At 65.6% G+C, this 87,856-nt stretch carries 79 protein-coding genes and 2 tRNA genes; 41 read left to right on the forward strand and 40 right to left on the reverse strand.

Going from position 1 to position 87,856, the window contains the following annotated elements; all coding sequences use genetic code 11:
* Positions 1 to 207 precede the first annotated feature (207 nt).
* Positions 208 to 1,116 carry an energy transducer TonB gene (locus RT424_RS07830; protein WP_313435983.1) on the forward strand — a complete coding sequence of 303 codons (909 nt, stop codon included), beginning with the start codon at positions 208 to 210 and terminating at the stop codon, positions 1,114 to 1,116.
* A gap of 189 nt (positions 1,117 to 1,305) precedes the next feature.
* Here the strand turns inward: RT424_RS07830 and RT424_RS07835 are convergent, their stop codons facing one another.
* The 6 genes from RT424_RS07835 to RT424_RS07860 all read right to left on the reverse strand — a co-directional run bounded on the left by RT424_RS07835 (position 1,306) and on the right by RT424_RS07860 (position 8,886).
* Positions 1,306 to 1,857 (reverse strand): GNAT family N-acetyltransferase, encoded by a 552-nt coding sequence (locus RT424_RS07835; RefSeq protein ID WP_313435985.1) that lies wholly within the window; start codon positions 1,855 to 1,857, stop codon positions 1,306 to 1,308.
* On the reverse strand, positions 1,854 to 3,074 hold the full coding sequence (locus tag RT424_RS07840; protein ID WP_313436165.1) for a DUF445 domain-containing protein: 1,221 nt from the start codon (positions 3,072 to 3,074) through the stop codon (positions 1,854 to 1,856). Before RT424_RS07840 ends, RT424_RS07835 begins: the two co-directional genes overlap by 4 nt.
* Before the next feature lie 99 nt (positions 3,075 to 3,173).
* Positions 3,174 to 6,611 (reverse strand): efflux RND transporter permease subunit, encoded by a 3,438-nt coding sequence (locus tag RT424_RS07845; protein WP_313435987.1) that lies wholly within the window; start codon positions 6,609 to 6,611, stop codon positions 3,174 to 3,176.
* Between the two features lie 14 nt (positions 6,612 to 6,625).
* The gene (locus RT424_RS07850) at positions 6,626 to 7,855 is read right to left on the reverse strand and encodes an efflux RND transporter periplasmic adaptor subunit (protein ID WP_313435989.1); all 1,230 of its coding nucleotides are present in this window, start codon (positions 7,853 to 7,855) and stop codon (positions 6,626 to 6,628) included.
* 372 nt (positions 7,856 to 8,227) lie between these two features.
* A complete protein-coding gene (locus RT424_RS07855) occupies positions 8,228 to 8,527 on the reverse strand; it encodes a DUF1153 domain-containing protein (protein ID WP_313436168.1) in 300 nt (99 codons plus the stop codon).
* A 2-nt stretch (positions 8,528 to 8,529) separates the two neighbouring features.
* Positions 8,530 to 8,886: a hypothetical protein gene (locus RT424_RS07860; RefSeq protein WP_313435991.1), complete on the reverse strand. Its 357-nt coding sequence runs from the start codon at positions 8,884 to 8,886 to the stop codon at positions 8,530 to 8,532.
* Between the two features lie 186 nt (positions 8,887 to 9,072).
* Between RT424_RS07860 and mnmA the strand changes: the two genes are divergently transcribed.
* Positions 9,073 to 10,251, forward strand: coding sequence for a tRNA 2-thiouridine(34) synthase MnmA (gene mnmA / locus RT424_RS07865; protein ID WP_313435993.1), 1,179 nt, complete (start codon positions 9,073 to 9,075; stop codon positions 10,249 to 10,251).
* On the opposite strand, the gene RT424_RS07870 is transcribed toward mnmA, so the two are convergent.
* Positions 10,248 to 10,658 carry a hypothetical protein gene (locus tag RT424_RS07870; protein ID WP_313435995.1) on the reverse strand — a complete coding sequence of 137 codons (411 nt, stop codon included), beginning with the start codon at positions 10,656 to 10,658 and terminating at the stop codon, positions 10,248 to 10,250. The two genes, mnmA and RT424_RS07870, sit on opposite strands and share 4 nt — an antisense overlap.
* A 32-nt stretch (positions 10,659 to 10,690) precedes the next feature.
* On the opposite strand from RT424_RS07870, the gene RT424_RS07875 reads away from it, so the two are divergent.
* On the forward strand, positions 10,691 to 11,860 hold the full coding sequence (locus RT424_RS07875; protein WP_313435997.1) for a serine hydrolase: 1,170 nt from the start codon (positions 10,691 to 10,693) through the stop codon (positions 11,858 to 11,860).
* Between the two features lie 76 nt (positions 11,861 to 11,936).
* Here the strand turns inward: RT424_RS07875 and RT424_RS07880 are convergent, their stop codons facing one another.
* From RT424_RS07880 to RT424_RS07920, 9 genes are all read right to left on the reverse strand, one after another.
* On the reverse strand, positions 11,937 to 12,353 hold the full coding sequence (locus tag RT424_RS07880; protein ID WP_313435999.1) for a DUF3035 domain-containing protein: 417 nt from the start codon (positions 12,351 to 12,353) through the stop codon (positions 11,937 to 11,939).
* Between the two features lie 4 nt (positions 12,354 to 12,357).
* Positions 12,358 to 12,891, reverse strand: coding sequence for a signal peptidase II (gene lspA, locus RT424_RS07885; RefSeq protein WP_313436001.1), 534 nt, complete (start codon positions 12,889 to 12,891; stop codon positions 12,358 to 12,360).
* Entirely contained in the window at positions 12,888 to 15,800 is a 2,913-nt protein-coding gene (ileS, locus tag RT424_RS07890) for an isoleucine--tRNA ligase (RefSeq protein ID WP_313436003.1), read from the reverse strand. The genes lspA and ileS overlap by 4 nt, the downstream gene beginning before the upstream one ends.
* Positions 15,801 to 15,948: 148 nt before the next feature.
* Positions 15,949 to 16,893 (reverse strand): bifunctional riboflavin kinase/FAD synthetase, encoded by a 945-nt coding sequence (locus tag RT424_RS07895; RefSeq protein ID WP_313436005.1) that lies wholly within the window; start codon positions 16,891 to 16,893, stop codon positions 15,949 to 15,951.
* A gap of 12 nt (positions 16,894 to 16,905) precedes the next feature.
* Positions 16,906 to 17,391 (reverse strand): dihydrofolate reductase, encoded by a 486-nt coding sequence (locus RT424_RS07900; protein WP_313436007.1) that lies wholly within the window; start codon positions 17,389 to 17,391, stop codon positions 16,906 to 16,908.
* 7 nt (positions 17,392 to 17,398) lie between these two features.
* Positions 17,399 to 18,463 (reverse strand): 5-(carboxyamino)imidazole ribonucleotide synthase, encoded by a 1,065-nt coding sequence (locus RT424_RS07905; RefSeq protein ID WP_313436009.1) that lies wholly within the window; start codon positions 18,461 to 18,463, stop codon positions 17,399 to 17,401.
* A gap of 25 nt (positions 18,464 to 18,488) precedes the next feature.
* Positions 18,489 to 18,977 carry a 5-(carboxyamino)imidazole ribonucleotide mutase gene (gene purE, locus RT424_RS07910; RefSeq protein WP_313436011.1) on the reverse strand — a complete coding sequence of 163 codons (489 nt, stop codon included), beginning with the start codon at positions 18,975 to 18,977 and terminating at the stop codon, positions 18,489 to 18,491.
* Position 18,978: 1 nt separating this feature from the next.
* Positions 18,979 to 19,665: a 2,3-diphosphoglycerate-dependent phosphoglycerate mutase gene (gpmA, locus tag RT424_RS07915; protein WP_313436013.1), complete on the reverse strand. Its 687-nt coding sequence runs from the start codon at positions 19,663 to 19,665 to the stop codon at positions 18,979 to 18,981.
* A 77-nt stretch (positions 19,666 to 19,742) separates the two neighbouring features.
* Positions 19,743 to 19,931, reverse strand: a complete 189-nt coding sequence (locus tag RT424_RS07920) for a hypothetical protein (protein WP_313436015.1) — start codon at positions 19,929 to 19,931, stop codon at positions 19,743 to 19,745.
* Between the two features lie 157 nt (positions 19,932 to 20,088).
* Between RT424_RS07920 and RT424_RS07925 the strand changes: the two genes are divergently transcribed.
* From RT424_RS07925 to RT424_RS07940, 4 genes are all read left to right on the forward strand, one after another.
* A tRNA-Thr gene (locus tag RT424_RS07925) sits at positions 20,089 to 20,163 on the forward strand.
* A 198-nt stretch (positions 20,164 to 20,361) separates the two neighbouring features.
* Complete coding sequence (locus RT424_RS07930; protein ID WP_313436017.1) at positions 20,362 to 23,187, forward strand: TonB-dependent receptor; 2,826 nt, start codon at positions 20,362 to 20,364, stop codon at positions 23,185 to 23,187.
* Entirely contained in the window at positions 23,187 to 24,296 is a 1,110-nt protein-coding gene (locus RT424_RS07935) for a phytase (RefSeq protein ID WP_313436019.1), read from the forward strand. Before RT424_RS07930 ends, RT424_RS07935 begins: the two co-directional genes overlap by 1 nt.
* A gap of 51 nt (positions 24,297 to 24,347) precedes the next feature.
* A complete protein-coding gene (locus RT424_RS07940) occupies positions 24,348 to 24,995 on the forward strand; it encodes a lytic transglycosylase domain-containing protein (RefSeq protein ID WP_313436021.1) in 648 nt (215 codons plus the stop codon).
* A 75-nt stretch (positions 24,996 to 25,070) separates the two neighbouring features.
* On the opposite strand, the gene RT424_RS07945 is transcribed toward RT424_RS07940, so the two are convergent.
* Positions 25,071 to 25,964, reverse strand: a complete 894-nt coding sequence (locus RT424_RS07945; protein ID WP_313436023.1) for a UTP--glucose-1-phosphate uridylyltransferase — start codon at positions 25,962 to 25,964, stop codon at positions 25,071 to 25,073.
* A 126-nt stretch (positions 25,965 to 26,090) separates the two neighbouring features.
* Here RT424_RS07945 and murA point away from each other — a divergent pair, with 126 nt between their 5' ends.
* Both murA and RT424_RS07955 read left to right on the forward strand, forming a co-directional pair.
* Positions 26,091 to 27,374: a UDP-N-acetylglucosamine 1-carboxyvinyltransferase gene (gene murA / locus RT424_RS07950; protein ID WP_313436025.1), complete on the forward strand. Its 1,284-nt coding sequence runs from the start codon at positions 26,091 to 26,093 to the stop codon at positions 27,372 to 27,374.
* A 59-nt stretch (positions 27,375 to 27,433) separates the two neighbouring features.
* Positions 27,434 to 27,655 carry a hypothetical protein gene (locus RT424_RS07955; protein WP_313436028.1) on the forward strand — a complete coding sequence of 74 codons (222 nt, stop codon included), beginning with the start codon at positions 27,434 to 27,436 and terminating at the stop codon, positions 27,653 to 27,655.
* Between the two features lie 70 nt (positions 27,656 to 27,725).
* On the opposite strand, the gene RT424_RS07960 is transcribed toward RT424_RS07955, so the two are convergent.
* Positions 27,726 to 27,959 (reverse strand): ribbon-helix-helix domain-containing protein, encoded by a 234-nt coding sequence (locus RT424_RS07960; RefSeq protein ID WP_313436031.1) that lies wholly within the window; start codon positions 27,957 to 27,959, stop codon positions 27,726 to 27,728.
* A gap of 74 nt (positions 27,960 to 28,033) precedes the next feature.
* Between RT424_RS07960 and RT424_RS07965 the strand changes: the two genes are divergently transcribed.
* Positions 28,034 to 28,360, forward strand: a complete 327-nt coding sequence (locus tag RT424_RS07965; RefSeq protein WP_313436034.1) for a YnfA family protein — start codon at positions 28,034 to 28,036, stop codon at positions 28,358 to 28,360.
* A 41-nt stretch (positions 28,361 to 28,401) separates the two neighbouring features.
* Here the strand turns inward: RT424_RS07965 and phbB are convergent, their stop codons facing one another.
* Positions 28,402 to 29,124, reverse strand: a complete 723-nt coding sequence (gene phbB / locus RT424_RS07970; RefSeq protein ID WP_313436036.1) for an acetoacetyl-CoA reductase — start codon at positions 29,122 to 29,124, stop codon at positions 28,402 to 28,404.
* A 137-nt stretch (positions 29,125 to 29,261) separates the two neighbouring features.
* Complete coding sequence (locus tag RT424_RS07975) at positions 29,262 to 30,074, reverse strand: hypothetical protein (RefSeq protein ID WP_313436039.1); 813 nt, start codon at positions 30,072 to 30,074, stop codon at positions 29,262 to 29,264.
* 286 nt (positions 30,075 to 30,360) lie between these two features.
* On the opposite strand from RT424_RS07975, the gene RT424_RS07980 reads away from it, so the two are divergent.
* The 5 genes from RT424_RS07980 to RT424_RS08000 all read left to right on the forward strand — a co-directional run bounded on the left by RT424_RS07980 (position 30,361) and on the right by RT424_RS08000 (position 36,563).
* The gene (locus RT424_RS07980) at positions 30,361 to 30,828 is read left to right on the forward strand and encodes a DUF3576 domain-containing protein (protein ID WP_313436040.1); all 468 of its coding nucleotides are present in this window, start codon (positions 30,361 to 30,363) and stop codon (positions 30,826 to 30,828) included.
* Between the two features lie 74 nt (positions 30,829 to 30,902).
* Complete coding sequence (leuS, locus tag RT424_RS07985; protein WP_313436042.1) at positions 30,903 to 33,434, forward strand: leucine--tRNA ligase; 2,532 nt, start codon at positions 30,903 to 30,905, stop codon at positions 33,432 to 33,434.
* Positions 33,434 to 33,943 carry an LPS assembly lipoprotein LptE gene (gene lptE / locus RT424_RS07990; protein ID WP_313436044.1) on the forward strand — a complete coding sequence of 170 codons (510 nt, stop codon included), beginning with the start codon at positions 33,434 to 33,436 and terminating at the stop codon, positions 33,941 to 33,943. The genes leuS and lptE overlap by 1 nt, the downstream gene beginning before the upstream one ends.
* 13 nt (positions 33,944 to 33,956) lie before the next feature.
* A complete protein-coding gene (holA, locus tag RT424_RS07995) occupies positions 33,957 to 35,015 on the forward strand; it encodes a DNA polymerase III subunit delta (protein WP_313436047.1) in 1,059 nt (352 codons plus the stop codon).
* Between the two features lie 147 nt (positions 35,016 to 35,162).
* Complete coding sequence (locus RT424_RS08000) at positions 35,163 to 36,563, forward strand: sugar transferase (protein WP_313436171.1); 1,401 nt, start codon at positions 35,163 to 35,165, stop codon at positions 36,561 to 36,563.
* 127 nt (positions 36,564 to 36,690) lie between these two features.
* Here RT424_RS08000 and RT424_RS08005 read toward each other — a convergent pair whose 3' ends face one another.
* Genes RT424_RS08005 through RT424_RS08015 form a run of 3 tightly spaced genes read right to left on the reverse strand, consistent with a single transcriptional unit; the run spans position 36,691 to position 38,497 of the window.
* Positions 36,691 to 37,212, reverse strand: a complete 522-nt coding sequence (locus tag RT424_RS08005; RefSeq protein WP_313436049.1) for an LptA/OstA family protein — start codon at positions 37,210 to 37,212, stop codon at positions 36,691 to 36,693.
* Positions 37,209 to 37,856 carry an LPS export ABC transporter periplasmic protein LptC gene (gene lptC, locus RT424_RS08010; protein ID WP_313436052.1) on the reverse strand — a complete coding sequence of 216 codons (648 nt, stop codon included), beginning with the start codon at positions 37,854 to 37,856 and terminating at the stop codon, positions 37,209 to 37,211. The genes RT424_RS08005 and lptC overlap by 4 nt, the downstream gene beginning before the upstream one ends.
* 17 nt (positions 37,857 to 37,873) lie before the next feature.
* On the reverse strand, positions 37,874 to 38,497 hold the full coding sequence (locus RT424_RS08015) for a ribonuclease D (RefSeq protein ID WP_313436055.1): 624 nt from the start codon (positions 38,495 to 38,497) through the stop codon (positions 37,874 to 37,876).
* Between the two features lie 65 nt (positions 38,498 to 38,562).
* On the opposite strand from RT424_RS08015, the gene RT424_RS08020 reads away from it, so the two are divergent.
* A complete protein-coding gene (locus RT424_RS08020) occupies positions 38,563 to 39,252 on the forward strand; it encodes a uracil-DNA glycosylase (protein ID WP_313436058.1) in 690 nt (229 codons plus the stop codon).
* 118 nt (positions 39,253 to 39,370) lie between these two features.
* Here RT424_RS08020 and RT424_RS08025 read toward each other — a convergent pair whose 3' ends face one another.
* From RT424_RS08025 to RT424_RS08045, 5 genes are all read right to left on the reverse strand, one after another.
* Entirely contained in the window at positions 39,371 to 39,679 is a 309-nt protein-coding gene (locus RT424_RS08025; protein ID WP_313436061.1) for an antibiotic biosynthesis monooxygenase family protein, read from the reverse strand.
* Between the two features lie 162 nt (positions 39,680 to 39,841).
* The gene (locus tag RT424_RS08030) at positions 39,842 to 41,275 is read right to left on the reverse strand and encodes a glutamate synthase subunit beta (RefSeq protein ID WP_313436065.1); all 1,434 of its coding nucleotides are present in this window, start codon (positions 41,273 to 41,275) and stop codon (positions 39,842 to 39,844) included.
* A 17-nt stretch (positions 41,276 to 41,292) separates the two neighbouring features.
* The gene (gene gltB, locus RT424_RS08035) at positions 41,293 to 45,930 is read right to left on the reverse strand and encodes a glutamate synthase large subunit (protein WP_313436068.1); all 4,638 of its coding nucleotides are present in this window, start codon (positions 45,928 to 45,930) and stop codon (positions 41,293 to 41,295) included.
* 251 nt (positions 45,931 to 46,181) lie between these two features.
* Positions 46,182 to 48,017, reverse strand: a complete 1,836-nt coding sequence (locus RT424_RS08040; protein ID WP_313436071.1) for a hypothetical protein — start codon at positions 48,015 to 48,017, stop codon at positions 46,182 to 46,184.
* A 64-nt stretch (positions 48,018 to 48,081) separates the two neighbouring features.
* The gene (locus RT424_RS08045; protein ID WP_313436074.1) at positions 48,082 to 49,293 is read right to left on the reverse strand and encodes a TIGR04063 family PEP-CTERM/XrtA system glycosyltransferase; all 1,212 of its coding nucleotides are present in this window, start codon (positions 49,291 to 49,293) and stop codon (positions 48,082 to 48,084) included.
* A 64-nt stretch (positions 49,294 to 49,357) separates the two neighbouring features.
* Here RT424_RS08045 and RT424_RS08050 point away from each other — a divergent pair, with 64 nt between their 5' ends.
* The 4 genes from RT424_RS08050 (at position 49,358) to RT424_RS08065 (ending at position 52,706) form a co-directional block, all read left to right on the forward strand.
* A complete protein-coding gene (locus RT424_RS08050) occupies positions 49,358 to 49,597 on the forward strand; it encodes a hypothetical protein (protein ID WP_313436076.1) in 240 nt (79 codons plus the stop codon).
* On the forward strand, positions 49,590 to 50,984 hold the full coding sequence (locus RT424_RS08055) for a putative O-glycosylation ligase, exosortase A system-associated (protein WP_313436079.1): 1,395 nt from the start codon (positions 49,590 to 49,592) through the stop codon (positions 50,982 to 50,984). The genes RT424_RS08050 and RT424_RS08055 overlap by 8 nt, the downstream gene beginning before the upstream one ends.
* Positions 50,985 to 51,153: 169 nt before the next feature.
* Positions 51,154 to 51,849 (forward strand): response regulator transcription factor CtrA, encoded by a 696-nt coding sequence (gene ctrA, locus RT424_RS08060; protein WP_021233000.1) that lies wholly within the window; start codon positions 51,154 to 51,156, stop codon positions 51,847 to 51,849.
* Between the two features lie 140 nt (positions 51,850 to 51,989).
* Positions 51,990 to 52,706, forward strand: a complete 717-nt coding sequence (locus RT424_RS08065; protein WP_313436081.1) for a tRNA (guanine(46)-N(7))-methyltransferase TrmB — start codon at positions 51,990 to 51,992, stop codon at positions 52,704 to 52,706.
* A gap of 228 nt (positions 52,707 to 52,934) precedes the next feature.
* On the opposite strand, the gene RT424_RS08070 is transcribed toward RT424_RS08065, so the two are convergent.
* Positions 52,935 to 55,196: an NADP-dependent malic enzyme gene (locus tag RT424_RS08070; RefSeq protein ID WP_313436084.1), complete on the reverse strand. Its 2,262-nt coding sequence runs from the start codon at positions 55,194 to 55,196 to the stop codon at positions 52,935 to 52,937.
* A gap of 150 nt (positions 55,197 to 55,346) precedes the next feature.
* Here RT424_RS08070 and mutS point away from each other — a divergent pair, with 150 nt between their 5' ends.
* A complete protein-coding gene (gene mutS, locus RT424_RS08075; protein WP_313436173.1) occupies positions 55,347 to 57,944 on the forward strand; it encodes a DNA mismatch repair protein MutS in 2,598 nt (865 codons plus the stop codon).
* A gap of 28 nt (positions 57,945 to 57,972) precedes the next feature.
* Here mutS and RT424_RS08080 read toward each other — a convergent pair whose 3' ends face one another.
* The 5 genes from RT424_RS08080 to gluQRS all read right to left on the reverse strand — a co-directional run bounded on the left by RT424_RS08080 (position 57,973) and on the right by gluQRS (position 61,139).
* Positions 57,973 to 58,293 (reverse strand): hypothetical protein, encoded by a 321-nt coding sequence (locus RT424_RS08080; RefSeq protein WP_313436087.1) that lies wholly within the window; start codon positions 58,291 to 58,293, stop codon positions 57,973 to 57,975.
* A gap of 250 nt (positions 58,294 to 58,543) precedes the next feature.
* The gene (locus tag RT424_RS08085) at positions 58,544 to 59,413 is read right to left on the reverse strand and encodes a 3-hydroxyacyl-CoA dehydrogenase NAD-binding domain-containing protein (RefSeq protein ID WP_313436090.1); all 870 of its coding nucleotides are present in this window, start codon (positions 59,411 to 59,413) and stop codon (positions 58,544 to 58,546) included.
* Positions 59,414 to 59,471: 58 nt separating this feature from the next.
* Complete coding sequence (locus RT424_RS08090) at positions 59,472 to 60,041, reverse strand: cob(I)yrinic acid a,c-diamide adenosyltransferase (protein WP_313436094.1); 570 nt, start codon at positions 60,039 to 60,041, stop codon at positions 59,472 to 59,474.
* Positions 60,042 to 60,051: 10 nt separating this feature from the next.
* A complete protein-coding gene (locus tag RT424_RS08095; protein WP_313436097.1) occupies positions 60,052 to 60,285 on the reverse strand; it encodes an HIG1 domain-containing protein in 234 nt (77 codons plus the stop codon).
* A complete protein-coding gene (gene gluQRS / locus RT424_RS08100) occupies positions 60,282 to 61,139 on the reverse strand; it encodes a tRNA glutamyl-Q(34) synthetase GluQRS (protein WP_313436099.1) in 858 nt (285 codons plus the stop codon). Before gluQRS ends, RT424_RS08095 begins: the two co-directional genes overlap by 4 nt.
* A 239-nt stretch (positions 61,140 to 61,378) precedes the next feature.
* Here gluQRS and RT424_RS08105 point away from each other — a divergent pair, with 239 nt between their 5' ends.
* The 4 genes from RT424_RS08105 to thiD all read left to right on the forward strand — a co-directional run bounded on the left by RT424_RS08105 (position 61,379) and on the right by thiD (position 64,651).
* A complete protein-coding gene (locus tag RT424_RS08105; protein WP_313436102.1) occupies positions 61,379 to 61,987 on the forward strand; it encodes an HNH endonuclease in 609 nt (202 codons plus the stop codon).
* 103 nt (positions 61,988 to 62,090) lie between these two features.
* Positions 62,091 to 63,431 (forward strand): phosphoglucosamine mutase, encoded by a 1,341-nt coding sequence (gene glmM / locus RT424_RS08110; protein ID WP_313436105.1) that lies wholly within the window; start codon positions 62,091 to 62,093, stop codon positions 63,429 to 63,431.
* On the forward strand, positions 63,431 to 63,658 hold the full coding sequence (locus RT424_RS08115) for a DUF1272 domain-containing protein (protein ID WP_086492625.1): 228 nt from the start codon (positions 63,431 to 63,433) through the stop codon (positions 63,656 to 63,658). Before glmM ends, RT424_RS08115 begins: the two co-directional genes overlap by 1 nt.
* Before the next feature lie 243 nt (positions 63,659 to 63,901).
* A complete protein-coding gene (gene thiD / locus RT424_RS08120; protein WP_313436109.1) occupies positions 63,902 to 64,651 on the forward strand; it encodes a bifunctional hydroxymethylpyrimidine kinase/phosphomethylpyrimidine kinase in 750 nt (249 codons plus the stop codon).
* A gap of 193 nt (positions 64,652 to 64,844) precedes the next feature.
* Here the strand turns inward: thiD and RT424_RS08125 are convergent, their stop codons facing one another.
* Positions 64,845 to 65,717, reverse strand: coding sequence for an LOG family protein (locus RT424_RS08125; RefSeq protein WP_313436112.1), 873 nt, complete (start codon positions 65,715 to 65,717; stop codon positions 64,845 to 64,847).
* Between the two features lie 99 nt (positions 65,718 to 65,816).
* Between RT424_RS08125 and RT424_RS08130 the strand changes: the two genes are divergently transcribed.
* Together RT424_RS08130 and RT424_RS08135 are read left to right on the forward strand one after the other, a co-directional pair.
* Entirely contained in the window at positions 65,817 to 66,884 is a 1,068-nt protein-coding gene (locus RT424_RS08130) for an LD-carboxypeptidase (protein ID WP_313436115.1), read from the forward strand.
* A 37-nt stretch (positions 66,885 to 66,921) separates the two neighbouring features.
* Complete coding sequence (locus RT424_RS08135) at positions 66,922 to 67,623, forward strand: Crp/Fnr family transcriptional regulator (protein WP_313436118.1); 702 nt, start codon at positions 66,922 to 66,924, stop codon at positions 67,621 to 67,623.
* 42 nt (positions 67,624 to 67,665) lie between these two features.
* On the opposite strand, the gene RT424_RS08140 is transcribed toward RT424_RS08135, so the two are convergent.
* The gene (locus RT424_RS08140; RefSeq protein WP_313436121.1) at positions 67,666 to 68,376 is read right to left on the reverse strand and encodes an OmpW/AlkL family protein; all 711 of its coding nucleotides are present in this window, start codon (positions 68,374 to 68,376) and stop codon (positions 67,666 to 67,668) included.
* 190 nt (positions 68,377 to 68,566) lie between these two features.
* On the opposite strand from RT424_RS08140, the gene hemN reads away from it, so the two are divergent.
* A complete protein-coding gene (hemN, locus tag RT424_RS08145; protein WP_313436175.1) occupies positions 68,567 to 69,880 on the forward strand; it encodes an oxygen-independent coproporphyrinogen III oxidase in 1,314 nt (437 codons plus the stop codon).
* 29 nt (positions 69,881 to 69,909) lie between these two features.
* On the opposite strand, the gene RT424_RS08150 is transcribed toward hemN, so the two are convergent.
* Both RT424_RS08150 and RT424_RS08155 read right to left on the reverse strand, forming a co-directional pair.
* The gene (locus RT424_RS08150) at positions 69,910 to 70,185 is read right to left on the reverse strand and encodes a PilZ domain-containing protein (RefSeq protein WP_313436124.1); all 276 of its coding nucleotides are present in this window, start codon (positions 70,183 to 70,185) and stop codon (positions 69,910 to 69,912) included.
* A gap of 378 nt (positions 70,186 to 70,563) precedes the next feature.
* A tRNA-Gln gene (locus RT424_RS08155) sits at positions 70,564 to 70,637 on the reverse strand.
* A gap of 148 nt (positions 70,638 to 70,785) precedes the next feature.
* Between RT424_RS08155 and RT424_RS08160 the strand changes: the two genes are divergently transcribed.
* A complete protein-coding gene (locus RT424_RS08160) occupies positions 70,786 to 72,252 on the forward strand; it encodes a Ppx/GppA family phosphatase (protein ID WP_313436126.1) in 1,467 nt (488 codons plus the stop codon).
* Entirely contained in the window at positions 72,249 to 72,929 is a 681-nt protein-coding gene (locus RT424_RS08165; RefSeq protein WP_313436129.1) for an RlmE family RNA methyltransferase, read from the forward strand. Before RT424_RS08160 ends, RT424_RS08165 begins: the two co-directional genes overlap by 4 nt.
* A gap of 101 nt (positions 72,930 to 73,030) precedes the next feature.
* On the opposite strand, the gene RT424_RS08170 is transcribed toward RT424_RS08165, so the two are convergent.
* A complete protein-coding gene (locus RT424_RS08170; protein ID WP_313436131.1) occupies positions 73,031 to 73,678 on the reverse strand; it encodes a cytochrome c family protein in 648 nt (215 codons plus the stop codon).
* Between the two features lie 161 nt (positions 73,679 to 73,839).
* On the opposite strand from RT424_RS08170, the gene RT424_RS08175 reads away from it, so the two are divergent.
* The 11 genes from RT424_RS08175 to RT424_RS08225 all read left to right on the forward strand — a co-directional run bounded on the left by RT424_RS08175 (position 73,840) and on the right by RT424_RS08225 (position 84,420).
* Positions 73,840 to 74,733 (forward strand): prephenate dehydratase, encoded by an 894-nt coding sequence (locus tag RT424_RS08175; RefSeq protein ID WP_313436133.1) that lies wholly within the window; start codon positions 73,840 to 73,842, stop codon positions 74,731 to 74,733.
* Between the two features lie 113 nt (positions 74,734 to 74,846).
* A complete protein-coding gene (locus RT424_RS08180; RefSeq protein WP_313436136.1) occupies positions 74,847 to 75,494 on the forward strand; it encodes a hypothetical protein in 648 nt (215 codons plus the stop codon).
* Complete coding sequence (locus RT424_RS08185) at positions 75,491 to 76,849, forward strand: DUF4350 domain-containing protein (protein ID WP_313436138.1); 1,359 nt, start codon at positions 75,491 to 75,493, stop codon at positions 76,847 to 76,849. The genes RT424_RS08180 and RT424_RS08185 overlap by 4 nt, the downstream gene beginning before the upstream one ends.
* Entirely contained in the window at positions 76,846 to 77,832 is a 987-nt protein-coding gene (locus RT424_RS08190) for a MoxR family ATPase (RefSeq protein ID WP_313436141.1), read from the forward strand. The genes RT424_RS08185 and RT424_RS08190 overlap by 4 nt, the downstream gene beginning before the upstream one ends.
* A gap of 46 nt (positions 77,833 to 77,878) precedes the next feature.
* The gene (locus RT424_RS08195) at positions 77,879 to 79,207 is read left to right on the forward strand and encodes a DUF58 domain-containing protein (RefSeq protein ID WP_313436144.1); all 1,329 of its coding nucleotides are present in this window, start codon (positions 77,879 to 77,881) and stop codon (positions 79,205 to 79,207) included.
* Positions 79,204 to 80,265 carry a stage II sporulation protein M gene (locus RT424_RS08200; RefSeq protein WP_313436146.1) on the forward strand — a complete coding sequence of 354 codons (1,062 nt, stop codon included), beginning with the start codon at positions 79,204 to 79,206 and terminating at the stop codon, positions 80,263 to 80,265. The genes RT424_RS08195 and RT424_RS08200 overlap by 4 nt, the downstream gene beginning before the upstream one ends.
* On the forward strand, positions 80,262 to 81,206 hold the full coding sequence (locus tag RT424_RS08205; RefSeq protein WP_313436149.1) for an RDD family protein: 945 nt from the start codon (positions 80,262 to 80,264) through the stop codon (positions 81,204 to 81,206). The genes RT424_RS08200 and RT424_RS08205 overlap by 4 nt, the downstream gene beginning before the upstream one ends.
* On the forward strand, positions 81,203 to 81,685 hold the full coding sequence (locus tag RT424_RS08210) for a GNAT family N-acetyltransferase (RefSeq protein WP_313436152.1): 483 nt from the start codon (positions 81,203 to 81,205) through the stop codon (positions 81,683 to 81,685). The genes RT424_RS08205 and RT424_RS08210 overlap by 4 nt, the downstream gene beginning before the upstream one ends.
* Entirely contained in the window at positions 81,685 to 82,197 is a 513-nt protein-coding gene (locus RT424_RS08215) for a GNAT family N-acetyltransferase (RefSeq protein ID WP_313436155.1), read from the forward strand. Before RT424_RS08210 ends, RT424_RS08215 begins: the two co-directional genes overlap by 1 nt.
* Positions 82,198 to 82,539: 342 nt before the next feature.
* Entirely contained in the window at positions 82,540 to 83,679 is a 1,140-nt protein-coding gene (gene ispG / locus RT424_RS08220; protein ID WP_313436157.1) for a flavodoxin-dependent (E)-4-hydroxy-3-methylbut-2-enyl-diphosphate synthase, read from the forward strand.
* A gap of 24 nt (positions 83,680 to 83,703) precedes the next feature.
* Positions 83,704 to 84,420, forward strand: coding sequence for a hypothetical protein (locus tag RT424_RS08225; protein WP_313436160.1), 717 nt, complete (start codon positions 83,704 to 83,706; stop codon positions 84,418 to 84,420).
* A 477-nt stretch (positions 84,421 to 84,897) separates the two neighbouring features.
* Here RT424_RS08225 and RT424_RS08230 read toward each other — a convergent pair.
* Positions 84,898 to 87,856 (reverse strand): DNA-directed RNA polymerase subunit beta' (locus tag RT424_RS08230; RefSeq protein ID WP_313436163.1); only part of this gene is annotated, 2,959 nt, incomplete at its 5' end.

An 87,856-nucleotide genomic window follows, 5' to 3' on the forward strand; every position in this document is an offset into this window, starting at 1 on the left:
GCCTCGTCGCGGACCTGTTCACTGCCGTGCCGGAACTTACCGGCAAGCTTTGAGCGGCGTTAAAATCGTGAAATGATGCGAACCCCGGCCCGAAACGGCCGGGGTTTTGCGTTTCGGGCATTAGACGACGATAGGCGATTATTCTTGCCATGTCCGGCCCGGCCCATAATGTCCTTCGCAAATTTCATGCATATGCAAGGACTTGGCATGAGCAGATCCTATTCCGCAGCGCTGGTTGCCATGGCAGCGGTCACTTTGACTTCCGCGCCCGCCATGGCCGAGACCACGGTGCTGACGGCCAGTTCGCCCTGGCAAATGGACAATGGCGCCGACTCGTGCAGCCTGAAGCGGGGATTCGGCACGCCGGACAATCCGGCGCTTCTGGAAATCGAGCGCCTGGGCCCCGGCGATCGGTTCTACCCCACGATCACCGGCAGGGCCTTCAACGGTCTGGCCGAATCGTCGAATCTCGTGCTCAAGACCGGGCCTGACGGCGCTAAGCCGATCGCCGATCGATTCACCGTTGCGGATGCGCCGATTGAGGGCGGCGGCAAGCTCACCGCCCTGATTTTCTCCGCCACGACCTGGAACGGCTTTACGCAGGACGATCAGGCTCCCGCGCCGGTGACGCCTGAGCGTGAAGCGGCGATCACTTCCCTGATCGTGTCCTGGAGCGACAAGGCGGTTCAGCTGGGGACGGGTTCGCTGGGCAAGGCCATGGCGGCGATGCGCGAATGCACGGACCGACTGGTGCGTTCGTGGGGCCTCGATCCCGCGCAGCAGGCGGGCCTTTCCGCCCACCCGGTGCCGAAGAGTTCGCCCGATACCTGGATCGCGGCCAACAGCTATCCCTTCGGCGCGGACAATCGTCATCGTCCCGGCCTTACGCGCGCGCGCCTGTTGGTCGACGCTTCCGGTACGGTTAGCGGATGTACGGTGGTGGACAATTACGGTGACGCGGCTTTCGCGGCCGCGGCCTGTGAACAGATGGCGTCGAAGGCAGCTTTCTCGCCGGCGCTCGATCAGGCCGGCAAGCCGGTGGCGTCCTACTATCAGGCCAGCATCCGCTGGAAAGTGCGCCGCCCGATGAAGCAAGTCGGTCAGCGCCGCCGCTGACGCATATCCATTCCGGCTCGGAATAGGCGGGCCAGGTGCAAGGGGTGAGGTTTGTACTCGATCCCCGCTACGCAGATCATCCCTGGGTTTAGTCGTGATGATCTGGGAACTGGCCCGTGTTTCGGTTTAGCCGTTTGATCCGAGAGCGGTCGAACGGCGCGTGGCCGATTGCGCGCCTGCGGCTCTCGGTCAGTCGGCACCGCGTTCGAACAGGTTGACGATCACCGCATGGCCATCCTCGCCGATGTCATGGCTGCCGCAAGCGGTGAAGCCCAAGGCAGCGGCCACGCGCTCCGAGGCGCGGTTGCCTTCCTCGATCATGCAGGCGATCCGGCGCGGTCCGTGCGCGGCGTCGAACCACGCGAGCGCCGCCTGCATGACTTCCTTGGCCAGTCCCTGACCCCAATGGTCCTTGCGGACGATCCAGCCTGCTTCCGGCATGTCGTCCATGCCCTTGCCGAAGCCGCGCCAGGTGTGAAACACGCCGCAGTTGGCGATAATCTCGCCCCTGCCATGCTGTCGTACCGCGAAAGTGCCATAGCCGTAGAGCGCCCAGGATCCGCCATTGCGCTGGAGGCGCTCGAACACGCCCTTCGCTTCGGGCTGGGCCGGTCCCAGGTAACGGCGTGTTTCCTCATCCGCGATCAGGCGGATCATGTCGTCCAGGTCGCTCGCCTGCGGCTTCCAGAGTTCGAAGCGCTCGGTGACGATCGCCGGCCCGTCCGCGGCTGACAGGCTCACAGCCACTGGTCTACGACATGGATGCAGACGCCGAACAGGCCGCCGACCAAGGTTCCGTTGATGCGGATGAACTGGAGATCGCGGCCAACCGCGCCCTCGATGCGATCGGTGACGGTGCGGGCATCCCAGCGCTTCACGGTTTCCGACACGAGCCTCACGATTTCCCCCCCATAGCGCGACACCACGCCGACCAGCGTGCGACGGGCGAAGCGGTTGACCATGTATTGCAAGCGAACATCCTGGCCAAGCGCCAGCCCCAGTTGGGCCAGGCTTTCGCCCAGCGCTCCGGAAAGCGCCTGATCGGGATTGCGCACGGCCTTGAGCAGCGCGGCGCGCGTGCGTTCCCACATGCCTTCCCACCACGCCGCCAGCGCCGGGTTTTCGAGCAGGTCGTTCTTGATGCGCTCGACCTTCGCCTGGGTCTCGGGATTGTGGCGAAGGTCGTGGGCGAGGCGGGCAAGGGCTTCGTCGATCCTGGCGCGCAAGGGATGATCGGGCTGCACGATCACTTCGGCCAGCAGGCGGTAGGCGCCGTCCAGAACGCCGTTGGCGAGCCTCTCGTCGAGCCCGGTCCAGCGCATGATGGTGTTGGCGCGCTGGTGGATCATCTCGCGGATCATCGGCTCATTGGCCTCGATCGCTTCTCCGATCTTGCGCAGCACGCTTTCCAGAAGGGGCAGGTGGCGCTGGTCGGCGATGGCGTTCGAGAGCATCTGGCCCAGCAGGGGCGCCGCCTCGATCTTCTCCAGCTGGCGCCGCAGGCCGGTCTTGACCATGCCGCCCATCTGCTCGGGATCGAGCGATTCCAGCACGTCCCCCAGCAGATTCGCCGCGCCGGCGCGGATTCGGGACTGCTCCTCGCGCGCCGGATTCGCCAGGAAGCTTCCGGCGGCCGCCGCTAGGTTGAAGCCACGCAGGCGCCGGGCGACCACTTGGGGGGTCAGGAAATTGTCCCGCAGGAACGTCGCCATCGAATCGGCGATGCGGTCCTTGTTGTCGGGAATGATCGCGGTGTGCGGGATCGGAAGACCGAGGGGATGCCGGAACAACGCCGTCACCGCGAACCAATCGGCCAGGCCACCCACCATCGCCGCTTCGGTAAACGAAATCGCATAGCCCAGCGGCACGCTCCATTCGGGGTGGAGCAGGGCGAGGCGGCGGAGCACGACGAAAGCTGCCGCCATGAACAGCAGCAGCCCCGTCGCGAACAATCGCATGCGCCGGGCCCGATCGGTGGTGATCGCGCCCGGCCGGAAAAAGTCTTGCCGTGCCACGGAGATGCTACGTTTGAGGGCCGGCAATGTTCCTCCTGAGCGTTATTCGGCCGCGATCGGCTGAGGGATGGCGGCCGTGCCATGGACCGTTTCATGGGCGTGATGCGGCTCGAAAGTGAGCAGCTTGCGCCGCAACCACGGGCCGAGCCGCTTCTCGAAGCCATCGGCCAGACTGAAGGCGGCCGGGACGATCACCAACGTCAGCGCGGTGGACAGCAGCAGGCCACCGATCACGGTGATGCCCATGGGCGCGCGCCAGGCGGCGTCGCCCGAGAGCGAGATGGCGGTGGGCACCATGCCCGCCGTCATGGCGACGGTGGTCATGATGATCGGCTGGGCACGCTTGTGCCCGGCGTCCATGATTGCGGTCAGCTTGTCGACGCCCTTTTCCATCTCCTCGATCGCGAAGTCGATCAGCAGGATGGAGTTCTTGGCGACGATGCCCAGCAGCATCAGGATGCCGATGTAGACCGGCATCGAGATCGGCTGGCCGACGATCACCAGCGCCAGCAGGCCACCTAGCGGCGCCAACAGCAGCGAGGCCATGTTGACCAGCGGCGAGACGAAGCGGCGATAGAGCAGCACCAGCACGGCGAAGACCAGGAAGATCCCGCTGATCACAGCGATGACGAAGCTGCTGACCATTTCGGCCTGCCACTTGTCCTCACCGACAGGCGCGTTGGAAACACCGGTCGGCAGATTCTTCATGATCGGCAGATTCTGGATCTGCTCCATGATCGGCCCCTTGACCTGGCCTTCACCGAGATCGGCGCCCACGAAGATGCGGCGGGACTGGTTGTAGCGCTGGATCTGGGTGGGGCCGGCGCCGAAGCGAATCTCGGCCACGCGCTTGAGGGGGACGGAGCCGCCGCTCGCCGTGGTGACCGGGAGGTTCTCGATCGTCGAGAAATCCCGACGCGACGAGCGGGCAAGGATGACGCGGATCGGCACCTGCCGGTCGCTCAGCGAGAACTTGGCGGCGTTCTGGTCGATTTCGCCCAGGGTGGCGATGCGGATCGTCTGGCTGAGTGCGGCCGTCGTGACGCCGAGCTGGGCGGCAAGGTCCAGCCGCGGCACGATCACCAGTTCGGGGCGCTGGAGGTCGGCCGCGATGCGCGGGGCGATGACGCCGGGAACTGTGCGCATCTGGTCGGCCAGCGTCTGCGCGGTCTTGTAGAGCATCTCCGAATCGCTGCCGGAAAGCATGACCGAGATGTCGCGGCCGCTGCCGAAGCCGCCCGACTGGGTGGCGAAGGTTACGCGTGCGTCGGCGATGTCCTGGAGCTGGGGCGCCATCCGGCGTTCGAACTCGATGCTGGTGGTCTTGCGCTGGTCGGCGGGCTTGAGCGCGATGTAGAGCGAGCCCCTCGCCTCGCGAGAGGCTTCCAGGATGTGCTGCACTTCGGGTTGCGCTTCCAGCAGTCGCGTCACCTTGCCAGCCACGGCGGCGGTCTGTTCGATCGTGGTGCCGGGCACCATCTCCAGGTTGACGGTGCTGGTGTCGTTGTTGGTGTTCGGCTGGAACTGCGAAGGCAGGCCCGCGAGCAGGGCGAACGTAAGCACCAGGGCGTAGATGCCGGCGCAGAACGCGTAGAAGCGGTGGTCGCGCATGCGGGCGGCGGCGCGGTCCGAGAAATAGCGATACCATGTGCCGAAGCCGCCAAGGGCGCCCAGCACGGCTTTCAGCGCCGCGCCGAGCAGGAAGATGACGACGGGGACGACCAGCGGCGCCACTACGGCTGCGAGCACCAACGCCGCCTTGTCGAGACCCGCCTTGGTCAGAACGGCCTGCGCTCCCATGAAGAGCAGCGAGGCCGCGCCGAGTCCGGCAGCCAGGATCGCGACGAAGGCCATGGTGGCGACGAGATAGTACCACCAGCGCGCCGGTGCCCTGACGAGGCGGGCCTTCAGGCGATGCGCCTCGCTGGAGTCGAGCGTCCAGGCCAGTACCTTCAGGTACAGGTCCATGCCCCGGCCGCCGCCATGTTCGGCATGGCCGTGCGCCTTGAGGAAGTAGGCGGCGACCATCGGCGTGATGAGGCGGGCCACGGCGAGGCTCATCAGCACGGCGGCCACGACGGTAAGGCCGAATGCCTTGAAGAACTGGCCGGGAATGCCGGGCATCAGGCCCACCGGCAGGAACACGGCGACGATCGAGAAGGTGGTGGCGACCACGGCCAGGCCGATCTCGTCCGCCGCGTCGATCGAGGCCTGATAGGCCGACTTGCCCATGCGCATGTGGCGCACGATGTTCTCGATCTCGACGATCGCGTCATCCACCAGCACGCCCGCGACCAGGCTGAGGGCCAGTAGCGAGAGGAAGTTCAGCGTGAAGCCCAGCATATCCATGAACCAGAAGGTCGGGATCGCCGAAAGCGGGATGGCGATGGCGGAAATCATCGTCGCGCGCCAGTCGCGCAGGAAAAGGTAGACGATGACGATCGCCAGCACGGCGCCTTCCACCAGCGCTTCCATCGAGCTGGTATATTGGCCCTTGGTATAGTCCACGTCCGAGAACAACCGGGTGATGTGGATGTTCGGGTTTTCCTTGCGGATCTTGTCCAGCGCCTTTGCGGCACCATCGTAGACGGCGACGTCAGATGCGCCGAGTGCACGGGTGAAGCCGAAGGTCACGACCTCGCGGCCGCGCAGCTTGGCGATGCGGGTCTGCTCGGAATAACCGTCATAGACCTTGGCGATGTCCGACAGCTTGACCTGCCGTCCGTTGCCCAGGTTGATGCGCGTCTGCGAGAGCTGGAAGGCGTCCTGGGCATTGCCGAGAACGCGGACGGACTGTCGGGAACCGGCGATTTCCGCCTGGCCGCCGGCCGCGTCGGTATTCACCTGGCGCAGCACGCCGTTGATGTCGTTGGCGGTGAGACCCAGCGCGATCAGCCGCTCCGGATCGACGACGACGCGGATTTCGCGATCGACGCCGCCGTTGCGCTCCACCGAGGACAGACCCTCGATCGAGAGCAGGGTCTTGGAGATCGTATCGTCGACGAACCAGCTAAGCTGCTCCATCGTCATGTCGTCGGCACTGACGGCGTAATAGGCCAGATTGTCGCCGTTGGCCTCGATCTTGGTGACCATCGGCTCCAGAATGCCATCCGGCAATTGCCCGCGAACCTGATCGACGGCGTTCTTGATCTTGTTGGTGGCGACGTCGGGATCGGTGCCCACGGTAAAGAACACCAGAGTGGTCGAGGTGCCTTCGGAGGCGGTGGACTGGATTTCCTCGATGCCCGGCACGGATCGTACCGCGCCCTCGATGATCTGGGTGATCTGCGTCTCGATCTCCGTAGGCGCGGCGCCGGGCTGCGAGATCATGACGTGGACGCCGGGGAATTCGACGTCCGGCATGTTGTTCACGTCCATGCGCATGAACGAGACGACACCGGCGATCATCACGCCGATGAAGAAGACGATCGGAATGATCGGGTTGCGGATCGACCAGGCCGAGATGTTGCGGAGGCTCATGGTGTTCTATCCGCTCAATCGGACGCTTTGGTCAGGCGGGGCTTGACCTTGTCGCCTTCGTTGAGGAACCCGCCTGCGCGCAGGACGACCTTTTCGCTGCCGTCGAGACCGGACTTCACGGTGATGCCGCGGGCTGTGACCAGACCGGTCTGCACCGCGCGGCGGTGCACGACGTCCTTGGCATCGACGATGTAGACGAACGAACCCTTGTCGTCGTTCTGGATTGCGGATTCAGGCAACACCGGGGCTACCGTCTGGCCGCTGTTGATCACGGCGCTGGCGAAGCCGCCGGGACGCAGTGCGGAATTGAAGGGCAGGGCGATTCGGGCGATGCCCTGACGATTGGTGGCGTCGATGATCGGCGCGATCTGCCAGACCTGGCCGGTGAAGCTCTCGCTGCTGCCGGTGGGCGTCACGCGCGCTTCCACGCCGACGCGCATCCTGGCCAGATCGTCCTCGCTGAGCTGGGCGAGCAGTTCCATCTCGCCGCCCTTGGCCAGGCGGAACAGGACCGCACTGCCGCCGCCGACGACCTGGCCCAGTTCGACATTGCGCTCCAGCACCAGACCGGCGGCAGGGGCGACGATGTTGAGGCGGGCGGTCTGCGCCTCGAGCTGGCCCAGCGTCGCGCGTGCAACGCGAACCTGAGCCACGGCGGAATCGCGGGTGGCGGTGAGGCGATCGACATCGGCAGCGGAGATGAATCCGCGGTCGACGAGCTTGAGGGCGCGGTCGAGATTGGCCTGTGCGATGCGGGCGTCGGCCTGGGCCACCGCGACCTGGGCCGACTGGCTGGCCTGCTGCTGCGACTGGACCGAACGGTCGATCACGGCAAGGATTTGGCCCTGGGAAACCCAGTCGCCCGGCTCCACCAGCACGGAGCGTACCTGGCCGCCTTCGCCGACCGATCCGACCGGCATCGGCCGACGCGCGGCCAGCGAACCCGTGGCGGTGATTTCACCCTGTACCGACGCTCGGCCCGGCACCACGACAGTGACGGCAGGCATCTGGACGTCGGTCGTGCCGGTCTTCTCGGCCTTGCCGCCGTGCCCGGCAAACCAGATGCCGATCGCCACCGCGATCGCGACGACGATGGCGATCAGCCACCAGCGGCGCGAACCGGCGCTCTGCCCGTCCTGCTCCGGAAAAGCTTCGCCGCCCGAGCTTGCACCAGTGCCAGAGCCTGCTCCAGCGGTAGCCAACCCGTTGTTCTCCGTCACGTCTATCCTGCTGTCGTAATTCATCGTGTCACCGCAAAGACTGCGATTGCCCCCAATCCCCGAATGCCTTGCGCCTGTATCGTCTGCGATTTTCAAAGTCGCGCGGGGACAGCCGTAAGACATCATCTGCCGCCGGAGCACGAACACACGGGCTCGTGCCGCTGCGACGGCCAAATTTCCTGCGAATGGACATATACCTGCGGTGGACGGGTGGCAATCGACAGTCGTCCTGATGCAGACCCGGATCGACCAGCGTCGGTGCCAGGGTTATGACAGTAACCCTCCGCTCGGTCTGCATTTTCTTTATATAACCTCGGGCCGTTATACGTAAAAGCGGCGCCGAACCGAGGTCCGCCGCCGCTTCGAGATCCATTGCGGACCTAATAGGTAGTGCGCTCAATACTTTTGCTGGCGCTCGTACAGGTCGCGATAGTGCTGGATGCGCGTCACGCGCAGGCCCTGCATTCCCGACCGGTCGACAGCCCGCTGCCACGACGCGAATTCCTCAAGCGTCAGCTGGTAGCGATCGCAGACCTCGTCGATCGTCAGCAGGCCGCCATTCACGGCCGCCACCACTTCCGCCTTGCGACGCACGACCCAGCGCGTGGTGTTCGCCGGCGGCAGCGATTCTAGCGTCAATGGTTCGCCGAGCGGCCCGATCACCTGGGCAGGACGGATTTTCTGGTTCTCGATCATCATCACCCTCGTACGCCGGTGCTGGGAATGCCGGCGACGGAAAGGACATTGGCCTGCGCTGGCTTGCGATTGCCTGAAGCATTTGGGTTAACAGTTATTGAGACTGGCGCATACGTATGAATCACTGAGGCCACCGTACCGGCGAAGCTGCCGAACCGGTGAAGACGCGCCGCAGCGGACGTGTGGTCGAGTGCGGCACGCAGATCGTGCGCGGCAAAAAGTCGAGAACGCAAGGCATACCAATCTATTGGCCAGTCTATCGGCCGATCCATTTGCAGATCGAGCGACATGAACGCCTCGCCGTCGCGACCCGACGCATGGCCTGCTTTGCAGGTTTCATGATCATGAGCGATGTTCATGCGGACCGTTTGTAGCGCGGTTTGGTCAATGGACGGTAAACTCGGGGCTAACGAAATTTTAACTATCATTAACGCGCTCTTCGCCATGAACCTTAACCGCGGGACCGGAGGCAGCAGCGGCGCGGATCGCTGCCGATGATGGTTGAGAGGTAGGAATCCGCAGCATTCGGCTGTATGGGGCGCGTCATGACCGCCCTTTCCGATCTTGAAGGACTGGTGGCCGGCCTCGACCCCGCCACGCTGTTCCAACTGCCCGCGCCGCTTTCCGCGCGCCGTATCGTCGTTGCCATGTCGGGCGGCGTCGACAGTTCGGTCGTTGCCGCGCTTGCCGCCGCGACCGGCGCCGAAACCATCGGCGTGACGCTCCAACTGTACGACTATGGTGCCGCCACCGGCCGCAAGGGCGCCTGCTGCGCGGGCGACGACATCCGCGACGCGCGCGCGGTGGCCGATCGCCTGGGCATCGCCCACTACGTATTCGACCACGAGAGCGCCTTTCGCGAGGAAGTGGTCGAGCGCTTCGCCGACGACTACATGGCGGGCCGCACCCCGATCCCCTGCATCCGTTGCAACATGGGCCCCAAGTTCACCGACCTCCTGACGATGGCCCGCGACCTTGGCGCGGATTGCCTCGCCACCGGCCACTACGTGCGCCGGGTCGAGGGGCCGGCAGGATCGGAACTGCACCGTGCCTTCGACCCCGCGCGCGATCAGAGCTACTTCCTCTACGGCACCACCGAGGCCCAGCTCGACTTCCTGCGCTTTCCTCTCGGCGGGCTGCCGAAAAGCGAGACGCGGCGCCTGGCCGAAGCGGCGGGCCTGCGGGTTGCGGACAAGCCGGACAGCCAGGACATCTGTTTCGTGCCCGATGGCGACTATGCGAAGATCGTGCGTGCGGTCCGTCCCGAGGGCGAGGCGCCGGGCGAGATCGTCCACGCGCTGACCGGCGAAGTGCTCGGCACCCATCGCGGCATCATCCACTACACGGTGGGACAGCGCCGCGGGCTGGAGATCGGCGGGCAGCCCGAGCCGCTTTATGTGGTGCGGATCGATGCACCGGGGCGGCGGGTCATGGTCGGCCCGCGCAGCCTGCTGGGAGTCGCCGCCGCCATCGTCACCGAGACCAACCGCATCGGCCCGCTTCCCGACGCGCCGCTCACCGCCAAGGTCCGCTCGCTGGCGAAGCCGGTGCCGATCACCCTTGAGGGTCCGTTCGGCGGCGGTGCGGAGACGAAGATCCGTTTCCATGCTCCCGAATATGGCGTGGCGCCGGGGCAGGCTGCGGTGATCTATGCCGGGGATCGGGTGGTCGGCGGCGGCTGGATCGAAGGAACCGAGGCTGCGATCCCGCTCGACGGGAACTAGTTCCAGGCTTCGAGCTGGCAGCCGCGATCCGCGGCGAAGCTCGCGCTTTGGCTGGCTAGCAGCGGCACGCTGGCCGTGACGGTGCGGGTTTCGGCATCTTCCGAAAGCGAGAGCAGCGACGCCGTCCGTCCCAGCCCGGCGAGGGCGATGCGGCTCTTGCACGTTCCCAGTTCCTGCCGGGAAACGAAGCGGCAGGCGCAGGCCACCTGGGCGCCGTAGGACGTGCTCACCATCGCCTCCTGGCGCAGGCCGCGCCAGGAGAAGGCGAGGAGCAGCGCCAGCATCACCAGCCCGATCAGAAGGAGGTTGCGCAGCCAGCGCGACGGCTGGCGCACCGGATAGGCGCCGCCCGGCGTGCCCTGCGTACCGGGGCTGTCCCCGGTCCTGTAGCTGGTGCCTGTTGCCATATTCCCGCGCCTCGCACATCACACCGCGCGTCATGCCGGTGCGCCGTCCTCCCCTTATCCTTGCCCTTTCCCTGGTGCCAGCCCTGGCGCTGAGTGCGCTGGCGGGCTGTGGACAGGATGCGCCGCAAGGCCCGCCGCCGCCGAGCGCCGAATCGCAGGCCGCGATCAAGGACGACGGCGGTGCGCCGCGCGCTGCGCTCGGCCGCGCCATCGATGGCCTGTTCGCCGAGGACGTGGGACGCACCCAAGCCTTGGTGGTGATGAAGCGCGGATCGGTGATAGCCGAGCGCTACAGCGACGGCGTGAAGCCGGAAACGGCTCTGGATGGCTGGGCCATGGGCCAGTGCGTCACCGCGCTGATGGTCGGCCAGTTGGTCAGCGACGGACGGCTGCGCCTGGCGGAATCCGCGCCGATCCCGGCCTGGCAGCGTCCCGGCGATCCGCGTGGCGAAATTACGCTGAAGCAGTTGCTACAGATGCGCTCCGGCCTGCGTCATTCCGAATCGGGCGCGTCGGTACCGGGCGGTTCGGCAGGGCAGTCCGACCGCATGCGGATGCTTTATCTCGATGGCCGAGACGACATGGCGGCCTATGCCGAGGCACAGCCGCTGGAGGCTCCGGCGGGTGCGCGATTCGTCAACAGCGCGGCGACGCCGGTCATCCTGTCGGATCTTGCGGCGCGGGCGCTGTCTCCCGATCGCAATCCCGACCGTCGCCGCAAGGCAGTGGGCGACTATTTGCGCAATCGCGTGTTCACGCCGCTGGGAATGTCTTCGGCGAGCGCCGGTTTCGATCGATCGGGCACGATGGTGGGCTCGGCTTCGGTCCACGCTTCAGCGCGGGACTGGGCGAAGCTGGGCGAGTTCCTGCGCCACACCGGTTCCATTCAGGGCGCACAGATCCTGCCGCGCCGATGGGTGCAGTTCATGCTCGAACCCTCGCCCCGCAATCCCGGCTATGGCGCCGGGGTCTGGCTTAACCGGACCAAGGCGAAAGCCGGACCGGCCGGTGATGAGGTGCTGTTCCCGGGGATGGCGCCCGGCAACGTCTTCGCCTGTCTGGGAGAGTACGGCCAATATGTGATCGGTTCGCCCGACCAGCTGCTCACGGTCGTGCGCCTGGGAGAGAGCGATGCCGAGCAGCAGCGGCTGGTGCACGACCGGCTGGGCAAGCTTTTGGCGATGTTCCCCGGCGGCCTTTGAAAGCTTATCGTCGATACGAAAAGGGCCGGAGCGGCGTGTGCCGCTCCGGCCCTTTTCACGTCGACCGAAGGTAGGTTCAGCCTTCGATGGTGGTCTGCGCGTCGCGGCCGTCACCTTCGGGTGCGGCCAGGATCGCGCGGGTCACCTGACCCTTGGCGACGGTATAAGTACCCGGATCGCCAACCGTCGAGCGAATGGCGGGTTCGGACGGACCTGCCATGCTGAGCGTGGACTTTTCGATATCGCTGCGGGCCTGCGGGCCGCCGAACAGGGCATCGAGCGCCTGCTGCTGCACGTTCTCGTCCGAGGGGCGAGGCTGGCCCTGCTTCGGCGGGGCCAGCGAGAAATCGGGCGGCACCACCAGCGGCGACTGGCGCTGCACGGCGAATTCGTCCGGACGATTGTGATTCAGCAGGCCGCTGCTGCCGCAGCCGGACACGAGCACCGCGCCGGCGGCGACGAGAATCAGGGCTCCGGTTTTCTTAAAGGGCATCAATTCAAATCTCCGGGGCGGCGTCAGCCGTCGTGTCGCGTCCGCCATTCGTTTCCGGCTTGTCGCGCGAAAGCAGTGAGCGGGCAAGGATAATCAGGACGCCGACGGTGATGGCGACGTCTGCGATGTTGAAAATGAGAAACGGGCGCCATTCGCCGAAATGGAGGTCGGCGTAATCGATCACGAAGCCCATGGTGAAGCGGTCGCGGATATTGCCGAGCGCTCCGCCCAGCACCAGGGCCAGGGCAGCGATCTCGCCCAGCTTGCGCTCGCGCAGCATCCAGATGAGGACGAACAGGGCGATCGCGCCGGTCATCGCCACCAGCGCCCAGCGACCTTCCGGCGAATCCGCCGTAAACAGGCCCAGCGAGACGCCCAGGTTCTTGGTCCAGCGCAAGTCGAAGAACGGCGCGATCTCGATCACGCCGACGTCGCGCAGCTTGAGGCCGGAAACCACCCAGGCCTTGAAGCCCTGGTCGATCATGAAGACCACCGCGGCGATCAGCAGGCCGATGAGGCGTTTGCGCCAGAGAGTCACGCTTCGGTCTCCAGCGCGCCGACGACATCGTCGCAGCGGTCGCAAAGGTCGCCGTCTTCCGAGACTTCGGGAAGGTGGCGCCAGCAGCGGCCGCACTTGTGGTCGGTGGAGGGCGTGACGGTCACGTCGTCTCCCTGCCCACGCGCGACTTTCGCGGTGATGAACAGTTCGGCCAGATCGGCATCAGAGGCACTGGCAGGCGCCGAGGCCGGAACCGTGACTTCGGCGGCGAGGCTGGAGCCGACGATCTTCTCGCGGCGCAGCGGTTCGATGGCTTCGGTCACCTTCACGCGCAAGGCGCGCAGTTCGCTCCAGCGAGCGGCATCGGCTGCCACGACCGGAACCACCGGCCATTCGAGCAGGTGCACGCTCTGGCTGCCGGGGAAGCGGCTCTGCCAGACTTCCTCGGCAGTGAAGACGGTGACCGGCGCGGCATAGCGGACCAGTGCGTGGAACAGCGTGTCCAGCACGGTGCGATAGGCGCGGCGCTTCGGGTCCGAAGGGGCATCGCAGTAGAGGCAGTCCTTGCGGATGTCGAAGAAGAAGGCCGAGAGGTCTTCGTTGCAGAAATCCAGCAGGGTGCGGACGTAAGTGTTGAAGTCGAAGTCCGCGACTGCCTTGCGCAGCGTGGCATCTACGCTCGCCAGCAGCGAAAGCACGTAGCGTTCCAGCTCGGGCATGTCCGAAACCGGCAGCTTCTCTTCGTCGGAGAAGCCATCGAGCGCGCCCAGCAGGTAGCGCAGGGTGTTGCGCAGCTTGCGGTACTGGTCGGCCACGCCCTTCAGGATTTCGTCACCGATGCGGTGATCTTCGGTGTAGTCCACCGAGAGCGCCCAGAGGCGAATGATGTCGGCGCCGTTGGTCTCCATCACCTTGATCGGGCTGATGGTGTTGCCCAGCGACTTCGACATCTTGAAACCCTTGGCATCCATCGTGAAGCCGTGGGTCAGGACCGCCTTGTACGGCGCATGGCCGCGCGTGGCGCAGGATTCGAGCAGCGAGGACTGGAACCAGCCGCGATGCTGGTCGCTGCCTTCCAGATAGAGATCGGCGGTGGGGCCGATGTGATCCTCGGCGGGCACCAGTTCGGGCCAGCGGCCGGATTCGAGCACGAAAGCGTGGGTCGAGCCGGAATCGAACCAGACGTCGAGAATGTCGACGACGCGCTCGTAGTCATCGGCGCTGTACTTGGTGCCGAGGTATTCCTGCGCGCGGGCATCCGACCAGGCATCGACGCCGATCTCGCGGATGGCGTGGATGATGCGGGCGTTCACTTCGGCATCGACGAGGTATTCGCCGGACTTGCGGTCGACGAACAGCGTGATCGGCACGCCCCAGGCGCGCTGGCGCGAAAGCACCCAGTCCGGGCGGCCTTCGACCATGGCGCCGATGCGGTTGCGGCCCTTTTCGGGGATGAAGCGCGTTTCGGCGATGGCGTCCAGCGCGGCTTCGCGCAGGGTGGGCGAGGCTTCGGCGGTCTCGTCTTGCGGGTCGATGGCGCCGCCTTCGCCTTCCCAGCGGCGCTCGGCGCGGGTCTTGGAGGGCAGGTGGCCGAGCACCTTGTCCATCGGCACGAACCACTGCGGGGTGCAGCGGAAAATCACCTTGGCCTTCGAACGCCACGAGTGCGGGTAGGAGTGCTTGTAGTCGGCCGAAGCCGCCAGCAGCGCGCCAGCCTCGCGAAGGTCCGAGCAGATCGGGCCGTCGGGGGCGTTGAACTTGGGGTTGATGACCGAACCCTGGCCGCCGAGCCAGCCCCAGTCCTCGCGATACTTACCGTCGGCCTCGACCACGAACTTGGGGCCGATGCCGTTGGCCTTGCAGAGCAGGAAGTCGTCCTCGCCGTGGTCGGGCGCCATGTGGACGAGCCCGGTGCCGCTCTCGGTGGTGACGAAATCGCCCGCGAGCAGCGGACGCGGCTCCGCGAAGAAGCCGCCCAGCGCGTGCATCGGGTGGCGGGCGAGCGTTCCGGCGAGTTCGGCGCCGCGATACGTGCCCAGCGCATATTCGGACAGGTCGGCATCACCGATCATGTTCTCGGCCACCGGGCCGAGGCCGCTGCGCGCGAAGAACGCCTCCAGCAGCGGCACCGCGATCAGGAAGCGGCGGCCGTCATGGGCGCGATAGTGGTGGTACTCAACCTCAGGCCCATAAGCGAGCGCCTGGTTGGTCGGGATCGTCCACGGCGTGGTCGTCCAGATCACCGCATAGGCACCGACCAGTTCCTCGATCGGCGATTCAGTGATTTCGAAAGCAACGTCGATCTGGGTCGAGACGATGTCCTCGTACTCGACTTCGGCTTCGGCCAGCGCCGTCTTCTCGACCGGGCTCCACATCACCGGCTTGGCACCGCGATAGAGCATGTCGTGTTCGGCGAACTTCAGCAGTTCGGTGACGATGGTGGCTTCGGCCTGGAAGTCCATGGTGAGGTAGGGCTTGTCCCAGTCACCGTTGACGCCAAGACGCTTCAGCTGCTCGCGCTGCACGTTCACCCAGTTCTGGGCATAGGCGCGGCATTCGGCGCGGAATTCCTCGGCGGGAACCTCGTCCTTGTTCTTCTTCTTCTTGCGGTACTCTTCCTCGACCTTCCACTCGATGGGCAGGCCGTGGCAGTCCCAGCCGGGGACGTAGGGTGCGTTCTTGCCCAGGAGGGTCTGGGTGCGCACCACCATGTCCTTGAGGATATGGTTCAGCGCGTGGCCGATGTGCATGTCGCCGTTCGCGTAAGGCGGGCCGTCATGCAGCACGAACTTCTCGCGGCCCGCGCGCGCTTCGCGGGTCTTGGCGTAAATGTCCTGTTCCTGCCAGCGCGCAAGAATACCCGGCTCCTTCTGCGGGAGCCCGGCCTTCATGGGGAAATCGGTCTTCGGAAGGAAGACGGTCGCTCTGTAATCGCGCTGTTCGGTCATATGCGCTGCGCACTAGAACAAATGCGCGGCGGTTGGAAGTCTGTCATATCGTCGTCCCGGACCTGATCCGGGACCGCTGGCCAAGCCGCCCCCACGTTGCAGTGTCATCCTGCGAGGTGGCGTCTAAAGTTTTGCCAGCGGTCCCGGATCAAGTCCGGGACGACGGGTGCTGCGACAGCAACTCCCGCGCCCGGTCGCAATCGCGGTTCATCTGCGCAACCAGTTCGTCCAGAGAATCGAACTTGGCCTCTGGCCGCAGGAAGTGGTGAAAAGCCACCTCGATCTCCTGTCCGTAGAGATCGCCGGAAAAATCGAAAAAGTAAGGTTCCAGCAGCTCGATCGGCGGCTCGAAGGTCGGACGAACACCCATGTTGGCGGCACCGGGGAGCACGCGGCCATCGGGCAGGCGGCCGGTCACGGCGTAGATGCCGTAGCGCGGGCGCAGGTAGTGCTGCATGTCGAGATTGGCGGTGGGGAAGCCGATGGTCCGGCCCAGCTTGCCGCCGTGCTGCACCTCGCCGCGCACTGCGAAAGGACGGGTGAGCAGGCGCGTCGCCGTTTCGCACTCGCCCAGCTTCAGCGCATCGCGGATGCGGCTGGAGGAGACCACGCCCTCGTCGTCATGGACCGGGCCGACGGTGCGGCCGATCAGACCGAAGCGCGCGCCCACTTCGCGCAGAACTTGCGGATTGCCGCCGCGTCCCTTGCCGAACGTGAAATCCTCGCCGGTGACGACACCGACGCAGCCGAGCTGATGGCCGAGCACCTGCTCGATCCAGTCCGGCGCCGACATTTCCGCCATGGCACGGTCGAAGTGCAGCACGAGCATGGCGTCAGCACCGGCGGCTGCGAACAGATCCTGCCGCTGGTCCAGCGTAGTGAGGCGAAAGGCGGGCGCATCGGGCTTGAACAGGCGCACCGGATGCGGATCGAACGTTGCGACCACGGCCGGGCGGCCCAACTCGCGCGCCCAGCGGATCGCCTCGCCCACCACGGCCTGGTGGCCTTGGTGGAATCCGTCGAAATTGCCGAGCGCCAGCACGGCGCCGCGCATGGCTTCGGGAATGGCTTCGCGGTTGTCGAGACGAATCATGGCGGATCGAGCCTATAGGTCGCGGACCAGCGTGACGAAAGCATGCGCCGGAAATTCGCCCGATGCCGCATGTTCCTCTCGCGCCGCTTCGCGCCATTCCGGGCCGGTTTCGGGCATTTCGGTATCGCCGGGATAGTCGGCGTGGATTTCCGTCAGCTCTATGCGGTGCGCCAGTTCCCGGAACAGGCCGTAGATTTCCGCGCCGCCGATCACGGCCACTTCTCCGCCACCCGCCAGCGCGAGTGCCTGTTCCACCGAATGCGCCACTTCCGCGCCCTCTGCGGACCACGCGGGATCGCGAGTCAGCACGATGTGGCGGCGACCGGGAAGGGGTGCGGGAAAGCTGTCGAAAGTCTTGCGGCCCATGATCATCGGCTTGCCGATGGTCATGGCCTTGAAGCGCCTGAGGTCGGCGGGCAGGCGCCAGGGCAGGGCGCCGTCGCGGCCGATCGTGCCATTGGCGGCGCGCGCGTAGATAAGGAAAATGTCCTGAGCCAAGGGCCGGTCAGTCGCGCTGGAAGGTCAGGCGGGTGACGTGGCCCATCTTGCGGCCGGGACGCGCGGCGCCTTTACCGTAGAGATGCAGGTGATTGGCAGGATCGCCAAGGATCGTAGCCCAGTCGTCGGCCTCATCACCGATCAGGTTGCGCATTTCCACGGCATCGGCGGCAAGCCCGGTATCGCCCAGCGGCAGCCCGCAGATGGCGCGAACGTGATTCTCGAACTGGCTGGTGACTGCGCCCTCGATGGTCCAGTGCCCGGAATTGTGGACGCGCGGCGCCATCTCGTTGAAGACGGGGCCGTTCTCGGTCGCGAAAAACTCCAGCGTCAGCACGCCCACGTAGTCCAGCGCGTCCGCCACTTTGGCCGCGAGTTCGCGTGCAGCGGGAACCTGTTCGAGTAGGCGCGCGGGGGCGGGCACGGTGCTGAGGGCGAGGATGCCGCCTTCATGCACGTTGTGGGCCGAATCGAAGTAGCGGATTTCGCCGTCGGCGCCGCGGCACAGGATCACCGAGAACTCCGCGAAGAACGTGACGAAACCTTCGTAGATCAGCGGCTGGGCGGGAAGGTCGAGGCCTTCCGCATCCTCGGGCGTCATAATGCGCCACTGGCCCTTGCCGTCGTAGCCGTCGCGCCGGGTCTTGAGGATGCCGGGCGCGCCGATCGCGGCGATGGCTTCGGCAAGATCGGCGGCGGAATCGACCGGGTGGAAGGGGGCAGGGGTGCCGCCGAGGTCCGTGACGAAGCGCTTCTCGTTGAGCCGGTCCTGCGCGGTTTCGAGCGCGCGGGCGTGCGCGAGCAGCGGCACGTCACCCAATGCGGCGAGCGGGCCGACCGGCACGTTCTCGAACTCGTAGGTGACGACGGCGCAGCCTGCCGCGAAGCGGGCCATGGCCTCGGCATCGTCCCACGCGGCGCAGGTGAACTCGGCGCTGACTTCCGCGGCGATCGAATCGGCTTCCGGGGCGTAGATGTGAATGCGGTAGCCGAGCTGGGCCGCAGCCATCGCGATCATCCGGCCGAGCTGGCCGCCGCCGAGAATGCCGATGGTTTCGCCGGGAGGAATCATCTTCAGGTGCTTGCTCGATATGAGGTCAGGAGGGACGTTCGGCGACGCTTGCCGTCTGGTCCGCGCGGAAGGTCTTGAGGCGCTCGGCCAGGGCCGGGTCGGAGGTGGCGAGGATCGCGGCGGCGAGCAGGCCCGCATTGGCCGCACCCGCCTCGCCGATCGCCAGGGTGCCGACCGGGATGCCGGCGGGCATCTGCACGATCGAGAGCAGGCTGTCCTGTCCCGAGAGCGCTTTCGATTGCACCGACACGCCGAGCACCGGGAGGTGCGTCATCGAGGCGATCATGCCGGGCAGGTGGGCGGCGCCACCCGCTCCGGCGATTACGACCTTGAAGCCTTCGCCGTCCGCACCCTTGGCGAAATCGACCAGGCGCTCCGGCGTGCGATGCGCCGAGACGATCCGGGCGTCATAGGCGACGCCCAGCTTGTCCAGCATCTCGGCCGCGCGGATCATGGTCGGCCAGTCGGACTGGCTGCCCATGACGATGGCAACAGGAGCCCCCACCCCGCTCATCTCAACGCTCCGACAGGTAGTAGCGGTCGAGCACCGCGAGATCGTCCGCTAGTTCGTAGACGATCGGTTGGCCGGTCGGGATTTCGAGGCCGGTGATCTCGTCGTCCGAGATGCCGGAAAGGTGCTTCACCAGCGCACGCAGGCTGTTGCCATGGGCGGAGATTAGCACGTCGGCCCCAGCCTTCAGGTGCGGCACGATCGAGCCTTCGTAGTAAGGCAGGACGCGGGCGATGGTGTCCTTGAGGCTTTCGGTCTGCGGCACGTCGATCCCGGCATAGCGCACATCGGTGGAGAGATCGAATTCGCTGCCGATTTCGAGGACCGGCGGCGGCGTGTCGAAGCTGCGGCGCCAGATCTTGACCTGATCGTCGCCGTGCTTCGCGGCGGTCTCGGCCTTGTTGAGGCCGGTGAGCCCGCCATAGTGACGCTCGTTGAGGCGCCAGTCCTTGGTTTCGGGGATCCACAGCAGGCCGGCGGCTTCCAGCGCGAGATGCAGGGTGCGGATCGCGCGTGTCTGGAGCGAGGTGAAGGCGACGGCAGGCGTAATGCCCTTTTCGCGCAGCAGGGTGCCGGCGGCGCGGGCTTCTTCCTCACCCTTTTCGGTGAGGTCTACATCCCACCAGCCGGTGAAGCGGTTTTCGAGATTCCATTGGCTCTGGCCGTGGCGGACGAGGATCAGGCGAGGCAAGGCGTACTCCCAGGTCTCAGCGGCGATCCCCTCGGGAAACGCCCGTTGGCAGACTGACTCTATGTCTGGCGCAGCCCCTAGCTTTCCGGCGCCGGTTTGGGAAGACCGCCCGATTCGTTTTCGCTGTCGTTCTTGTCGCCTGATTCGGAAGAGGGCGCGGAATCGCCGGTCACCGTGATCGCCCGCGCCTGAACCTTGCGGCGACGAAGATTTTCGCGGAGCTTCGCGGCTAGCCGTTCCTCGCGGGATTGCTGGGTTTGCGTCATGGACGGGGCGTCTTTCGAAGGGCCTTTGGTGAGGTCTGGAATGGCTTTCCGAAAAAGAATGCGCAAGTGGTGCTTGACAATCTGCCCGCCCCCAGACATTAGCGCGCCCCTGCCCCGGGTCGCCGGGACAAGCGCTTCCGCAAGGCGGAACTCAGGCGCTGCTGTAGCTCAGTGGTAGAGCGCGTCATTGGTAATGACGAGGTCGGGAGTTCAATCCTCCCCAGCAGCACCATTCTCCCCACATCGAGAATTGGTGATCCCGTAGAAAACTGCGGGTGTTCCACGTGAAAACGCGTTGGTTAAAACGTGGAACTGTGACTTTTTTGCTGCACCGCAGCGCTGTCACGAAAGTGCCATCCCAATGGCACCTAACTGTCACGAACCCTCCCTAGACGCGCCGCAAATCGTTGCAAAACAGGGTTCAAGTCACATGAAAACCTCCTTCCGGATCGTCGCCGGACTGCTGGCGTCGGCATCGTTCGCCACGATGGCCCATGCCGGTGAAGTCGCGGGCAGCGTTCATGACGCATCGGGCATCCGCCCCTTGCAGTCGGCCTCCGTTCGCATCGTCGAACTAAACCGCTCGGCCGAGACGGATCGCGGGGGCAACTTCATCTTCGGTGACGTGCCCGCTGGTACCTACACCCTGGAAGCGCGCTATGTGGGCGCCGAAGTGACCACGCAGTCGCTCACGGTTCCCGCGACCGGCCGCATCGCCGGCGACTTCAACCTGCCCGCGATCGGCGGCGGCGACATCCTCGTCACCGGCCAGACCGCGAACCTCACCAGCGCCCTGTCGCGCCAGAAGGCCGCCGATGGCGTCGTCTCGGTGCTGACGCGTGACGCCGTGGGCCAGTTCCCCGATCAGAACGTCGCCGAATCGCTGCGCCGCCTGCCGGGCATCAACATCCTCAACGACCAGGGCGAAGGCCGCTTCGTGGCCGTGCGCGGCCTCGATCCCAACCTCAACTCCACCTCGCTCAACGGTGTGCGCATTCCGGCGCCGGAATCGGATGTGCGTCAGGTGGCGCTCGACGTCGTTTCGTCGGACACTATCGAATCGGTGGAAGTGAAGAAGTCCTTCACCCCCGACATGGACGGCGACTTCATCGGCGCCTCGGTGGAGATCAAGACCACCAGCGCCTTCGATTCGAAGAAGAACCGCTACTCGCTGAACGCCGAAGGCAGCTGGAACGACTATTCGGGTAAGGTCACGCCCAAGGGCGCGTTCGACTTCACCCAGAAGCTGGGCGAGAACTTCGGCATCGCCGGCTCCGTCAGCTACTACAAGCGCAAGTTCGAGACCGACAACGTTGAAGCGGCGGACTGGACCCAGGACGACAACGGCAATGCCTATGCCGAAACCCTGGAATATCGCGATTACGACGTGGAGCGCACCCGCATCAACGCGGCGCTCTCGTTCGACTGGCGCGTTTCGGACACCACCAAGGCCTATGTGCGCGGCAACTGGGCGCAGTTCGACGATCATGAGTATCGCCGCCGCACCACCTTCGACTTTAGCGACTTCGGCGAAGCCAGCAGCGCGACCGCATCGACCGTGCGCTTCGACACCGCCGATCTCGACGATGGCGACAAGCTGACCATCGAGCGCGACCACAAGGACCGCTTCGAGCGCCAGCGCATCCGCTCGGTGGCGATCGGCAGCGACACCGATACCGGCACCTGGAAGTTCAACTGGCAGGGCAGCTATGCCAAGTCGACCGAGAAGGAGACTTTCTCGGTCGATCCCAGCCGCTACACCGCCGAGTTCGAGAACGATTCGGGCGTCGCCATCGACGTGAACAACGGCAACAAGTTCTTCCCCGCCTATTCCGTGGCCAACGGCGCGGCATCGGTGAACGACGCAAGCAACTACGGGTTCGACCGCCTCGAACTGACCACCCTGTCCGACAGCCAGGATGAGGAATGGGCCGCCAAGGCCGACCTCGCCCGTACTTTCGCCGGCGACAATGGCGACTTCACCGTGCAGGGCGGCGTCAAGGCGCGCTGGCGCAAGAAGTCCTACGACTTCAACATGAGCCGCTTCGACGGCTATGACGGCGACTACACGCTGGCCGATGTGCTGGGCAAGCAGACCTACCGCCTGCTCGACATGGGCCCCGTGGCCAGCAAGCGCGGCCCGGCCGACTTCTACCGCGCCAACGAGGACGGCTTCGAATACAACGATGTCGACAGCCTGATCGACAGCTCGACCAGCGACTACTCGGTGCGCGAGGATATCCTGGCCGGCTACCTGCTCGGCCGCTGGGACTCGGCCACATTGCGTGTGATCGGCGGCGTGCGCGTGGAACGCACCTATAACAAGCTCAACGGTAACCTCGTCGCGGTAAGCGAACAGGAAGACCCGACCGATCCGGACGAGACGATCTCGGTCGTCGACGTTTCGGGCGTGGGCTACGAGCGCAACTACACCAACTGGCTGCCCAGCCTGACCCTGCGCTGGAGCCCGCAGAGCAACCTCGTCGCCCGCGCGGCCGGTTACAAGACGGTGGTGCGGCCCAAGCTGGCCGACCTGGCGCCGCGCTACAGCATCAACGAGGACGGTGAGGCCGAGTTCGGCAACCCCTACCTCAAGCCTTACCAGGCCTGGAACTTCGATGCCGGGTTCGACTATTACTTCACGAACAACGGCGCGATCTCGTTCGGCGGCTTCTACAAGTCGATCAAGGACTACACCTACAGCGCCTTCTCCAGCGAAGAGGGCACCTTCAACGGGGTGGACTACACCGAGCTGCGCACCCCGGTGAACGGCGACACCGCGACCATCGCGGGCCTGGAAGCCAGCTACAGCCAGGTCTTCTCGATGCTGCCCGCGCCGTTCGACGGCCTGCTGACCCAGTTCAACTACACCTACACTTACGCGCGCGGCACCGTGTTGGACGATGACGGCGTGGCCCGCCGCATCTCGCTGCCGGCATCTTCGAAGAACACGTTCAACGTCGTGCTCGGCTATGAGAAGGGCCCGGTCAGCCTGCGCGCCGCCGGTACCTTCCGCGACAAGTATCTGGACGAAGTGGGCGGCGCCCCGGACCAGGATCGCATCGTCAACCAGCACTTCCAGCTGGATCTCTCGGCCAAGTTCAAGGTCACCGAGAACGTGCGCCTCTTCGCGGACTGGGTGAACGTGAACAACGCCAAGTTCTACGCCTATCAGGACTTCGCCGGTTCCAAGCGTCTCCTCCAGTACGAGGAATACGGCTCGACCGTGAAGTTCGGCGCGAAGGTGACCTTCTGATGAAGGCGCCTTTCACGACTATCGCCGATATCGTGAAGCAGGGGTCGGGAGCATTGCTCCCGGCCCTTCTGCTTGCCGGCTGCGCAACCACGGGCGGAGCGCCCGCTGCGATCAGGCTGCCGGCCATCGACGTGCCCGCGCAGGCCGAGACCGATCCGGTGGGCACCCCCAATGCCGACGCGGCGGACGATCCGGCGATCTGGCGCAATGCCGCCGATCCCGCCTCCAGCCTGATTCTGGGCACCGACAAGAAGGCGGGACTCTACGTCTACGGTCTCGACGGCAAGGTCCGCGATTTCGCGGCGGCTGGCGCGCTCAACAACGTGGACTTGCGCGAAGTGCGCATGGCCGATGGCTCCAAGCGCATCCTGGTGGGCGCGAGCGACCGTACCGACAAGGCCGAGCCGCGCATCGCTCTGTTCAACTTAGACGGGACCAGCGGCAAGCTCACCGCTCTGGGGGCTGAAGCCTTCCTGCCTGCCGGACATGCTCCGGCCGAGGCTTACGGCTTCTGCATGGGCGATGCCCTTGCCCGTGACGAACTCGCGCGGGCCTATGTCGTGCTCAAGGACGGCTCGGTGGCGGAAAGCCGGCTGGTCGAGAAGGGCGGCCGGATCGCGGCGGACTATGTGCGGCTGGTGAAGTTCGCGACCCAGTCGGAAGGCTGCGTAGTCGACGATGCGGGCAAGGTGCTGTTCGTGGCGGAGGAAGATGTGGGCATCTGGAAGGTGCCACTCGCCGGAGCGACGCTGGTGGCCGAACCGTTTGCGCGGGTAGGGGCGCAGGACGGCCTCGTGGCCGATGTCGAGGGCCTTGCCGTGGCGCGCGAAAGCGGCGGACGGGCATGGCTGGTGGCATCGAGCCAGGGCGACAATGCCTATGCGCTGTTCGATCTATCCACGGGTAAGCTATCGGGACGTTTCCGCATCGAGGGCGGCACGATCGGCGGCACCAGCGATACCGACGGCATCGAAGTCATGCTGGGCGACTTCGGGCCGCAGTTCCCCGAAGGGCTGATGGTCGCGCAAGACGGCAACAATGCGCCGAAGGCCCAGAACTTCAAGATGCTGTCCTGGCGCTCGATCCGCACCGCGCTGGGAATCGAATGACATGATGCGCCGGCTTGAGGATATCGGCCCTGGTGGAGTATCAGGGCGGCGATGACGGGGATCTCGAATCGCATGATGGCTCTGGCCGGCAGTGTCCTGGCGGCAATGTCGGGTCTTGCCTGCCCCTCGGCGGCCTGGGCCGATGTCCTGCAAGTCGGCGCCGGTGGCTACCAATGGGTGGCGGGCGGTCCGGCGGGGCAGGGCGGCGATACCGTTGGCGCGGACGTGGCGGCGGTGGAAACGGTTCCGGCGGGGCTCGAGGCCGCTCAGCTTCATCCCCAGTCCATCACCGATGCCCTGGACGCGGCGGGCCCGAACCGCTGGCGCGCCCGCGTGGCGGAGCTTGCCGCGAAGTACGACATCAGCCCCACCCTGCTCGAAGCGGTGGTATGGCAGGAAAGCCGCTGGAACGAGGCGGCGCTTTCGCCGGTTGGCGCGCGGGGCCTTGCGCAGCTCATGCCCGGCACGGCGGCGCAGATGGGCGTCAATCCCGGCGATCCCATGGCCAACCTCGAAGGCGGCGCGCGCTACCTGCGCATCCAACTCGATACCTTCGGCGGCGACATCGAAAAGGCGCTGGCGGCCTACAACGCCGGTCCCGGCCGGGTTCTGAAAGCGGGTGGAATCCCGCGCATCCGCGAAACCCAGGCTTATGTCGCTTCGATCATGGCGCGCCTGACGGACCCCGTTCGCCGCTGACGTTCTTGGGCCTTTGCCAAAGAAAAAGCGCGCCCCGTAAGGAGCGCGCTTTTTCGTATCGCCTCGGCAAAAAGCTTAGGCGAGCAGCTTCTTCGCGATGGTCCGCACTTCCCCGCCCATGTCGGGGCGGTCAAGGGCGATGGCCAGAGTCGCTTCGACGAAGCCGACCTTGGAACCGCAGTCGAACCGCTGGCCCGCGAAGGTCACGGCGTGGAACGGCTGCTGTCCGATCAGCTTGGCCATCGAATCGGTCAACTGGATCTCGCCGCCTGCGCCCTTGCCCTGGTTGGCGAGCAGACCCATGATTTCCGGCTGGAGGATATAGCGGCCCGAAACGATCTTGTTCGACGGCGCATCGGCCACCTTGGGCTTTTCGACCAGACCCTTCACCTCGGTGATAGCGCCGCCCAGGATGTCGAGCGTCGCGCCGGGTGCGATGACGCCATAGCTGGAAACGTCCTCTTCCGGCACTTCGAGCACCGAGACGAGGTTGCCGCCCACTTCGTTGTACGCTTCCACCATCTGCGCCATGCAGCCGGGTGAGCCGTACATCAGTTCGTCGGGCAGGAAGATCGCGAAAGGTTCGTCGCCGATGACGGCGCGGGCGCACCAGACGGCGTGGCCCAGGCCGAGCGGAACCTGCTGGCGAACGGTGACGAGGTTGCCGGGCTGGATGCGGGTAGATTCGAGCGGATCGAGCGACTTGCCGCGCGCGGTCATCGTCGCTTCCAGTTCATAAGCCGTATCGAAATGCTCGACGATCGCGGTCTTGCCGCGGCCGGTCACGAAGACGAACTCCTCGATTCCCGCCTCGCGCGCCTCATCGACGGCGTATTGGATCAGCGGGCGATCGACGACGGGAAGAAGTTCCTTGGGAATCGCCTTGGTTGCGGGAAGAAAGCGGGTTCCAAGTCCGGCGACCGGGAAGACTGCTTTTCGGACGGGCTTTTTGAACTGTGGTGCAGACATGGGTAAAGGTCTGACTCCGTTTGGTTACAATGGGATTAAAGCCGCTTCGCAGATGCAGCGCAACAGTCTATCCGTGTTTCTCCGAGGTGTGCTTGCTGCGCGGCCAAATCCGGCTAAAGAGCGGCCATGGACAAGATCATCATCGAAGGCGGCAAGCGCCTTGCCGGCACCATCCCCGTTTCCGGCGCGAAGAACGCGGCGCTGACGCTGCTGCCCTGTGCCATGCTGACCGAAGAACCGCTGACGTTGCGCAACTTGCCGCGCCTCGCGGACATCGACGGTTTCCAGCACCTGATGAACCAGTTCGGCATCTCGACGATGATCGCGGGCAGCCGTCCGGAAGATTTCGGCCGGGTGATGACGCTTCAGGCCACGCGAATCACCAGCTCGGTTGCGCCCTATGATCTCGTGCGCAAGATGCGCGCCTCGATTCTCGTGCTTGGCCCGATGCTGGCGCGCATGGGCGAGGCCACCGTTTCGCTGCCCGGCGGCTGCGCCATCGGCAACCGCCCGATCGACCTGCATCTCAAGGCGCTGGAAGCGCTGGGCGCCCAGATTGAGATGGCAGCCGGCTACGTCCGCGCCATCGCGCCCGACGGCGGCCTGCCCGGCGGCCGCTATTCCTTCCCGGTCGTCTCGGTGGGGGCTACCGAGAACGCGCTGATGGCCGCCGTGCTGTGCAAGGGCAAGTCCACCCTTCACAATGCCGCGCGTGAGCCGGAAATCGTCGATCTGTGCAACCTGCTGGTCGCCATGGGCGCGCAGATCGAGGGCATCGGCACGTCCGACCTCACGATCCACGGCGTCGATCGCCTGCATGGCGCCACCTATATGGTCATGCCGGATCGCATCGAAGCCGGCTCCTACGCCTGCGCCGCCGCCATTACCGGCGGCGAAGTCACGCTGAAGGGCGCTAAGATCGAGGACATGGAAGCCACCGTCCAGGCGCTGCGCGACGCTGGCGTCCACGTCGAGGCGACGGCTGACGGGCTCCATGTCGCCGCCGACGGCCCGCTGAAGCCGGTAACGCTTTCGACCGCGCCCTACCCCGGTTTCGCGACCGATATGCAGGCGCAGCTCATGGCCCTGCTCTGCCGCGCCGAGGGTTCCAGCGTGCTCACCGAAACGATCTTCGAAAACCGCTACATGCATGTTCCCGAGCTTAACCGCATGGGCGCGCATATCGAGACCAAGGGCCGCACCGCCGTGGTCCACGGCGTCCAGAAGCTGACCGGCGCCGAAGTGATGGCCACCGACTTGCGCGCCTCGATGAGCCTGGTGATCGCAGGGCTCGCGGCGGAAGGCGAAACCCAGGTCCATCGCCTCTATCACCTGGACCGCGGTTACGAGCGGCTTGAGGAGAAGCTGGCGCTGGTCGGCGCACAGATCGAACGGGTCGGCAACGAGTAAGGAAACCTAACGGCCACACGGCGCGTTGCTCCTGTCGAAACGCAATAGGAGCAACGACCATGGGCTTGATCAAGTTGGCCGCAGCCGGTGCCATTGGCTACGCGCTCTACAAGTACGCCAATCGCGCCAACGAACAGACGGCCTCTGCCGGTGGACCCGACAGCTATCCCGTCCGGGACGCCGGCCCCGAGAACATGACGCACACGCCGCCGCGCTGGTCGAAGACCGACGAAGCGATCGACGAGAGCTTTCCGGCCAGCGATCCGCCGTCGACGTACTGATCGCGGCAAGGGATCGCAGTCATTCCAAAGGGCGGGAGTCGCAAAGGCTTCCGCCCTTCGCCGTTTGCGCTCAGATCCTGGCGGCGGCGATCAACCACACCCGGATCGCACTCGCAAGCCCCGGCGGGGTGTCGGCCTCCAGCCGTTCGGCATCAATCCGCGCGACCAGGGCATTGATCGGAATCCCTTCGCGCGCGGCGACCCGCCGCAGCAGATCCCAGAAGGCGGGTTCCAGGCTGATCGAGGTTTTGTGCCCGGCGATCTCGATCGAACGCTTGACCGGCGGGTGGTAGATCGACGTCATCGACAATGCTTAGCATTGGGATATCGCCGGACAAGCTGGAAGATAGAACGAACAGCAGAAGCTATCGACCCGGAATGCAAGCCATTATCGTCTACATCGGCGCGGCCCTGGCAGAGATCGCGGGCTGCTTCGCCTTCTGGGCCTGGCTCCGGATGGGCAAGTCCGCCGTCTGGCTCATCCCCGGCTGTGCATCGCTCGTGCTTTTCGCCTGGTTGTTGACGCTGGTGGACAGCAGCAACGCGGGCCGCGCCTATGCGGCCTATGGCGGGATTTACATCACGTCTGCGCTGCTATGGTTGTGGATCGCCGAGGGCGTTCGTCCCGATCGCTGGGATCTGGGCGGAGCCGCGATATGCCTGACGGGCGCGGCGGTCATTCTCTTCGGCCCGCATAGAGCCTGAAAGCGGGGAAGGGCCGACCCTAAGACCGGCCCTTCGATCGCTCAATACATGTGCTGGCCGCCGTTGATGCTCAGCGTGGAGCCGGTGACGAAAGCAGCGTTCTCGGAACAGAGGAACGCGCAGCCGCGCGCGATTTCATAGGCGCTGCCGAGACGGCCGACCGGGATCTTGGCGACGATCTTCTCCAGCACCGGCGCCGGCACGGCGGCAACCATGTCGGTATCGATATAGCCGGGGGCGATGGCGTTGACGGTGACGCCGTACTTGGCGCCTTCCTGCGCGAGCGCCTTGGTGAAACCATGGATGCCGGACTTGGCGGCGGCATAGTTCACCTGGCCGTACTGGCCGGCCTGGCCGTTGATCGAGCCGATGTTGACGATACGGCCCCAGCCGCGATCGCGCATGCCGGAAAACGTGGCCTTGGCCATGTTGAAGCAGCCGCCGAGGTTGATGCGCATCACCTCGTTCCAGTCATCGAAGCTCATCTTGTGGAGCACGCCGTCGCGCGTGATGCCGGCGTTGTTGATGACGATATCGACGGGTCCGACTTCCTCGGTCACCCGTGCCACGCCTTCCAGCACGGCTTCGTGATCGCCGACGTCCCACTTGTAGGCCGCGATGCCAGTCTTGTCGGTGAAGGCTTTCGCCTTTTCGTCATTGCCTGCGTAATTTGCAACTACGGTATGGCCCCTCTCCTGAAGGGCGAGTGAAACAGCCTCTCCGATACCCCTGGTTCCACCGGTAACGATAGCAACGCGCGCCATTATAAAGCCTTTCGCTTAGTGAGCATCCACCAAGGGCAGGCTAGGAAATGCAATGGGGCAGGGCAAGCGGAAGCCCTATGCCAGCAAGGTTTATTTACGTCGTTTCGATGAGAGAAACGCAATCTTCGTTGCAAAAATCAGAACTTGAACTGAGTGCCTACGTAAACGGCCTGACTGTCCTGACGGCCGTCGGTCAGGGGCACCAGGCGCTCGCGCTCCTGCGAATAGCGCAGCCCTGCCGTGACATCGAGATTGTTGGTTACCCGGAAAGAGCCGGCAAGATCGACTTCGCCCGCTTCACCGGCGAATGTGTGGGGAGCGCGGCCGGGCGCCCGCTTCTCGTCGATCGACAGGCGCGTGGTGAAGCGCGGCTCCTTCTGCTCGGCGGCGCCGGCCTGGAGACTGAACTTCTTGAGTTCGGGAGCGTCCGAAATGCCGCGGGCCGCGGTCGTGGCGGAGGCCGCCGCGGCGATATCGGGCGCGAAGTTCTGATAGCCGCGCGAGACGCCCAGGTTGAAGGCGGTCGGCGCGATCTTCAGGTTACCCACGTTCGGCACATCGTTGCGCGCGATCTGGTTGCGATTGCGCACGATGATCGCCTGTGCCGCTTCCGGATCGACGCGCACGGCAACCGTCACCGCGCGGTCGCGGCGCGCGGAAGGGCCTGCGGGCGTGAAGGGGAAGCTCTCGCCGTCACCCAGCGATCGCATGGCGATCGCGCGGGAGAGGCTCTCCGGCGAGGTATCGTCGTTGAGTGCGCCGAATGCGCGACTGGCAGGATCCACGCGAAAGCTGGCGGTAAAGGCCAGGACGGCGCTGGGCAGGGCGAGTACGGAGACGCAGCACGCCAGCATCAGGCTGGTCCTGGTGCCGCCATTGGCCAAGCCCCTCTTCACGGTTCCGGCACCCTGCCGATCCGCGTTTTCCGGGCGTACACCTTCGCTATTCATCACAAAGCGTTCCTGCTGGCCTTCTTCCCGCGATCGCCGGCTTGCTGGCCTATGGCGCGATCCTGGAGATTGCATCCTAACACAGACTGATCGGCAGTGGGAGAGCCCGCGCCTCTTGCAGGCAGGCGCCACTTCTCCGTTCAGCAAGCGTTTAGTCTCGCGGCGGTTATGGCTGCAAGCTGATGAACCCGCACTTGCCGCTCCGGCAGCGGCGGCTATAGAGGCGTTTCACGGCAAGCGCGCGGGAAGTCCGGCACTTCGCCAAGATCAGGAACTGGGAATTACGATGACAGGCAGCACCCATACCGGCCTTCTCTCCGCTCGATCGCTGGCAACCGCGGGCTTCTGCGCCGTGGCCGCGCTTGCGCTGGCCGGTTGTGGCGGTGGCCGCAAGCAGGTGAATTCCTCGATCGCACCTTCGGCGGTGACCACGATCGGCGTGAACAGCTATCTCTGGCGCGCCAGCCTCGATTCGCTGTCGTTCATGCCGCTGCTCCAGTCGGACAGCGCGGGCGGCGTCATCGTCACCGACTGGTACGTCAATCCCAAGCAGCCGGGCGAGCGCGTCAAGGTCACCGTGATGATCCTCGACAAGGACCTCCGCGCCGACGCCCTGCGCGTCACCGCGCAGCGCGAAGTCTCGGCCAATGGCGGCTGGGCTCCGGCGCCGGTGCAGGCCGCCACCGTGCAGAAGCTTGAGGACATCATTCTCACCCGCGCCCGCGACCTGCGTCGCGATTCGATCGGCGGCTGATTTTTCCTGCGGGCTGAACCGGCCCGCAGTTCCAATTGCGCGGGCGGCATAAGCTCGCAGGAGACTTGATAGAGATGACCGAGCGGTTCGATCCGGCTCAGGCGGACACGCGCTGGCAGGCTGCGTGGGACGACGCGCAGTGCTTCAAGGCTGACGACACCTCGTCGAAGCCGCGCAGCTTCGTGCTTGAGATGTTCCCTTATCCTTCGGGGCGCATCCATATCGGCCACGTCCGCAACTATACGATGGGCGACGTGCTGGCGCGCTACAAGCGCATGACCGGCCACGAAGTGCTCCATCCGATGGGCTGGGACGCCTTCGGCATGCCCGCCGAGAACGCGGCCATGGAAAAGGGCGTCCACCCCGGTGGCTGGACGCGCGAGAACATCGCCAACATGAAGGCGCAGTTGAAGCGCCTGGGCTTCGCGCTCGACTGGAGCCGCGAGATCGCCACTTGCGAGCCGGAATATTACGGCCACGAGCAGGCGCTGTTCATCGATCTCTATGAGAATGGCCTGGTCTACCGCAAGGAATCGGCGGTTAACTGGGATCCGGTCGACCAGACCGTGCTGGCGAACGAGCAGGTGATCGACGGGCGCGGCTGGCGCTCTGGCGCGCTGGTGGAGAAGCGCAAGCTCTCCCAATGGTTCCTCAAGATCACCGACTTCGCGGACGAACTTCTGGACGGCCTTTCCACGCTCGACAAGTGGCCCGAGAAGGTCCGCACGATGCAGGAGAACTGGATCGGCAAGTCGCAGGGCCTGCAGTTCAAGTTCGACCTGACCGCAGAGATCGGCGGCATCGGTTCGGTGGAAGTCTACTCGACCCGCCCGGACACGATCTTCGGCGCTAGCTTCGTGGCCGTCGCTGCCGATCACCCGATCGCGCAGGCGGTTGCCGTCGGACGCCCCGAAGTCGAGGACTTCATCGCGCTCTGCAAGCAGGGCGGCACGACCGCAGCCGAGCTGGAAACCGCCGAGAAGCTGGGCTTCGATACCGGCGTCAAGGCCAAGCACCCGTTCACGGGTGCCGACCTGCCGGTGTTCATCGCCAACTTCGTGCTGATGGACTACGGCACCGGCGCGGTCATGGCGGTTCCCGGCCACGATCAGCGCGACTTCGAATTCGCCACCAAGTACGGCCTGCCAATCCTGCGCGTTGTCGCGGCGAGCGAAGCCGATGCCGACAAGCCGTTCGACGGCGAGTCCGAGGCCGGTGACGGTGTCTGCGTGCATTCCGACTTCCTCAACGGCATGGCCGTGAAGGATGCCAAGGCCGCCGTCATCGCGCGCGCCGAGGCCGAGGGCTGGGGTGAGGGCAAGACCGTATGGCGCCTGCGCGACTGGGGCGTCTCGCGCCAGCGCTACTGGGGTACGCCGATCCCCTTCATCCACTGCGAGGTCTGCGGCGTGGTGCCGGTGCCCAAGAAGCACCTGCCGGTCACGCTGCCCGAGGACGTCGATTTCGCGACGCCCGGCAACCCGCTGGTCCGCCACCCGACCTGGAAGCACGTCGATTGCCCGCAGTGTGGCCATGCCGCGCGCCGCGAGACCGACACGCTCGACACCTTCGTCGATTCCTCGTGGTACTTCCTGCGCTTCGCCAGCCAGCCGGACGACCGCCCGTTCGACCCGGCCAAGATCGCCGAGTGGCTGCCTGTTGAGCAGTATATCGGCGGTATCGAGCACGCGATCCTGCACTTGCTCTATGCTCGCTTCTGGACGCGCGCACTGGCCCGCATCGGCAAGATCGAGGTGAAGGAGCCCTTCGCCAGCCTGTTCACGCAGGGCATGGTCACGCACGAAACCTACTTCCGCATCAACGATGCCAATGGCCAGCCGGTCTATTTCTCGCCCGGCGAGATCGAGCGCGGCGCGGAAACGGCCACGCTCAAGGCCGATGGCGCCCCGGTCGAGATCGGCCGCGTCATCAAGATGTCGAAGTCGAAGAAGAACGTCGTCGATCCGGATGAGATCGTCGCGACTTACGGCGCCGACGCAATCCGCTGGTTCATGCTGTCCGACAGCCCGCCGGAACGCGACCTGCCATGGTCGGAAGCCGGCATCGAGGGCTGCGGCCGTTTCGTCCAGCGCCTGTGGCGTCTGTTCGCCCAGTACGACGCCTCGGCAACCGGCGAAGACAAGGCCATCGACCGCAAGGCGCACCAGACGGTGGCCGCTGTCGCTTCGGACATCGAATCGCTGGGCTTCAACAAGGCCGTGGCGCGCATCTACGAGCTGACCGGCGCGGTCGAAAAGGCCGCCCCTTCGGCCAGCCGCTCGAACGCGATCCGCACGATCCTGCTGCTCGTCTCGCCGATGATGCCGCACCTTGCCGAAGAGGCTTTCGCCCAGTTCGGAGAAGGGCTCGTATCGCAGGCGGCATGGCCCGAAGTCGATCCGGCGCTGCTGGTCGAGGACGAAGTGACCGTGGCCGTCCAGGTGAAGGGCAAGCTGCGCGACACCCTGACCGTCGCCAAGGGCACTTCGAAAGAAGAGCTTGAAGCGCTTGCCCTGGCCAGCGAGAAAGTGCAGCGTGCGCTGGATGGAGCCGAGGTGAGGAAAGTGATCGTCGTCCCTGACCGTCTGGTCAATCTCGTCGCGTGATGCGTTTCCTGCGCCTCTTGGGTCCGGCTCTGGTCGGGGCCGCGCTGCTTTCGGGCTGCGGCCTCCAGCCGATGTATGCCGGCGGCAGCAATGGCGCCGTGGCGCGGGGGCTGACCGGGGTGCAGGTCGCGGCGATCGAAGGGCGCGCGGGCTGGCTGGTCCGCAACGCGATCGTCGACCAGCTCGGTGCGGACAAGGCCGGTGCCTCTCCGCGCTATCGCCTCGATATCCGGCTGGACGACAAGCTCGAAGGCTTCGCGCTGCTCTCGGACGACACCATCGGCCGCGAACGCCGCACCCTGCGCGCGCGCTATCAGCTCGTCGATATGTCCAGCCAGGAAATCGTGCTCGATGCCACGGCCGGTTCCGACGCGGGAATCGACGTGGTTTCGTCCGACTACGCCACGATCGCGGCGGAGCAGACGGCCCTGGAAAACATGTCGAAGGACATCGCGACACGCATCGTCACGGCCGTCGCCCTGCGTCTGCGCGGCGACACCAAGCAGTGACCGGCGTGACGCGGTGAAGGCCACCCAGAAGGATTTCGGTGGTCTTGCAGCCCGCGCCGCTCAGCAGGCGCGGGTTTTCTTCTTTTGCGGACCGGATGAGGCCGGCGCCAGCGATGCCGCCGCGAAGATCGTTTCGCTCCTTCCCGAACCGGGCGAACGAGTGGAGATGGCCGGTTCGGAGCTGCGCCGGGATCCGGTGAAGCTGGGCGACGAGGCGCGCTCCAATTCGCTGTTCGGCGGCACCTCCCGCCATATCTGGATCCGCGCCCAGGGCGACGAGGCCCACGATGCGGTGCAGATTCTGCTCGAAAGCGAGGTGGATGCCTGCCCGGTCCTGATCGTGGCCACTGGCGCCACCGACAAGTCGCGCACGGCCAAGCTGCTGGCGGCCCGGCCCGATGGCCTGGTAGCGATGTTCTACCCGCCGGATCTGTCGGCGGTCACCAGTGCCGTGCGGACCATGGCCAATGGCGCGGGCCTCAAGATGGGCAGCGACCTTGCCGAGCGAATCGCGCGGGCTTCGGGGCTCGATACCCGGCTGGCCCGCTCGGAAGTGACCAAGCTGGCGCTCTATCTGGATGCCAGCGCGGAAACGCCGCGACCCGTTTCCAGCGCCGACCTCGATGCGGTCGGCGCTTCCACCGAGGATGACGACTTCGGCCCGTTGGTCGATGCCGTTCTGGGCGGCAAGCGGGATGCAATCGGCCCTGAACTCAAGCGGATGCGCGATCAGGGCATCAACGCCGTCGGTCTGCTGCTCGCTTTCGAGAGGCGCACGGCACAGCTTGCAGGGCTCAATTCGCGGCTCGGCAGGGCCGGCGATCCCGGCGCGCTGATCGATGCGGAAGCGGCGGCCCGCCGCATTTTCTGGAAAGACAAGCCAGCACTCGGCGTGCAATTGCGGATCTGGCGTGGTAATCGTTTGGAGCGCTTGGTTGCCCGTCTTATTGCACTGCACCAATCGCTTTTGAGCAATAGCCAGGATGCTGACCTTCTGCTTGCGGAAGGGTTAGTCGAAATAGCCAGAATTGCTACACTTGATGGCAAACAACGGATAAAAAGAACAGCTTAACTGAATCGGCTTTCCCGCGCCGAAGGAATGTTCATAAGGACATTCGCCTATTGCAGTGCAGCACGACCTCGAATTCGTGTTGGGGCAGTGGCTTATCTGAAGAGGGGATGCGGGGGCATGAGTTCGACCATCGGGAGTGTTGAACGCATGAATGCGCCATTTGCAGTATCGACCCAAGCCGTTCAGCGCTCCGAAGTAGACGAACTTCTCGTCGCACCTTCGCTCGAACGTCGGCGGCTTCAATGTTATCTCGCTTTGCTGGTGGGCGATCTTGTCGCTCTTCTGGCGGGCTTTGCTCTTGCCGGCTGGCTTTATGACACTGGCCGCGGATTGCAGATGGCACTCGTCTACGGACAAGTGCTGCTGCCGATCTTTTTGACGCTGGCGCTGTACAACGCCGCCTATTCCACCGACGCCTTGCGCGACGGCTGGCGCGGGATTTTCCGTGCGGAAGTGTCGATGGTGGTGGCGGTCGTCGTCGTCGTCTTCGTTCAGTTCCTGATGAAATCCTCGGCCGAGCTGTCTCGCGGGGCCTTCAGTGGCGGTGTGATCTGCGCAATGGCGCTGATCGCCTGGTCGCGGCTGCAGCTTCGCAGCTTCGTCCGCTGGCGCTGCGGCGCTAACGTCATCAACGAGCTGATCATCGACGACGGTGGCCCGCAATTGCGGATGTCCGGCGCGATCCGCGTGTCGGCGGCGGCGATGGGCCTGCGCCCCAATCTCAAGGATCCGGATTCGCTCGATCGCGTCGGCCTGGTCCTGCGCAATATCGACCGGGTGGTGGTGAGCTGCCCTGCCGATAGGCGCGCGGAATGGGCGATGGTGCTCAAGGGCGCCAATGTCGATGGCGAAGTGCTGGACGACGAAGTGGCGCGCCTGGGTGCCCAGGGCGCGCGGGTGACCGGCCAGCACGGGCTGCTGCTCGTCTCGGCCGGACCACTTGGCCTGCGCGAACGCGCGATCAAGCGCATCTTCGACGTCGCCTTTTCCGGCGGCGCGATCCTCGCGCTCTCGCCGCTGCTGCTGGTGGTCGCGCTGGCGGTCAAGTTGCAGGACGGCGGGCCGGTATTCTTCGTTCAACGGCGCATGGGCCGCGGCAACACCTTCTTCAACATGTACAAGTTCCGCAGCATGACGCAGACCTTGTGCGACACCAATGGCAATGTCTCGGCTTCCAAGGAAGACCAGCGCATCACCGCCGTGGGTAGGTTCATCCGCCGCACCAGCATCGACGAGCTGCCGCAGCTCTTCAACGTGCTGCTGGGAGACATGAGCCTGGTGGGACCGCGTCCCCACGCCACGGGCTCGCTGGCGGGCGACAAGCTGTTCTGGGAAGTGGACCGCCGCTACTGGCAGCGGCACTGCCTGAAGCCGGGCTTGAGCGGCCTGGCCCAGGTGCGCGGCTATCGCGGCGCCACCGACCAGGAATCGGATCTCATCAACCGTCTCCAGTCGGACCTCGAGTATCTCGAAGGCTGGACGATCATGCGCGACCTGCACATCATCTTCCTGACCGCGCGGGTGCTGGTGCACGACCGGGCGTTCTGATCATCGAGAAAAAGGGCGGACCATCCCGAGAGCCTGCCCTTCACACCAAAAGCAAAAGGCCGGTCACGACTTCGATGTCGTGACCGGCCTTTTGCTTTTGGGCGCCGATGGAAGCGGCGTCCGGTTTTCAGTTGTTCTTCTTGGGAACGTTGAACGTGCCCTTCACGCGGCCGCCCGAGGCCGAGGACACGCCGCTCTTCAGGTCCATCACGAAACGGCCGCCGCGCAGGGTATCGCCGCCACCGCGCTTGAGCGTGGCATTGCCGACCATGGTGATGATGCGCTGGTTGAAGTCGTAGATGGCGGTGTCGCCGGTGGCCACCTGGTCCTGCCGGGTGACGACGACATTGCCGCTGGCCGTGATGCGCTGGACCTGGGTCTGGTCGCCCCGGGCGAAGTCGATGATGGTGCGGGCACCGCGCAGGCGGAGGTCGGCCTGGGTGATATCGACATTGCCCGTCAGCACCACGCGGTTTTGCTTGTCCTGAAGTTCGATCCGGTCGGCGCCGAAATCGACGGGGGCGTTCGAGTTGTGGCCCGAGATCGCCTGCGCGCCGAGCTGCTGCCCGGCCGCGAACAGGGCAAGGGCTGCCACCGGCACGCCGAGAGCGATCCGAACCGAGCGGGATTCAAAAAAGCGGCGGGTCATTGCGGCATCCTCAGCTTGCCGGGCGTGATGCGCATCCGGGCATTGCCTTCGAGTGTAATGGTGCGGGTATCGAGATCGGCGTGCATTGTGTCGGCCTTGAAAGTGCCCGAGGGCACGGTGCCCTGCACGCCGCCCGATGCCACGGCCATCTTCTGGTTGATATCGACGTCCACCTTGCTGGTGGTCATCGTGTAGCCGTCGGACGACTTGAAGTTGACCGGGCCGTCCACCGCCATGGTGTCGTTGTCGAAATTGTAGGCGCCGCGCGGAGCCACGATCTCGGCGGGGCCGTCACGCAAGTTCATTTTGGCGGCCAGCGTCTCCAGTTCCACGATCGGAATTTCAGGGGAACGCTGGACGGCGGTGCCCGCCGTGACCACGAAATCGCGGCCTTGGTTGTCCTGTCCGCGATAGGCGGCGCGCGAGACGGCGATACGCTCGCCGGTCGTCGCCACCTTGTTGCGGTCCAGCAGGAAGCTGATCTCTCCGCGCGGGGAGAGCGGAACCAGGATCATCACGGCGGCGACCAGGCCGATGCCCGCAGGCAGGGCCTTGGCCAGGATCGACACCATGCGATCGTGCGAGCCGCCGGGCGCGGCGAAGTGCCGGCGGCGGTTGCGGACCTGGTTGGCTTCGACCGACATGCGTGATCAGGCTCCGGTCAGGCGGCTTCGTGGCTGAAGATATCGTGATCGGGCCATCCCGCAAGGTCGAGCCGGGCGCGGGCGGGCAGAAAATCGAAGCAGGCCTGCGCGATCTCGGTGCGATTCTCGCGGGCGAGGCGGACCACCAGGATTTCGTGCATGGCGTGCAGGTAGCGCACGTCTGAAGCGGCATAGTCCTTCTGCGGCTCGCTCAGCTCGGCGGCGCCCCAGTCGCTCGACTGCTGCTGCTTCGACACTTCCTTGCCGAGCAGTTCGCGCACCAGGTCCTTCAGCCCGTGGCGATCGGTATAAGTACGGGTCAGCTTGCTGGCGATCTTGGTGCAGAACACCGGCGCGGCGGTGACACCCAGGTAGTGCTCTATTGCCGCCAGGTCGAACCGGGCGAAATGATAGAGCTTCAGCCTGGCCGGATCGGCCAGCACCGCCTTCAGGTTCGGCGCGGCAAAGTCGCTGCCGGGGGCAAAGCGTACGAGATGCTCGTCGCCCTGTCCGTCGGAAATCTGGACCACGCAAAGGCGGTCGCGCGGGGTGATCAAACCCATCGTCTCGGTGTCGACGGCAACGGGTCCCGGCGCAAGCACGCCTTCGGGGAGATCTTCTTCGTGGAGATAGACAGCCATGGTCCGAAAATGCTTAGGGACTGGGCCTCAGTTTCGCAAATGGTTTAGGCGGGAGTACGGCGCGAATGGACGTCTCGGGATCGCTTCAGGGCGTGCCGCCATCCTGGCAACCGGCGCTCGGTGCGGTGGTCGATTCCCCCGAATCGCGCCGACTGGGCGGCTGGCTCAAGGCCGAAGAGGCCGCGGGCAGGCGGATATATCCGCCGCGCGGCAGCCGTCTGCGGGCGCTGGAACTGACGCCGCTGGATCAGGTGCGCGTCGTCATCCTGGGGCAGGATCCCTATCACGGGCCGGGGCAGGCGCATGGTCTGTCGTTCTCGGTGCCGGAAGGGGTGAAAGTGCCGCCTTCGCTGGTCAATATCTACAAGGAACTGGCGACCGATTGCGGCGTGACCCCGCCGGGACACGGCAATCTCGAACACTGGGCGCGGCAGGGCGTGCTCCTGCTCAACAATGCACTGACGGTGGAGGAAGCGCAGGCCGGCTCGCACCAGAACAAGGGTTGGGAAGCGATCACCGATGCCGCCGTCGCGGCGGTCGCCGCCAAGGACGAGCCTTGCGTGTTCCTGCTGTGGGGCAGTCACGCTCAGAAAAAGGCGATGCGGGTGCCGGGGCTGGCTTCGAGTCATCACCTTGTGCTGACCGCGCCGCATCCCAGCCCGCTTTCGGCCCATCGCGGCTTCCTGGGTTGCCGTCATTTCAGCAAGGCCAATGCGTTTCTGGAAGCGAAAGGACGAGGGACGATCGACTGGTAGGCCGATTGGTAAGGTCGTCGTCCCGGACCTGATCCGGGACCGCTGGCCGAGCCGCGCCTTGCGCGCAGACGAGCGCCTAAAGACTTGCCAGCGGTCCCGGATCAGGTCCGGGACGACGTCAGGCGGAGATGCCGGGAATGGCTTCGTCCATCACGTAGTGGCTCATCGCTCCGCCCACGCCCATGTCGCCGAAGGCCGCGCGGAAGCGCCCGAAGGCATCCAGCCCGCGTGCCGCTTCGTGCGCTTCCATGGATGTCCAGACGACGTTGAAGGTGAACTTCGACGGATTCTCCACGCCGCGTCCGAAACGGATGGAGACGACGCCTTCGCAGGCGGCCAGATCGGACAAGCCCGACCGGTGCATGGCTTCGGCAAAGCTGTCCTCCGCTCCGGCACGCACTTCGATTTCCGCGATTTCCAACAGCATTCGGCCTCCTATCTTCGCCAGGCTCAGGGAGAGCGGCGCGGCGGTCAACCGCAGGGCAGGAGTGATCGCCGGAGCGTCGGAAACGGGTAAACGAAAATGGGGGTAAACGAAAAAGGGCGCCCCTTGCGGAGCGCCCTTTCCCGAAATCGAGGTTTACCGGGCTTAGCGCGGCAGTTCGGAAACGCCCATGAGCGCCTCGTCCACGGCGCGCGCGCACTGGCGGCCTTCGCGAATCGCCCAGACCACCAGCGACTGGCCACGGCGCATGTCACCGCAGGAGTAGATGGCGGGGTCGCTGGTGCGGTAGTCGGCCATGGTGGCCTTGACGTTGCCGCGTGCGTCCAGATCGACGCCCGACTGGTCGAGCATGCCGGCCTTGCGCGGGCCGACGAAGCCCATGGCGAGCAGGATGAGGTCGGCCTGGAGCGTGAACTCGCTGCCTGCCACTTCCTGCATCTTGCCGTCCTTCCACTCGACGCGGACGCATTCGAGGGCGCGCACGTCGTTGTCGCCGATGACGCGCTTGGTCAGCACGGCCCAGTCGCGCTCGACGCCTTCCTCGTGGCTGGACGAGGTGCGCAGCTTGAGCGGCCAGTTCGGCCAGGACATCGCCTTGTTTTCATGCAGCGGCGGCTTGGGCATGATTTCCAGCTGGGTGACCGAAGCGGCGCCCTGGCGGTTCGAGGTGCCCACGCAGTCGGAACCGGTGTCGCCGCCGCCGATGACGATGACGTGCTTGCCGGTGGCCGAAAGCGTGCCGCGCGGGGCGGCGCGAACTTCATCGTCGCCCGCGTTGCGCTTGTTCTGCTGGGTCAGGAACTCCATCGCGAAGCGCACGCCGGGCAGTTCGAAGCCCGGAATGTTCAGCGGACGCGGATCCTCGGCGCCGCCCGCGAAGACGACGGTGTCGAAGTTTTCCTTCAGCGAGGCGACCGACACGGTCACGCCGACTTCGGTGGAGGTGCGGAATTCCACGCCTTCCGCCATCATCTGCACGAGACGGCGGTTGATGAGGTGCTTCTCCATCTTGAAGTCGGGGATGCCGTAGCGAAGCAGGCCGCCAACGCGGTCGCTCTTCTCGAACACGGTTACCGAGTGGCCGGCGCGGGCGAGCTGCTGCGCGCAGGCCATACCGGCCGGGCCGGAGCCGACCACGGCGACGGACTTGCCGGTCTTCTTCGTGGCGGGCTTCGGCGTGATCCAGCCTTCCTGCCAGCCCTTGTCGACGATCGCGCATTCGATCGACTTGATGGTGACGGGCTGGTCCACGATGTTCAGGGTGCAGGCAGCCTCGCAGGGTGCGGGGCAGATGCGGCCGGTGAACTCGGGGAAGTTGTTGGTCGAGTGGAGGACTTCCAGCGCGTTGCGGAAGTCGTCCTCGTAGACCAGGTGGTTCCAGTCCGGAATGATGTTGTTGACCGGACAGCCGGTGTGGCAGTGCGGCACGCCGCAGTTCATGCAGCGCGAAGCCTGGTCCTTGAGCGCCTGCGGCGCCAGCGGGACGACGAACTCGTTGTAGTTCTGGAGGCGCTCCTTGGCATCGCCATAGGTGCGGTCCTGGCGGTCCAGTTCGAGGAAGCCGGTTTCCTTGCCCATCTTACTAATTCCCGATCTTATTCTGCTGCGACCGAAGCGGCTTCGAGGCGTTCCGCCTCCTGCTGGCGCAGAGCCTTCGCATAGTCGCGCGGCATCACCTTGACGAACTTGCCCAGCGCGTTCGACCAGTCGTCGAGCAGTGCGCGGGCCCGCTTCGAGCCGGTGTGCAGGTGGTGGCGTTCGAGCAGGATGCGCAGGCGCTCCGCATCGTGGCGCAGCATGTCGCCCATGCCCAGGTCGCGGACCGAGACGGTGCGCTGCTGGGGACGGCCCGTTCCTTCATCCTCGTCGGCTTCGGCCGAGATGCGGATGAGATCGACCATCGCCGGGTTCACCAGCTTGTCGAACTCGCCGTCCTCGTCATAGACGTAGGCGATGCCACCGGACATGCCTGCCGCGAAGTTGCGGCCGGTCTTGCCGAGCACCGTTACCACGCCGCCGGTCATGTATTCGCAGCCGTGATCGCCGCAGCCTTCGACGATCGCGATCGCACCCGAGTTGCGGACCGCGAAGCGCTCGCCGCCGACGCCGTTGAAGAACGCCTCGCCGGAGATCGCGCCGTAGAGCACGGTATTGCCGACGATGATGTTCTTGAGCGGATCGCGGTTCACGTGGCCGGGCTGGCGCACGATCACGCGGCCGCCGGACAGGCCCTTGCCGACATAGTCGTTAGCATCGCCGGTCAGGTCGAGCGTGACGCCGTGGGCGAGCCAGGCGGCGAAGCTCTGGCCGGCGACGCCGGTGAGCTTCACGTTGATCGTGTTGTCGGGCAACCCGTCATGGCCGTAGCGACGGGCCACTTCGCCCGAGAGCATCGCGCCGACCGTGCGGTTGACGTTGATGACGCTCTTTTCGATGCGCACCGGCTGGCGGTTGTCCAGCGCATCGGCGGCGCCCGCGATCAGCGCATTGTCGAGCGCGTTCTCGAGGCCGTGGTCCTGCACTTCGCTCCAGCCCAGCGAGGGGCTGTCGCCCAGCGGGGCCTGGTAGAGGACCTTGGAGAGGTCCACGCCCTTGGCCTTGTAGTGCGAGATCGCCTTCTTCATGTCGAGCTTGTCGACGCGGCCGACCATTTCGGCGATCGTGCGGAAGCCCAACTGGGCCATGATCGCGCGCAGTTCTTCGGCAACGAAGAAGAAGTAGTTGATCACGTGCTCGGGCTGGCCGGTGAAGCGGGCGCGCAGGACGGGGTCCTGGGTGGCGACGCCGACCGGGCAGGTGTTGAGGTGGCACTTGCGCATCATGATGCAGCCTGCCGCGATCAGCGGAGCGGTGGCGAAGCCGAACTCCTCCGCGCCGAGCAGCGCGGCGACGGCAACGTCACGGCCGGTGCGCAGGCCGCCGTCGGCCTGGACCACCACGCGGCTGCGCAAGTTGTTGAGCAGCAGGGTCTGCTGGGTTTCGGCCAGGCCGATTTCCCAGGGCGAACCCGCGTGGGTAAGCGAGGTCAGCGGCGAGGCGCCGGTGCCGCCTTCGTAGCCCGAGATCGTGATGTGATCCGCGCGCGCCTTGGAGACGCCCGCAGCCACGGTGCCCACGCCCACTTCGGACACCAGCTTCACCGAGACGCGGCTGGTCGGGTTCACGTTCTTGAGATCGTGAATGAGCTGCGCGATGTCTTCGATCGAGTAGATGTCGTGGTGCGGCGGCGGCGAGATCAGGCCGACGCCCGGGGTCGAGTGACGGGTGGCGCCGATGGTCTTGTCCACCTTGTCACCGGGCAGCTGGCCGCCTTCGCCGGGCTTGGCGCCCTGGGCCATCTTGATCTGGATGTCGTCGGCATTGACCAAGTATTCGGTGGTCACGCCGAAGCGGCCCGAAGCGACCTGCTTGATCGACGAACGCATGGTGTCGCCGTTCGGCAGGGGCTTGAAGCGCGAGGGATCCTCGCCGCCTTCGCCGGTGTTCGACTTGCCGCCGATGCGGTTCATCGCCATCGCCAGCGTGGTGTGCGCCTCCCACGAGATCGAGCCGTAGCTCATCGCGCCGGTGGCGAAGCGCTTCACGATCTCGCTGGCGGGTTCCACCTCGGAGATGTGGATCGCCTGGCTGGGCGCGAATTCCATCAAACCGCGGATGGTGAGCATCCGGGTCGACTGGTCGTTGATGGTGCGGGCGAATTCCTCGTACTTGGCGGGGATATTGCCGCGAACCGCGTGCTGGAGCGCGCCGATGTTCTCGGACGTCCAGGCATGTTCCTCGCCGCGCACGCGCGCGCCGTAGATGCCGCCGACGTCGAGCATGTTGGCGTAGATCGGGTTGTCGCCGTAGGCAGCGTCGTGGCGCTGCACGGTTTCCGCCGCGATCTCGGCCAGGCCCGCGCCCTCGATCGAGGTGGCGGTTCCGGTGAAATACTTGTCCACGAAAGCGGTCGAGAGGCCCACGGCGTCGAAGATCTGGGCGCCGCAATACGACTGGTAGGTCGAGATGCCCATCTTGGACATGACCTTACGGATGCCCTTGCCGATGGCGTAGACGTAGTTCTTCGCCGCCTGCTCCGCCGTCACCGGCAGGTTCTTGCGGACGCGCACGGCTTCGATGGTTTCGAGCGCGAGATAGGGGTTGATCGCTTCCGCGCCGTAGCCGGCCAGAGCGCAGAAGTGATGCACTTCGCGCGCTTCGCCGGTTTCCACGACGAGGCCGGTCTGCATGCGCAGGCCCTGGCGGACGAGGTGGTGGTGGACGGCGGCCGTCGCCAGCAGTGCCGGCATCGGGATGCGGTCCGGGCCCTGGGCGCGGTCGGACAGGACGAGGATGTTCTTGTCCGCCAGCACCGCTTCGGTCGCGGCCCAGCACATTTCCTTGATCGCCATCTCCAGCCCCTCGACGCCCGAAGCGGCGTCCCAGGTCATGTCGATGGTCTCGGTGCGGAAGGCGCCGTCAAGCGCGGCTTCCACCGAGCGGATCTTGGCGAGGCCGAGATCGGTCAGAATCGGCTGGCTGACTTCCAGGCGCTTGTGGCTGCCCGCGTCATGGCCGAGCAGGTTCGGGCGCGGGCCGATCATGGTGACCAGGCTCATCACCAGTTCCTCGCGGATCGGGTCGATCGGCGGATTGGTGACCTGAGCGAAGTTCTGCTTGAAGTAGTCGTAGAGCAGGCGCGACTTGTTCGACAGCACCGGGATCGGCGTGTCGGTGCCCATCGAGCCGAGCGGGTCGTCGGCATTGACGGCCATCGGTTCGAGGAAGCGGCTAACGTCTTCCTGCGTGTAACCGAAGGCCTGCTGGCGATCGAGCAGGGTGCCGGTCGGTTGGGGCAGCTCGGCCAGTTCCGGTTCGATCACGTCGAGATCGGCCAGCTTGTACTGCGCCTGTTCGAGCCACTTTTCGTAGGGCTCTTCGTTGGCGAGCTGGGTCTTGATCTCTTCGTCTTCGATGATGCGGCCCTGCTCGAAGTCGATCAGGAGCATCTTGCCGGGCTGGAGGCGCCACTTGCGGACGATATTGTCTTCCTTGATCGGAAGCACGCCCGATTCCGACGCCATGACGCAGATGTCGTCATCGGTGACGAGGAAGCGCGCGGGGCGTAGACCATTGCGGTCGAGCGTGGCGCCGATCTGGCGGCCATCCGTGAAGGCCACGGCGGCGGGACCGTCCCACGGCTCCATCAGGGCGGCGTGATATTCGTAGAACGCGCGGCGTTCCGGCGTCATCAGCGCATTGCCCGCCCAGGCTTCCGGGATGAGCATCATCATCGCGTGGACGAGCGGATAGCCGCCCGCCAGCAGCAGTTCGAGCGCGTTGTCGAGGCAGGCGGTGTCCGACTGGCCGTGCGGGATCAGCGGCCACATCTTGTCGAGATCGGCGCCGAGCAGCTCCGATTCCATGGTGCGGCGGCGGGCGTTCATCCAGTTCACGTTGCCGCGAACCGTGTTGATCTCGCCGTTGTGGGCCATGAAGCGGAACGGGTGCGCCAGCTTCCAGCTCGGGAAAGTGTTGGTCGAGAAGCGCTGGTGGACGAGGCCGAGCGCAGAGACGAACTCGGGGTTGCGCAGGTCGTCGTAGAACGAGCCGACCTGGGTTGCCAGCAGCAGGCCCTTATAGACGATCGTGCGGCTGGAGAAGCTCGGCATGTAGAGCTCGGTCAGGCCGGGCAGGTTGTGCTTCTGGGCCATGGCCTCGAGCGGGTTCTGCGTCTGCTTGCGGATCGCCAGGATCTTGCGCTCGAACGCGTCCTGGTCGGCGCAGTTGTCACCGCGGCCGACGAAGCACTGGCGGATCACCGGCATCGATTCGATCACGGTCTTGCCGAGGCCGTCGAGCGTGACGGGCACGTCGCGCCAGCCGATCAGGTGCTGGCCTTCCTTGGCGATGAACTTCTCGAAAGTCTGCGTGATCAGGTCGCGGCTGGCCTGGTCCTGCGGCAGGAAGCACATGGCGACGGCATAGTCGCCCGCCTTGGGCAGATCGGCGCCGGTGGCGGCGGCCCAGCTGCGGAACAGGGTATCGGGAAGCTGCGTCAGGATTCCTGCGCCGTCGCCCAGCAGGGGGTCGGCACCCACCGCACCGCGGTGGTCAATATTTTTAAGGATTTCCAGCGCCTGAGTAATGATAGCATGCGTTTTCTGGCCTTTGATATGGGCTACGAAGCCCACACCACAAGCATCGTGTTCGTTACGCGCATCATAAAGGCCCTGGGGCTTAGGAAATCCCATCGATAAAAACCCATCCTGTCATTTTTTGCCGGGGACCTTGTCGCGCCCCCACGCGCACGAATCGTGCGGCGCCGGCTACGCGTCATGGTGGTCCCTTGCGCCCCCATGACGATTACGGGCCGCTTTTGCAATGGTGAAGGGAGGGCCCCGCGCAAAATTTAGTGCGTGTGCGCAGGAAAAAAGGGAATTTTGTTATGCGAAGATGCGTCTCAGTTGCGTGAAACGCGTTTCGAGGCGGCAAACGGACTGAATCAGGCGGCGCCGCTCATGCGCTGCAAGGTGGCCAGAGCGGTGCGCAGGGCCTTTTCCGTTTCGTCCGGATCCGGGCGGGCGGGCGGATCGAACGGGCGGAGTGCGGCGCCTTCCTCGTCCTGTGAAGCGGCGGCGTCGGACGCGAACGCTTCGGTGGCGTCATCGTCGAAGCGCACGAAGTTCTGGCGCGGCGATGGCCGCGAAAGCTTCAGCAGCGACGAGTAGCCGTTCGCGAGGACGGCTTCCTCCTCTTCGCCTTCGGCTTCGTCGGGCTCGAAATCTCGGGAAAGCGGGTTGAAGGCCGCGTACTTCCCGCTGTCGTCCGACTCTTCCTCTGCTTCGTCGATTACCGCCGGGAAGGCGTTGGGCGCCAGCGCGATATGGCGGGGCGGGACATAGCCCGGCAGGGCATCGTCCAGGCTGTCGCCATCGAAGACGTCGAAGCCGACGGGGCGGAGCGCGGCAGGGATGCGCGTGGTGGCGGCGGGAGCGATCTGGCCCTCGTCATCGGGAATGGATCGCAGCGGCGCGGTAAAAGGCGCGACGGAGGCGAGCCTCGGCAGGAGAGAGCCGAGCGGACGCGAAGCCTCGGTCGTGGCATCGGCAATGTCGTCCGGCCCCGCTGCTTCAGGGCCTGCTGCTTTAGGGCCTGCTGCTTCTGGGGCTACGTCCGGCACCGCGAAGGAGGGCGTCGATTCGGTCAGGAATGCCTCGGCGCGTTGGCGACGCGCCTGCTCCATCGCCAGGGCAAGACGTTCCAGCAACTCGATCTGCGAAAGATCGTCGAGCCGGGCACCGGCAATGCGCAGTGCCGCCAGCGTGCCGTCCTCTTCCGATCGAATCGGTGCGAGAGCGGGAGTGGCTTCCACGGCCTTGTCCTCACTAAGCAGCCGGTCGGCCTCGGGTTCCGGGCGCTCATCGGCCAGCGTACGCGAGTAGGTCTCGAACAGACGATTGCTCAGGTCTTCCGGATTGCGATCCAGCGTCGGGGCGGGACGGGCAGGTGCTGCGTCCTCATCCTCGGCGACGGCCCAGCGAGCGGGCGAAAACGTGTGGGCGTCCTGACGGGGGTCCAGCCACTCGGGAATCCGGCCGAACGGGCCGTGGTCTTCATCGGTGCCCGGACGGTCGGCATCGTCGCCGGCTGGCGACAACTGGGAATCTTCGCCGGCGGGCGACAACTGGGCATCTTCGTTGGGGGGAGACCACTCTGCCTCAAGCGGTCCGGCGTCGTGCTCGGTCACAAGGGCGCCTGAGTCTTCGCCGTCGGACCCGTTCAGGGTCGGCGCAAGGAAAGCGTGCGAAGCGGGCGGCAGGGCGGGATCGACCAGTCCCGCCGCTTCGACAGCTTCCAGATCGAGGTCGGAGAGATTGAGGATCGGCGGCTGTTCGCCGCCCGGCTGCTGCACTTCCTGTTCGGCGGGGGAAGAGGCGTCCTCGGCCACCAGCGAGAAGGCGCGACGGCGGCGGGGTGCATTCGGCGTGGCCGAAACCGGGGCGGGCTCGGCGGCCTCTGCGTCATCGGCGCCCGAGAAAGGCATGCGGGCGGGCGCGTCTTCCGTCTGGGCCACGCGGCGGCCGGCGAGAAGGCCGATCAGTCCGCCCAGGCCGGTGAGCGACAGCGCGAAAAGGATGCGGGCCGTCGTGCCCAGCGGGGGCGCGGCCATCGGCACCAGCTTGGCGATTCCCGTGGCGGCGACGATCCGCTCAATCAGTGCCGCGCTGACGATTATCGAGCCCAGCCCGAACAGGGCGGCAAACCACAGGGCGACGATCGCCGGGAACAGGGGATGGCGGCTGATCGGCTGGGGATTCCTGTTCTCTGGTTTCGCCACGTTCATTAACCCCGTTCTGAGATCGCAATATGGTTGTTGGCCCGCTCTCGCAGCGGTTTACGGCCTAAAGAGGTGCCACCATTTGGTAAACGTCTTTATAATGGCGAACATTGGCGGCCCAATTGTGCCGTTTTCGGACATGTTCGCGGCCCGCGTCACGCAAGGTGTCCCACGATTCCCGCGCTTCCAGCAGATCCGCCAGTGCCCGGGCGCAGGCGGCGGGATCGTCGGGGGCGAAGAGCGTGCCGGTCAGGCCGTGCGTCATCAGTTCGCGGTGGCCGCCCACGTCGCTGGCGGCGACGAGCTTGCCCTGCGCCATGGCCTCCAGCGGTTTGAGCGGAGTCACCAGATCGGTAAGGCGGCTTTTCTTGCGCGGATAGGCCATGATGTCGGCCAGGGCATAATAACGCTCCACCTCGTGATGCGGAACGCGGCCGATGAAGCGGATCGCCTCGGCGGCAGGGGATGACTTCGCCTGATCGCGCAGGGCCGCCTCGCGCGGGCCACCGCCGACCAGCAGCAGCCGCGCATCGGGCTGGCGTTCCAGCAGCAGCGGCATGGCGGCGATCAGGTCGTCCAGCCCTTCGTAGTCATAGAAACTGCCGATGAAGCCGATCACCGGGCAGGGTTTGCCGTCGATCTCGAAGCCGAGTTCGCGGGCCAGTCCGGTATCGCGCGGCGGGGGAGCGCCGAACAGATCGAGATCGACGCCGTTCGGCATTCTGGAGATCCTGCCCGCAGGCACGCCGCGCGCGATCAGGTCGTCGCGAAGGCCGTCGCAGATCGTCACCACGGCGTCGGCGCGGGACACCACGCGATTCTCCAGCGCGCGGGTCAGCCGATACTTCAGCGAACCCTCGGTGCCGGTGCCGTTGCCCACGGCGGCGTCTTCCCAGAAGGCGCGGATTTCGTAGACCAGCGGGAGGCCGTGGCGGCGCGCCACACGCGCGGCTGCCGCGCCGCAAAGCGAAGGGGAGTGCGCATGGAGCAGGTCCGGCCGCCATTCGCGGACCACGCGGTCGATCGATTCGGCGAACAGACCGATCTCGCGCCATTCGCGCAGGCCCACCGGTCCGGCGACGGACCCCGTCGTGCGATGAAAAGACAGCCCTTCCGCTTCTTCGATCGCCGGGCCCGGAGCCTTGTGGCGAATTCCGGTGATCCCGCGTACTTCGTAGCCCATCGCCTGCTGCGCCTTCAGGATCGCGCGGGTCCGGAAGGTGTAGCCGCTGTGCATCGGCAGCGAATGGTCGAGGACGTGGAGGATGCGAGTCATGAGAGTTTCCTATGTCCGCAAGGCTTAACGCCGCGTCAACTCGGCACTGCTAGGCCCTGCACCGATGGTGGACATCCTTGCCCTTGCCGTAAGCCACGGACTGCTGGCGCTTGCCGCATGGCGGCTGCTGTTCCGCCCGGACCTCGACGTGGAAACCGGGTCGGAGAAGCCTGCCTCCGGGGAGGACGCGTCCCTGCGGGCATCCCGCGCGGCAAGGCCGATCCGGCGCGAGATGCGCTGGCCATCCGGCAAGTCGCCGGGCGAAATTAGGGGCGAGGGTGGGGGAGAGGCCGAGGATGCTTGACCTTGCGCTCACCGGTTTCGTGGTCTGCTTCCTGCTGTTGGGATTCCGGCGCCCGTTCCTCTGGGTGCTGTGCTATCTCTATGTGGACATCGTCAGCCCGCAGATCATTTCGTGGGGCATTCTGGCCCGCCTGCCGATCTCGCTCATGGCCTTCGCCGCCGCTTTCCTCGGCTGGCTGGCCTTCGACGACAAGCGCGATTCGCGCTTTACGCTGCGGCAGGGCATTCTCGTGCTGCTGCTGCTCTATTGCGGCTTCACCACCTGGACCGCGGCCTACCCGGAAGCGGCGGCGGAGAAGTGGGCCTGGGTGTGGAAGGCGCTGGTCTTCGCGATCTTCCTGCCGTTCACCTTGCGCACGCGGCTCAGGATCGAAGCGGCGGCGCTGGTGATGGTGCTGGCGGCCAGCGCGCTCATCATCGACGGCGGCCTCAAGACCGTGGGCGGCGGCGGCGGCTACGGCACGCTGCGGATCTTCGTGGAGAACAACACCGGGCTTTACGAAGGCTCGATTCTCTCGGCGGTGGCGATCTCGATCATTCCCATCGCGCTCTGGCTGGTCCGGCACGGCACCGTGTTTCCGGCCGATTGGCGCGTCACTCTCTTCGCGGCCGGGTTGATCTTCGCCTGCGCGCTGATCCCGGTGGGAACGCAGGCGCGCACGGGACTGGTGTGTCTGGGCGTGCTTTGCCTGTTCTATCTCAGGACGGTGCGCCACAAGGTGCTGATCGCCGGGGGCATGGCGTTGGCGCTGGTGGTGGCCGTGCCGTTCCTGCCCCCCGCATTCCTGGCGCGCATGGGTACTATCGAGAATCACGAGGCCGACCAGTCCGCCGGCACCAGGCTGGGCGTGTGGAAGTGGACCTGGGACTACGTGAAGGACCATCCCCTGGGTGGCGGCTTCGTGGTCAATCAGGCGAGTCGCGTCGAATACGACACGGTGATGCGCAAGACGGTGGACGGCAGCACCGTGATCAGCCGCGAACACATCGTGGAAGAAGGCCGAGCGTTCCATTCGAGCTACTTCGAGATGCTGGGCGAACAAGGCTTTCCCGGCTTTGCGCTGTGGATGCTGCTCCAGCTTACCGGTCTGTTGCAGATGGAGCAGATCCGTCGTCGCTGGAAGCGGCGCACCGGAGCGGACGAGGCCTGGGTGGCGCCGCTGGCGATTGCGCTTCAGCTTGCCCAGGTTGTCTATCTGATCGGTTCGCTGTTCGTGGGCATAGCTTTCCAACCCTTCATCCTCATGCTGATCGGGGTGCAATGCGGGCTCTGGAGCTATCTCAAGCGGATCGAAAGTGCTCCTTCGTTGGACCTGCCGCGATCGTCGGATCGTCGCGCGGCGGCGGGCGGAATCGGCGTTAAGATCGGCGCCGAAGCCGGGGCTTGAGAAGTTTTAATCCTAACGCCCGCAGAAAACGTAGGCCTCTGAAAAGCCCGGAGCATCCCTGTTTACGGCAAATTAACCTTTAACCTTCATTGCTCCTATGGTTAATACACGGAAATATCCGTTCCGGCTGGGGATTTGAGCCGAGACGGGGGGCGAAAGGGAATTTTCGATGCGAGTGCTGCTGATCGAGGATGAACCGACTACTGCGCGGGCCATCGAACTCATGCTGACCGCCGAAGGCTTCAACGTCTACTCCACCGACCTTGGTGAAGAAGGCCTCGATCTCGGCAAGCTCTACGATTACGACATCATTCTGCTCGACCTCAACCTGCCCGACATGCACGGGTACGACGTGTTGAAGAAGCTGCGCGTCGCCAAGGTGCAGACGCCGGTGCTGATTCTCTCTGGTATCTCCGAAATGGATTCGAAGGTCCGCTCGTTCGGCTTCGGCGCCGACGATTACGTGACCAAGCCGTTCCACCGCGAGGAACTGATCGCGCGTATCCATGCCGTCGTCCGCCGCTCGAAGGGCCATTCGCAGTCGGTCATCCGCACCGGCAAGCTGGTGGTGAACCTCGACGCCAAGACCGTCGAGGTCGATAGCGCCCGCGTGCACCTGACCGGCAAGGAATATGCGATGCTGGAGCTGCTTTCGCTCCGTAAGGGCACTACGCTGACCAAGGAAATGTTCCTCAACCACCTCTACGGCGGCATGGACGAACCGGAACTGAAGATCATCGACGTCTTCATCTGCAAGCTGCGCAAGAAGCTGGCCCACGCCTGCGGCGGCGCCAACTACATCGAGACGGTCTGGGGCCGCGGCTACGTGCTGCGCGATCCGGACGAGCTTCAGGAAGTCGCCTGAACCCTACCCCTTGCGCCTCGATGAGGTGTGAAGGAACGGCCTGCCCCCAAGGGTGGGCCGTTTCGCTTTGGGCGCCGGTTTCGTTTTTGATGATCGGCCAACGTTGACCTCGTCCCGCAACGGTGTCAGGGCCCCGCGCCATGACGGCTCACAAATCCGGCGATCCGACCACGCTGAACCGCCTCTACGGCCGCGCCAAGGGCAAGCCCCTGCGCGCGGGCCAGCAGGGGCTGGTCGATAACCTGCTGCCGCGAATCGCGGTTCCCCTCGAAGGCCCGGTCACGTCCGAGCTGCTGTTCGGCGACGACCGCCCGATGCATTTCGAGATCGGCTTCGGGGGCGGCGAGCATATGGCGGGAAGGGCCGACATGTTGCCCAACCACGGCTTCATCGGCGCAGAACCGTTCATCAACGGTGTCGCGCAGGCGCTGACCCACGTCGCGGGGGACAACGGGGCCGGCACGCCGCTGGGCAACGTGCGCATCCATCACGGCGACGCGCTGGAAGTGCTCTCGCGGATTCCCGACGCATCGCTATCGTTCCTCTACCTGCTGCACCCGGACCCCTGGCCCAAGGCGCGCCATGCCAAGCGGCGCATGATGAACGACGGCCCGGTGGACATGTTCGCGGCCAAGCTGAAGCCCGGCGGCGAGTTCCGCTTCGGCACCGACCATGCCGTCTACGTGCGCCACGCGCTGATGGTGATGCAGCGCCATACCGACCAGTTCGAGTGGCTCTGCGACAAGCCGCAGGACTTCCAGGTCCGTCCGGGCGGCTGGCCGGAAACGCGCTACGAGAACAAGGCGCGCACGGTCTACGGGCATGAGGTCTGGTATTTCCGCTATCGGCGGAAGTGATCGGGGCGCGTCGGCAGAATGACGTCGTGAAGACGCCGTCGTCCCGGACTTGATCCGGGACCGCTGGCCGTGAACGGCCCACCCATCGGTTGGGGCGCAGTGGGCGCTCTTCTGCCAGTTTCCGCCTAAAGAACGCCAGCGGTCCCGGATCAGGTCCGGGACGACGGTCTTTCTAAACGCGGCATTTCCGAAAAAAGGCGCCCGGATCATACCGGGCGCCTTTTTCTTTTACCCGGCAACCCCGGCCGCAGCCAGCACGGCCAGCGTCAGCACGTCCGGTGCCAGCGCCGTCATCGGCACGATCTGCACGGGCTTTTCCGCGCCCAGCAGCATCGGCCCGATCGAGGTCGTGCCGCCGATCTCCTTGAGCAGCTTGGCCGAGATATTGGCCGATTGCAGGCCCGGCATGATCAGCACGTTCGCCGGCGCCGACAGGCGGCTGAACGGATAGAGCTTCATGATCTTCGGGTTCAGCGCGGCGTCCGGCGCCATTTCGCCTTCGTACTCGAAGTCCACCTGCTGCTCGTCGAGGATGCGGATCGCCTCGCGGGTCTGCTCCAGCCACTTGCCTGAGGGATTGCCGAAGGTGGAGTAGCTGAGGAAGGCCACGCGCGGCTCGTGGCCCAGGCGGCGGGCGACGGCGGCGGTTTCCTTGGCGATCACCACCAGCTGCTCGGCGGTGGGGCGCTCGTTGATGGTGGTGTCGGCCATGAACACCGTGTGGTTCTTGCCCACCAGTAGGTGAATGCCGAAAGCGAGCTTGCCCTCGGCCGGGTCGAGCACGCGGCGCACTTCCTTGATGGACTGCGCGAAGGGGCGGGTCATGCCGGTCACCATCGCATCGCCCACACCCAGCTTGAGCAGGCCGGAGGCGAAGATGTTGCGGTCGGTATTGACCATGCGCTGCACGTCGCGCTGGAGGAAGCCGCGGCGCTTCAGGCGCTCGTAGAGCATCTCCACCATCGGCGCGACGTGATCGGAGACCATCGAGTTCTCGATATGGTAGCTCTCGGGATCGGCGACGCCGAGTTCCGCCATCTTGTCGAGGATGACCTGGGTGCGGCCGACCAGGATCGGTTCGCCGTAGCCGAAGTCGCGGTACTGGATCGCGGCGCGCAGGACGACTTCGTTGTCCGCTTCGGCGAAGATCATGCGCTTGGGATTGGCGCGGACCTGTTCGTAGACGCGGGTGAGCACCGAGGTGGTCGGATTGAGGCGGGCCTTGAGCTGGTCGCGGTAGGCCTCGAAGTCCTCGATCGGGCGGGTGGCGACGCCGGAATCCATCGCCGCCTTGGCGACGGCCATCGACACCACTTCCATCAGGCGCGGATCGAAGGGCGCGGGGATGATGTAGTCGCGGCCGAACTGCTGCGATTCGCCGTAGGCCGCGGCGACGTCTTCATGGACCTGCTCGCGCGCCAGTTCGGCAATGGCCTTGGCGGCGGCGATCTTCATCTCTTCGTTGATGGCGGTGGCCGAAACGTCCAGCGCGCCGCGGAAGATGAAGGGGAAGCCCAGCACGTTGTTGACCTGGTTCGGATAGTCCGAACGGCCGGTGGCGACGATCGCGTCGGGACGCACGGCCTTGGCTTCGGGCGGGGTGATTTCCGGGTCAGGGTTGGCCATGGCGAAGATGATCGGCTGGGGCGCCATCGATTTCACCATCTCGGGCGTGATCGCGCCCTTGGCCGAGAGGCCGAGAACGACGTCCGCGCCGACCAACGCCTCGGTCAGCGTGCGCCTGTCGGTCTTGACCGCATGGGCGGACTTGAACTGGTCCACCCGCTCGCGGCCCGGATAGATCACGCCCTTGGTGTCGCAGACCAGCACGTTCTCGTGGCGCACGCCCATCGACTTGATCAGCGCGGTGCAGGCCAGTGCCGAGGCGCCGGCGCCGTTCACCACCACCTTGATCTCGTCCAGCTTGCGGCCGGTGATGAGGCAGGCGTTGATAAGACCGGCGGCGGCGATGATCGCGGTGCCGTGCTGGTCGTCATGCATTACCGGGATGTTCATGCGTTCGCGCAGCGCCTGCTCGATGATGAAGCACTCGGGCGCCTTGATGTCTTCGAGGTTGATGCCGCCGAAGCTGGGTTCCATCATGGCGATGGCCTCGATCAGGGCTTCGGTGTCCTCGCTGGCCAGCTCGATGTCGATCGAATCGACGTCGGCGAAGCGCTTGAAGAGCACGGCCTTGCCTTCCATCACCGGCTTCGAGGCGAGGGCGCCGAGGTTGCCCATGCCCAGGATCGCGGTGCCGTTCGAGATCACCGCAACGAGGTTGCCCTTGGCGGTGTAGTCGTAGGCCGTGGCGGGATCGTCGGCGATCGCCTGGACCGGAACGGCGACGCCCGGCGAATAGGCAAGGCTGAGGTCGCGTTGCGTGGCCATGGGCTTTGACGCAATGATCTCGATCTTACCGGGGCGGATGGTGTTGTGATAGAACAGCGCCTCGCGCTCGGTGAACTGGACCTTGGACTTTTCGGACAAGCGATTTCTCCCGATTTGGGTCTGGCCCTAACGAATGTTATCGCGACGCGATAGGGGAAAGGCACCGCGTCTGCGCTTCCCTTAAAGGGGCCGGCGGCGCTAACGCTCGATCCCATGAGCGGACATTCTGACAAGGCGGGCGTGACCCCGATGATGGCCCAGTACCTGGCCCTGCGCGAGGTGGCCGGTGACTGCCTGCTGTTCTACCGGATGGGCGACTTCTTCGAGCTGTTCTTCGAGGATGCGAAAATCGCAAGCCAGGTGCTCGATATTGCACTTACCACAAGGGGCGAACACGGCGGCCAGCCGATCCCGATGTGCGGCGTGCCGGTCCATGCGGCGGAGGGCTATCTCGCCCGACTGATCAAGGCCGGTTGCCGCGTGGCCATCGCCGAGCAGACCGAGACGCCGGCCGAGGCCAAGGAGCGCGCCCGAAAGGAAGGCCGGGCTTCCAAGGCACTGGTGGCGCGCGATATCGTGCGCTTCATCACGGCGGGCACGCTGACCGAGGAATCGCTGCTGGAGCCGCGCCGCGCCAATGTGCTGGCGGCGGCCTGTGATCTGCGCGGCACGCTCGGCATCGCCGCCTGCGACATCTCCACCGGCCGCATGGTGCTGGAAGAGTGTCCGCCGGAGCGGCTGGGCGCGGCGCTGGCGCGGTTGGGCGCGAGCGAGTTGGTCGTGCCGGAAGGCTGGGAACTGGCGCCCGACGGTGCGATCCCGCGTTCCGCGCACGAGTTCTCCTCCGACGGCGGAGTTGAGCGATTGAAGCTGGTCCACGGCGTCGCCACGCTCGACGGCTTCGGAACGTTCACCCGCGCCATGCTGGCGGCGGCGGGCGGCCTCATCGCCTATCTCGACCATGTCGGGCGCGGCAAGCTGCCGCTGCTGCTGCCGCCCGAGGCGCGCAGCAGCGATGCGGCGCTGGCGATGGACGAGGCGACGCGGGCCAGCCTGGAAATTCTCGAATCGTCAGCTGGCGGGCGCAAGGGTAGTCTGGTCGAGGCGATCGACCGCTGCGTCACCGGCGCCGGTGCGCGCCAGTTGGCCGAAGACCTCTCCGCCCCGCTGATGGACCGCCATGCCATTGCCGAGCGGCTGGAACTGGTCGAATGGCTCCACGACGATGCCCTGCTGCGCGAAGACATGCGCACGGCCTTGCGGGCGCTGCCGGATGTGGGCCGCGCGCTGGGCCGCGTTGTGGCGGGGCGGGGTTCTCCACGCGACCTCGGCCAGCTTCGCGACGGTCTTTCCGGTGCGCGGCGGATCGGTGAGCGGCTGGCGCAGATGGAGGGCCTGCCGGTCCTGTTGGACCGCCTGATGCCGGACCTCGGCGGTCATGCCGCGCTTACCGATCACTTCGCGCAGGCGCTGGTGGAATCCCCGCCGACCGAGCGCGGGCAGGGCGGCTATATCGCCGGAGGCTACGATGCCGCGCTGGACGAACTGCGCGTCACGTCGGGCAATGCCCGCCGCGCCATCGCCGCGCTGGAGGCGAAATACCGCGAGGAAACCGGCGTCGCCGCGCTGAAGATCAAGCACAACAACGTGCTCGGCTACTTTATCGAAGTGCCGCAGCGTCATGCCGACAAGCTGCTGGAGCCGGACAGCGGCTTCTCGCACCGCCAGACGATGGCAGGCGCCATGCGCTTCAACGCGCTCGCCCTGCATGAGGAGGCAAGTCGCATCACCGAGGCGGGCGCTCATGCGCTGGCCGCCGAGGAAGCGCATTTCGAGGAACTGGTGGCCGAAGCGGTCGCCGCCCGCCATGGGATTGCCCGCACTGCCGCCGCGCTGGCGCGGCTCGACGTGGCCGCCGGACAGGCCGAGCGGGCGGCCGAAGGCGGCTGGACGCGGCCCGAAGTGGTGGACGGCCTCTCGCTCGATATCGAGGGCGGCCGTCATCCGGTGGTCGAGGCGGCGCTGAAGGTTCAGGGCGAGCGTTTCGTTGCGAACGACTGCCGCCTTGCCAGCCATGACCGGCTGTGGCTGATCGGCGGCCCCAACATGGGCGGTAAGTCGACTTTCCTGCGCCAGAACGCGCTGATCGTGCTGCTGGCGCAGGCGGGCGGCTTCGTGCCTGCCCGGTCGGCGCGGATCGGCATGGTGGACCGCCTGTTCAGCCGCGTCGGTGCATCCGACAATCTCGCGCGCGGGCGTTCGACCTTCATGGTCGAGATGGTGGAAACCGCCGCGATCCTTTCGCAGGCGACCGAGCGTAGCTTCGTCATCCTCGACGAAGTGGGGCGCGGCACTTCGACCTATGACGGCCTAGCGCTGGCCTGGGCGGTGGCGGAAGCGGTCCATGAAACCAACCGCTGCCGTTGCCTCTTCGCGACCCACTATCACGAAATGGCGCGCCTGGGAGAGACGTGCGAGGCGCTCTCGCTCCATCACGTCCGTGCGCGCGAGTGGAAGGGCGAACTGGTGCTGCTGCACGAACTCGCCGAAGGCCCGGCGGACCGCAGCTACGGCCTCGCCGTCGCGCGATTGGCGGGGGTGCCGCCAAAGGTCATCAGCCGCGCCAAATCGGTGCTGGAGAAGCTGGAGAAGGGGCGAGCAGAGACGGGTGGTCTCGCCGCTGGTCTGGGCGATTTGCCGCTGTTCGCGGCGGCGCAGGAAGCTCAGGAGGAACAGTGCGACGTCCTGCGGGATAAGCTGCGGGACATGGATATCGACGCCCTGACGCCGCGCGACGCGCTGGAAATCCTCTACGACCTCAAGCGCGAGGCGGGCACGGAACCCTGACCTCGCGCCGGAGCGCCCTGAGGTAGTCTCAGCTGTCGTCTTCGGCGAAATCCTCATCGGCGGCGTTCTGCGTGCCGTAGCGGTTTTCGAGGTCGTCCATCGTCTCTTCGCCGCGATAGGCGGACATGTCGATCACGCCGCTGGTGTCCATCTGGTTCATGTGATCGACGAGATCCTCGATATCGTCCTCATCGGCGATGCCGCCCTTCACTTTTTCGCTGTCCTCCAGGCCCAGGCCGCTGGAGGCGCGGCCTTGCGCTTCCTCGGCCAGGGTTTGGGCCTGGGTATCTTCTTCGTCCTGCTCGGGATTGACCGTTTCCGGTGCGCGGTCGTCGGGGCGTTCGCTCATTGCAGCTCTCCTTTGCCGAACTAACGGTTAGGCCGCGCGCCGGGTTCCGGTCTTGTATGAAGCGTTCCGAAAGAAGGACTCAGAGTGCGTTTGAAAATTCGCTGAAGGCGAATTTTGCGGCACCGGCCCCCCGTAGTCCTCAGGCGCCCCCACCCTACCACCCGCAGGATACTACCGTTGGGTGGTAGGGTGGGGGCGTGGGCCGGCGCCGCTCTAAAAATGCCCTTATGGGCATTTTTCAAACGAGCCCTCAGCGGGTGGGGACGGGAACCTCGCCGGAGTAGTCGTAGAAGCCCCGACCCGTCTTGCGGCCGTACCAGCCGGCTTCGACGTATTTCTGGAGCAGCGGCGCCGGACGATACTTGGGATCGCCGGTGGTGGCCTGGAACACCTTCATGATCTCGTACAGCGTATCGAGGCCCACGAAATCGGCGAGGGTCAGCGGGCCCATCGGATGATTGGCGCCCAGTCGCATGCCCGCGTCGATATCCTCGACCGAGGCCAGCCCCTCGCCCAGCACGAAGATCGCCTCGTTGAGCAGCGGGCAGAGGATGCGGTTGACCACGAAACCTGGCGCATCGCCGGCCAGCACCACTGTCTTGCCCAGCGCCTCACCGAAGGTCTTCATCCGCGCGGTGGTTTCCTCGGATGTCGCAAGGCCGGGGATCACCTCGACAAGGCCCATGACCGGCACCGGATTGAAGAAGTGAAGCCCGCAGAACCGCGTCGGATCGGGCGAGGCGGCCGCCATGCGGGTGATCGGAATCGAGCTGGTGTTGGAGGCGAGGATCGCGTTCGCGCCCAGCACTTCGCCCGCGGCGGAGAAGATCTTGAGCTTGATGTCCTCACGCTCGGTGGCGGCCTCGATGATCAGGTCGCAATCGCCCATGCCGGAATAGTCGCCGGCAGTGGTGATGCGGGGGAGCAGCGCGTCCACTTCGGACTGGGCGATCTTCTCCTTGGCCACCAGCCGGGCGAGGCCCTTGGCGATGCCGGCCTTGCCCTTTTCCGCGTTCTCGATCGCAATATCGGACAGGATCACGTCCATGCCCTTTCCGGCCACGGTCTGGGCGATGCCCGAACCCATGATGCCCGCGCCGATAATTCCCACTTTCCGCACTGCCGAACTCCTCTGCTGTTGCGCCGCAAGGACTAGCATCGGCGCACGGGCCAGGAACCTAGCGATTCTGGCCGGGCACCCAAAGCACGTCGTCGGCCCCATTGGCATTCACCGCCCGGGCGAGGACGAAGAGGTAGTCGCTGAGCCGGTTGAGATAGCCGAGCGCGGCGGGATTGGCGGGGACTTCGGCGGCCATGGCAACGGCGGCGCGCTCGGCCTTGCGGGCGGAGGCGCGGGCGATATGGACGCGCGCGGCGGCCTCGCTGCCGCCGGGCAGGATGAAGCTGCGCAGCGGCTGGAGATGAGCGTTGATCGCGTCGATCTCGCTTTCCAGCCAGGTCACTTGCGAAGGCACGATGCGCAACGTCATTTCGCCGGGGGTGAAGTCGTCTCCGGGAGTGGCGAGATCGGCACCGAGGTCGAACAGGTCGTTCTGGATACGGGTAAGCACGGCGCCATGCGGCGTTTCGGTCAGCGCGCAGACGGCCAGTCCGATCGCGCAATTCGTCTCGTCCACCGCGCCGATCGCCTCCATGCGCGGCGCGTATTTCGGCAGGCGGGAGCCGTCGACGAGGCCCGTGGTGCCGTCGTCACCCGTGCGGGTGTAAATCTTGTTGAGCTTTACCAAGGAGAAATCCCTAACGCGCCATCGCGAGGAGGATGGCGCAGACGATCACCGCCGCCGCCTGATACTTGATGCGGTTGAACATCATCTTGTTCTGGAGAAGCTGGTTCGCGGTCGGTTCGGTGGAGCCCGGATCGCGGTTCAGGTCTTCCTTCGTGCCCTGCATGAAGGCCACGATGCCGCGCACGAGGCTGACGACGACCAGGATCATCAGGATGATGATGATCGGGATGAGAATAGTGCTCATGCCCCTTGGTCTACGCCTGCCGAGAGCGAAATGCCAGCCGGGAAGCGGCCTTGTCGGAGCGCCTCCACGATGGCTGGCCCGTCCTCTCCGGCACGCCTGCGATCGCCGAGCGAAGGCGCGCCGCGCCGCTTGGCGAGCTTGCGTCCATCGGGTTCGATCAGCAGCGGGTGATGGTGCCAGAGCGGTACTGGGAGTCCGAGCAGGGCCTGTAGCAGGCGGTGGACGTGACTGGCGGGGAAAAGGTCCATGCCGCGCGTGACGAGGGTGATGCCGTCCGCCGCATCGTCCAGCGTGGCGCCGAGGTGATAGCTGGCCGGCAGGTCTTTCCGCAGCAGAACGACATCGCCGAATATCTCCGGTGCCGCCGTCTGCGTGCCCGCTGCTTCGTCGGTCCATTGGAGCGGGCCGGTCAGGTCGAGCGCGCCCGTGACGTCCAGTCGCCAGGCCGCGCCATCAGGATCGACATCGCGATGGCGGCAGGTGCCGGGATAGACCGGGCCGTCCGGACCCATCGTGGTCGCGGCGGCGGCGATCTCGGCGCGGGTACAGCGGCAGGGGTAGAGCAAGCCCATGGCCTTCAGGCGCTCGCCCGCTGCGGCATAGCTGTCCAATCGATGCGACTGGAAGCGGACTTCCCCGTCCCAGGCCCCATCTCGGATGAGCCCGAGCCATGCGAGATCGAGGAAGAATTCCTCGACGAACTCGGCGCGGCTGCGCTCGCCGTCGATATCCTCGATTCGCAGCAGGAATTCGCCGCCCCTGTCGCGGGCGAGATCGTGCGCGACCATGGCTGCATAGGCATGGCCCAGGTGCAGGGGGCCGTTGGGGCTGGGGGCGAAGCGCGTGCGGATCATTGCTTCCGCTCCTAGCCGGGCGGGCGTCGGTCGCAAGTGGGTAAGACTGTGGACAAGAGTTGGGTAAGGACGGGACAGGCTGTTGGCGGTGTGTGGACAGCTTGTGGAATCCTTGTGGCGAACCTGTGGATTGTTGTATGGAGCGGCCCCCGTCTCGGCTTGACGCCGACTCGCGTAGATGCTGCAAAGAAACGCATGAGCTGCCATGAAACCGCAATCCGGGCCTGCGACAGGAGGCCATGCTCAAGTCGGAGCTGATAGAGCGCGCGGCCCGGTTCCGCAGCGCGGAGGATGACCCCTCCCGAAGTCTTTCCGACTGTCCTGCCTTAGTGCTCAATGCGGATTACACGCCGCTTTCCTATTACCCTCTCAGCCTCTGGCCCTGGCAGACCGCGATCAAGGCGATCGTCCTTGAAAGAGTGGACATCATCTCCACGTACGACCGGGTGGTCCACAGCCCCAGCTGGTCGATGCAGATCCCCTCGGTGATCGCGCTCAGGCAATATGTCCGGCCTTCCGAATTTCCCGCCTTCACCCGCTTCAACCTCTTCCTCCGCGACCGGTTCAGCTGCCAGTATTGCGGTTCCCCCCATCAACTGACGTTCGACCACGTCGTCCCGCGCCGTCTGGGTGGCAGGACAAGCTGGGAAAACATCCTCACCGCCTGCGCGCCCTGCAACCTCAAGAAGGGCGGCCGCACGCCCAAGCAGGCGAACATGCCCCCGCTGGTGGCGCCGATCCGGCCGACGAGCTGGCAATTGCAGGAACGCGGCCGGGCCTTCCCCCCCAATTACCTCCACGAAACCTGGCGCGACTGGCTCTACTGGGACATCGAGCTGGAAGCCTGAGGGGCAGTCTGTCCACCATGGCAATTTACAGAATCCGGCGTTAGTGGGAACGAGGAGCCGTGCCGTCATCCGGCATTAACGAGACAGACTCCAAGGGGAGGTCATGAGCAGACAGTTCTTCGGCACCGACGGCATTCGCGGTCGCACCAACCAGGGCGCGATGACCGCCGCCATTGCCATGAAGGTCGGCCAGGCGGCCGGCACGCGCTTCCTGCGCGGCACCCACCGTCACCGGGTGGTGATCGGCAAGGACACGCGCCTGTCCGGCTACATGCTGGAGAACGCGATGGTCGCGGGCTTTACCAGCGTGGGCATGGACGTTGTGTTGCTCGGCCCGATGCCGACCCCGGCGGTCGCGCTGCTGACCCGCGAGTTGCGCGCCGACGTCGGCGTGATGATCTCTGCCAGCCATAACCCTTACGAGGACAACGGCATCAAGCTGTTCGGCCCGGACGGCTTCAAGCTTTCCGACGAGGACGAGATGGCGATCGAGGCCCTGCTAGGGCAGGATATCCCGCTCGCCGCCTCCGAAGACATTGGCCGCGCCCGCCGCATCGATGACGCGGGCGGCCGCTACATCCACGCCGTCAAGCGCTCGCTGCCCGAGGCCGTGCGCCTGGACGGCTTCAAGATCGCGCTCGATTGCGCCAATGGCGCCGCCTACCAGGTCGCGCCTTCCGCGCTGTGGGAACTCGGCGCGGAGATCGTGGCCGTCGGCGTTTCGCCCAATGGTCGCAATATCAACGCCAAGTGCGGCTCCACCCACGTCGAGATGCTCCAGGAGACCGTGGTGTCCTCGGGCGCGGATATCGGCATCGCCCTCGACGGCGACGCCGACCGCCTGATCGTGGTGGACGAAAAGGGCAAGACCGTGGACGGCGACCAGATCATGGCGCTGATCGGCACCCAGCTTGCAGCGCGAGGCGCGCTTCGGGGCGGCGGTGTGGTGGCCACGGTCATGTCGAACCTCGGCCTCGAACGCTATCTGCAAGGGCAGGGGCTCACCCTCGAACGCACCAAGGTGGGCGACCGCCACGTGCTCGAACGCATGCGCTCGGGCGGTTTCAATGTCGGCGGCGAACAGTCCGGCCACATGATCCTGCTGGACCATGCCACCACCGGAGACGGCACCGTCGCGGCGCTTCAGGTACTGGCCGCGCTGGTCCAGTCGGGCAAGCGGGCGAGTGAACTGCTCCATCTCTTCGATCCGGTGCCGCAACTGCTGCGCAATGTGCGCTTCTCGGGCGGGCAGCCGCTGGAGGCCGCCAGCGTCAAGAGCGCCATCGCCGATGCGGAAGCCTCGCTCAACGGTAGCGGACGCCTCGTCATCCGTGCCTCGGGCACCGAACCGCTGATCCGGGTGATGGCGGAAGGCGACGATGCCGGACAGGTGGAGGCCGCCGTGGCCTCGATCTGCGCCGCCGTGGAAGAGGCTGCCGCCTGATGGCTCTCGAAATGCGCCCCGACTGCGAACGCTGCGGCACCGACCTCCCGGCCGATGCCCCCGGCGCGTTCATCTGCAGCTTCGAATGCACCTACTGCGCGGAATGTGCAGACGACCTCGACGAGCTTTGCCCCAATTGCGGGGGCGAACTGCTGGACCGACCGACGCGGGCGAAGCGGCATTTCGATTCCGCGCCGCCTTCGAAGGAGCGCAGGTTCAAGGGGTAGAATAGAGCAGGGGAGCCCAAAGTCTTTCTTGGGCCCCCTGTATCCCCAATACCGTCTAGGTCACGCCCCGCCTATCGGTTGTGTGCTCATGGTTGCGTCTGGAGACTTTTTGGCTGCGCCGCAGGGAGTGCGCGAGGTGTAGTCGCACCCGACCTAGACATTCCGAGGGTCTGGGGGATCATCCCCCAGGACTTCCTCTTCTCTTCCCTCGACACCATCGGCCCGAAACGGCAAGGGAGCGCCATGATCACACCGCCCCGCATCCTCTCCATCGCCGGTTCCGACAGCTCGGGAGGCGCCGGTATCCAGGCCGATATCAAGACCATCGTGATGCTGGGCGGCTATGCCATGACCGCGATCACTGCGATCACGGCGCAGAATACTTGCGGTGTGACCGATGTGGTGGCGCTCTCGCCGGAGATGGTGGCGGCGCAGATCGACGCCTGCGTTTCCGACATTGGCGTGGATGCGGTGAAGATCGGTATGCTGGGCAGTCCGGCGATCGCCCATGTCGTGGCGGATCGGCTGGAAGGGCTGGGAGTGCCGGTGGTGTTCGATCCGGTGATGATTTCGACGAGCGGCTCGGTGCTGGCCGATGCGGCGACGATCGAGGCTTTCGAGCGGTTGATGACGGTTGCCACGCTGACCACGCCGAATGTTCCGGAACTGGCGGCGCTGGGCGGGGATGTCGCGATGGCGGCGCGCCGCGTGGCCTATATCGCCAAGGGCGGCGATGCCGAGGGACCGATCGTGGAGGACAGGCTGCTGCGGCCCGGCGAACTGCCGCTGTCGTGGACCGCGCCGCGCATCGAGACGCGGCATACCCACGGCACCGGCTGTACGTTCTCCAGCGCGATCGCGACGTTCATGGGGCAGGGCGCCGGCCTGGAGGCGGCGATCGTCAGCGCCCGCGACTACGTGCGCTCGGCCTTGCTCAATGCGCCTGGGTTTGGCGAGGGGCATGGCCCGTTGGGACATCACGTTCGAGGGTAGGTTCGTTCCCTACCTCTCGCTCGAAAGTACCGTCATCCTGAACTTGTTTCAGGATCCATCGCGCCGGTCAGGCTGATGGTTTCGGCCGCGCGATAGATCCTGAAACAAGTTCAGGATGACGAGGCGTTTGAGGCGATGAAGCGCACTAACTGACCAAGGGGAGCAGGCCTGAGGCCCGCTCCCCAAACCCTTGTCAGCACTCCAGATCGTAGAACTTCTGGACGACCTTCCAGCCTTCCTCGGCGGTTTCGCACCAGTGGAACAGCTTGAGGTCCTGCTTGTTGATCACGCCTTCCTCGGCCAGCGCTTCGAAATTGACCACGCGTTCCCAGAACTCCTTGCCGTAAAGCAGGATCGGCAGCGGTTTCATCTTGCCGGTCTGGATCAGGGTGAGCAGTTCGAAGAATTCGTCGAACGTGCCGAAGCCGCCGGGGAACACCGCCACCGCGCGGGCGCGCAGTAGGAAGTGCATCTTGCGCAAGGCGAAGTAGTGGAACTGGAACGAGAGACGCGGCGTGACGAACAGGTTGGGCGCCTGCTCATGGGGCAACACGATGTTGAGACCCAGCGATTCCGCGCCCACTTCGCTTGCACCGCGATTGGCCGCTTCCATGATCGAGGGGCCGCCGCCCGAGCACACCACGAACTGGCGCATGCCCTTTTCCACCACCGAGCACTGGCTGGCGAGGCGAGCGAGCTTGCGGGCTTCGTCGTAGTACTTCGCCTTGGCAACGAGGCGCTCGGCGACTTTCTTTTCTTCGTCGGTCTTGGCCATCGCCAGCACGCCTTCGGCGTTTTCCGGCGCGGGGATGCGGGCGGAGCCGTACATCACCATGGTCGAGCCGATATTGGCCTCTTCCAGCAGCATCTCGGTCTTGAGCAGTTCGAGCTGGAAACGCACCGGCCGCAGTTCGTCGCGCAGCAGGAAGTCGGTGTCCTGGAAGGCGAGGCGATAGGCCGGGTTCTGGGTCTGGATCGTGCCTTCCTGCGCATCCGCGAAGTTGGCTTCCTGTTCCGCCTTGTAGAACCGGCGGTTGGTGACTTTCTTGTCTTCTGGTTCGGTCATCTGCATTCCATGGCCGCTGGGAGGCGCGGCGTCGAGAGGGTAAGGATTTAAGTAGCTTGCGGTTGCGCGCAAGGGAGGCGATCGCCTAGTCTGAACTTCATGTCGAACACGACCATGACACGACGTGCCGCGATGGCCGGATTCGGCACTCTTGCAGCCGCCTCCGCAATACCGTCTCTTCCCGCCTTTTCGGCACCGGCCCACACAACCGTTCCGCGACTGATCAAGCCGCCGCGCCTCAGAGAAGGCGACGTGCTGGGGCTGGTGGCGCCCGCCGGTTTCGTGGGTGACCGTTTCGGGCTGGAGCAGATCATGGCCACCGTGCGCGCCATGGGGCTGGAGCCGCGTCCCGCGCTGCACATGCTCCAGCGGGAGGGCTATCTGGCCGGATCGGATCGGACGCGGGCCGACGATCTGATGGCCATGTTCGAGGACGACAAGGTCCGCGCGATCATGGCAGTGCGTGGCGGCTGGGGTTGCGCGCGCATCCTGCCGCTGCTCGATTACAAGCGGATCGCGGCGAACCCAAAGTTGTTCGTCGGCTTCAGCGACAATACCGCATTGCACCTCGCCTTCGCGGCGCGCACCGGTGTCGCCAGCGTGCATGGCCCGAACGCCTCGGCGTCCTGGCCGCCGGCGGCCTGGGCCTCGTTCCAGGCAGTGGCCTTCGAGGGGGCGACACCGACCTGGCAAGTGCCCGAGGGCGCAGGCGCGAATCTGTCCGGCCGGGGCAAGGACTTGCGCACGTTTCGGGGCGGCAAGGCGCAAGGGCGGTTGCTCGGCGGCAATCTCTCGGTGCTCACGGCCCTTGTCGGCACGCCCTACCTGCCCGACTTCACCGGCGCGGTGCTGTTCATCGAGGACACCAACGAATCCGAGTACCGGATCGACCGCATGCTGACGCAGCTGGCGCTGGCGGGCGTGTTCGACAAAGTGGCGGGCGTGGTCTTCGGCCAATGCACCGGCTGCCGCAATCCCGACGGCGGCTATTCCAACTTCACGATCTACGAAGTGCTGGACCGGCAGTTTTCCGGCCTTCGGGTGCCGGCCTTCCAGGGCTTGCAGATCGGCCATATCGCCGCGCAACTCAGCGTACCGGTGGGCCTGCCGGTTGAGATCGATGCGGATGCCGGAACCATGCGCCTGCTGGAATCGGCGGTAAGCTGACCTTGAGCCAAGGGGAAGCGGCTGTTATCGCGCGCTTATGGCGAACTGTGACCTCTGCGTCGTTCGGAACCGGGCGATCTGTTCATCCCTCGATGCGAAAGAGCTGGAGGCGCTCAACGCGATCGGGCGCACCCGCACGATCCAGCCCGGCGAATCGCTGATCTGGGAGGGCGAGGATTCGGTTCTCGTCGCCAATGTGATCGACGGCGTGCTCAAGCTATCGACCAATACCGAGGATGGGCGGGAGCAGATCGTCGGCGTGGTCTATCCGTCCGACTTCATCGGGCGGCCCTTCGGCGGTACGACCGGCCACGGCGCCACGGCACTGACCGAAGCCACGGTCTGCGTGTTTTCCCGCCGCGATTTCGATGCCTTCGCGCGTGAGCACCCGGCGCTGGAGCACAAGCTGCTGGAACGCACCCTGGCCGAATTGGACCGCACGCGCCGCTGGATGCTGCTGCTGGGGCGCAAGTCGGCCTCGGAGAAGCTGGCCAGCTTCCTCCTGGAAATGGAGGAGCGCTTGCAGCCGCCAGGCTGCGCGTGGAATTTCGAGGATGCCGGCCCGCGCCGCATCACCCTGCCGTTCTCACGCCAGCAGATCGCCGATGTGCTGGGCCTCACCATCGAGACGGTGAGCCGCCAGTTCACCCGTTTCAAGAACGACCGCCTGATCGACCTGCCCTCGCGGCGTGATGTCATTCTCCTCGATCGTCAGGCCCTGATCGCAGAGGCCGGCTAACCCTTGCCGAAAAGGGGAGCCCGAAGCTCCCCTCTTATTATGTCAGAAGCGATAGGAAACGCCGGCGCTCAGCACCCAGGGGTCAAGGTCGTGGCGCGTCTTCAGCGCCAGATCGCCGTCCTGATAGAAGGATGCGGTGGGCTTCACCCAATACTTCTTGGCGTCGAGCGAGAGGCCCAGGCCCTTGTCGTTGATGGCGATGTCCATGCCTGCCTGAAGCGCGAAGCCCAGCTTGTTCGACATCTTCACTTTGTCCACGCTCAGCGCGCGGGCGGTGTCGCCCGGCTTCTCGTCGAACACGAAGAACCAGGCCGGGCCGGCGCCCACATAGGGCTTGAACGGCGTGCCGGTGTCGAGATGCGCCTTCGCGGTCACCGTGGCAGGCAGGATCAGCACGTGATCGACCAGACCCGCGCCGGCGATGTCGCCGGTGCCGCTGACGTGGTGCTGAGTGAAGCAGCAGATCGTTTCCACCGAGAAGGCCTTGGTGAAGAAGTACTCCACCGCCAGGGTCGGCACGACATTGTCGTTCGCCCGTGTGCCTACGTCGTTCAGCGTCGCCAGCGTTCCGCCCAAGGTCGTATCGGTGTCGATCGACTTGATCGTGTCGATCTTCCCGTCCGGCAGCACCGCCGTGCCGAGCACCTTGACCTGCCACTTGCCATCGGGGCTTCCCGCCAGGGCCGGAGTGGAAATCGCGGCGGCCGCGCCCGCGACGAGCGTGGTGGCCGCGAGCAGGGTGATCTTGCGCATGTTCGGTCTTTCCTGCGCCGCCGGGGCCGCACCATGCGGGTTCCCCCCTCTTGAGCGGCAGCAGCCACGATCTGGCCCCGCACGGCCTGCAAGGAATTGATCGCGCGCAAAAACCTCCGAATTTCCGGGAGTTTTAACGCATTGATCGAGCGCAATGACGGGGCGAGCCTCAGGCGCGATCCTCGTGCGCATGTGGACCTATCATCCCGATCTTCTCGCGACTCCCGTGCCCCGCTACACGAGCTTTCCCACGGCGGCGGAGTTCGACGATTCGGTGGGCGCCGAAACTTTCCTGGAGGCGCTGGAACGGACGGATGGCGACGTGTCGCTCTACGTCCACATCCCGTTCTGCGAGAAGATCTGCTGGTACTGCGGCTGCAACACCAGCGTGGCCAACCGCACCGATCGGGTGTCCGGCTATCTCGATGCCCTTCACCGCGAAATCGGCCTCGTTGCCGAGCGCCTGCCGCGAGACGCCCGAGTCACGCGGATCGCATTCGGCGGGGGCAGCCCCAATGGCATATCGCCAGTCGATTTCGTGCGGCTGGTCGATGCGCTGGCCCTTCAGTTCTCCGCCGCGAACCCGGTTCTCTCGATCGAGCTGGACCCGCGTACGATGGCCCCCGACTGGGGCGCGGTGATCGGAGCGGTGGGCATCACCCGTGCCAGCCTGGGCGTGCAGACTTTTGCGCCGGAACTCCAGCAGGCGATCGGCCGCGTGCAACCGGCGCGCATGATCGAGGAAACCACCGGCATGCTCCGCCGGGCGGGCGTCGAATCGCTCAATTTCGACCTGATGTACGGGCTGCCCGGCCAGACCATGGCGCATCTGGAGGATTCGCTGGCGCGATCCGTCGCGCTGGGCGCGGACCGGATCGCGCTGTTCGGCTATGCGCACGTTCCGCACCTGATCGCGCGCCAGCGCAAGATCGACGCGCAGGCGCTGCCGGATGCCGGAGAGCGCTTCGCCATGGCTGCGCGGGGCTATGGCCTGCTGGTCGACGCGGGGTACGTTCCGGTGGGCTTCGATCACTTCGCCCGGCCCGGCGACGCGCTGGCGCAGGCAACGCTGAGCGGAAAGCTGCGGCGCAATTTCCAGGGTTTCACCGAAGATACCGCGCCGGTGCTCCTGGGCTTCGGCGCGTCCTCGATCAGCGGCTTTCCCGATCTTCTGGTCCAGAACGAGAAGAACACCGGCCGCTATCGCATGAAGCTGTCGCAGGACCGGCTGACCGCCCATCGCGGTATCCGGCGCACCGTTGAAGATCGACGACGCGCGGCGGTGATAGAGGCGCTGCTGTGCCGGGGCCGGGCGCGGATCGAGGCGGACCTTCAGTGCGAGGCCTGGCCGCTCCTGTCACCCTACTTCGAAGCCGGCCTTTGCGACAGCGATCGAGGCGATCTGGTGATCCTTCCGGAAGGCCTGCCTTACGCGCGCTCGATCGCGGCGCGCTTCGATCCTTATCGCAAGGATTCGCTGCGGCGGTTCAGTTCGGCGGTCTGATTCAGGCTGTGTGATTCAGGCGGTGTGATTCAGGTGGCGCGGATGTCGAACTCCACGCCGAACAGGTTGCCCTTCACCCAGCGCACCAATCCCCATAGCTCGCGACCGTCGTCCATGGTCGCGCGGACCACCTCGTTGCACGCAGGAGGAGCACCCGCCGCCGCCGCGCTGAGCCCGTGCGAGGAAACGTTGCGGACCATGACTTCGATCGGCGTCCCCTCCCTGTCGGTCAGCGTCACATGCAGGCACCGCTTGCGCCGGCGTTCGCGCGGGATCGGCGTAGGGGTAAAGCGGGGAAGGTCCATGTCGGACAGGACGGCAGCCGCGCGCGATAATTAAGCAGCGCATTTGACCGCGATCAATGCCGGACATCGGGGGCGCTGCGATGAGGGGTTTGCCGGTCGTGCACCGCCAGGGCGAACCTTGCGGGCGGTGCCAGCCGCTTCTCCCCGACTTCGGGCGGCCTCTCGCAGGCCGCCCATTTTTCGTGATCCCGCGCGGTTGGGCAGCCGATTCGCGCGGTTGGATCGGCAGGATCATGCGGGCAGGGCGATCGCGACAAGCGGGAACGCGCGACGCGGCGGGTGCGCGATTCGGCGAGCCGAACATCGTCAAGGCAAAACCTGCCGAGACGCAGGCATCCATCAGCCCAAGGCCAACAGTTTCAGCGATTTAGGGATGTCTGGATGCCCCGCGAGGATTCGAACCTCGATAGACGGAATCAGAATCCGTAGTCTTACCATTAGACGACGGGGCATCGGGAGGCGCCCCTCTAGTAGGGCTTCTGATTCGCGTCAAGCACCCTTTTTGCGGTCAGGGTTGCCCCTTTGCCCGGGGGACGTTAGCATCGCGTCAGGTATCCGCCGCGCACGGCGGTAAGATTTATTCGAACGAGATTATTTATCATGGCGGAGCAAGATCCGCCGGCAGCAAGAGTCGATGTGTCGGGCCGCACGGGAAGGCGGCGCAAGGCGAGGAAGGGCAAGTCACGCTCATCCGGACCCGGCACGGCCAAGGCAAAGGCGCGCCCTCCGGGCAGCGCCGCCGAGGCAGGCGGAGCGCCGCGCGAAGAGAAGACATCCGGCTCGCAGGCGTCGCCCCGTCACTCGGAATCGCGCCCTGCCGAATCAAAACGGGCCGAACCGAAGCGGGCCGGCAGCCGAAAGCGAGGCGCGCGCAAGGGGGCAGCACGTTCCGCGAAAAAGCCGCGCGTTCAGCCCGATGGCGGCGAGGGTAGGGTTGCGGAAGCCAAGGCTTCGGCGCCGCCGCTCGCACCGTCGTCGTTCGTACCGCCGTCTTTCGTACCGACGCAAATGGGTGGAATGGCGGGCGGCATCGTCCGGCCTTACCGGCAGTCCTACGCCGCGATCGACCTCGGCACGAACAATTGCCGCCTGCTGATCGCACGTCCCTCGGGCGAGAACTTCACGGTCATCGATGCCTTCAGCCGGGTCGTGCGGCTGGGAGAAGGGCTGGCCCAGTCCGGCCGCCTGTCCGACGCGGCGATGGACCGCACACTGGCCGCCTTGCGGGTCTGCGCCGACAAGCTGATGCGCCGCAACGTCTACCTCGCCCGCTCCGTGGCCACCGAGGCCTGCCGTCGGGCCGAGAACGGGCCGGAGTTCATCGAGCGCGTGCGCGAGGAAACCGGCATCGCGCTCGACATCATCAGCGCGCGCGAGGAAGCGCGGCTGGCGGTGCTCGGCTGCCATGTCCTGCTGGAGGAAGGGTTCGGCCCGGCGATGATCTTCGACATCGGCGGCGGCTCCACCGAGCTTGTCCTGATCGAGAGCACCGGCACGGTGTCGCGCATCCTCGATTGGCAATCCGTGCCTTGGGGCGTGGTTTCCCTCACCGAAAGCTGCGGGCCGGAGGGCACCACCCTGGAGGAGCGGCTTGAACGCTACCGCCACATGCACGGGCTGGTGTCAGAAAGCTTTTCCGCCTTCGCCAAGCGCGTCGGTCCGGCGCGCGAGGGTGCCTCGCAAACGGGGCCGTTGCGCCTGCTGGGCACCAGCGGAACGGTGACGACGCTCGCCAGCCTCCACCTCGAACTGCCGCAATACGACCGCCGCATGGTGGACGGGTTGATCGTGCCAGCCGAATCGATGCGCGAGATCAGTTCGCGGCTTTCGTCGATGTCGATCGAGGAACGCCGCGAAGTGAACTGCATCGGGCGCGAGCGGGCGGATCTGGTCGTCGCCGGTTGCGCGATCCTGGAATCGATCCTGGACCTGTGGCCTGCGGCCCGGCTCGGCGTGGCCGATCGCGGCATTCGCGAAGGCATACTGCGCAGTCTCATCGCCTCGCATTCAAGCAACAAGAACCTGGCCCTGGCCGGGAGCCCCCAACATTTGGAGAACCGGCCATGAGCCGTTCCGGACGCGATCCCCACGAGCGGCTTCGCACCGCCAAGAAGCGCACCGTCAGTTCGGCGCGCTGGTTGACCCGCCAGCTCAACGATCCTTACGTCAAGCTGGCCAAGGCCGACGGCTATCGCAGCCGCGCGGCCTACAAGCTGATCGAGCTGGACGAGAAGTTCGACTTGTTCAAAGGCGTGACCCGCGCGGTCGACCTTGGCATCGCGCCGGGCGGCTGGAGCCAGGTGCTGCGTCAGAAATGCCCCAAGGCCAAAGTCGTGGGCATCGACCTGCTGCCGACCGACCCGATCGAGGGCGTGACCATCTTCGAGATGGATTTTATGGCCGACGAGGCTCCGGCCGCGCTGGAAGGCGCGCTGGAGGGTGCCCCGGACCTGGTGCTTTCGGACATGGCGGCCAACACCGTGGGCCACAAGCAGACCGACCACTTGCGCACGATGGGCCTTGTCGAGACGGCGGCGGACTTCGCCATCCAGTATCTCGCGCCGGGCGGCACTTTCGTGGCCAAGGTCTTTGCGGGCGGCACCGACACCGAATTGCTGAACATCCTCAAGCGCCGCTTCACCAGCGTGAAGCACGCCAAGCCGCCCGCCAGCCGCAAAGGCTCGTCGGAGTGGTACGTCATCGCCAAGGGCTTCAAGGGGCCGGAAAACGCTCAGGCAGAATGAAAGAAGGGGCCGAATGAAAGAACGGTCCGCGAGGCATTCGGTGGAGCCTGCGGACCGTCTTCAGCCGGCCTGAGCCGGACACCAGCTACGCCGGTTGGCGCTTACGGAGCGGCAGGCGCGCCCGCTTCGGCGGCAGGCGCTGCGGCCTTGTCAGCTCCATCCGCGGGCGCGGCGGAAGCATCGGCGGCGGGCGAAGCTGCCGGAGCTTCGGCCGCAGCAGGGGCCGCCGGGAGCGGCAGGTTGGATCCCTGGGCGTTGAGGTAGGCGATCACGTTGGCGCGGTCTTCACCCTTGGGCAGGCCGGCAAAAGTCATCTTGGTGCCGGGCGCGAAAGCCTTGGGATTCTTCAGCCAATCGTTCAGCTGGTCGAAATCCCACTTGCCGCCGACTTTCTTGAGCGCATCGGAGAAGGCGAAGCCGCCTACGCCCTGGCCGATGCCTTCGCCGACAACGCCGTGAAGGTTCGGACCGATGCCGTTGGCGCCGCCCTGGTTGATCGTGTGGCACGAGGCGCACTTGGCGAAAGTGGCCTGGCCCTTGGCCGGATCGGCGCTGGCAAGAAGCGTGGCGATCGGCACTTCGGCCCCGCCTTCGCTTTCCTGTTCCACGCCCTCGATGGCATACCCCATCGTTTCGGGGCGGTGCGGCTTGTCTGCGCGAAAGTAATGAGAGCTGACGGTAGTCAGACCGAGACCGACGATACCGGCAAGCAGAGCCCAGCCGGCAATGGTGTTGAAACGATCATCCATTTCTTGTTTGCCCTTGCCCCTTAGCCCTAGTGCCCCACAAGTGGAGTGCCCCACGGATGGAGTTTTTATCATCCTCTTTGGCCTCAGGCTCTAGAGTTGCCAGCAGGTTAGCGCAAGAGCCATTGCGGAGATCGCCTTTGCGGCTTAATCGCGCGGGCGCTATGCATTCCTATCCCGAACCCGCTCTCGACCTTGTCGCCCGCATGACCGAAGCCGCCGTGGCCGATCCCGCGCGCGCGGCGGCGTTTCAGGGCGCGCCCGGCTGCAATTCGCATCGCGCGGCGCTCGAATACGATTCGCAGTGCCTGCCGCTGCCGTGCTTTTCGTTCGAGGACGCGCTGGACGCGGTGAAGGAAGGGCGGGCCGACCGCGCGATCATCCCGATCGAGAATTCCCAGCATGGCCGCGTGGCCGACATCCATTTCCTGCTGCCGGAAAGCGGGTTGTCGATCGTCGGCGAGCATTTCATGGGCATCGAGCATGCGCTGATGGCGCTTGGCGACGGGCCGTTCTCCGGCGCTTACAGCCACCCGCAGGCGCTGGGCCAGTCGCGCCATTACTTGCGCGAACGGGGCATCGTGCCGATGGCTTATGCCGATACCGCTGGCGCCGCAGCCTTCGTGCGCGAGCAGAACGATCCCGAGGCCTGCGCGATCGCGCCGAAGCTTGCCGCCGAGCTTTACGGCCTGAAGATCGTCGAGGAAAACGTCGAGGATGCGGCGGATAACACCACGCGTTTCGTGGTCCTCGCGCGCGAGCCGCTCGATCCGTTCGCGCTGCGGGGCGAAAAGGCCATGACGACCTTCATCTTCGAGGTGAAGAACATCCCGGCCGCGCTCTACAAGGCGCTGGGCGGGTTCGCCACCAACGGCGTCAACATGACCAAGCTGGAAAGCTACCAGATCGGCGCCAGCTTTGCCGCGACGACCTTCTATGCCGATATCGAAGGCGCCCCCGGCGAGCCGCGCATCGACCTGGCGCTTCAGGAACTTGCCTTCCATTGCAAGTACGTGCGTCCGCTGGGCACTTACGCCCAGGCGCGCAGCCGAGGCTAGGACGTACACGGGCCCCCGACCGGGGGCGGAGATAAGTCGTCTAATTCCTGCAACGGGTTGCGCCCCTGAGCCCCCCATGCCAATCATCGCCCGGTATGGCTGTTGGGGCACAGATGGCGAGTGCGACTGCGTCCCGCGACGCTGCAAGCGATTGGGAAGCCGTGCGGGGCGCGGCCGATATCCAGTATGCGCCGCTGGCGCCCGCCAAAACTTTGGAACCGGCGCAGGTTCCGGAATGGCTCCAGGCGCTCGGCCGCCTGTTGGAAGCGATCTTCGCGCCGATCGGCAGGCTGCTGGGCATGTCGTGGCCGTTGTTTTCGAACATATTGATCGCGCTGGCGGTTCTTCTGGCGCTTTTCGTGCTCTGGCGAATCCTCGGGCCGGCAATCGAGGCTTGGCGTCGGCGGAGCGGAGAGGCGGTGCCCGAGGCCTGGGCACCGGCAGCGGAAGAAGCGCTTGCCCTGCTGGAGGATGCGGATCGCCTTGCGGCGGAGGGGCGGTACGCCGAAGCGACGCATCTGCTTCTGCGGCGCAGCGTCAGCCAGATCCGGCAGGCGCGGCCGGACTGGCTCCACCCTGCCAGCACCGCGCGCGAGATTTCCGCGCTCTCGACGCTTCCCGACAGCGGCCGCGAGGCCTTTGCCACGATCGCGACCCGCGTGGAGCGCAGTCGCTTCGCCTTGCGCGATCTGGGAGCGGGCGATTGGGCTGATGCGCGCGCGGCCTATGCCCGCTTCGCCCGGATAGAGCTGCGCGCATGAGCGGGACTGTCAGCACTCTAGCCGCCTCTTCTGCCGCCGCTGCCCCTGCCGTCGACAGCGGAATACCGGTTGGCGCCAATCCTTTCTCGCGCTGGGCGGTGCTGGCGTTGGTTCTGATCGGTTCGGCGCTGTTCCTGGCGCTGTTGTGGATGATCGGGACGGGCACCGGCTTCGGCTCGACCAATGACGGCCAGGCCCATGCCGACGGGCGCGGACTCAACGGCTATGCCGCGATGACGCGCTACCTGGAACGGCGCGGCCATCCGGTGATTCGCGCGCGCAATGGCGGCCAACTGGAAAAGGAGGGGCTGCTGATACTGACCCCTCCGGCCGGCGCGGACGGGAAGGATATCGAGAAGATCGTTGCCGGCCATCGCTATCTCGGGCCGACGCTGGTGATCCTGCCGAAATGGACGGCCTTCCCGACCAATCGCCAGCAGAAGGATGCCGAGCCGGGCTGGGTCAACGTGGCAGGGGTGCGCCCGGTCGAATGGCGCGGATTTCTCGACGATGTCACGGTCGTGCAAGGGCAGGTCGATGCCAACGGACAACCGGCGCGCTGGCTCGGCTTCGGACGGGGCGGCACGCTGCCCAGCCGCAAGCACCTGCAATCCGGCAAGGGCGAAAGGCTCGTGCCGCTGGTGTGGGAACAGGACGGACGCCTGCTTGCGGGCTTCATCGACGATGGCGGCAGCTATGCCGGGTTGGAGCGGCAAGCCCCGAACCGGATGCGCAGCGAGGTGGACGACGAGGATCTCTACCCGCTGGTCGTGATCTTCGAGCCGGACCTGGTAGACAACTGGGGCATGGCCGACCGCCGTTCCGCAGAACTTGTGGACGCCATCGTCGATGCCGGCGAAGTGGAGCCCGGCAGCCCGATCACATTCGATCTCACCCTGAACGGTTTCGGGCGCGCGCAGAACCTGCTGACCCTGGCCTTCACGCCGCCGTTCCTGGCGGCGACGCTGTGTCTACTGCTTGCGGCGCTGGTGCTGGGCTGGCGTGCATTCCTGCGCTTCGGGCCGCCGCTCGCTTCGGAGCGGGCCATCGCCTTCGGCAAGCGCGCGCTCGTCGCCAATTCCGCCGGGCTGGTGCGCCGCTCGGGCCGCCTGCACCTGATCGGCGGGCCCTATGCCGACCGCACGCGCGACAGGCTGGTCCATGCCCTGGCCCTGCCGCGCAGCCTGCCGCCCGAGCAGGCGGACGCTGCGATCGACCGCGCGCTGGCTTCGCGCAAGGGCGATGTCGAACCATTTTCAGCGATTGCCGCACGCCTCAAACATGCGCGCAAGCCGCACGATCTCGTCAAGGCCGCGCGCGATTTGCACGCGCTCGAAAGGATGCTGACCCGATGACCGATGCCGTATCTCCCGAATTCGCAGTCGACCTCTCCGGGGTCGCCGCGTTGGCGGGGAGCATCCGCGAACAGATCGCCAAGGCCGTGGTCGGCCAGGGCGAGACGGTGGAGCATCTGCTGATCGCGCTGCTGGCGCGTGGGCATGTCCTGCTGGAAGGTCCGCCGGGAACCGCCAAGACATTCCTGGCGCAGTGCTTCGCGGCGACGCTGGGGCTGGACTTCGGCCGCATCCAGTTCACGCCGGACCTGATGCCGGGCGATATCCTGGGCTCCAACCTGTTCAACTTCCAGACCAGCCAGTTCACGCTGACGCATGGACCGATCTTCTGCGACCTGCTGCTGGCGGACGAGATCAATCGCACCCCGCCCAAGACCCAGGCCGCCCTGCTCGAAGCCATGCAGGAACGCCGCGTCACCCTGGACGGCACCGCCCATGCGCTGCCCGAACAGTTCATGGTGGTGGCCACGCAGAACCCGATCGAGAGCCAGGGAGTCTATCCCTTGCCCGAAGCGCAGCTCGACCGCTTCTTGTTCAAGGTTGGCGTCGATTATCCCAGCTTCGACGAGGAACTGCGCATCGTCACTCGCTTCGGCGAGAATCGCGGTGCTCCCACGCCTGCCATGTGCGGGGTGGAGACGGTGGCGAACCATGGCGTGATCGAGGCGGCTTCGCGCGCGGTTTCGCAAGTGACCCTGGCCGAAAGCGTGACCGACTACATCGTGCGCCTGGTGCGTGCCACGCGCGAAAGCCCCGACCTTGCCAGCGGTGCCAGCCCGCGCGCGGCAGTGCTGCTGGCGGGTGCCGCCCGTGCCCGCGCCGCTCTGGACGGCCGCGACTATGTGGTGCCGGACGATGTGAAGGCGCTGGCCGGTTCGGTCCTGCGCCATCGCCTGCTGCTCAGCCCTGCCGCCGAGATCGAGGGGAAGCAGGTGGAGGCGCTGGTCGCCCAGCTTGTCGAGCAGACCGAGGCGCCGCGTTGATCGGACGGGGCTGATCCGATGAGAATGATCCGATGAGAATGACCGGATGAGCCTGGGTTCCGCTCCCATGGTGCCCACCGCGCGCGCGGCCGGGGTGCTGGCCGTCGCGGCCCCGGTGGCGCTGGTGATCGGCGCGACCCGGCCCGAAGCCTGGGTGGTGGCCCCGATCCTGGGGCTGATCGTGCTGGGGCTCATCGTCGTCGATGCCTTGCTGGCCGGTCGCCTGGGCGATTTGCGTGTGGCGGTGCCGGGCGACGTGGAGGTAGGGTCGCCGTTTGAGGCCGTGGCCACGATCGATTTGTCCGGTACACGCACCTCCCATGTGGAACTGGTGCTGGAATGCGATCCGCGTCTGGCGCCCGGGGGGCGGGCCGGCTTGCCGCTGACGCGCGGGGAGCAGGGGTGGCGCGGCGTCCTGTCGCTACAGGCGTCCCGGCGCGGCACTGCGCGGATTTCCGGAACGTGGTTGCGCTGGACCGGGCCTCTCGGCCTCGGCGCGCGACAGTTTCGCGGTGATCTGGGCAGGGAGGTGCGGATCTGGCCGAACATCGCCGCCGTGCGCTCGCCCGCCTTGCAGACTTTCCTCAAGGACGCCCAGTACGGCCTGATCGCGCGGCGCATTCGGGGGGAGGGCACCCAGTTCGAATCGCTGGCCGAGTACGAACCCGGCATGGACCGCCGCCGAATCGACTGGAAAAGCTCGGCCCGCCACGTCCACCTCTATGCCAAGGAATACGAGACGGAGCGCAACAACCAGATCGTCTTCGCCTTCGATTGCGGGCAGACGATGTGCGAGCCGATCCAGGGTGTGCCCCGGCTGGACCGCGCGGTTTCGGCGGCGTTGGCGACCGGCTATGTCGCGCTGAAAGGTGGCGACCGGGTGTCGCTGTTCGGCTTTGCCGCCCGCCCCGAAGTGGCGACGCCCTTCGTCACCGCATCGCGTGATTTCTTTCGGCTGCAACGCGCGGCGGCGGGCCTGGAGTACCGCTCCGAGGAGCCGAACTTCACGCTGGCGCTGGCGACCCTGGCGGCGCGGCTCCAGCGTCGCTCGCTGATCGTCGTCTTTTCCGACTTCACCGACCCCACCAGCGCCCAGCTCATGATCGAATCGATCGGCCGGCTCGTCTCCCGCCATGTCGTCTTGTTCGTGACCATGGCCGACGACGAGCTTGAAGCGATTTCCGGCGCGGCGCCGGAAGACCTGGAGACGTTGTCCATGGCGGTTTCGGCCGACACGCTCCTGCGCCAGCGGGCACTGGTGACGAGAAAACTGCAACAGCTTGGCGTCGATGTGGTGGAGGCGCCTTATCAGACGATCGGCACACGCCTGATCGACGCCTATCTTGCCATCAAGCGATCGGGAGCGATCGGATGAACGTCTCCAGGCTATTCTCCAGATCCGGGCTTCCCGAATCCGTTGCCGCGATCGAAAGCGCCGCCTTGCGCTCCGATCGCTTCCGCCTGGAGCGCCAGGCCGATTGGCAGCGGCTGGAGGCGATCGTCACGCGCATGGAAAAGGGCCGCCTGCGCCGCCTCTCCGACGAAGACCTGCTGGCTTTGCCGGGCCTTTACCGCACGGTAGCCTCCAGCCTGTCGATCGCGCGCGAGACCTCGCTCGACGCGGCCACGCTGGCCTATCTGGAAGCGCTGGTCCAGCGGGCCTGGTTCGTGGTCTACGGCCCGCGCAGTTCGCTATGGGACTGGCTGCGGGGCTTCCTGGGCGGCGGCTGGAGCGCGGCGGTTCGCACGATCTGGCTGGATATCCTGGTGGCGCTGGCGGTCATGGTGGCGGGCACTGCCGTCGGCTGGCTTCTCGTGGCGCACGATGTGAACTGGTATCAGGTGCTCGTGGGCGGCGACATGGCGGGCGGGCGCGTTCCGGGCGCCACGCCGGAAGCCTTGCGGCGGACCCTGTTCGGGGCGAGCGGGGAGAACGGCATGAGCCTGTTCGCCACCCAGCTCTTCAGCAACAATTCGCAGGTTTCCATCCTCGCCTTCGCGCTGGGCTTCGCCTTCGGCATCCCTTCGCTGCTGCTGCTGGTCCACAACATGGCGATGCTGGGCGCGATGCTCTGGCTCTACCATGGCGCCGGGCTGCTGGTGGATTTCGCGGGCTGGCTGGCGGTCCATGGCACGACAGAGCTGTTCGCCATCCTGCTGGCAGGTGCGGCGGGGCTGCACATCGGTCGCTCGCTGGCCTTTCCGGGTAACCGGCCGGTGCTTCAGGCCACGGCCGAGGCGGGGCGGCGGGCAGCGCTGGTCATGACCGGGGTCGTGCTGATGCTCATCATCGCCGCGCTGCTGGAAGGCTTCGCCCGGCAGCTGGTGGACCAGACTTTCGGCCGCTTCGCCATCGGTGGGTTCATGCTGGCGCTGTGGTGCGCCTATTTCTTCGCCTTCAAGGGCAATCGCGGGAAAGTGCGCGCGGCATGAGCGTGGTGCCCACTCGCTATCGCCGCACCGCGCGCGATCGTGTGCTGGTGACGCCGGAGGGGATTTCTGTGCCCGTCACCGTCGCCAGCCGGGGATCGCGGCTGGGGGCGCTGCTGCTCGATTTCGTGGTGATCCTCACGCTCATGGGGCTGACCACCTGGGGCCTCATCGAAATCGCCGGAGGGGTGACCGGGATCGACCGTAATCTCGACCAGAAGAACGCGCTCGGCCATGCTTTGCAGTTCCTGGTGATCGTCTGGGTCATCGCGATGTTCCTGTTTCGCAATGCCTATTTCCTGTTCTTCGAACTGGGCCCGCGGGGGGCGACGCCGGGCAAGCGGGTTGCCGGCATTCGCATCGCCGCGCGTGACGGGGGACGGCTGACGGCGGAAATGGTCATCGCCCGCAACCTGCTGCGCGATATCGAGCTGTTCCTGCCGGTCGTCTTCATCCTCCAGGCCGGCGCGGAGAGTGGAATGGGCTGGCTGGCGGCCTGCGGATGGCTTGCGATCTTCCTGCTGATGCCGCTGTTCAATCGCGATGCCTTGCGTGCCGGGGACATGATCGCCGGAACCTGGGTGCTGGAGCGGCCTCGGCAGAAGCTGGAAGCGGCGATGTCGGTGGAGCGGCAGGCCCCGGTAGAGGCCGATGCGGCGCGGCCCGCGCCCGCTGGTCGCCAGGGATACCGCTTCGAGGAGGCCGAGCTGGCGGTCTACGGCGAATACGAACTGCAGGCGCTGGAACGCGTGCTTCGCGACGATCGCTCGGAGTCGCTGGAGAGCGTCTACCAGACCATAGCGCACAAGATCGGCCGCAGCGACGGCTGGAACGATGAGCGGGCCTTCTTGGAGGCCTACTACACGCAGTTGCGCGCCCGTCTGGAAGCGGGCATGCGCATGGGCCGCCGCAAGGCCGACAAGTTCTCGGGAACGCCTGAATGACTTTCCAGCTTGCCATTATCGAGGATGACCTGACCGACCGGCGGGTGCTCGACCTGCTTCAGTTCCATCTCGACGAGATGCACCGCTGGTCTCCACCCGAGAGCGTCCACGCCATGCCGGCCGAGCGCCTGCGCCAGGCGGACGTGACCTTCTTCTCGGCCTGGGACGTGACTGACGCGGAAAACGGGCGGCTGGCCGGTTGCGGCGCCATCAAGCATCTCGACGATGGCCATGGCGAACTCAAGTCGATGCGCGCCGCCCACGATTATCGGGGCAGGGGCGTGGGCAAGGCGATCTTGCTGCGCCTGATGGAGGAGGCGCGTGCGCGCGGCTATCTGCGCGTCAGCCTGGAGACCGGCCGACCCGAACCGTTCCACGCGGCCCATGGCCTCTACCGCGCCCATGGCTTCGAGGAATGCCCGCCTTTCGGCAGCTATGAGGCCGATCCCTTTTCCCTGTGCATGACGAGGGCGCTATGATGGAATTGCGGATCGCCGCCCCTGCCGATGCAGCCGCCCTGGCCGATCTCGGGGCGCGCAGCTTCGTCGCGAAGTTCGGGAACATGTATACGCCCGAGGATCTCGATAACTTCCTGAACGAATCGCACAGCGCGGCAAAGACGACCAAGGAAATCGCCGATCCCGCCATGCGCGTGGTGGTGGCGGAGGAAGAGGGCAGGCTGCTCGGCTTCTGCAAGCTCGTGATGGCCTGCGGCTGGCCGGAACATGCGCAGGGACGGCGCGTGATCGAACTCAAGCAACTCTATACCGATCCGGATACGACCGGACGCGGAATCGGCTCGGCACTGATGGACCGGGCGCTGGAGATCGCGCGCGATCACGGCGCCGACGAAGTGCAGCTTTCGGTCTGGAGCGGCAACGAGGGCGCGCAGAATTTCTACGCCCGCTACGGCTTCGGCAAGATCGCGGACATCCACTTCATGGTGGGCGAGCAGCGCGACGACGAGTTCCTCTACGCACGGATGTTGTGAAGGGTGCTGGGGGCGACGTTATCCCGTGCGACCGACGTCACGTGAAACAACCGACGCTATCTGGAGCAACCAACGCTAGCCCGAACAAACCCGCGTCATCCTGAACTCGTTTCAGGATCCATTCCTGACCATCAACGGCGGCCTGTTCGGCAAGATGGATCCTGAAACAAGTTCAGGATGACGAGTTTTGGGTGAGGGACCGCGGGTCGGGGCGGTACGCCGTGTGCCAAGGACACCCGCACTGCGCCATTCCCTGGCCCGATCACTCGAAAGCCGAAAGGCTGAAGCGATGACACGCAATCGTGCTTCAAACCGTCACCGCAAGGGCCTATAGGGGGCGCCATGTCTTCCATACGTCCCTGGCGCGACATCGAGCGCCGCAAGAGCCGCCAGATCATGGTCGGCAATGTTCCCGTCGGCGGCGATGCCCCGATCACGGTGCAGACCATGACCAATACCCTGACCTCCGATGCCGGGGCGACGATCGACCAGATCCGCCGCTGCGAGGATGCCGGGGCGGATCTGATCCGTGTGTCCTGTCCGGACGTGGAGAGCACGGCGGCGATGAAGGAGATCGTCCGCGCCGCCCGCGTGCCGCTGATCGCCGACATTCATTTCCACTACAAGCGCGCGCTCGAAGCCGCCGATGCCGGCGCCGCCTGCCTGCGCATCAATCCTGGCAATATCGGTTCCCACGACCGCGTGGCCGAAGTGGTGCGCGCCGCCAAGGGCAATGGCTGCGCGATCCGTATCGGCGTCAACGCGGGCAGCCTGGAAAAGGATCTGCTGGAAAAGTACGGCGAGCCTTGCCCCGAAGCGTTGGTCGAATCGGCGCTGGATCACATCAAGCTGCTCCAGGACCATGACTTCCACGAATACAAGGTGGCGGTGAAGGCCAGCGATGTTTTCCTGGCCGTCGCCGCCTACCAGGGCCTGGCGGAGGCGGTGGATTGCCCGCTGCACCTCGGCATCACCGAGGCGGGCGGGCTGATCGGAGGCACCGTGAAGTCCTCGATTGGCATGGGCATGCTGCTCTGGTCCGGTATCGGCGACACTCTGCGCGTCTCCCTCTCGGCCGAACCGGAAGAGGAAGTGCGCGTCGGTTTCGAGATGCTCAAGGCGCTGGGTCTGCGCACGCGCGGCGTCCGCGTGGTTTCCTGCCCCAGCTGCGCCCGTCAAGGGTTCGACGTGATCCGCACGGTAGAGGCGCTGGAAGACCGCCTTCAGCATATCAAGACCCCGCTCTCGCTCTCGGTGCTCGGCTGCGTCGTAAACGGCCCCGGCGAAGCGCGCGAGACCGACATCGGCCTGACCGGCGGCGGCAACGGCAAGCACATGGTCTACCTCTCCGGCGTGACCGATCATGTCGTCCAGTCCGAGGACATGCTGGACCACATCGTCAAGCTGGTTGAGGCGAAAGCCGCCGAGATCGAAGCTGCGAACGAGGCCCAGGAACAGGGTCAAACCCAGGCGGCCGAATGAATTCTGGCAAATGAATTCGGGCGAATGAGTTTCCGCCAGCGACTGGGCGGGGAGGGACGGGCTTTCCTCGCCTCGCTGTGCGACGGCGTGATGCTGTGGAAGCTGGCGCCGATCATCCCCGCGATCGCGGTGCTGCCGGAATTCGCGCAGCACGTCGTCGAGATACGGCTGGGTATGTTCGCAAGCCACGATGCCTTTGCGGCGTTCGGCTCGGCCCCGGCACGCCTGTCGCTGGGGTCGCTGAAAGTGGCGGGCTTCGTCCTTGCGATCCTGCTGGCCGCCCGCTTCTGGGCCAACCGCGCCGAAAGTGCGCGGTGGTGGAGCCTTGCCGGGATCGGCTGGAAGCAGGTGCTGCTGGGCTTTTTCGTGCAGGTGCTGTTCTCGATCCCCGGTCTTTTCGACTTTCGCCTGCCGCCCTCGGGACAGTTGGCGCTTTCGGTGGTGCTTTTCCTGGCAAGTCTGCCGGGCTTGGTGCTGATGATCGGAGGCCTGCTGGGCGACCGTACCAGCGGCCTGAAGGATGCCTACCGCAAGGGCTGGGGGCGGGCTTTGCGCATGGCGCTGATTACCGGGCCGGTTTTCGCCGTCTTGCAGCAACTCCATCAGTGGAATCACGGTTTCGCGCTGGGGAAGCCTGCGGCGGCGGTGTGGGGATTGATGATCTGGGACGCTCTGCTGGTCGGCCTGATCGCGACGCTGGTGGGCACCGGATCTCATCACGGTTATCGGGGTGGAAGATAAAGGGATGACCCTGGGGCCATCGCCCCAGACCCCGGAATGTCGACGTAGCGCGTCGCTATTCGTCGTGCGCCCCCTTGCGGCGCAGCCAATAAGTCTCCCGACGCAGCCATGGGCGCACGAGGCTGTTGGTCCGCGTGAACTCGACAGTATCGAGGGTGCAGGGGGGCTATGCTCCCCTGCTTTTCACTTTAACCTTCAAACGAAGCCACCGAGCCCCGCAAGGCTGGACCATACTGCGAACACGGCCATGGCGATAACGGAAGCCATCGCGGCCGGGACGAACTTGGACTCGGGGTTGCCCATCTGAATCAGCCTTGCGGAACGAGCGGAAGGTAGCGCCCATATGCTCGTGATGGCGGCAACAGGCCATGTCGCCGGTCGAGCATCGTAAGCCACCGATCGAAGCGTAAAACAAAAGGCCCCGCCGGATCGCTCCGGCGGGGCCTTTCGTGTGCCTGTCAGGCGGAAGGGAGAGGCTTACGCCTCGTCGCCGTCCTCGGGCTGGCCTTCGGCCTGCTCGTCGCCCTTGATCAGGTAATCGCCGGCATCGGCGTCCAGTCCATGGGTTTCACCTTCGACCGAAGCGAGCGGATCGTTGCCGATCGCGGCTTCCGGGCCCTGGGCCAGCTCGGCTGCATGCTCTTCTTCCGCCGTGTTGGCAGCGATCAGAGATTCCTGCAGGCGGCGGTACGACGCGCGCAGGGCAGCGTCGCGGCTGGTGGCCGCCACGCGAACGCGGTTCATGCCGGCACCGGTACCCGCCGGGATGAGGCGGCCGACGATGACGTTTTCCTTGAGGCCGATGAGCGAGTCCTTCTTGCCCTCGACAGCCGCCTGCGTGAGCACGCGGGTGGTCTCCTGGAACGACGCCGCCGAGATGAACGAGCGGGTCTGCAGCGAGGCCTTGGTGATGCCGAGAAGCACCGGCTTGCCTTCCGCGGGCTGCTTGCCCTCGGGAAGCTTGCTATTGATCTCGAACATTTCCTCGTAGTCGACCTGTTCGCCCGGCAGCAGGGTGGTGTCGCCACCGGCCGTGATCTCGACCTTCTGCAGCATCTGACGAACGATCGTCTCGATGTGCTTGTCGTTGATCTTCACGCCCTGCAAGCGGTAGACTTCCTGGATTTCCGCGACGAGGTATTCTGCCAGAGCCTCGACGCCGAGGACTTCCAGAATGTCGTGCGGATCGGGCGAGCCCGAAATCAGGTTGTCGCCCTTCTTGACGAAGTCGCCTTCCTGCACGTCGATCACGCGGCTCTTCGGGATCAGGTACTCGACCGGATCACCCTCTTCCGGGATGATCGCGATCTTGCGCTTGGCCTTGTAGTCGCGAACGAACTCGATGCGGCCGGAAACCTTGGCGATGATCGAGTTGTCCTTCGGCTTGCGGGCCTCGAACAGTTCGGCAACGCGCGGCAGACCGCCGGTGATGTCGCGGGTCTTGGCGGCTTCGCGCGAGGCACGGGCGATGATGTCGCCGGCCTCGACGGTCTGGCCGTCTTCCACCGAGAGGGTCGTGCCCGGCGCCATCATGTAGCGCGCGGCCTCGCCCGAAGCGTCGTCGAGAAGGGTGATGCGCGGACGCAGGTCTTCCTTCTTCTTGGCGCTGCGCGAGGAACGGTCCTCGGTGACGACGCGGCTGGTCATGCCGGTGGCATCGTCGACCTGCTCGGTCAGCGTGCGGGTGTCGATCAGGTCCTGATACTTCACCGTACCCGAGGTTTCGGTGATGATCGGGAGCGAGAACGGATCCCACTCGGCCAGGCGTTCGCCTTCCTTGATGGTGGCGCCGCTGGTGTGCAGCAGCACGGTACCGTAAGGAACGCGGTGCATGGCGCGCTCGCGGCCCTCGGTATCGAGCACCACGATCTCGCCGTTTCGAGCCAGCGACAGACGACGGCCGCGCTTGTCGACGATCGTCGGGATGTCACGATATTCGACGGTACCGTCGCTGATCGCTTCCAGATGGCTGGTTTCGTTGAGCTGCGCGGCGCCGCCGATGTGGAAGGTACGCATGGTGAGCTGCGTGCCCGGTTCACCGATCGACTGTGCGGCGATGACGCCGACCGCTTCACCGATGTTGACCGGGGTACCACGGGCAAGGTCACGACCGTAGCACTTGCCGCAAACGCCCTGCTGGGCTTCGCAGACCAGCGGCGAACGGATGCGGGCAGCCTGCAGGCCGGTCGCCTCGATCGCAGCCACGGCGGCTTCGTCGAGGAGCTGGCCCTTGGCGGCAACGGTGTTGCCTTCCTTGTCGACGATGTCCTCGGCCAGGGTACGGCCCAGAATACGCTCGGCGAGCGAGGCGATGGTGGAACCGCCCTGCACGATCGAACGCATTTCCAGCGCGCGCTCGGTACCGCAATCCTCGATCACGACGACGCAGTCCTGCGACACGTCGACCAGACGGCGGGTCAGGTAACCCGAGTTTGCCGTCTTGAGCGCGGTGTCGGCCAGGCCCTTACGGGCGCCGTGGGTCGAGTTGAAGTATTCAAGAACGGTCAGACCTTCCTTGAAGTTCGAGATGATCGGCGTTTCGATGATCTCGCCCGACGGCTTGGCCATGAGGCCGCGCATACCGCCCAGCTGCTTCATCTGCGCCGGGGAGCCACGCGCACCGGAGTGGCTCATCATGTAGATCGAGTTGATCTGGGCCATGCGGCCCGTCTCGGGATCGACCGGCTGCGCCTTCAGGTCTTCCATCATGGCGTTCGCCACCTGGTCGCCGCAACGGCTCCAGGCGTCGATCACCTTGTTGTACTTTTCCTGCTGGGTGATGAGGCCGTCCTGGTACTGCTGCTCGTAGTCGGCCACCAGTTCCTTGGTCTCGCCGACCAGGGCTTCCTTCGATTCCGGGATGATCATGTCATCCTTGCCGAAGGAGATGCCCGCCTTGAACGCGTTGCGGAAGCCGAGCGACATGATCGCGTCGGCGAACAGCACCGTGTCCTTCTGGCCGGTGTGACGATAGACCTGATCGATGACGTCCCCGATTTCCTTCTTGGTGAGAAGGCGGTTGACGACGTCGAAGGGCACGGTGTGCGACTTCGGCAGGCATTCGCCCAGCAGCATGCGGCCCGGAGTGGTCTCGAAGCGCTTCATGTACTGCTCGCCGTTCTCGTCGGTCTGCGGCACGCGGGCCTCGATCTTCGAGTGCAGCGTCACGGCACCGACGTGAAGCGCCTGGTGCACTTCGGCCATGTCCGCGAACTTCATACCTTCGCCCGGCTCGCCGGTACGGTCCATCGACAGGTAGTACAGGCCGAGAACCATGTCCTGCGAAGGAACGATGATCGGCTTGCCGTTGGCCGGCGACAGGATGTTGTTGGTGGACATCATCAGCACGCGCGCTTCCAGCTGGGCTTCCAGCGAGAGCGGTACGTGGACGGCCATCTGGTCACCGTCGAAGTCGGCGTTGAAGGCCGAGCAGACG

Origin of the sequence: Novosphingobium sp., from assembly GCF_032093395.1 — a bacterium.
Lineage (GTDB): Bacteria > Pseudomonadota > Alphaproteobacteria > Sphingomonadales > Sphingomonadaceae > Novosphingobium.

Excerpts from the sequence above, each read along its gene's own strand:
- RT424_RS07830 (WP_313435983.1), top strand. The coding sequence starts at position 208 with ATGAGCAGATCCTATTCCGCAGCGCTGGTTGCCATGGCAGCGGTCACT.
- RT424_RS07840 (WP_313436165.1), bottom strand. The coding sequence starts at position 3,074 with ATGCGATTGTTCGCGACGGGGCTGCTGCTGTTCATGGCGGCAGCTTTC.
- RT424_RS07845 (WP_313435987.1), bottom strand. The coding sequence starts at position 6,611 with ATGAGCCTCCGCAACATCTCGGCCTGGTCGATCCGCAACCCGATCATT.
- RT424_RS07850 (WP_313435989.1), bottom strand. The coding sequence starts at position 7,855 with ATGAATTACGACAGCAGGATAGACGTGACGGAGAACAACGGGTTGGCT.
- RT424_RS07855 (WP_313436168.1), bottom strand. The coding sequence starts at position 8,527 with ATGATCGAGAACCAGAAAATCCGTCCTGCCCAGGTGATCGGGCCGCTC.
- RT424_RS07860 (WP_313435991.1), bottom strand. The coding sequence starts at position 8,886 with ATGAACATCGCTCATGATCATGAAACCTGCAAAGCAGGCCATGCGTCG.
- mnmA (WP_313435993.1), top strand. The coding sequence starts at position 9,073 with ATGACCGCCCTTTCCGATCTTGAAGGACTGGTGGCCGGCCTCGACCCC.
- RT424_RS07870 (WP_313435995.1), bottom strand. The coding sequence starts at position 10,658 with ATGGCAACAGGCACCAGCTACAGGACCGGGGACAGCCCCGGTACGCAG.
- RT424_RS07875 (WP_313435997.1), top strand. The coding sequence starts at position 10,691 with ATGCCGGTGCGCCGTCCTCCCCTTATCCTTGCCCTTTCCCTGGTGCCA.
- RT424_RS07880 (WP_313435999.1), bottom strand. The coding sequence starts at position 12,353 with ATGCCCTTTAAGAAAACCGGAGCCCTGATTCTCGTCGCCGCCGGCGCG.
- ileS (WP_313436003.1), bottom strand. The coding sequence starts at position 15,800 with ATGACCGAACAGCGCGATTACAGAGCGACCGTCTTCCTTCCGAAGACC.
- RT424_RS07895 (WP_313436005.1), bottom strand. The coding sequence starts at position 16,893 with ATGATTCGTCTCGACAACCGCGAAGCCATTCCCGAAGCCATGCGCGGC.
- RT424_RS07905 (WP_313436009.1), bottom strand. The coding sequence starts at position 18,463 with ATGATTCCTCCCGGCGAAACCATCGGCATTCTCGGCGGCGGCCAGCTC.
- purE (WP_313436011.1), bottom strand. The coding sequence starts at position 18,977 with ATGAGCGGGGTGGGGGCTCCTGTTGCCATCGTCATGGGCAGCCAGTCC.
- RT424_RS07920 (WP_313436015.1), bottom strand. The coding sequence starts at position 19,931 with ATGACGCAAACCCAGCAATCCCGCGAGGAACGGCTAGCCGCGAAGCTC.
- RT424_RS07930 (WP_313436017.1), top strand. The coding sequence starts at position 20,362 with ATGAAAACCTCCTTCCGGATCGTCGCCGGACTGCTGGCGTCGGCATCG.
- RT424_RS07935 (WP_313436019.1), top strand. The coding sequence starts at position 23,187 with ATGAAGGCGCCTTTCACGACTATCGCCGATATCGTGAAGCAGGGGTCG.
- RT424_RS07940 (WP_313436021.1), top strand. The coding sequence starts at position 24,348 with ATGACGGGGATCTCGAATCGCATGATGGCTCTGGCCGGCAGTGTCCTG.
- RT424_RS07945 (WP_313436023.1), bottom strand. The coding sequence starts at position 25,964 with ATGTCTGCACCACAGTTCAAAAAGCCCGTCCGAAAAGCAGTCTTCCCG.
- murA (WP_313436025.1), top strand. The coding sequence starts at position 26,091 with ATGGACAAGATCATCATCGAAGGCGGCAAGCGCCTTGCCGGCACCATC.
- RT424_RS07955 (WP_313436028.1), top strand. The coding sequence starts at position 27,434 with ATGGGCTTGATCAAGTTGGCCGCAGCCGGTGCCATTGGCTACGCGCTC.
- RT424_RS07960 (WP_313436031.1), bottom strand. The coding sequence starts at position 27,959 with ATGACGTCGATCTACCACCCGCCGGTCAAGCGTTCGATCGAGATCGCC.
- RT424_RS07965 (WP_313436034.1), top strand. The coding sequence starts at position 28,034 with ATGCAAGCCATTATCGTCTACATCGGCGCGGCCCTGGCAGAGATCGCG.
- phbB (WP_313436036.1), bottom strand. The coding sequence starts at position 29,124 with ATGGCGCGCGTTGCTATCGTTACCGGTGGAACCAGGGGTATCGGAGAG.
- RT424_RS07975 (WP_313436039.1), bottom strand. The coding sequence starts at position 30,074 with ATGAATAGCGAAGGTGTACGCCCGGAAAACGCGGATCGGCAGGGTGCC.
- RT424_RS07980 (WP_313436040.1), top strand. The coding sequence starts at position 30,361 with ATGACAGGCAGCACCCATACCGGCCTTCTCTCCGCTCGATCGCTGGCA.
- leuS (WP_313436042.1), top strand. The coding sequence starts at position 30,903 with ATGACCGAGCGGTTCGATCCGGCTCAGGCGGACACGCGCTGGCAGGCT.
- lptE (WP_313436044.1), top strand. The coding sequence starts at position 33,434 with ATGCGTTTCCTGCGCCTCTTGGGTCCGGCTCTGGTCGGGGCCGCGCTG.
- RT424_RS08000 (WP_313436171.1), top strand. The coding sequence starts at position 35,163 with ATGAATGCGCCATTTGCAGTATCGACCCAAGCCGTTCAGCGCTCCGAA.
- RT424_RS08005 (WP_313436049.1), bottom strand. The coding sequence starts at position 37,212 with ATGACCCGCCGCTTTTTTGAATCCCGCTCGGTTCGGATCGCTCTCGGC.
- lptC (WP_313436052.1), bottom strand. The coding sequence starts at position 37,856 with ATGTCGGTCGAAGCCAACCAGGTCCGCAACCGCCGCCGGCACTTCGCC.
- RT424_RS08015 (WP_313436055.1), bottom strand. The coding sequence starts at position 38,497 with ATGGCTGTCTATCTCCACGAAGAAGATCTCCCCGAAGGCGTGCTTGCG.
- RT424_RS08020 (WP_313436058.1), top strand. The coding sequence starts at position 38,563 with ATGGACGTCTCGGGATCGCTTCAGGGCGTGCCGCCATCCTGGCAACCG.
- RT424_RS08025 (WP_313436061.1), bottom strand. The coding sequence starts at position 39,679 with ATGCTGTTGGAAATCGCGGAAATCGAAGTGCGTGCCGGAGCGGAGGAC.
- RT424_RS08030 (WP_313436065.1), bottom strand. The coding sequence starts at position 41,275 with ATGGGCAAGGAAACCGGCTTCCTCGAACTGGACCGCCAGGACCGCACC.
- gltB (WP_313436068.1), bottom strand. The coding sequence starts at position 45,930 with ATGGGATTTCCTAAGCCCCAGGGCCTTTATGATGCGCGTAACGAACAC.
- RT424_RS08045 (WP_313436074.1), bottom strand. The coding sequence starts at position 49,293 with ATGACTCGCATCCTCCACGTCCTCGACCATTCGCTGCCGATGCACAGC.
- RT424_RS08050 (WP_313436076.1), top strand. The coding sequence starts at position 49,358 with ATGGTGGACATCCTTGCCCTTGCCGTAAGCCACGGACTGCTGGCGCTT.
- RT424_RS08055 (WP_313436079.1), top strand. The coding sequence starts at position 49,590 with ATGCTTGACCTTGCGCTCACCGGTTTCGTGGTCTGCTTCCTGCTGTTG.
- ctrA (WP_021233000.1), top strand. The coding sequence starts at position 51,154 with ATGCGAGTGCTGCTGATCGAGGATGAACCGACTACTGCGCGGGCCATC.
- RT424_RS08065 (WP_313436081.1), top strand. The coding sequence starts at position 51,990 with ATGACGGCTCACAAATCCGGCGATCCGACCACGCTGAACCGCCTCTAC.
- mutS (WP_313436173.1), top strand. The coding sequence starts at position 55,347 with ATGATGGCCCAGTACCTGGCCCTGCGCGAGGTGGCCGGTGACTGCCTG.
- RT424_RS08080 (WP_313436087.1), bottom strand. The coding sequence starts at position 58,293 with ATGAGCGAACGCCCCGACGACCGCGCACCGGAAACGGTCAATCCCGAG.
- RT424_RS08095 (WP_313436097.1), bottom strand. The coding sequence starts at position 60,285 with ATGAGCACTATTCTCATCCCGATCATCATCATCCTGATGATCCTGGTC.
- gluQRS (WP_313436099.1), bottom strand. The coding sequence starts at position 61,139 with ATGATCCGCACGCGCTTCGCCCCCAGCCCCAACGGCCCCCTGCACCTG.
- RT424_RS08105 (WP_313436102.1), top strand. The coding sequence starts at position 61,379 with ATGCTCAAGTCGGAGCTGATAGAGCGCGCGGCCCGGTTCCGCAGCGCG.
- glmM (WP_313436105.1), top strand. The coding sequence starts at position 62,091 with ATGAGCAGACAGTTCTTCGGCACCGACGGCATTCGCGGTCGCACCAAC.
- RT424_RS08115 (WP_086492625.1), top strand. The coding sequence starts at position 63,431 with ATGGCTCTCGAAATGCGCCCCGACTGCGAACGCTGCGGCACCGACCTC.
- thiD (WP_313436109.1), top strand. The coding sequence starts at position 63,902 with ATGATCACACCGCCCCGCATCCTCTCCATCGCCGGTTCCGACAGCTCG.
- RT424_RS08125 (WP_313436112.1), bottom strand. The coding sequence starts at position 65,717 with ATGACCGAACCAGAAGACAAGAAAGTCACCAACCGCCGGTTCTACAAG.
- RT424_RS08130 (WP_313436115.1), top strand. The coding sequence starts at position 65,817 with ATGTCGAACACGACCATGACACGACGTGCCGCGATGGCCGGATTCGGC.
- RT424_RS08135 (WP_313436118.1), top strand. The coding sequence starts at position 66,922 with ATGGCGAACTGTGACCTCTGCGTCGTTCGGAACCGGGCGATCTGTTCA.
- RT424_RS08140 (WP_313436121.1), bottom strand. The coding sequence starts at position 68,376 with ATGCGCAAGATCACCCTGCTCGCGGCCACCACGCTCGTCGCGGGCGCG.
- hemN (WP_313436175.1), top strand. The coding sequence starts at position 68,567 with ATGTGGACCTATCATCCCGATCTTCTCGCGACTCCCGTGCCCCGCTAC.
- RT424_RS08150 (WP_313436124.1), bottom strand. The coding sequence starts at position 70,185 with ATGGACCTTCCCCGCTTTACCCCTACGCCGATCCCGCGCGAACGCCGG.
- RT424_RS08160 (WP_313436126.1), top strand. The coding sequence starts at position 70,786 with ATGGCGGAGCAAGATCCGCCGGCAGCAAGAGTCGATGTGTCGGGCCGC.
- RT424_RS08165 (WP_313436129.1), top strand. The coding sequence starts at position 72,249 with ATGAGCCGTTCCGGACGCGATCCCCACGAGCGGCTTCGCACCGCCAAG.
- RT424_RS08170 (WP_313436131.1), bottom strand. The coding sequence starts at position 73,678 with ATGGATGATCGTTTCAACACCATTGCCGGCTGGGCTCTGCTTGCCGGT.
- RT424_RS08175 (WP_313436133.1), top strand. The coding sequence starts at position 73,840 with ATGCATTCCTATCCCGAACCCGCTCTCGACCTTGTCGCCCGCATGACC.
- RT424_RS08180 (WP_313436136.1), top strand. The coding sequence starts at position 74,847 with ATGGCGAGTGCGACTGCGTCCCGCGACGCTGCAAGCGATTGGGAAGCC.
- RT424_RS08185 (WP_313436138.1), top strand. The coding sequence starts at position 75,491 with ATGAGCGGGACTGTCAGCACTCTAGCCGCCTCTTCTGCCGCCGCTGCC.
- RT424_RS08190 (WP_313436141.1), top strand. The coding sequence starts at position 76,846 with ATGACCGATGCCGTATCTCCCGAATTCGCAGTCGACCTCTCCGGGGTC.
- RT424_RS08195 (WP_313436144.1), top strand. The coding sequence starts at position 77,879 with ATGAGCCTGGGTTCCGCTCCCATGGTGCCCACCGCGCGCGCGGCCGGG.
- RT424_RS08200 (WP_313436146.1), top strand. The coding sequence starts at position 79,204 with ATGAACGTCTCCAGGCTATTCTCCAGATCCGGGCTTCCCGAATCCGTT.
- RT424_RS08205 (WP_313436149.1), top strand. The coding sequence starts at position 80,262 with ATGAGCGTGGTGCCCACTCGCTATCGCCGCACCGCGCGCGATCGTGTG.
- RT424_RS08210 (WP_313436152.1), top strand. The coding sequence starts at position 81,203 with ATGACTTTCCAGCTTGCCATTATCGAGGATGACCTGACCGACCGGCGG.
- RT424_RS08215 (WP_313436155.1), top strand. The coding sequence starts at position 81,685 with ATGGAATTGCGGATCGCCGCCCCTGCCGATGCAGCCGCCCTGGCCGAT.
- ispG (WP_313436157.1), top strand. The coding sequence starts at position 82,540 with ATGTCTTCCATACGTCCCTGGCGCGACATCGAGCGCCGCAAGAGCCGC.
- RT424_RS08225 (WP_313436160.1), top strand. The coding sequence starts at position 83,704 with ATGAGTTTCCGCCAGCGACTGGGCGGGGAGGGACGGGCTTTCCTCGCC.